This is a genomic window from Acidovorax sp. FG27 (genome assembly GCF_040365715.1).
In the GTDB taxonomy this organism is placed as follows: domain Bacteria; phylum Pseudomonadota; class Gammaproteobacteria; order Burkholderiales; family Burkholderiaceae_C; genus Paracidovorax.
The window spans coordinates 1-110,910 of the sequence record NZ_BAABVY010000002.1 but is presented as its reverse complement, the minus strand read 5'-3'; the positions used below and the strand labels follow the sequence as shown (position 1 = coordinate 110,910).

The 110,910-nt window shown below is 69.9% G+C and carries 100 protein-coding genes, 1 other RNA gene and 1 pseudogene (1 of these 102 only partly in view); 46 read left to right on the top strand and 56 right to left on the bottom strand.

Annotated elements, in window-relative coordinates; translation table 11 throughout:
• From ABWV53_RS01050 to ABWV53_RS01030, 5 genes are all read left to right on the top strand, one after another.
• On the top strand, nucleotides 1–787 hold the end of the coding sequence (locus tag ABWV53_RS01050; protein WP_353362031.1) for an acyl-CoA dehydrogenase. The gene continues 1,004 nt to the left of window position 1, outside the view; 787 of the gene's 1,791 nt are visible here — the last part of the coding sequence; its start codon lies off the left edge, out of view; its stop codon occupies nucleotides 785–787.
• A 93-nt stretch (nucleotides 788–880) separates the two neighbouring features.
• Entirely contained in the window at nucleotides 881–1,837 is a 957-nt protein-coding gene (locus tag ABWV53_RS01045) for an NAD(P)H-dependent flavin oxidoreductase (protein WP_353362029.1), read from the top strand.
• A 184-nt stretch (nucleotides 1,838–2,021) separates the two neighbouring features.
• Entirely contained in the window at nucleotides 2,022–3,215 is a 1,194-nt protein-coding gene (locus ABWV53_RS01040) for an acyltransferase family protein (protein ID WP_353362027.1), read from the top strand.
• Between the two features lie 63 nt (nucleotides 3,216–3,278).
• Nucleotides 3,279–4,397, top strand: coding sequence for a PA0069 family radical SAM protein (locus tag ABWV53_RS01035; protein ID WP_353362025.1), 1,119 nt, complete (start codon nucleotides 3,279–3,281; stop codon nucleotides 4,395–4,397).
• A 235-nt stretch (nucleotides 4,398–4,632) separates the two neighbouring features.
• Nucleotides 4,633–5,229, top strand: a complete 597-nt coding sequence (locus ABWV53_RS01030; RefSeq protein ID WP_353362023.1) for an HAD family hydrolase — start codon at nucleotides 4,633–4,635, stop codon at nucleotides 5,227–5,229.
• 22 nt (nucleotides 5,230–5,251) lie between these two features.
• On the opposite strand, the gene ABWV53_RS01025 is transcribed toward ABWV53_RS01030, so the two are convergent.
• The 4 genes from ABWV53_RS01025 to ABWV53_RS01010 all read right to left on the bottom strand — a co-directional run bounded on the left by ABWV53_RS01025 (nucleotide 5,252) and on the right by ABWV53_RS01010 (nucleotide 10,209).
• Entirely contained in the window at nucleotides 5,252–7,000 is a 1,749-nt protein-coding gene (locus ABWV53_RS01025; RefSeq protein WP_353362021.1) for a phosphoethanolamine transferase, read from the bottom strand.
• Nucleotides 7,001–7,204: 204 nt separating this feature from the next.
• Nucleotides 7,205–8,098, bottom strand: coding sequence for an S-formylglutathione hydrolase (gene fghA / locus ABWV53_RS01020; RefSeq protein WP_353362019.1), 894 nt, complete (start codon nucleotides 8,096–8,098; stop codon nucleotides 7,205–7,207).
• Nucleotides 8,095–9,045: an alpha/beta fold hydrolase gene (locus ABWV53_RS01015; RefSeq protein WP_353362017.1), complete on the bottom strand. Its 951-nt coding sequence runs from the start codon at nucleotides 9,043–9,045 to the stop codon at nucleotides 8,095–8,097. Before ABWV53_RS01015 ends, fghA begins: the two co-directional genes overlap by 4 nt.
• Before the next feature lie 54 nt (nucleotides 9,046–9,099).
• Nucleotides 9,100–10,209, bottom strand: a complete 1,110-nt coding sequence (locus tag ABWV53_RS01010) for an S-(hydroxymethyl)glutathione dehydrogenase/class III alcohol dehydrogenase (RefSeq protein ID WP_353362718.1) — start codon at nucleotides 10,207–10,209, stop codon at nucleotides 9,100–9,102.
• A gap of 226 nt (nucleotides 10,210–10,435) precedes the next feature.
• Between ABWV53_RS01010 and ABWV53_RS01005 the strand changes: the two genes are divergently transcribed.
• A complete protein-coding gene (locus tag ABWV53_RS01005; RefSeq protein ID WP_353362015.1) occupies nucleotides 10,436–11,452 on the top strand; it encodes a GlxA family transcriptional regulator in 1,017 nt (338 codons plus the stop codon).
• Nucleotides 11,453–11,645: 193 nt separating this feature from the next.
• Here ABWV53_RS01005 and ABWV53_RS01000 read toward each other — a convergent pair whose 3' ends face one another.
• The 7 genes from ABWV53_RS01000 to ABWV53_RS00970 all read right to left on the bottom strand — a co-directional run bounded on the left by ABWV53_RS01000 (nucleotide 11,646) and on the right by ABWV53_RS00970 (nucleotide 17,646).
• Complete coding sequence (locus ABWV53_RS01000) at nucleotides 11,646–12,956, bottom strand: citrate synthase (protein WP_353362013.1); 1,311 nt, start codon at nucleotides 12,954–12,956, stop codon at nucleotides 11,646–11,648.
• 18 nt (nucleotides 12,957–12,974) lie between these two features.
• On the bottom strand, nucleotides 12,975–13,271 hold the full coding sequence (locus ABWV53_RS00995; protein WP_353362011.1) for an FAD assembly factor SdhE: 297 nt from the start codon (nucleotides 13,269–13,271) through the stop codon (nucleotides 12,975–12,977).
• 13 nt (nucleotides 13,272–13,284) lie between these two features.
• Nucleotides 13,285–13,986, bottom strand: a complete 702-nt coding sequence (locus ABWV53_RS00990) for a succinate dehydrogenase iron-sulfur subunit (RefSeq protein ID WP_353362008.1) — start codon at nucleotides 13,984–13,986, stop codon at nucleotides 13,285–13,287.
• 28 nt (nucleotides 13,987–14,014) lie between these two features.
• Complete coding sequence (gene sdhA / locus ABWV53_RS00985; RefSeq protein WP_353362006.1) at nucleotides 14,015–15,823, bottom strand: succinate dehydrogenase flavoprotein subunit; 1,809 nt, start codon at nucleotides 15,821–15,823, stop codon at nucleotides 14,015–14,017.
• 33 nt (nucleotides 15,824–15,856) lie between these two features.
• Entirely contained in the window at nucleotides 15,857–16,222 is a 366-nt protein-coding gene (gene sdhD / locus ABWV53_RS00980; protein WP_353362004.1) for a succinate dehydrogenase, hydrophobic membrane anchor protein, read from the bottom strand.
• A gap of 45 nt (nucleotides 16,223–16,267) precedes the next feature.
• Nucleotides 16,268–16,702, bottom strand: a complete 435-nt coding sequence (sdhC, locus tag ABWV53_RS00975) for a succinate dehydrogenase, cytochrome b556 subunit (RefSeq protein ID WP_353362002.1) — start codon at nucleotides 16,700–16,702, stop codon at nucleotides 16,268–16,270.
• 152 nt (nucleotides 16,703–16,854) lie between these two features.
• Complete coding sequence (locus tag ABWV53_RS00970; RefSeq protein ID WP_353362000.1) at nucleotides 16,855–17,646, bottom strand: GntR family transcriptional regulator; 792 nt, start codon at nucleotides 17,644–17,646, stop codon at nucleotides 16,855–16,857.
• A gap of 213 nt (nucleotides 17,647–17,859) precedes the next feature.
• On the opposite strand from ABWV53_RS00970, the gene ABWV53_RS00965 reads away from it, so the two are divergent.
• The 6 genes from ABWV53_RS00965 to ABWV53_RS00940 all read left to right on the top strand — a co-directional run bounded on the left by ABWV53_RS00965 (nucleotide 17,860) and on the right by ABWV53_RS00940 (nucleotide 25,344).
• Nucleotides 17,860–18,846 carry a malate dehydrogenase gene (locus ABWV53_RS00965; RefSeq protein WP_353361998.1) on the top strand — a complete coding sequence of 329 codons (987 nt, stop codon included), beginning with the start codon at nucleotides 17,860–17,862 and terminating at the stop codon, nucleotides 18,844–18,846.
• 14 nt (nucleotides 18,847–18,860) lie between these two features.
• Nucleotides 18,861–19,643, top strand: a complete 783-nt coding sequence (gene tam, locus ABWV53_RS00960; protein WP_353361996.1) for a trans-aconitate 2-methyltransferase — start codon at nucleotides 18,861–18,863, stop codon at nucleotides 19,641–19,643.
• A complete protein-coding gene (locus tag ABWV53_RS00955) occupies nucleotides 19,640–20,656 on the top strand; it encodes an HpcH/HpaI aldolase/citrate lyase family protein (protein WP_353361994.1) in 1,017 nt (338 codons plus the stop codon). Before tam ends, ABWV53_RS00955 begins: the two co-directional genes overlap by 4 nt.
• 55 nt (nucleotides 20,657–20,711) lie before the next feature.
• Nucleotides 20,712–21,362 (top strand): hypothetical protein, encoded by a 651-nt coding sequence (locus ABWV53_RS00950; protein WP_353361992.1) that lies wholly within the window; start codon nucleotides 20,712–20,714, stop codon nucleotides 21,360–21,362.
• 198 nt (nucleotides 21,363–21,560) lie between these two features.
• Complete coding sequence (gene acnB, locus ABWV53_RS00945) at nucleotides 21,561–24,152, top strand: bifunctional aconitate hydratase 2/2-methylisocitrate dehydratase (protein ID WP_353361990.1); 2,592 nt, start codon at nucleotides 21,561–21,563, stop codon at nucleotides 24,150–24,152.
• A 193-nt stretch (nucleotides 24,153–24,345) separates the two neighbouring features.
• Nucleotides 24,346–25,344, top strand: coding sequence for a putative transporter (locus tag ABWV53_RS00940; RefSeq protein WP_353361988.1), 999 nt, complete (start codon nucleotides 24,346–24,348; stop codon nucleotides 25,342–25,344).
• Between the two features lie 115 nt (nucleotides 25,345–25,459).
• On the opposite strand, the gene ABWV53_RS00935 is transcribed toward ABWV53_RS00940, so the two are convergent.
• From ABWV53_RS00935 to cyoA, 7 genes are read right to left on the bottom strand one after another with little or no spacing between them, the layout of a single operon-like run.
• Complete coding sequence (locus ABWV53_RS00935) at nucleotides 25,460–25,999, bottom strand: response regulator transcription factor (RefSeq protein ID WP_353361986.1); 540 nt, start codon at nucleotides 25,997–25,999, stop codon at nucleotides 25,460–25,462.
• Nucleotides 25,986–27,368 (bottom strand): ATP-binding protein, encoded by a 1,383-nt coding sequence (locus tag ABWV53_RS00930; protein WP_353361984.1) that lies wholly within the window; start codon nucleotides 27,366–27,368, stop codon nucleotides 25,986–25,988. The genes ABWV53_RS00935 and ABWV53_RS00930 overlap by 14 nt, the downstream gene beginning before the upstream one ends.
• The gene (locus ABWV53_RS00925; protein WP_502903805.1) at nucleotides 27,352–28,170 is read right to left on the bottom strand and encodes an SURF1 family protein; all 819 of its coding nucleotides are present in this window, start codon (nucleotides 28,168–28,170) and stop codon (nucleotides 27,352–27,354) included. The genes ABWV53_RS00930 and ABWV53_RS00925 overlap by 17 nt, the downstream gene beginning before the upstream one ends.
• A complete protein-coding gene (gene cyoD, locus ABWV53_RS00920; protein ID WP_353361982.1) occupies nucleotides 28,167–28,640 on the bottom strand; it encodes a cytochrome o ubiquinol oxidase subunit IV in 474 nt (157 codons plus the stop codon). Before cyoD ends, ABWV53_RS00925 begins: the two co-directional genes overlap by 4 nt.
• The gene (gene cyoC, locus ABWV53_RS00915) at nucleotides 28,641–29,276 is read right to left on the bottom strand and encodes a cytochrome o ubiquinol oxidase subunit III (RefSeq protein ID WP_353361980.1); all 636 of its coding nucleotides are present in this window, start codon (nucleotides 29,274–29,276) and stop codon (nucleotides 28,641–28,643) included. It abuts the gene before it with no gap.
• Entirely contained in the window at nucleotides 29,269–31,272 is a 2,004-nt protein-coding gene (gene cyoB / locus ABWV53_RS00910; RefSeq protein ID WP_353361978.1) for a cytochrome o ubiquinol oxidase subunit I, read from the bottom strand. The genes cyoC and cyoB overlap by 8 nt, the downstream gene beginning before the upstream one ends.
• Before the next feature lie 56 nt (nucleotides 31,273–31,328).
• A complete protein-coding gene (gene cyoA / locus ABWV53_RS00905; RefSeq protein ID WP_502903804.1) occupies nucleotides 31,329–32,333 on the bottom strand; it encodes a ubiquinol oxidase subunit II in 1,005 nt (334 codons plus the stop codon).
• Nucleotides 32,334–32,664: 331 nt separating this feature from the next.
• On the opposite strand from cyoA, the gene ABWV53_RS00900 reads away from it, so the two are divergent.
• Complete coding sequence (locus tag ABWV53_RS00900) at nucleotides 32,665–34,002, top strand: MFS transporter (RefSeq protein WP_353361974.1); 1,338 nt, start codon at nucleotides 32,665–32,667, stop codon at nucleotides 34,000–34,002.
• Nucleotides 34,003–34,348: 346 nt separating this feature from the next.
• Here ABWV53_RS00900 and tolA read toward each other — a convergent pair whose 3' ends face one another.
• The 10 genes from tolA to ABWV53_RS00850 all read right to left on the bottom strand — a co-directional run bounded on the left by tolA (nucleotide 34,349) and on the right by ABWV53_RS00850 (nucleotide 42,088).
• Entirely contained in the window at nucleotides 34,349–35,416 is a 1,068-nt protein-coding gene (gene tolA / locus ABWV53_RS00895) for a cell envelope integrity protein TolA (protein ID WP_353361972.1), read from the bottom strand.
• A gap of 72 nt (nucleotides 35,417–35,488) precedes the next feature.
• A complete protein-coding gene (locus ABWV53_RS00890) occupies nucleotides 35,489–35,914 on the bottom strand; it encodes a biopolymer transporter ExbD (RefSeq protein ID WP_353361970.1) in 426 nt (141 codons plus the stop codon).
• Nucleotides 35,915–35,930: 16 nt separating this feature from the next.
• Nucleotides 35,931–36,632, bottom strand: a complete 702-nt coding sequence (tolQ, locus tag ABWV53_RS00885; RefSeq protein WP_353361968.1) for a protein TolQ — start codon at nucleotides 36,630–36,632, stop codon at nucleotides 35,931–35,933.
• Entirely contained in the window at nucleotides 36,629–37,051 is a 423-nt protein-coding gene (gene ybgC, locus ABWV53_RS00880; RefSeq protein WP_353361966.1) for a tol-pal system-associated acyl-CoA thioesterase, read from the bottom strand. The genes tolQ and ybgC overlap by 4 nt, the downstream gene beginning before the upstream one ends.
• 38 nt (nucleotides 37,052–37,089) lie before the next feature.
• A complete protein-coding gene (locus ABWV53_RS00875) occupies nucleotides 37,090–38,289 on the bottom strand; it encodes a pyridoxal phosphate-dependent aminotransferase (RefSeq protein WP_353361964.1) in 1,200 nt (399 codons plus the stop codon).
• A gap of 82 nt (nucleotides 38,290–38,371) precedes the next feature.
• Nucleotides 38,372–38,941, bottom strand: coding sequence for a transcription antitermination factor NusB (nusB, locus tag ABWV53_RS00870; protein ID WP_353361962.1), 570 nt, complete (start codon nucleotides 38,939–38,941; stop codon nucleotides 38,372–38,374).
• On the bottom strand, nucleotides 38,938–39,402 hold the full coding sequence (ribH, locus tag ABWV53_RS00865; protein ID WP_353361960.1) for a 6,7-dimethyl-8-ribityllumazine synthase: 465 nt from the start codon (nucleotides 39,400–39,402) through the stop codon (nucleotides 38,938–38,940). The genes nusB and ribH overlap by 4 nt, the downstream gene beginning before the upstream one ends.
• Before the next feature lie 5 nt (nucleotides 39,403–39,407).
• Nucleotides 39,408–40,529, bottom strand: a complete 1,122-nt coding sequence (gene ribBA / locus ABWV53_RS00860; protein WP_353361958.1) for a bifunctional 3,4-dihydroxy-2-butanone-4-phosphate synthase/GTP cyclohydrolase II — start codon at nucleotides 40,527–40,529, stop codon at nucleotides 39,408–39,410.
• A 451-nt stretch (nucleotides 40,530–40,980) separates the two neighbouring features.
• On the bottom strand, nucleotides 40,981–41,283 hold the full coding sequence (locus ABWV53_RS00855) for a 2Fe-2S iron-sulfur cluster-binding protein (protein WP_353361956.1): 303 nt from the start codon (nucleotides 41,281–41,283) through the stop codon (nucleotides 40,981–40,983).
• A gap of 523 nt (nucleotides 41,284–41,806) precedes the next feature.
• Entirely contained in the window at nucleotides 41,807–42,088 is a 282-nt protein-coding gene (locus ABWV53_RS00850; protein WP_353361954.1) for a DUF427 domain-containing protein, read from the bottom strand.
• Between the two features lie 123 nt (nucleotides 42,089–42,211).
• Here ABWV53_RS00850 and ABWV53_RS00845 point away from each other — a divergent pair, with 123 nt between their 5' ends.
• The 3 genes from ABWV53_RS00845 to ABWV53_RS00835 all read left to right on the top strand — a co-directional run bounded on the left by ABWV53_RS00845 (nucleotide 42,212) and on the right by ABWV53_RS00835 (nucleotide 47,171).
• Nucleotides 42,212–43,120, top strand: a complete 909-nt coding sequence (locus tag ABWV53_RS00845; RefSeq protein WP_353361952.1) for an SDR family NAD(P)-dependent oxidoreductase — start codon at nucleotides 42,212–42,214, stop codon at nucleotides 43,118–43,120.
• Nucleotides 43,121–43,254: 134 nt separating this feature from the next.
• Nucleotides 43,255–44,790: a glutamate--cysteine ligase gene (gene gshA, locus ABWV53_RS00840; protein ID WP_353361950.1), complete on the top strand. Its 1,536-nt coding sequence runs from the start codon at nucleotides 43,255–43,257 to the stop codon at nucleotides 44,788–44,790.
• Between the two features lie 119 nt (nucleotides 44,791–44,909).
• A complete protein-coding gene (locus tag ABWV53_RS00835) occupies nucleotides 44,910–47,171 on the top strand; it encodes an FUSC family protein (RefSeq protein WP_353361948.1) in 2,262 nt (753 codons plus the stop codon).
• Between the two features lie 71 nt (nucleotides 47,172–47,242).
• Here the strand turns inward: ABWV53_RS00835 and ABWV53_RS00830 are convergent, their stop codons facing one another.
• From ABWV53_RS00830 to ABWV53_RS00815, 4 genes are all read right to left on the bottom strand, one after another.
• Nucleotides 47,243–48,970 (bottom strand): thiamine pyrophosphate-binding protein, encoded by a 1,728-nt coding sequence (locus tag ABWV53_RS00830; protein ID WP_353361946.1) that lies wholly within the window; start codon nucleotides 48,968–48,970, stop codon nucleotides 47,243–47,245.
• Nucleotides 48,971–49,103: 133 nt separating this feature from the next.
• Nucleotides 49,104–50,360 (bottom strand): GAF domain-containing sensor histidine kinase, encoded by a 1,257-nt coding sequence (locus ABWV53_RS00825; protein ID WP_353361944.1) that lies wholly within the window; start codon nucleotides 50,358–50,360, stop codon nucleotides 49,104–49,106.
• Nucleotides 50,361–50,454: 94 nt separating this feature from the next.
• A complete protein-coding gene (locus ABWV53_RS00820) occupies nucleotides 50,455–50,706 on the bottom strand; it encodes an oxidoreductase-like domain-containing protein (protein ID WP_502903803.1) in 252 nt (83 codons plus the stop codon).
• 64 nt (nucleotides 50,707–50,770) lie between these two features.
• Nucleotides 50,771–51,016, bottom strand: a complete 246-nt coding sequence (locus tag ABWV53_RS00815; RefSeq protein ID WP_353361942.1) for a hypothetical protein — start codon at nucleotides 51,014–51,016, stop codon at nucleotides 50,771–50,773.
• Nucleotides 51,017–51,111: 95 nt separating this feature from the next.
• On the opposite strand from ABWV53_RS00815, the gene ylqF reads away from it, so the two are divergent.
• Nucleotides 51,112–52,032: a ribosome biogenesis GTPase YlqF gene (gene ylqF / locus ABWV53_RS00810; RefSeq protein WP_353361940.1), complete on the top strand. Its 921-nt coding sequence runs from the start codon at nucleotides 51,112–51,114 to the stop codon at nucleotides 52,030–52,032.
• A gap of 354 nt (nucleotides 52,033–52,386) precedes the next feature.
• Here the strand turns inward: ylqF and ABWV53_RS00805 are convergent, their stop codons facing one another.
• From ABWV53_RS00805 to ABWV53_RS00790, 4 genes are all read right to left on the bottom strand, one after another.
• Nucleotides 52,387–54,234, bottom strand: coding sequence for a hypothetical protein (locus ABWV53_RS00805; RefSeq protein WP_353361938.1), 1,848 nt, complete (start codon nucleotides 54,232–54,234; stop codon nucleotides 52,387–52,389).
• A 122-nt stretch (nucleotides 54,235–54,356) separates the two neighbouring features.
• The gene (locus tag ABWV53_RS20275) at nucleotides 54,357–54,818 is read right to left on the bottom strand and encodes a hypothetical protein (protein ID WP_502903802.1); all 462 of its coding nucleotides are present in this window, start codon (nucleotides 54,816–54,818) and stop codon (nucleotides 54,357–54,359) included.
• Between the two features lie 173 nt (nucleotides 54,819–54,991).
• Nucleotides 54,992–56,236, bottom strand: coding sequence for an MFS transporter (locus tag ABWV53_RS00795; protein WP_502903801.1), 1,245 nt, complete (start codon nucleotides 56,234–56,236; stop codon nucleotides 54,992–54,994).
• A complete protein-coding gene (locus ABWV53_RS00790; RefSeq protein WP_353361936.1) occupies nucleotides 56,233–56,748 on the bottom strand; it encodes a RidA family protein in 516 nt (171 codons plus the stop codon). Before ABWV53_RS00790 ends, ABWV53_RS00795 begins: the two co-directional genes overlap by 4 nt.
• A gap of 91 nt (nucleotides 56,749–56,839) precedes the next feature.
• Here ABWV53_RS00790 and soxR point away from each other — a divergent pair, with 91 nt between their 5' ends.
• On the top strand, nucleotides 56,840–57,436 hold the full coding sequence (soxR, locus tag ABWV53_RS00785) for a redox-sensitive transcriptional activator SoxR (protein ID WP_353361934.1): 597 nt from the start codon (nucleotides 56,840–56,842) through the stop codon (nucleotides 57,434–57,436).
• A 78-nt stretch (nucleotides 57,437–57,514) separates the two neighbouring features.
• On the opposite strand, the gene ABWV53_RS00780 is transcribed toward soxR, so the two are convergent.
• Nucleotides 57,515–58,030 (bottom strand): MgtC/SapB family protein, encoded by a 516-nt coding sequence (locus ABWV53_RS00780; protein WP_353361932.1) that lies wholly within the window; start codon nucleotides 58,028–58,030, stop codon nucleotides 57,515–57,517.
• 157 nt (nucleotides 58,031–58,187) lie between these two features.
• The gene (locus tag ABWV53_RS00775) at nucleotides 58,188–59,021 is read right to left on the bottom strand and encodes a pseudouridine synthase (protein WP_353362710.1); all 834 of its coding nucleotides are present in this window, start codon (nucleotides 59,019–59,021) and stop codon (nucleotides 58,188–58,190) included.
• Nucleotides 59,022–59,317: 296 nt separating this feature from the next.
• On the opposite strand from ABWV53_RS00775, the gene ABWV53_RS00770 reads away from it, so the two are divergent.
• From ABWV53_RS00770 to ABWV53_RS00760, 3 genes are all read left to right on the top strand, one after another.
• Nucleotides 59,318–60,154 carry a GNAT family N-acetyltransferase gene (locus ABWV53_RS00770; protein WP_353361930.1) on the top strand — a complete coding sequence of 279 codons (837 nt, stop codon included), beginning with the start codon at nucleotides 59,318–59,320 and terminating at the stop codon, nucleotides 60,152–60,154.
• Between the two features lie 182 nt (nucleotides 60,155–60,336).
• Nucleotides 60,337–62,592, top strand: coding sequence for a polyphosphate kinase 1 (ppk1, locus tag ABWV53_RS00765; RefSeq protein ID WP_353361928.1), 2,256 nt, complete (start codon nucleotides 60,337–60,339; stop codon nucleotides 62,590–62,592).
• Nucleotides 62,589–63,053 (top strand): SixA phosphatase family protein, encoded by a 465-nt coding sequence (locus tag ABWV53_RS00760; protein ID WP_353362707.1) that lies wholly within the window; start codon nucleotides 62,589–62,591, stop codon nucleotides 63,051–63,053. Before ppk1 ends, ABWV53_RS00760 begins: the two co-directional genes overlap by 4 nt.
• 45 nt (nucleotides 63,054–63,098) lie before the next feature.
• Here ABWV53_RS00760 and ABWV53_RS00755 read toward each other — a convergent pair whose 3' ends face one another.
• From ABWV53_RS00755 to ABWV53_RS00745, 3 genes are all read right to left on the bottom strand, one after another.
• Nucleotides 63,099–63,644, bottom strand: coding sequence for a hypothetical protein (locus ABWV53_RS00755; protein ID WP_353361926.1), 546 nt, complete (start codon nucleotides 63,642–63,644; stop codon nucleotides 63,099–63,101).
• A gap of 127 nt (nucleotides 63,645–63,771) precedes the next feature.
• Nucleotides 63,772–65,253 carry a Ppx/GppA phosphatase family protein gene (locus ABWV53_RS00750; protein WP_353361924.1) on the bottom strand — a complete coding sequence of 494 codons (1,482 nt, stop codon included), beginning with the start codon at nucleotides 65,251–65,253 and terminating at the stop codon, nucleotides 63,772–63,774.
• A gap of 154 nt (nucleotides 65,254–65,407) precedes the next feature.
• Nucleotides 65,408–65,902, bottom strand: a complete 495-nt coding sequence (locus ABWV53_RS00745; RefSeq protein WP_353361922.1) for a fasciclin domain-containing protein — start codon at nucleotides 65,900–65,902, stop codon at nucleotides 65,408–65,410.
• 201 nt (nucleotides 65,903–66,103) lie between these two features.
• Here ABWV53_RS00745 and pstS point away from each other — a divergent pair, with 201 nt between their 5' ends.
• From pstS to phoR, 7 genes are all read left to right on the top strand, one after another.
• The gene (gene pstS / locus ABWV53_RS00740) at nucleotides 66,104–67,144 is read left to right on the top strand and encodes a phosphate ABC transporter substrate-binding protein PstS (RefSeq protein WP_353361920.1); all 1,041 of its coding nucleotides are present in this window, start codon (nucleotides 66,104–66,106) and stop codon (nucleotides 67,142–67,144) included.
• Nucleotides 67,145–67,307: 163 nt separating this feature from the next.
• Nucleotides 67,308–68,231 carry a phosphate ABC transporter permease PstC gene (pstC, locus tag ABWV53_RS00735; protein WP_353362705.1) on the top strand — a complete coding sequence of 308 codons (924 nt, stop codon included), beginning with the start codon at nucleotides 67,308–67,310 and terminating at the stop codon, nucleotides 68,229–68,231.
• Nucleotides 68,228–69,136 carry a phosphate ABC transporter permease PstA gene (gene pstA / locus ABWV53_RS00730; RefSeq protein ID WP_353361918.1) on the top strand — a complete coding sequence of 303 codons (909 nt, stop codon included), beginning with the start codon at nucleotides 68,228–68,230 and terminating at the stop codon, nucleotides 69,134–69,136. Before pstC ends, pstA begins: the two co-directional genes overlap by 4 nt.
• A gap of 38 nt (nucleotides 69,137–69,174) precedes the next feature.
• Nucleotides 69,175–69,957 (top strand): phosphate ABC transporter ATP-binding protein PstB, encoded by a 783-nt coding sequence (gene pstB, locus ABWV53_RS00725; RefSeq protein ID WP_353361916.1) that lies wholly within the window; start codon nucleotides 69,175–69,177, stop codon nucleotides 69,955–69,957.
• A gap of 79 nt (nucleotides 69,958–70,036) precedes the next feature.
• Complete coding sequence (gene phoU, locus ABWV53_RS00720; RefSeq protein WP_056663411.1) at nucleotides 70,037–70,738, top strand: phosphate signaling complex protein PhoU; 702 nt, start codon at nucleotides 70,037–70,039, stop codon at nucleotides 70,736–70,738.
• A gap of 16 nt (nucleotides 70,739–70,754) precedes the next feature.
• Nucleotides 70,755–71,462 carry a phosphate regulon transcriptional regulator PhoB gene (gene phoB, locus ABWV53_RS00715; RefSeq protein ID WP_353361913.1) on the top strand — a complete coding sequence of 236 codons (708 nt, stop codon included), beginning with the start codon at nucleotides 70,755–70,757 and terminating at the stop codon, nucleotides 71,460–71,462.
• Between the two features lie 128 nt (nucleotides 71,463–71,590).
• Nucleotides 71,591–72,967: a phosphate regulon sensor histidine kinase PhoR gene (gene phoR, locus ABWV53_RS00710; protein WP_353361911.1), complete on the top strand. Its 1,377-nt coding sequence runs from the start codon at nucleotides 71,591–71,593 to the stop codon at nucleotides 72,965–72,967.
• Here the strand turns inward: phoR and ABWV53_RS00705 are convergent, their stop codons facing one another.
• The 5 genes from ABWV53_RS00705 to trxA all read right to left on the bottom strand — a co-directional run bounded on the left by ABWV53_RS00705 (nucleotide 72,968) and on the right by trxA (nucleotide 78,499).
• Complete coding sequence (locus ABWV53_RS00705; protein ID WP_353361909.1) at nucleotides 72,968–74,320, bottom strand: MATE family efflux transporter; 1,353 nt, start codon at nucleotides 74,318–74,320, stop codon at nucleotides 72,968–72,970.
• Nucleotides 74,320–76,023, bottom strand: a complete 1,704-nt coding sequence (locus ABWV53_RS00700; RefSeq protein WP_353361907.1) for a hypothetical protein — start codon at nucleotides 76,021–76,023, stop codon at nucleotides 74,320–74,322. The genes ABWV53_RS00705 and ABWV53_RS00700 overlap by 1 nt, the downstream gene beginning before the upstream one ends.
• A 179-nt stretch (nucleotides 76,024–76,202) precedes the next feature.
• Nucleotides 76,203–76,463: a type B 50S ribosomal protein L31 gene (locus ABWV53_RS00695; RefSeq protein ID WP_056663431.1), complete on the bottom strand. Its 261-nt coding sequence runs from the start codon at nucleotides 76,461–76,463 to the stop codon at nucleotides 76,203–76,205.
• 128 nt (nucleotides 76,464–76,591) lie between these two features.
• The gene (gene rho / locus ABWV53_RS00690) at nucleotides 76,592–77,854 is read right to left on the bottom strand and encodes a transcription termination factor Rho (protein ID WP_056663434.1); all 1,263 of its coding nucleotides are present in this window, start codon (nucleotides 77,852–77,854) and stop codon (nucleotides 76,592–76,594) included.
• A gap of 312 nt (nucleotides 77,855–78,166) precedes the next feature.
• Nucleotides 78,167–78,499, bottom strand: a complete 333-nt coding sequence (trxA, locus tag ABWV53_RS00685) for a thioredoxin TrxA (RefSeq protein ID WP_353361904.1) — start codon at nucleotides 78,497–78,499, stop codon at nucleotides 78,167–78,169.
• 109 nt (nucleotides 78,500–78,608) lie between these two features.
• Between trxA and ABWV53_RS00680 the strand changes: the two genes are divergently transcribed.
• From ABWV53_RS00680 to ABWV53_RS00665, 4 genes are all read left to right on the top strand, one after another.
• Nucleotides 78,609–81,188 carry a PD-(D/E)XK nuclease family protein gene (locus ABWV53_RS00680; protein WP_353361902.1) on the top strand — a complete coding sequence of 860 codons (2,580 nt, stop codon included), beginning with the start codon at nucleotides 78,609–78,611 and terminating at the stop codon, nucleotides 81,186–81,188.
• Between the two features lie 175 nt (nucleotides 81,189–81,363).
• Entirely contained in the window at nucleotides 81,364–84,879 is a 3,516-nt protein-coding gene (locus tag ABWV53_RS00675; RefSeq protein WP_353361900.1) for a UvrD-helicase domain-containing protein, read from the top strand.
• Between the two features lie 408 nt (nucleotides 84,880–85,287).
• Nucleotides 85,288–86,691, top strand: coding sequence for a TIGR03862 family flavoprotein (locus ABWV53_RS00670; RefSeq protein ID WP_353361898.1), 1,404 nt, complete (start codon nucleotides 85,288–85,290; stop codon nucleotides 86,689–86,691).
• Between the two features lie 172 nt (nucleotides 86,692–86,863).
• A complete protein-coding gene (locus ABWV53_RS00665) occupies nucleotides 86,864–87,799 on the top strand; it encodes a GGDEF domain-containing protein (protein WP_353361896.1) in 936 nt (311 codons plus the stop codon).
• Between the two features lie 156 nt (nucleotides 87,800–87,955).
• Here ABWV53_RS00665 and ffs read toward each other — a convergent pair.
• Together ffs and ABWV53_RS00655 are read right to left on the bottom strand one after the other, a co-directional pair.
• Nucleotides 87,956–88,052: signal recognition particle sRNA small type (gene ffs / locus ABWV53_RS00660), an RNA gene on the bottom strand.
• Between the two features lie 101 nt (nucleotides 88,053–88,153).
• Nucleotides 88,154–89,725, bottom strand: coding sequence for a methyl-accepting chemotaxis protein (locus tag ABWV53_RS00655; RefSeq protein WP_353361894.1), 1,572 nt, complete (start codon nucleotides 89,723–89,725; stop codon nucleotides 88,154–88,156).
• A gap of 120 nt (nucleotides 89,726–89,845) precedes the next feature.
• Between ABWV53_RS00655 and dnaX the strand changes: the two genes are divergently transcribed.
• The 6 genes from dnaX to ABWV53_RS00625 all read left to right on the top strand — a co-directional run bounded on the left by dnaX (nucleotide 89,846) and on the right by ABWV53_RS00625 (nucleotide 95,277).
• Nucleotides 89,846–91,897: a DNA polymerase III subunit gamma/tau gene (gene dnaX / locus ABWV53_RS00650; protein WP_353361892.1), complete on the top strand. Its 2,052-nt coding sequence runs from the start codon at nucleotides 89,846–89,848 to the stop codon at nucleotides 91,895–91,897.
• Nucleotides 91,898–92,070: 173 nt separating this feature from the next.
• Complete coding sequence (locus tag ABWV53_RS00645; protein WP_056663457.1) at nucleotides 92,071–92,403, top strand: YbaB/EbfC family nucleoid-associated protein; 333 nt, start codon at nucleotides 92,071–92,073, stop codon at nucleotides 92,401–92,403.
• Between the two features lie 220 nt (nucleotides 92,404–92,623).
• Entirely contained in the window at nucleotides 92,624–93,214 is a 591-nt protein-coding gene (recR, locus tag ABWV53_RS00640; RefSeq protein WP_353361889.1) for a recombination mediator RecR, read from the top strand.
• A gap of 104 nt (nucleotides 93,215–93,318) precedes the next feature.
• Nucleotides 93,319–93,726, top strand: coding sequence for an MAPEG family protein (locus tag ABWV53_RS00635; protein ID WP_353361887.1), 408 nt, complete (start codon nucleotides 93,319–93,321; stop codon nucleotides 93,724–93,726).
• A 147-nt stretch (nucleotides 93,727–93,873) separates the two neighbouring features.
• Nucleotides 93,874–94,953, top strand: a complete 1,080-nt coding sequence (locus ABWV53_RS00630; RefSeq protein WP_353361885.1) for an ABC transporter substrate-binding protein — start codon at nucleotides 93,874–93,876, stop codon at nucleotides 94,951–94,953.
• Between the two features lie 171 nt (nucleotides 94,954–95,124).
• The gene (locus ABWV53_RS00625) at nucleotides 95,125–95,277 is read left to right on the top strand and encodes a DUF3096 domain-containing protein (protein ID WP_353361883.1); all 153 of its coding nucleotides are present in this window, start codon (nucleotides 95,125–95,127) and stop codon (nucleotides 95,275–95,277) included.
• A 96-nt stretch (nucleotides 95,278–95,373) separates the two neighbouring features.
• On the opposite strand, the gene ABWV53_RS00620 is transcribed toward ABWV53_RS00625, so the two are convergent.
• Complete coding sequence (locus ABWV53_RS00620; RefSeq protein ID WP_353361881.1) at nucleotides 95,374–96,921, bottom strand: transglycosylase SLT domain-containing protein; 1,548 nt, start codon at nucleotides 96,919–96,921, stop codon at nucleotides 95,374–95,376.
• Entirely contained in the window at nucleotides 96,918–97,733 is an 816-nt protein-coding gene (gene gloB / locus ABWV53_RS00615; protein ID WP_353361879.1) for a hydroxyacylglutathione hydrolase, read from the bottom strand. The genes ABWV53_RS00620 and gloB overlap by 4 nt, the downstream gene beginning before the upstream one ends.
• Here gloB and ABWV53_RS00610 point away from each other — a divergent pair.
• Both ABWV53_RS00610 and rnhA read left to right on the top strand, forming a co-directional pair.
• Nucleotides 97,732–98,511, top strand: coding sequence for a class I SAM-dependent methyltransferase (locus tag ABWV53_RS00610; protein ID WP_353361877.1), 780 nt, complete (start codon nucleotides 97,732–97,734; stop codon nucleotides 98,509–98,511). The genes gloB and ABWV53_RS00610 overlap by 2 nt on opposite strands.
• A gap of 96 nt (nucleotides 98,512–98,607) precedes the next feature.
• On the top strand, nucleotides 98,608–99,057 hold the full coding sequence (gene rnhA / locus ABWV53_RS00605; RefSeq protein ID WP_353361875.1) for a ribonuclease HI: 450 nt from the start codon (nucleotides 98,608–98,610) through the stop codon (nucleotides 99,055–99,057).
• 61 nt (nucleotides 99,058–99,118) lie between these two features.
• Here rnhA and ABWV53_RS00600 read toward each other — a convergent pair whose 3' ends face one another.
• The 4 genes from ABWV53_RS00600 to moaA form a co-directional block, all read right to left on the bottom strand.
• Nucleotides 99,119–99,451 (bottom strand): thioredoxin family protein, encoded by a 333-nt coding sequence (locus ABWV53_RS00600; protein ID WP_353361873.1) that lies wholly within the window; start codon nucleotides 99,449–99,451, stop codon nucleotides 99,119–99,121.
• A gap of 76 nt (nucleotides 99,452–99,527) precedes the next feature.
• Nucleotides 99,528–100,904, bottom strand: a complete 1,377-nt coding sequence (locus ABWV53_RS00595) for a molybdopterin molybdotransferase MoeA (protein ID WP_353361871.1) — start codon at nucleotides 100,902–100,904, stop codon at nucleotides 99,528–99,530.
• The gene (gene mobA, locus ABWV53_RS00590) at nucleotides 100,901–101,530 is read right to left on the bottom strand and encodes a molybdenum cofactor guanylyltransferase MobA (RefSeq protein WP_353361869.1); all 630 of its coding nucleotides are present in this window, start codon (nucleotides 101,528–101,530) and stop codon (nucleotides 100,901–100,903) included. The genes ABWV53_RS00595 and mobA overlap by 4 nt, the downstream gene beginning before the upstream one ends.
• Before the next feature lie 88 nt (nucleotides 101,531–101,618).
• The gene (gene moaA, locus ABWV53_RS00585; RefSeq protein WP_353361867.1) at nucleotides 101,619–102,767 is read right to left on the bottom strand and encodes a GTP 3',8-cyclase MoaA; all 1,149 of its coding nucleotides are present in this window, start codon (nucleotides 102,765–102,767) and stop codon (nucleotides 101,619–101,621) included.
• A 400-nt stretch (nucleotides 102,768–103,167) separates the two neighbouring features.
• Here moaA and ABWV53_RS00580 point away from each other — a divergent pair, with 400 nt between their 5' ends.
• The gene (locus tag ABWV53_RS00580) at nucleotides 103,168–103,803 is read left to right on the top strand and encodes a superoxide dismutase (protein WP_353361865.1); all 636 of its coding nucleotides are present in this window, start codon (nucleotides 103,168–103,170) and stop codon (nucleotides 103,801–103,803) included.
• 69 nt (nucleotides 103,804–103,872) lie between these two features.
• Nucleotides 103,873–104,772 (top strand): ZIP family metal transporter, encoded by a 900-nt coding sequence (locus tag ABWV53_RS00575; RefSeq protein ID WP_353361863.1) that lies wholly within the window; start codon nucleotides 103,873–103,875, stop codon nucleotides 104,770–104,772.
• A gap of 163 nt (nucleotides 104,773–104,935) precedes the next feature.
• Here ABWV53_RS00575 and ABWV53_RS00570 read toward each other — a convergent pair whose 3' ends face one another.
• Nucleotides 104,936–105,637 carry a Crp/Fnr family transcriptional regulator gene (locus ABWV53_RS00570; protein ID WP_353361861.1) on the bottom strand — a complete coding sequence of 234 codons (702 nt, stop codon included), beginning with the start codon at nucleotides 105,635–105,637 and terminating at the stop codon, nucleotides 104,936–104,938.
• A 154-nt stretch (nucleotides 105,638–105,791) separates the two neighbouring features.
• On the opposite strand from ABWV53_RS00570, the gene ABWV53_RS00565 reads away from it, so the two are divergent.
• The 4 genes from ABWV53_RS00565 (at nucleotide 105,792) to ABWV53_RS00550 (ending at nucleotide 109,234) form a co-directional block, all read left to right on the top strand.
• A complete protein-coding gene (locus tag ABWV53_RS00565) occupies nucleotides 105,792–106,316 on the top strand; it encodes an Mpo1 family 2-hydroxy fatty acid dioxygenase (RefSeq protein ID WP_353361859.1) in 525 nt (174 codons plus the stop codon).
• A 146-nt stretch (nucleotides 106,317–106,462) separates the two neighbouring features.
• A complete protein-coding gene (locus ABWV53_RS00560; RefSeq protein WP_502903817.1) occupies nucleotides 106,463–107,839 on the top strand; it encodes a hypothetical protein in 1,377 nt (458 codons plus the stop codon).
• Nucleotides 107,840–107,959: 120 nt separating this feature from the next.
• Nucleotides 107,960–108,496 (top strand): inorganic diphosphatase, encoded by a 537-nt coding sequence (gene ppa / locus ABWV53_RS00555; RefSeq protein ID WP_353361855.1) that lies wholly within the window; start codon nucleotides 107,960–107,962, stop codon nucleotides 108,494–108,496.
• A gap of 216 nt (nucleotides 108,497–108,712) precedes the next feature.
• The gene (locus tag ABWV53_RS00550; RefSeq protein WP_353361853.1) at nucleotides 108,713–109,234 is read left to right on the top strand and encodes a chemotaxis protein CheW; all 522 of its coding nucleotides are present in this window, start codon (nucleotides 108,713–108,715) and stop codon (nucleotides 109,232–109,234) included.
• Between the two features lie 36 nt (nucleotides 109,235–109,270).
• On the opposite strand, the pseudogene ABWV53_RS00545 reads toward ABWV53_RS00550, so the two are convergent.
• Nucleotides 109,271–110,491, bottom strand: a pseudogene (locus ABWV53_RS00545) (GNAT family N-acetyltransferase).
• Between the last annotated feature and the right edge of the window lie 419 nt (nucleotides 110,492–110,910).

Here is a 110,910-nt window from a genome sequence, read left to right as displayed (position 1 = left end):
CGCGACCATCATCCACCACCCGGACGTGCGCCGCATGCTGATGACGATGCGCGCCGTGACTGAAGGCTGCCGCGCCATGGCCACCACGGCGGCCGCGGCCTACGACGCGTCGCACCACCATGCCGATGACCAGGTGCGCCAGGCCAACACGGCGTTCTATGAATTCATGGTGCCCCTCGTCAAGGGCTACAGCACCGAGATGAGCCTGGAAGTCACCAGCCTGGGCGTGCAGGTGCACGGCGGCATGGGCTTCATCGAGGAGACGGGCGCCGCCCAGCACTACCGCGACGCGAAGATCCTGACCATCTACGAAGGCACGACCGCCATCCAGGCCAACGACCTGGTGGGGCGCAAGACGGCACGCGACGGCGGCCGCACGGCCCGGGCCATCGCCGCGCAAGTCGAAAAGACCGAGGCCGACCTGGCCGCCAGTGGCAGCGCCGACGCGCAGGCCGTGGCCCGCCGCCTGAAGGACGCGCGCGAAGCCTTCACGCAGGTGGTGGAGTTCGTGGTGGCGCATGCCAAGTCCGACCCCAACGCCGTCTTCTCCGGCAGCGTGCCCTACCTGATGCTGGCCGGCAACCTGATGGCCGGCTGGCAGCTGGGCCGGGCGCTGCTGGCGGCCGAGAGCCTGTTGCCCGAGGGACAGGACGAAGCCTTCCTGCGCGCCAAGATCACCACGGCGCGCTTCTATGCCGACCACCTGCTGGTGCGCACCGGTGCGCTGCGGGACGCCATCGTGGAAGGCGCGGCCAGCGTGACCGCGCTGCCGCTGGAAGCCTTCTGACTGCATTTGCTATTGAATCGATAGCTGCATGCGCTTGTAGAAAAAGCGCTGCAGCCTGATTTGGCTCGAACTACAACCATTCAAGGAGACCTCATGTCCCGTCTGCCGCCCGTGCTGCAAAAGCTCTCGCTGCCCGTCATCGGATCGCCGCTCTTCATCATCAGCAACCCGCAACTGGTGATCGCCCAGTGCAAGGCCGGCATCGTCGGCTCCATGCCCGCGCTGAATGCCCGCCCGGCCGAGCTGCTGGACGAATGGCTGGCCGAGATCACCGAGGCGCTGGCCGCGCACGACCGCGCCCACCCCGAAAGCCCGGCCGCGCCCTTCGCCATCAACCAGATCGTGCACAAGAGCAACGACCGGCTGGAGCACGACATGCAGGTCTGCGCCAAGTACAAGGTGCCGATCGTCATCACCAGCCTGGGGGCGCGCGAGGACGTGAACCAGGCCGTGCACGCCTGGGGTGGCGTGGTGATGCACGACATCATCAACAACAAGTTCGCCCACAAGGCCATCGAGAAGGGCGCCGACGGCCTGATCGCCGTGGCGGCGGGCGCTGGCGGCCACGCGGGCATCAAGAGCCCGTTCGCGCTGATCCAGGAGATCCGCCAGTGGTTCGATGGGCCGCTGGCACTGTCCGGCTCCATCGCCTCGGGCGGCGCCATTCTGGCGGCGCAGGCCATGGGCGCCGACTTCGCCTACATCGGCTCGGCCTTCATCGCCACGCACGAGGCGCGCGCACAGGAGGCCTACAAGCAGGCCGTCGTCGCCAGCAACTCGGACGACATCGTCTACAGCAACCTCTTCACCGGCGTGCACGGCAACTACCTGGCGCCCTCGATCCGCGCCGCCGGGCTGGACCCGGAGAACCTGCCCGTGTCCGACCCGAGCGCCATGAACTTCGGCGGCGGCGCGCAAAAGGCCTGGAAGGACATCTGGGGCTGCGGCCAGGGCATCGGCGCCATCGACCGCGTGACGGGCGCGGCGGAGCTGGTGGAGCGGCTGCGCGCCGAATACCAGGCGGCCCGCGCCCGCTTGTCCATTTCCTGAACCAAAAGCGGCTCCAGCGCTGGTCCTATCAGCGCTGGTAGCTATTAGAATCATAGCAATCAGGCCGGGCTTCCGGCCCGGTGCGGCGCGGTGCTTCAAGGCCCGCGCCGTTTTTGCGTGCGCCTCGCCCCGGTGGCCCCTGCCGTGCCGTACCCGGGGCGGCACGCCACGCCGCCCACCTGCCATGTCCGCTTCCCCCCGCCATTCATCCATCGACACCCTCAAGGGCCTGGCCTGCGCCGCCATCGTCTGGCACCACCTGGCGTTCTACGGCCCCATGTCCGACATCGCCCAGCCGCTGGCGCCGGCGCTGATGGCGGCGCTGAGCCAGCACGGGCGGCTCGCGGTGCAGGTGTTCCTGGTGCTGGGCGGCTATCTGGCCGCCGCCAGCCTGGCGCCGGCCGGGGTGGCGCGGTTCGAGGCGGCGGGCACGCAGATCGGGCGGCGCTTCGTGCGGCTGGTGGTGCCCTACGCCGTTGCGCTGGCCGCCGCCTTGCTGGCCGCGGCAGCCGTGCGGCCCTGGCTGGGCGACCACCCGTCGGTGCCCGGTGAGCCGAGCCTGGCGCAACTGCTCGCGCACGCGGTGCTGCTGCACGACGTGTTCGGCGAAGAGGCGCTGTCCGCCGGCGTCTGGTATGTGGCCATCGACTTCCAGCTGTTCGCATCGGCCGTGCTGCTGATGGCGGCGGCGCGGCGCTGGGGCGGGACGCCGGAGCGCGCGGCCGCCATCGGGCGCGGCGCGGTGGCGCTGGCCTGCGCGGCGTCGCTCTGGTGGTTCAACCGCCAGCCGGGCCTGGATGCGTGGGCCGCGTACTTTTGGGGCGTCTACGGGATGGGCATGCTGGCCTGCTGGGCGGCGCGCTCTCCCCGGCACGGCGCGCTCTGGCTGGGCGGCATCGCCCTGCTGGGCGCGGTGGCGCTGTGGCTGGAATGGCGCGACCGCATCGCGCTCGCCTGGATCACGGCGATGGGACTGGCCGTGTGCATGCGGCCGACGGGCGCGCCCATGTCCACGCCCGCGCCCGCCGGCCCGGCGCCGACGCCTTGGGCCCTCAGGGGGGGCGCGGTGTGGGGCGCGGTGTGCGGCCTGGTGTGCGGCGGTGTGCAGTCGCTGGGCCGCATCGCCTATTCGGTGTTTCTGGTGCACTTTCCGGTCTGCCTGGTGGTGAACGCCGTGGTCAGCCAGGCGGCGCCCCGGTCGCCGGGATGGAATGCGCTGGGCATGGTGGCAGCCTTCGCGCTCTCGATCGCCGCCGGGCGGCTGCTTTACCAGCGGGTCGAATCGCAGCTGGCCACCTGGACGATCGCCATCCGCTGGCAGGCCGGGCTCGTCGGGCTGGGCTGGGCGGTGATCTGGGCCAGCCGGGTGCTGCGCTAGCCAGCCAGGGTTTCTGGCCATCGGCATATACTGTGGTTTTGAACAGTATTTCAGCCGATCGCCATGTCCGAGGTCCGCATTCCCGTCGCTGCCGTCAAGGGCCGGGGCATCGCCACGGCCACGGCGCACCGCTTCGCCCCGGACACCCGCGGCGCCTTCGACGACGGCTGGGGCACGCTGGAAGAAGCCCACGCTGACGGCGAGGCCACGGCCCCGCCCGCCACCCAGGTCACGCTGGAAACCGCGCGCAGCGCGCTCACCCGCAACGACTCGCCCGACATCTTCTTCGACCAGGCGGTCAACCCCTACCGGGGCTGCGAGCACGGCTGCGTCTACTGCTACGCCCGGCCCACGCACAGCTACCTGAACCTCTCGCCCGGGCTCGACTTCGAGACCCGCATCATCGCCAAGCACAACATCGCCGAGTTGCTGCGGGCCGAGCTGGCCCGCCCGGGCCACGTGCCCACCGCCATCAACATCGGCTCGGCCACCGACTGCTACCAGCCGGTGGAGCGCGAGCTGCGCCTGACCCGCGCCCTGATCGAGGTGCTGGGCGAGGCGCGGCACCCGTTCTCGCTCATCACCAAGTCCAGCGGCGTGGAGCGCGACCTCGACCTGCTGGCCCCGCTGGCGCATAGCCGCCTGGCCGCTGCCTATGTGACCATCACCACGCTCGACGCCCGCCTGGCGCGCCTGCTGGAGCCCCGCGCCGCCGCGCCCCACCGGCGGCTGCGCACCATCCGCGCCCTGGCCGATGCCGGCGTGCCGGTGGGCGTGAGCGTGGCGCCGCAGATTCCCTTCCTCAACGAAGACATGGAGCAGGTGCTGCAGGCGGCGCGGGACGCGGGCGCCACCTCGGCCTTCTACACCGTGCTGCGGCTGCCCTGGGAGCTGAACCCGCTGATGCGCGACTGGCTGGCGCTGCACTACCCGCAGCGCGCCGCCCGCGTGCTGGCCCGCGTGCAGGACCTGCACGGGCTGGACGAGGCCGCCCGCAGCGCCGGCAAGGCCTACCGCGCCGATGCGGCGAGCCGCATGAAGGGCACCGGCCTCTGGGCCGATCTGCTGCGCCAGCGCTTCGTCACGGCTTGCCGCCGCCTGGGCCTGAACCGCACGCGGATCGAGCTGGACACCTCGCAGTACCGGCCGGCGCTGGCACGCGGCCAGGCCTGCCTCTTTTAGGCCGCCATGCGGCGCGTGCCGTGGCGGTGCGTGCCCCGCACCCGCCGGGTGCATCGCCCGGGCCGCGCCACAAACTGCGTGCGGCGCGGGGCAAAACGCAATTCGGTGCCGCCGCGGGGGGCGCGATCAGCGCCGGCCCGGCGCGGGCCGCTCCTAAGCTCTGGCCATGCGCCCGGCGTTCGTCGCTCGCCGGGCATTCCCCTTTTTCTTTACCTCTTACTGCAGGAGCGGTTCCATGGCATTGCGCGATTTCAAGGTGCTCACCTTCGACGTGGTCGGCACGCTCATCGACTTCGAGGGCGGCATGCTCGCCTACCTGCGCCGTGCGGCGCCGGGCCATCCGGTCACGGACGACGCCTTCCTCGCCGCCTACCGCGCCGCCCGCAAGCAGGAGGGCACGGGCTGGTACCCCGACGACCTGGAGCGCTGCTGGCACGTGGTGGCGCAGGCGCTGGGCCTGCCAGACAGCGACGCCCTGGCGCGCGGCCTGCGCGATTCCGTCGCCGACTGGCCGGCCTTCCCTGATTCGGTGGAGGCGCTGCAGCAGAGCGCGCAGCTGCGGGCGGGCAAGGCAGGCACGGACGCGCCCTTCGTTCGCGGGCACCGCATCGAGCTGCTCAGCGCCGCCGTAGAGCCCCTGCGGCCGCAGCTGGGCGAGGCCCGGTTCCGGCGCGTGCTCCAGGCGCTGTCGCTGGTCTACGGGACCGAGGTGTTCCTGGTGCTCAAGGACATCTGGCACCTGGACGCCGGCGAGATCTGCGAGGTCGCGCGGTGGACGGCGCAGGCCATCCTGCGGCAGGCGCAGCAGGACGCGTCGCAGGACGCCGGATGAACCCGGATGTTCGCCGCGGTGGCTAGCCGTTCGCCCCTGGGGCGCCGCCCTGGCAGCCACTGAAAAGGTCCAGCTGCGGCTGATACGCGCCCGTCTGCACATCCATCAGCCCCAACACCGAGTGGAAGTAGTTGTCATGGCTGATGCGCCTGTCGCCCATGGCCGAGCGCAGGCAGGCCAGCTGCACGCCGGTGCGCTGCTGCATGGCCGGCGACAGCCAGGTGATCCAGGGCACGTGCTTTTGCACATCGGGGGCGATGGCGTAGGGCAGGCCGTGCAGGTAGATGTTGTTCTCGCCCAGCGACTCGCCGTGGTCGGCCACGTACATCATCGCGGTCTGCGCGTCGGCCGAGCGGCCCTGCAGCCAGCGGATGGTGGCGTTCAGGAAGTGGTCGGTCTCCACGATGCTGTTGTCGTAGGCGTTCAGCAGCTGCTGCTGGCTGCACTCCTGCAGGCTGACCGAGCCGCATTCGGGCTGGAACGTCTTGCGCGACGGGTCGGAGCGGCGGAAGTAGGCCGGGCCATGGCTGCCGATCTGGTGCAGCACCACCACCGTGCCGCGTGCGCGCTGCTCGGCCGGCAGCGCGGCGATGCGCTCTTCCAGGCCGCGCAGCATGACCTGGTCGAGGCATTCGCCATCGGGGCAGAGGCCGGGCACGTTGGACGAAGCCGTGTTGCTCTCGCCGGCCCGGTCGCACACGCCCTTGCAGCCGCCCTGGTTGTCCACCCACAGCACGGCCAGGCCCGCGTGCTGCAGCAAGTCGATCAAGCCTTCGTAGCGCGCGCTGCGGGCCTCGTAGCCTGCCTTGCCCAGGTGCGAGAACATGCACGGCACCGACGCGGCCGTGCTGGTGCCGCACGACCAGGCGTTGCGGGCGGTGACGAGGTCGTCGCGCGCCGACAGCTCGGGCGTGGTCGGCCGGCCATAGCCGTTGAGCGCGAAGTTGCCGCTGCGGCCCGTCTCGCCCAGCACCAGCATCAGCAGGGGCGGCTTGGTCTGGCCGGCGTAGCTGGCGCCCAGGCGGGCGTCTGCGCCGACGGGGATGAGCGGGCCGCTGTCCTGCCGGAAGGGCCGCGCCACGAGGTTGCCCACCGCATACACGCTGTTGAGCGGGTTGATCATGTAGCGCAGCTGCGTGTGGTTGCGCATGGCCGACGAGAAGGGCTGGAACACGGCCAGCAGGCACAGCACGCCCAGGGCGAGCGCGCCCAGCACCAGCCACGCCTGGTGCGCCACCCGCCGGCCCCAGGGCAGGGCGCGCACGCGCTGGCGCTTGAGCCACCAGAGCGGCGGCCCGGCCAGCGCCAGCACGGTGAGCGGCAGGCGCCAAGTGAAGAGACCCGCCGCTTCGTGCGCGTCGGTCTGCAGCACGTTGGTCAGCATGTGGGTGTCGATCACGATGCCGTAGGCCGACATGAAGTAGCAGCCGAAGGCCGCCGCCAGCACGGCCAGGGCCAGCACCGGCTTGAGCGTGAACCGCCATGCCAGCAACCCGAGCACGGCAACGGTGCCTGCCCACACGATGAGCATGAACGCGAGCACGAACCCTAACCGGCCGAGGCCGTGTTCCCCCGGCAGGGCCAGCACAGCCCGCCACAGGGGCACGTTGCAGGCGGTGGCCAGCCAGAGGCTGACAAGAGCGATCACCCGTGCAGGATGCAGGGCGGCAGCGGGGAGGCCGGACGGGGTGGAAAGCGGGGCCGAGGCAGGGGCCTGGCCCGTCGCCGCAGGCGGGCGGCGCAGCGCGAGAGGGAACGCGATCAGGGACATGGGCCGCGATTCTTGCGGCCGGCCCTTAACGGCACATTAAGGGGGTGACGTGGGGCGGCAGTGCCTGGCCTGGCAGACGGCAGGCCATGCATGGTGCGCCGGTGGTGCTATGTTTTCAATAGCTGCTAGCCCAATTGCGGCGGGCGATGCAGGCATATTCCGATGGGAAATTGTGCCTTGGGCCGGCGTGGGCCGGGCCCCGCCTCAGCGCTGCAGCGCGCTGGCGTGGTGCCGCAGGTGGTCTTCCATGAAAGTCTGGATGAAGTAGTAGCCGTGGTCGTAGCCGGCGTGCCGGCGCAGCGTGAGAGGTTGCCCGATGGCCTGGCAGGCGGACTCGAACAGATGCGGATGCAACTGGTCGGCCAGGAATTTGTCGGCCAGGCCCTGGTCGATGAGGATGCCGCCGGGATAGGGTGCGATGGGCTGGTTCTCCATCAGCACCGTGGCATCGTGTTCGGCCCAGGCCCCGCGGTCGGGGCCGAGGTAGCCGGTGAAGGCTTTCTCGCCCCACGGGCATTGCGTGGGCGCGCAGATGGGCGCGAAGGCCGAGAGCGAGCCGAACACGCCCGGGTGCCGCAGGGCCAGGGTGAGGGCGCCGTGGCCGCCCATCGAGTGTCCGAAGAGGCCGATGCGGTCGCCCGCGATGGGCTGGTGCCGGCGCAGCAGCGGCAGCAGCTCGCGCATCAGATAGCTTTCCATGCGCCAGTGGGTGCGCCAGGGTTCCTGCGTGGCGTCGAGGTAGAAGCCCGCGCCGATGCCGAAGTCCCAGCTGGCGGTCGCGCCTTCCAGCGACTCGGCCGCTGGGCCGCGCGGGCTGGTGTCGGGCGCGATGAGAGCCAGGCCCAGCTCGGCCGCCAGCCGCTGCGCGCCGGCCTTGACCATGAAGGTTTCCTCGTTGCAGGTGAGCCCCGCGAGGTAGACGAGTGCGGGCACCGGCCCTTGCTCGGCCTGCGGGGGCAGGTAGACCGACAGCTTCATGGGCAGGCCGATCTCGGTGGATGCATGCTGCAGGAAGAGTTGCCGGCCACCGAACGCGGCGTGGCTCGAGAGGGTGGTGAACGGGGTGGCGGCGGCCGCGTCGGGCGTGGGCTGGGTCATGTGAAATCTTCCGGGTCGTGTTGGCGCACCAGGTGCAGCACGGCGCGGGCGAAGGCGCCCGGCAGCTCCTGGGGCAGGTTGTGGCCGCCGCCGGGCAGCACCCGGTGGACATGCGGGCCGGTGAAGTGGTGGGCGTGCGCGGCGGTGCCCTCGACCGGCATCACGCCGTCGTCGGCGCCGTCCAGCGTGATGGCGGGCACGGTGATGTCGGGCTGCGCGGCCAGGCGCGCCTCGATGGACGCGTAGGCCGGGTCGCCCGGCGCGCCGGGGTGGGCGTGGCGGTGGCGATACGAATGGATCACCACGTCCACGAAGTCGGGGTGGTCGAGGGCGGCGGCGCTGCGCGCGAAGGTGGCGTCGTCGAAGGCCCAGGTGGGCGACCACTGCCGCCACAGCAGCCGGCAGAGCTCGTCCCGATGGGCCTGGAGGCCGGCCCGGCCGCGCTCGGTCTGGAAGTAGTACTGGTACCAGTGGCGATGCTCGTTGGCGGGCGCGGCCGGCTGGCCCGCGGCGGCGATGTGCTGCAGGTTGTAGCCATTGGCGGAAACCAGACCCGCGCAGCGCCCGGGCCAGAGCGCGGCCACCACGCAGGAGGCGCGCCCGCCCCAGTCGTAGCCGGCCAGCACCGCCCGGTCGATGCGCAGGGCATCGAGCAGCGCAAGCAGATCGGCGCCCAGCGCCGCCTGCTCGCCCGAGCGGGGCGTGGCGGCATCGACGAAGCGGGTGGCACCGTAGCCGCGCAGGTAGGGCACGATGACGCGGCAGCCTGCCTCGGCCAGCAGCGGCGCCACGGCTTCGTAGGCATGCACGTCGTAAGGAAAGCCGTGCATCAGCAGCACGGGTGGCCCATCGGGCGGCCCGCTTTCGCAGAAGGCGACGTCCAGCACGCCGGCGCGCACGCGGCGCAGCGAACCCAGGGAGGCGGCAGGCCGCGGGGTGGCGTTCATGGGCGGTTCTCCTGTGACTGGGGGCCTGGTGTGTGGGGCGTTGGCGAAGGGCGATCAGTAATGCACCACCGAGCGGATCGACTTGCCTTCGTGCATCAGGTCGAACGCGTCGTTGATGCCGGGCAGCGGCATGGTGTGGGTGACGAAGGGCTCCAGCTGGATGCGCCCGGCCATGGCGTCTTCCACCATGCCCGGCAGCTCGCTGCGGCCCTTGACGCCACCGAAGGCCGTGCCCAGCCATTTGCGGCCGGTGACCAGCTGGAAGGGGCGGGTGGAGATCTCCTGCCCCGCGCCGGCCACGCCGATGACCACCGACTGGCCCCAGCCCCGGTGCGCGCATTCCAGCGCGGCGCGCATCACGTTCACGTTGCCGATGCACTCGAAGCTGTGGTCCACGCCCCAGCCGGTCATCTCCACGATCACCTGCTGGATGGGCTTGTCGTGGTCCTTGGGGTTGACGCAGTCGGTGGCGCCGAAGGTGCGGGCCAAGTCGAACTTGGACGGATTGGTGTCGATGGCGATGATGCGGCCGGCCTTGGCCAGCTGCGCGCCCTGGATCACGGCCAGGCCGATGCCGCCCAGGCCGAACACGGCCACTGTGTCGCCTTCCTGCACCTTGGCGGTGTTCTTGACTGCGCCCAGACCCGTGGTCACGCCGCAGCCCAGCAGGCACACCTGTTCGGGGTTGGCATCGGGGTGGACCTTGGCGAGCGAGACTTCGGCCACCACCGTGTATTCGCTGAAGGTGCTGCAGCCCATGTAGTGGTAGATGGGCTCGCCGTTGTACGAAAAGCGCGTAGTGCCGTCGGGCATGACGCCCTTGCCTTGCGTTGCGCGCACGGCCACGCACAGGTTGGTCTTGCCGCTCTTGCAGAACAGGCATTCGCCGCATTCGGCGGTGTAGAGCGGGATGACGTGGTCGCCGGGCTGCACGCTGGTCACGCCTTCGCCCACTTGCACCACGATGCCGGCGCCTTCATGGCCCAGCACGACGGGAAAGAGCCCTTCCGGGTCATCGCCCGAGAGGGTGAACGCGTCGGTGTGGCAGACGCCGGTGTGGGTGATCTTGACCAGCACCTCGCCCTTCTTCGGTGGGGCGACGTCGATCTCGACGATCTGCAGGGGTTCTCCGGCCTTGAAGGCGACGGCAGCGCGGGACTTGATGGTCATGGGGTGTTCCTGTAGGGCGTGGAGGGAGGCGCCGGTGGAGGCCGGGGCCTGGCGCACATGGGTGCGCGCGGTGACCTGTGACTTTAGGCCATCCGTCGGCGCGGGCGGGGCCATTGGCCGCATGCGCCGCGGGGTTGGCCGAATCCCACGGTGCCCGCCATGGCCGGGCATGGCGCCTATAGTCGCTGGCTCCGCCCATCGCATCGCCCAGCGCTCACCCATGGAACCGCACCGCCACAGCAGCACGCCGCACCTTGTCGACCTCGTCGTCTATCCCGGCTTCAAGGCCCTGGAGGCGGTGGGGCCCATGTCGGTGTTCGACTATGCCAACGTGCACCTGCGCCGGCATGGCCGGCCCGATGGCTACGCGGTGCGGGTGGCGGCGGCCCAGGCCGGGCCGGTGCGCTCGGACACGCTGATGGCACTGGAGGCCACGCATACGCTGGCAGAGCTGGAGCAGCAGGGCGCCGGCTGCACGGTGCTGCTGGTGGGCTCGCGCGATATCGAGCAGGTGCTGGCGGCATCGGCCGATCTGGTGGCCTGGGCGGGGCGCGTGGCGCCCCGGGTGGCCCGGATGATCGCGCTCTGTTCCGGCAGCTTCTTCCTCGCCGAGGCCGGCCTGCTCGATGGCCGCCGCGCCGCCACCCACTGGAGCGTGGCGGGCCTGCTGCGCCAGCGCTACCCGGCCATCGACGTGGATGCCGACGCGATCTACGTGCGCGATGGGCATCTCTGGACGTCGGCCGGCGTGACGGCCGGCATCGACCTGGCGCTCGCGGTGGTGGAGGAAGACTTCGGCCACGATCTGGCGCTGGAGGTGGCACGCGACCTGGTGATGTACCTCAAGCGCCCCGGCGGACAGTCGCAGTTCAGCGTGCAGTTGGCCAGCCAGCGCACGGCCCACCGCGACATCCAGGCCGTGCAGAACTGGGTGCTGGACCACCTGGCCGACCCGATGCCGATGTCCGTGCTCGCGGCCCGCGCGGCAATGAGCGAGCGCCACTTCCGCCGCATCTTCCAGCAGGAAACGGGGCAGACCCCGTCGGCCTTCGTGGAATCGGCACGGCTGGAGGGCGCGAGGCGGCTGCTGGAGTTGCAGGTGTCGCTGCCGCTCAAGACCGTGGCGGCGCGGGTGGGCCTGGGCTCCGAGCAGGCCCTGCGCCATCTGGTGGTGCGGCATCTGGGCATCACGCCGCAGGCGTACCGTGAGCGCTTCGGCGGGCCGGCCCGGCGTTGAACGCGATGCGGCGGGCTCTGGTGCCCGCTTTCGATCGGCGCGGGCCACTGCCGGGGCCGGCCATGCCGCCGGATACGCGGCGCCCATGAAAACAGCCCGCGGGCATCGCTGCCGGCGGGCTGGAGTCGGTCGGGCGGTGGAGCGCCGCGCCAAGCCGGCCCCGGGGGCCGGCCGGACAGCGCTCAAGGCGCCATCAACGCGTGCCGATGGGCTGCACGTCGCGGCGCTCGGCGCCGACGAACAGCTGGCGTGGGCGGCCGATCTTGTACTCGGGGTCGCCGATCATTTCGTTCAGCTGGGCGATCCAGCCCACCGTGCGGGCCAGGGCGAACACGCCGGTGAACAGGTTCACCGGAATGCCGATGGCACGCTGGACGATGCCGGAGTAGAAGTCCACGTTCGGGTAGAGCTTGCGCTGCACGAAGTAGTCGTCTTCCAGGGCGATCTTTTCCAGCTCCTTGGCCAGGGCGAACAGCGGGTCCTTTTCCAGGCCCAGTTCGGCCAGCACTTCGTTGCAGGTTTCCTGCATCAGCTTGGCGCGCGGGTCGTAGTTCTTGTAGACGCGGTGGCCGAAGCCCATCAGCTTGACGCCGGAGTTCTTGTCCTTGACCTGCTTGATGAACTCGCCGATCTTCTCCACGCCGCCCTGGGCCTGGATGTCGTGCAGCATGTTCAGCGCCGCTTCGTTGGCGCCGCCGTGGGCCGGGCCCCAGAGGCAGGCCACACCGGCGGCGATGGCCGCGAACGGGTTCGTGCCGGAGGAGCCGCACAGGCGCACCGTCGAGGTGGAGGCGTTCTGCTCGTGGTCGGCGTGCAGGATGAAGATGCGGTCGAGCGCGCGTTCCAGCACGGGGTTGACCTTGTACTCTTCGCACGGCGTGCCGAACATCATGCGCAGGAAGTTGCCCGAGTAGCTCAGGTGGTTCTGCGGGTACATGTACGGCTGGCCCACGCCGTACTTGTAGGCCATGGCGACCAGCGTGGGCATCTTGGCGATCAGGCGGATGGCCGAGATCTCGCGGTGCTGCGGGTTGTTGATGTCGGTGCTGTCGTGATAGAAGGCCGACAGGGCGCCCACCAGGCCCGTCAGCACGGCCATCGGGTGCGCGTCGCGGCGGAAGCCACGCAGGAAGAACTGCATCTGCTCGTTGACCATCGTGTGGTTGGTCACGCGGCTGTTGAAATCGGCCTTCTGCGATTCGTTCGGCAGTTCGCCGTTCAGCAGCAGGTAGCAGGTTTCCATGAAGTCGCAGTGGGTGGCGAGCTGCTCGATGGGGTAGCCGCGGTACAGCAGTTCGCCCTTGTCACCGTCGATGTAGGTGATGGAGGACTGGCATGCAGCCGTCGAAAGGAAACCGGGGTCGTACGTGAACATGCCCGTCTGCGCGTACAGCTTGCGGATGTCCACCACGTCGGGGCCGATGCTGCCCTCGTACACGGGCAATTCCACGCTGGGACTGCCATTGCTGAACGATAGCGTTGCCTTGTTGTCTGCCAGTTTCATTTCAGGTTCCTTCTGTTGTTAGCCCGCAAGCGCAGGTGAGGGGGCCGCCACCCGGGGGCGCAGCTGTTCGAGCACGGACTTGACGTTCGGCGTATTGAGGTCGCCTGCCAGTTCCTTGCGCCGAAGCAGCAGGTCCAGCAGGTCGTTGTCGGCCAGATCCATCAGTGTCGCGAGACCTTGCGCCTGGCTGGCAGTCAGGCGCGAGCCGTAGGTGAGGAAGAACTGTTCGATGAACAGATCGTTCTCTACCAGACCGCGGCGGCAGCGCCACTTCAGCTTCGCTGCCTCGCGTTCATCCAGCAATTCTTCAGGCATCGGTGCGTCCGGGTCAGACGGTGCGGCGCACCATCAGTTCCTTGATCTTGCCGATGGCCTTGGTGGGGTTGAGGCCCTTGGGGCACACGTCCACGCAATTCATGATGGTGTGGCAACGGAAGAGCCGGTAGGGGTCTTCCAGGTTGTCCAGGCGCTCGCCCGTGGCTTCGTCGCGGCTGTCGGCGATGAAGCGGTAGGCCTGCAGCAGGCCAGCGGGGCCGACGAACTTGTCGGGGTTCCACCAGAAGCTGGGGCAGCTGGTCGAGCAGCTGGCGCACAGGATGCACTCGTAGAGGCCGTTCAGCTCGTCGCGCTCTTCGGGCGACTGCAGGCGTTCCTTCTCGGGCGTGATGCCTTCGGTGATGAGGTACGGCTTGATGGAGTGGTACTGCTTGAAGAACTGCGTCATGTCCACGATCAGGTCGCGGATCACCGGCAGGCCGGGCAGCGGCTTGAGCACGATGGTGCCCTTGAGCGTGTTCATGTTGGTGAGACACGCCAGGCCATTCTTGCCGTTGATGTTCATCGCGTCCGAGCCGCACACGCCTTCGCGGCAGGAGCGGCGGAACGAGATCGACGGGTCTTGTGCCTTCAGCTTGACCAGGGCGTCCAGCAGCATGCGCTCGTGGCCGTCGAGTTCGATCTCGACGGTCTGCATGTAGGGCTTGGCGTCCTTGTCCGGGTCGTAGCGGTAGATTTGGAAAATGCGCTTCATGGGGGTTCTCTCGTGAGGCTGCGGGGGATCAGAACGTGCGGACCTTCGGAGGCACGCTGTCCACCGTCAAAGGCTTGAGGTTGACCGGCTTGTAGGTGAGGCTGTTGTCAGCGCTATGCCACAACGTGTGCTTCATCCATTCCTTGTCGTTGCGGCCCAACGGGAAATCGGGGTGGTCGGCCGGGTGCTCGTAGTCGTACACCGTATGCGCGCCGCGGCATTCCTTGCGGGCTGCGGCGGACGTCATCGTGGCCTGGGCCACCTCGATGAGGTTGTCCACTTCCAGCGCTTCCATGCGGGCGGTGTTCCACACCTTGGACTTGTCCTTCAGGGTGATGCCGCTCACGCGCTCGCGGATGGCGTTGATCTTGAGCACGCCCTCGTCCATGCTGTCCTGCGTGCGGAACACGCCGGCATGCAGTTGCATCGACGAGCGGATGTCGTTGGCGACGTCCTGCGCGTAGGTGCCTTCCTTGGAGTCCTGCAGCTGGTTCAGGCGGGCGAGGGTGCGGTCGGCGCCGTCCACCGGCAGCGGCTTGTGTTCGCCGCTCTTCTTGACCATGTCGACGATGTGGCGGCCGGCCGACTTGCCGAACACCAGCAGGTCGAGCAGCGAGTTCGTGCCCAGGCGGTTGGCGCCGTGCACGGACACGCAGGAGCATTCGCCCACGGCGTAGAGGCCGTTCACCACCTGGTTGTGCACGTCGCCGTTCTGGATGACGACCTGGCCGTTGATGTTCGTCGGGATGCCGCCCATCTGGTAGTGGATGGTGGGCACGACGGGGATCGGCTCCTTTGTGATGTCCACGTTGGCGAAGTTGACGCCGATCTCGTACACCGAAGGCAGGCGCTTGTGGATGGTGTCCGCGCCCAGGTGGTCGAGCTTGAGCAGCACGTAGTCCTTGTTGGGGCCGCAGCCACGGCCTTCCTTGATTTCCTGGTCCATTGAGCGCGAAACGAAGTCGCGCGGGGCCAGGTCCTTCAGGGTGGGCGCGTAGCGCTCCATGAAGCGCTCGCCGTTGCTGTTGAGCAAGATGGCGCCTTCACCCCGGCAGCCTTCGGTCAGCAGCACGCCCGCGCCGGCCACGCCGGTGGGGTGGAACTGCCAGAACTCCATGTCCTGCAGCGGGATGCCGGCGCGCGCCGCCATGCCCAGGCCGTCGCCGGTGTTGATGAAGGCGTTGGTGGAGGCCGCGAAGATGCGGCCCGCGCCGCCGGTCGCCAGCAGCACGGCCTTGGCCTGCAGGGCGTACAGCTCGCCGGTTTCCAGCTCGAGCGCCATCACGCCGACCACGTCGCCGGAGGCGTCGCGGATCAGGTCCAGGGCCATCCATTCGACGAAGAAGTTCGTCTTGGCCTTCACGTTCTGCTGGTAGAGCGTGTGCAGCATGGCGTGGCCGGTGCGGTCGGCCGCCGCGCAGGCGCGCTGCACGGGCTTTTCGCCGTAGTTGGCGGTGTGGCCGCCAAAGGGGCGCTGGTAGATGGTGCCGTCCGGGTTGCGGTCGAACGGCATGCCGAAGTGTTCCAGCTCATACACCACCTTGGGTGCTTCGCGGCACATGAACTCGATGGCGTCCTGGTCGCCCAGCCAGTCGGAGCCCTTGATGGTGTCGTAGAAGTGGTAGTGCCAGTTGTCCTCGCTCATGTTGCCGAGCGATGCCGACACGCCGCCCTGCGCCGCCACGGTGTGCGAGCGGGTGGGGAAGACCTTGGAGAGCGAGGCCACGTTCAGGCCCGCGCGGGAGAGTTCCAGCGCGGCACGCATGCCGGAGCCGCCCGCGCCGACGATGACGACGTCGAATTTGCGGGTGGTGATGTTCGCTTTGGTGTAGCTCATTGTTTTTGCTCTTTCAGTCGCGGGGGAATCGGGTCAGAGGCGCCAGAGGATCTGGACACCCCAGCCGGCGCAGCCGACGAGCCAGAAGATCGTGACCGCTTGCAGCGCCAGGCGCAGGCCGACGGGCTTGACGTAGTCCATCCAGACGTCGCGCATGCCGACCCAGGCATGCCACGCCAGGCCCACGACGACCGAGAACGTCAGCACCTTCATCCATTGAGCGGAAAAGATCGAAGCCCAGCGGTCATAGCCGATCGGGCCCTTGGTGAGCACCAGCTGGGCCAGCACGACCAGGGTGAAGACAGCCATCAGCACTGCGGTGATGCGTTGGCTGAGCCAGTCGCGCAGGCCGTAGTGGGCACCGACGACGGTGCGCTTGGAACCATAGTTCACGGACATGGGAGATACCTTTGGGTGGGGGATGTGTGCAGGGCGGGTGGCCGGTCAATACAGGCCGAAGAGCTTGGCGGCCAGGATCAGGGTCAGCACGATGCTGATCACCAGCGTGGCCTTGGCCGACTTGTCGCCGAATTCCTTGCTGACGGCGGCGTGGCTGACGTCCATCCACAGGTGGCGCATGCCGGCCGTGAAGTGGTGCAGGTAGGCCCAGATCAAGGCCAGCACCACCAGCTTGATGAACCAGCCGGGCACGAAGCCCAGGCCCGCCGTGAAGGCCGAGGTGAAGCGGCCGAAGGAGATTTCGGACGACACGGACGTATCGAACATCCAAAGCACGAAGGGCAGTAGCACCAGCATGATCACGCCGCTCACGCGGTGCAGGATCGACACCCAGCCAGCGGGCGGAAGGCGGTAGCTGGGCAGGTCCGTCAGGGCGTTGATGTTCCGGAATTCAGGCCGTTTCTTGGCGACTTCAGTCATGTCGAGGGGCTTTCGTGGATGTAACTGCGTTGTAATTGCGCGGGCAAACAACCCAAAATTCTATTGCAATGCAACAACCGCGGGTTCGGACACCGCGTATTTTCGGCGTGCACGGGCTTCTGGGAATGGAAGACGCGAAGAGACCACAACGGTCAGCTCAACTCGTTGCGGTAGTGATGGGTGTCGGTGCGGTAGAGGCCGCGCCGCAGTTCCATCGGAACGTCGTTGTAGGTATAGGCCAGCCGTTCCACGCTCAAAAGCGGGGTCTGCTCGCTCACGCCCAGCGCCTGCGCCTGCGCGGCGTCCGGCAGCACGGCGCGGATCTTTTCCTCGGCGCGGACCATGCGCACGCCGAAGTCGATCTCGAACATGGCGTAGGTGGGGCCCTGGTACTGGGCCAGGCGCTCGCCCGTCAGGCCCTTGAAGGTCTGCCCGGGCAGCCAGATGTCTTCCAGGATGGTGGGCTCGCCGCTGAATGCCAGGATGCGCCGCGCCAGGATCACCGGATCGCCCGCGCGCAGCATCAGCGCACGCGCGATTTCCGCGCTGGCCCGCTGGCGCCGGCATTCCAGCACGTTGCGCTGTGCGGGGCCTTCGTCGTTCGCGTCGCCCACGTCCGGCTGCAGCTTGAGGAAGCGGTACTGCACGTGGCGCTCGGCATGCGTCGCCACGAAGGTGCCCTTGCCCTGGCGGCGCGTCACCAGGTTCTCGGCCGCCAGCTCGTCGATGGCCTTGCGCACCGTGCCCTGGCTCACGCGAAATCGGGCGGCCAGATCCATCTCGCTGGGAATGGCCTCGCCCGGCTTCCACTCGCCCTGCTGCAGGCTCTGCAGGATCAGTCCCTTGATCTGTTGATAGAGCGGGCTGAACGCCGGCGTCGACGCCGCCGGGCCGCCCGCGATGGGGGCGGTGCTGTCGGTGTCGGCGAAGGGGGTGGATGACATGGATGGCGGTGACTTGCGCGGTCAACGGCGAAGGCGGCAGAGCCGTTGCGGGCAGGTAGCGATCATATCTTATATAAGACATAAGACAAATTGGCGCGGCGCCCGATTCGGCAGTACACTCCGAGGCTGTTCTGCAGGGCACGGGCTGCTGGTGACTGGCGCTGGTGCAACTTGCACCGACACCTGTTTCTTCATTATTTTTGGAGTTTTCACATGAGCAAGAAGCCCGTCCGTGTCGCCGTTACCGGCGCAGCCGGCCAAATCGGTTACGCCCTGTTGTTCCGCATCGCTTCCGGCGAAATGCTCGGCAAGGACCAGCCGGTCATCCTGCAACTGCTGGAAATCCCCGACGAGAAGGCCCAGAACGCGCTCAAGGGCGTGATCATGGAGCTGGAAGACTGCGCCTTCCCGCTGCTGGCCGGCATCGAAGCCCATTCCGACCCCCTGCAGGCCTTCAAGGACACCGACTACGCACTGCTCGTGGGCGCGCGCCCCCGTGGCCCCGGCATGGAGCGCGCCGACCTGCTGGCCGCCAACGCTCAGATCTTCACCGCACAAGGCAAGGCCCTGAACGCGGTCGCATCGCGCAACGTGAAGGTGCTGGTCGTCGGCAACCCCGCCAACACCAACGCCTACATCGCCATGAAGTCGGCGCCTGACCTGCCGGCCAGGAACTTCACCGCCATGCTGCGCCTGGACCACAACCGCGCCGCATCGCAACTGGCCGCCAAGACCGGCACCAAGGTGGGCGACATCCGCAAGCTGACGGTGTGGGGCAACCATTCGCCCACCATGTACGCCGACTACCGCTTCGCTACGACCAACGGCCAGTCGATCAAGGACATGATCAACGACCAGGTCTGGAACGCCGACACCTTCCTGCCGACGGTGGGCAAGCGCGGCGCGGCCATCATCGCCGCACGCGGCCTGTCTTCCGCCGCTTCGGCCGCCAACGCCGCCATCGATCACATCCGTGACTGGGCCCTGGGCTCGAACGGCGAGTGGGTCACGATGGGCGTGCCGTCCAATGGCGAATACGGCATTCCGGCCGGCATCGTCTTCGGCTTCCCGGTCACCACCGAAAACGGCGAATACAAGATCGTCGAAGGCCTGGAGATCGACGCCTTCTCGCAAGAAGCCATCAACAAGACGCTGGCCGAGCTGCAAGGCGAGCAAGACGGCGTCAAGCACCTGCTGTAAAAGCCGCGCCCGTCATGCTCGACTGGAACCCCGCGCTCTACCGACGCTTCGAGGACGAGCGCACGCGCCCGGCCCAGGAGCTGCTGGCGCGCGTTCCGCATCCGGCGCCCACCCGCGTGGTGGACCTCGGCTGCGGCCCGGGCAATTCCACCGAGCTGCTGGTGCAGCGATATCCGAACGCGCAGGTCACCGGCATGGACAATTCGGACGCCATGCTGGCCACTGCCAGGCAGCGGCTGCCTAGCGTCGAATTCATCGCGGGCGACATCGCCCGCTGGGAGCCGGCGCCCGGCGCCGCTCCCGACCTCATCTTCGCCAACGCCGCCCTGCAATGGGTGGCGGGGCACGAACAACTCATCCCCCGGCTGCTGCGCAGCCTGGCCCCCGGCGGCGTGCTGGCCATCCAGATGCCGGACAACCGGCAGGAGCCCACCCACCGGCTGATGCGCGAGGTCGCGGCCGATGGCCCCTGGTCCGAAGCCATTGGCGACCCGGATGCTGTCCGCACCGACCTGCTGACGGTCGGCGGCTATTACGACCTGCTGGCCCCCCACGCCGCCCTGGTGGACGTGTGGCACACGGTCTATCAGCATGTCATGCCCTCGGCGTCGGCCATCGTCGAATGGGTGCGCGCCACGGGCCTGAAGCCCTTCACCGACCCGCTGGACGACACGCAGCGCGCCGGCTTCCTGGCTGAATATGAACGCCGGGTGGACGCCGCCTATGCCGTGCGCACCGACGGCCGCCGTCTGCTCGCGTTTCCCCGCCTCTTCATCATCGCGCAGCGGGCGGCATGAGCGACACCTCTACCTTCGTCCACCCGGCACAGGCGCTGCTGGGTTCCCAGGCGGGCGCCACGCAGTTGCCCGTGTGCGACCACTACAGCGGCGTGGAAGCACGCATGCGCAAGAGCCTCGCGCTGCAGGCCGAGCTCACCGCCGAATACGGGCACTGCGTGTTCGACGTGACGCTCGACTGCGAAGACGGAGCCCCGGTCGGGCAGGAGCGCGAGCACGCGGCGCTGGTCGCCGCGCTGGCCCGCGATGCGGCGCCGGGTGCGCGCGTGGCGGCCCGCGTGCACACGGTCGATCACCCGGCCTTCGCGCAGGACATGGCAGTGATCGCGGGCGAGGCGGGTCACCGCCTCTGCCACATCATGGTTCCGAAAGTGGAATCGGTGGACGACGTGCTGCGGGCCGAACGGGCGCTCCAGGCCGCGGGTGCCGGCCATCTGCCGCTGCACGTGCTGATCGAATCGCCGGCTGCCGTGCACCGCGCCTTCGACATCGCCGCCCACCCCCGCGTGCAGAGCCTGAGCTTCGGGCTGATGGATTTCGTGTCCGCCCACGGCGGCGCCATTCCCGCGGCCGGCATGAGCGCGGCCGGGCAGTTCGAGCACCCGCTGGTGGTGCGCGCCAAACTGGAGATCGCCGCTGCCTGCCATGCGCACGGCAAGGTGCCCTCGCACTGCGTGGTGACGGAATTCGGCGACGCCGCCGCGCTGGAAGCCTCGGCGCGCCGTGCCGCGCATGAGTTCGGTTTCACCCGCATGTGGAGCATCCACCCGGGCCAGATCCGGCCCATTCTGGCGGCCTTCGCGCCCGGGCATGACGACATCGTCCTGGCCGCCCGGATCATTTCTGCCGCTGTTCACGCCGACTGGGCCCCGGTCAGCGTGGAGGGCGTCCTGCACGATCGCGCCAGCTACCGCTATTTCTGGCAGGTGCTGGCGCGTGCTCACCAGACCGGCCGAGCGCTGCCCGAGACGGCGCAGGCATGGTTCACCTCGGCCGGCCTCCCGGCTGTTTGATCCCGTATCGCAGGTTGTTCCACACACCGCTTTTTCCCTGAGTAGGAATCTCCCCATGAAGTCCCTGATCGCATCCGCTCTGTTGGTGCTGGCACCCGCGCTGGCCCTGGCGCAGACGGCCGACGCCGCCAAGCCCGCTGCCGCGAAGACCACGGCCAAGCCGGCCGCCAAACCGGCGCAGCCGGCGGCCAAGAAGTCCACCACCGCCAAGCCCACCGCCAAGAGCGCAACGGCCGAGAAGACCACGGTCGCTAAGGCCAAGGCCACCAGCAGCCGCACGCAGCTCAAGAGCGCCACCACGCAGGTCGCGTCCGGCTTGGTGGCGGCCGAGGAGGCTCTGTCGCCCGCCGAGCTGGCCATCGCGGAGAAGGTGCACACCGGCCGCATCGCCTGCGAACTGGGTGCCTCGGTGAACATCGAGCGCGACCCTGCATCGCCCGGCCGCTTCAACCTGGAAGGCAAGGGCTTCAAGTACCGCATGACGCCCGTGGCCACCAGCACCGGCGCCGTGCGCCTGGAAGACCAGCACGGCGGCGCCGTGTGGCTGCAGATCGCCAACAAGTCGATGCTGATGAACCAGAAGGCTGGCCAGCGCCTGGCCGACGAATGCATGAGCCCCGAGCAGCTGATCGTGGCGGAAGGCCTGAAGACCAACCCGCAGCCGAGCGTGCTCGATCCGCTGCCCGCCGCGGCCGCCAGCAAGTAAGAACCGTCAGTCGGCCCGTCTCCCTACGGGCAGGCACAAGGACACGCTCGCGGGCCCAGGCCTGAGGGGTGCATCTCGAGAAAGCGGCGCCCCAGGGCTTGCCGCCCCTCGAGTCCTGCGTGTCGCGCCCTGCCTGCGGGTTGCCAGACGGCCCGGCCGCCCCACCTTAGAAACGTAGTACCCACTGGAGAGAAGAAAATGTTGAAAGCCTACCGCGACCATGCAGCCGAACGCGCTGCCCTGGGCATTCCGCCGCTGCCGCTCGACGCCAAGCAGGTGGCCGAGCTCATCGAGCTGATCAAGAACCCGCCCGCCGGCGAAGAGGCTTTCCTCATCGAACTGCTGACCCACCGCGTGCCGCCGGGCGTGGACGACGCGGCCAAGGTCAAGGCCAGCTTCCTGGCCGCCGCGGCGCACGGCGACGTCAAGGTGGGCCTCATCTCCAAGGCCAAGGCCACCGAGCTGCTGGGCACCATGGTCGGCGGCTACAACGTGCATCCGCTGATCGAGCTGCTGGACGACGCCGAAGTGGCGGGCGTGGCCGCCGACGCGCTGAAGAAGACGCTCCTGATGTTCGACTTCTTCAACGACGTGGCCGAAAAGGCCAAGGCCGGCAATGCCAAGGCCAAGGAAGTGATGCAGTCCTGGGCCGACGCCGAGTGGTTCACGAGCCGCCCCGAAGTCGAGAAGAAGATCACCGTCACCGTGTTCAAGGTGCCGGGCGAAACCAACACCGACGACCTGTCGCCCGCGCCCGACGCCTGGAGCCGCCCCGACATCCCGCTGCACTACCTGGCCATGCTGAAGAACACGCGTCCCGACGCGGCCTTCAAGCCCGAGGAAGACGGCAAGCGCGGCCCGATGCAGTTCATCGAAGACCTGAAGAAGAAGGGCCACCTCGTGGCCTACGTGGGCGACGTGGTGGGCACAGGCTCCTCCCGCAAGTCGGCCACCAACAGCGTCATCTGGGCCACCGGCGCCGACATTCCGTTCGTGCCGAACAAGCGCTTCGGCGGCGTCACCCTGGGCGGCAAAATCGCCCCCATCTTCTTCAACACGCAAGAAGACTCCGGCTCGCTGCCGATCGAGGTGGACGTCTCCAAGCTGGAGATGGGCGACGTGATCGACGTCATGCCCTACGACGGCAAGATCGTGAAGAACGGTGAGACCGTGGCCGAGTTCCAGCTCAAGAGCGACGTGCTGTTCGACGAAGTGCGTGCCGGCGGCCGCATCAACCTGATCATCGGCCGTTCGCTGACCTCCAAGGCCCGCGAGTTCCTGGGCCTGCCCGCATCCACCGCCTTCCGCCTGCCGCAGGCGCCGGCCGAATCCAAGGCCGGCTTCACGCTGGCTCAGAAGATGGTCGGCCGTGCCGTCGGCCTGCCGGAAGGCCAGGGCGTGCGCCCCGGTACCTACTGCGAGCCGAAGATGACCACCGTGGGCAGCCAGGACACCACCGGCCCCATGACCCGCGACGAGCTGAAGGACCTGGCCTGCCTGGGCTTCTCCGCCGACATGGTGATGCAATCTTTCTGCCACACGGCGGCCTATCCGAAGCCCGTGGACGTGAAGACGCACCGCGAGCTCCCGGCCTTCATCAGCAACCGCGGCGGCGTGGCCCTTCGCCCGGGCGACGGCGTGATCCACAGCTGGCTGAACCGCCTGCTGCTGCCCGACACGGTCGGCACCGGCGGCGATTCGCACACGCGCTTTCCCATCGGCATCTCGTTCCCGGCCGGCTCCGGCCTGGTGGCCTTCGGCGCGGCGACGGGCGTCATGCCCCTGGACATGCCCGAATCCATCCTGGTGCGCTTCAAGGGCGAGATGCAGCCCGGCGTCACGCTGCGTGACCTGGTGCATGCCATTCCCCTCTACGCCATCAAGCAGGGCCTGCTGACCGTGGCCAAGGCCGGCAAGGTCAACGCCTTCTCGGGCCGCATCCTCGAGATCGAGGGACTACCGAACCTGAAGGTCGAACAGGCGTTCGAGCTGTCCGACGCCTCCGCCGAGCGTTCCGCTGCCGGCTGCACGATCAAGCTGAACCCAGAGCCGATCAAGGAATACCTCACCAGCAACGTCGTGCTGATGAAGAAGATGATCGCCGACGGCTACGCCGACGCCCGCACGCTGGCACGCCGCATCGAGAAGGTCGAAGCCTGGCTGGCCAACCCCGAGCTGCTGGAAGCCGACAAGGACGCCGAATACGCCGCCGTGATCGAGATCGACCTGGCCGACATCCAGGAGCCCATCGTCTGCTGCCCGAACGATCCGGACGATGCCAAGTTCCTCTCGGAAGTGGCCGGCACCCCGATCGACGAAGCCTTCATCGGCTCGTGCATGACCAACATCGGCCACTTCCGCGCAGCGGCCAAGCTGCTGGGCGGCCAGCGCGACATTCCGGTCAAGCTGTGGGTCGCGCCGCCCACCAAGATGGACGAGAGCGAGCTCATCAAGGAAGGCCACTACGCCGCCTTCGGCACGGCCGGCGCCCGCACCGAAATGCCCGGCTGCTCGCTGTGCATGGGCAACCAGGCGCAGGTGCGCGAAGGTGCGACGGTGATCTCCACCTCCACCCGCAACTTCCCGAACCGCCTGGGCAAGAACACCAACGTGTTCCTGGGCTCGGCCGAACTGGCCGCCATCGCCTCGCGCATCGGCAAGCTGCCCACCAAGGAGGAATACCTCAAGGAGATGGGTGTGATCGATGCCGACAAGGCGAGCGTCTACCGCTACATGAACTTCGACCAGATCGAGGAATACGCGGACGCCGCCAAGTCGGTCGCGGCCTGACGCGGCAGGGGCCTTCGGGCCCTGCGCAGCCCGGCGCAAGCCGTGCCGCACAGCAGCAAAGCCCTGGAGAGCGATCTCCAGGGCTTTTTTCCTGGGCGGCTGATCTCGCCTCGCCAAAAGCTGCGTGCGTGCTGGAACATTTGCGGGCCGGTCGGCGTCTGATCGGTCAGAACCACAACAACACGGACCCCCGATGTTCAAGTCCTTCTTTCTGGCCCGCCGCTGGTGGCCCTGGTCGATCGCCGGCTCCCTGTTCATCCTGCTGGCCACGTGGTATCGGGTCGAGCTCGACGTGCAGATCAACGACTGGTTCGGATCGTTCTACGACCTCATCCAGCAATCGCTGGGCAAGCCAGGCAGCATCACTGCGGGGCAGTACTGGAGCCAGCTCTCCACCTTCATCCGCATCGCCATGGTGTACGTGACCACCGCCGTGGTGGTGGACTTCTTCTGCAAGCACTTCATCTTTCGCTGGCGGCAGGCGATGAACCAGCATTACATGGCGGCGTGGCCGCGCCTGCGCCACATAGAGGGCGCGGCCCAGCGCGTGCAGGAGGACACCATGCGCTTTGCCAGCACCATGGAGGGCCTGGGCCTGACCTTCATGCGCAGCCTGATGACGCTCGCTGCCTTCGTGCCCGTGCTGTGGGTTCTGTCGGACAAGGTGGCCACGTTGCCGGTGCTGGGCGTGGTGCCGCATTCACTGGTGTGGGTGGCCCTGCTGTGGTCGCTGGGCGGCACGCTGCTGCTGGCGGTGGTGGGCGTGCGCCTGCCGGGGCTGGAGTTCCACAACCAGCGGGTGGAGGCGGCCTACCGCAAGGAACTGGTGCTGGGCGAGGACGACCACGCGCGCGCCGCGCCGCCCACCGCCGCCGCGCTGTTCGCCGACGTGCGGCGCAACTACTTCCGGTTGTTCTTCCACTATCTCTACTTCGACGTGGTGAAGTGGTCGTACCTGCAGGTGAGCGTGCTGGTGCCGCTGGTGGCCCTCGGCCCCACGCTGATCGCGGGCGGGATCACGCTGGGCGTGATGCAGCAGATCTCGCGGGCGTTCGACCGGGTGATGGAGTCGTTCCAGTTCCTGGTGCAGAACTGGAGCACGGTGGTCGAGCAGATTTCCATCTACAAGCGCCTGCGGGCCTTCGAGCGGCAGATGCTTGCGGAGCCGGCATCGCCCCTGGCGAGCGCGTGACTCCAGCGCCGCCGCCTGACGGCGCGGTGCGGATGTCTCGTTGGTGGTTGCTATAAAAAGAATAGCTAACCGCGCTTGATCATCAAGCGCTGGAGCCCGATTTGATCTGAAAAACTCAGCTGACCTGCCGCTTTTCCAGCTTGCGCGTCAGGGTGCGCCGGTGCATGCCCAGGCGCCGGGCGGCTTCCGAGATGTTGAAGTCGGTTTCCGCCAGCACTTCGTGGATGCGCTCCCACTCCAGCGTCTTGATGGAGCTGGATCGGTTGGTCAGCTCCACGTCGGCATTGCCTTGCGACAGGCCGAATGCTGCCTCGATGTCGTCGGTGTTGGAGGGTTTGGCGAGGTAGTGGCAGGCGCCCAGCTTCACGGCCTCGACGGCGGTGGCGATGCTGGCGAAGCCCGTCAGCACGACGATGAGCATGTCTTCGTCGTGGGCGTGCAGCTTCTGCACGCAGGCCAGGCCCGAGGCCTCGCCCTTGAGCTTCAGGTCCACCACGGCGTAGCCCGGCGTGTGCTCGGCCAGCACGCCGCCGAGCGCAGTCAGGCTGTCGGCCTGCAGCACGCGGTAGCCCCGGCGCTCGAACGAGCGTGCCAGGGTGCGCGCGAAAGCGTCGTCGTCTTCGACGATCAGCAGCAGCCGTTCAGTGGGTTCCATGGTGATGCGAGGCTCCGGATTCCGGCAGCGCGATGGCTGCCAAGGGCAGTTGGATGACGACTTCGGCGCCGCCTTCCGGCCGGTTGCGGGCCACCAGGCTGCCGCCCAGCGTGCGCGCGACGGTCATCGCGAGGAACAGGCCCAGGCCGCCGCCGGCCCGGCCCTTGGTCGACTGGTAGGGTTTGCCGAGCCGCGACAGAATGGCGGGCTCGAAGCCCGGCCCGGCGTCGGTCACGGTGATGCGCAGGGTGTCCGCCATGCGGTCGAAAGCCAGCTCCACCAGTCCCGGCGAGGCGTCACGGGCATTGTCCAGCACATTGAAAACCATTTGCTCCAGCGTGGTGTCGGCCACCATCGCGGCATCGGCGCCGAAGCGGTTGGCATAGCGGAACTCGGCGACCGTGCGGGTCGCCTGCCAATCGCGGGCCAGCCGGTCGGCGAAGTGGCAGACGGTGGTCTCCGCGGATTCCTCGCCCCGGGTTTCGCCCGCCGACAGCAGGATGCCGCTCACGATGCTCTTGCAGCGTTTCACCTGCGCCTGCATCTCGGCGACTTCGCCTTTCAGTCCAGGGTGCGCCGCCAGCAGCGGGTCGTGCTTCCAGTCGCCCAGGATCACCGCCATGGTGGAGAGCGGGGTGCCCAGCTCGTGCGCCGCGCCGGAGGCGAGCAGGCCCATGCGCACGATGTGTTCCTCTTCCGCCGCCCGCTGCCGGGCCGATGCCAGGCGGGCATCGCGCTGGCGCAGGTTGCGGCCGATGCGGGTGATGAAGATCACCACCAGGATGGCGTTGAGCAGAAAGCACACCAGCAGGCCCTGGGTGTAGAGGCTGGGCGCGCCCTGGTGCAGGTCGGGCGTGGCGGGCAGCGGCAGGTGGTGGCGCGAGAGGGCGGTGAAGCACAGCGCCGTGATCAGCACGATCGACCAGATGTACCCCCCGCGCAGCAGCACTGCTCCCAGCGCGATCTGCAGGAGGTACAGGAACACGAACGGGTTGCCGGTGCCGCCGCTCAGGTAGAGCTGCACGGTGAGCACCGCCACGTCGATGAGCAGCGCGAGGAACAGCTCGACGTGCTGCACCCGGTGGCCGGTGCGCCAGCGCAGGTGGCTCACCAGGTTGAAGAGCGCCAGGCAGCCCACGACCATCAGCATCTCGCCCACCGGCACGGCCAGGGCCAGCGTGTAGTGGGCGACCTCGATGGTGAACACCTGGCCGATCACCGCCAGCCAGCGCAACTGGATCAGCTGCTGCAGGTTCTTCAGGCCCGCCGCGGTATTGGCGGCCTGCGCCTTGCGCACCGCCGGCACCGGCGGCGGCGGTGCCGGCGTGGAAGAAGCAGAAGCGGCGGTGGTGTCAGGAGTCGGTGTCATGGAAGGTGGATGCGGCAGCGGAGCCGGCGCGTGAGCGCCGCTCGTATCGTGCCACGTACACCCCGGCGATCACCGTCATCAGCGCCAGCCCGAACCAGGTGAGCGCATACACCAGGTGGCTGTTGGCGAAACGGATCACCGTCATTCCGGCGCGGGGCCAGCTCGCCCCTGCGGTGGCACCCGGCGCGCCGGGCAGTCCGGCGTCGATGAAGAAGGGCGCGGCGTTGGCCAGCCCCTGCGCCGCCGCGATGGCCGCCACGTCGCGCGAATGCCAGCGTTGCGCGGCCGGGTCGTTGCGGCGCAGGAAGCCGCCGCCCGGCTCGCTGATGCGCAGCAGCCCCTGCACCGTGACCTGTGGAGCGGCCTCGGCGGTCGCGGCCCTGCCTTGCCACTGCGCGCGCTGGTCGGCGGGAATGAAGCCCCGGTTGACCAGCACCTGCGTGCCGTCCGCCTGGGCCAGGGGCGTCAACACCCAGAAGCCGGCACCCAGGTCGGTGACGGCCTGGGTGAGCACCGTCTTGTCCGCCAGCCAGCGGCCGGAGACGGTGACGGGCAGGTATTCGTAGCCGGCGGCATCGATCTGCGGCCATTCGGCCACCGGCGGCAGCGCGGCCGGCGCGGAATGCACCCGCTGGTCCACGCGCTCGATCAGATCGAGCTTCCAGGCGCGCCGCTGCACCTGCCAGCTGCCCAGGGCGATGAACCCCAAAAACAAAGCGATGCCCACCAGGATGAGCACCGCTTTCGTGAGGGGTGAGCGCCGGCCGCGCGGGCCGGCGCCGTCGGGCGCCTCGCTGGTCAAGGCGTCACGGCCGCAGGCGCGGCGGGCGCGGGCGGCATGCCGGGCATGGTGTGGTCCGGCATCATGTTCGTGTTCATGTGGAACATGACCCACAGCGTGCCGGCGATGGCGATCGCCACGAACACCACGGTGAAGATGGTGGACAGCATGGTCCAGCCGCCTTCGATCTTGCCGTTCATGTGCAGGAAATACACCATGTGCACGAGGATCTGCACCACGGCGAAGCCGCCCAGCACCAGCACCGCGACGTTGCGGTCGGCGATGACCTTGGCCATCACCAGCCAGAACGGAATGGCCGTGAGGATGATCGACAGCACGAAGCCGGTCATGTAGCCGGAGAACGTGCTGTGCGGCTCGTTCGCGGCGTGGTGGGGCGTGTCGCCCGAATGGTCATGGCCGCCGTGGGCGCCGTGCGCTGCGTGCGCGGAATGGGCGCCGGCCGGGGCGTGGGTTGTGTGTTGCGCGCTCATTTACAGCACTCCCATCAGGTACACGAAGGTGAAGACGCCGATCCAGACGACGTCCAGGAAGTGCCAGAACATCGACAGGCACATCAGGCGGCGGTTGTTTTCCGGAATCAGGCCATGCTTGCCGATCTGGATCATCAGCACGACCAGCCAGATCAGGCCGAATGTCACGTGCAGGCCGTGGGTGCCCACCAGCGTGAAGAAGGCCGACAGGAACGCGCTGCGCTGCGGGCCGGCGCCCTGGTGGATCAGGTGGTGGAACTCATAGATTTCCAGCGCCAGGAAGCACAGGCCGAAGAAACCCGTCACCGCCAGCCACAGCAGCGTGCCCTTCACGTCGTTCAGCTGCTTGCGCAGCATGGCGAAGCCGAAGGTGATGGACGACGCCAGCAGGAAGGCCGTGTTGATGGCGACCAGCTTCAGGTCGAACAGCTCGGCGCCCGTGGGGCCCGCCGCGTAGCTGCGGCCCAGCACGCCGTAGGTGGCGAACAGGGCGGCGAAGATGAGGCAGTCGCTCATCAGGTAGAGCCAGAAGCCCAGCGCCGTGCCGTTTTCTGGATGGGGCTCGTGCGCCGGGTGGTATTCGCGCGGAGCCAGGGTGCCGGCGGCGGCGCCGGCGGAAAGACGGATATCAGACATGGCGTGCGAGTTGGAGTGTGCGGGCTTCTTCGGTCGTGACGACTTCGTCGGCAGGGATGTAGAAATCGCGCTTGTAGTTGAACGTATGGATGATCGCGACCAGCACCACGCCGGCGAACGACAGGCCGGCCAGCAGCCACATGTGCCAGATCAGGGCGAAGCCGAGCACCAGCGACAGGCCCGAGATGACGGCGCCGGAGCCGGTGTTGGCCGGCATGTGGATCGGCTGGAATCCGGTCAGCGGACGCGCGTAGCCGTGGCGCTTCATGTCCCACCAGGCGTCGATCTCATGCACCACGGGCGTGAACGCGAAGTTGTACTGGGGCGGAGGCGACGACGTGGCCCATTCCAGCGTGCGGGCGTCCCACGGGTCGCCCGTGAAGTCGCGCAGTTCTTCGCGCTTGAGGTAGCTCACCACCAGCTGGATCAGGAAGCAGGCGATGCCCGCGGCGATCATGGCGGCGCCGATGGCGGCCACCACGAAGTAGGGCTGCAGCGACGGATCTTCGAAGTGGTTGGCACGGCGGGTGACGCCCATCAGGCCCAGCACGTAGAGCGGACCGAAGGCGACCCAGAAGCCGACCACCCACAGCCAGAAGGAGCGCACGCCCCAGGCGCGGTCCAGCTTGTAGCCGAAGGCCTTGGGGAACCAGTAGTTGATGCCGGCGAACAGGCCGAACAGCACGCCGCCGATGATCACGTTGTGGAAGTGCGCGATCAGGAACAGGCTGTTGTGCAGCACGAAGTCGGCCGGTGGCACGGCCAGCAGCACGCCGGTCATGCCGCCGATGGCGAAGGTGATCATGAAGGCCACCGTCCACATCATGGGCAGCTCGAAGCGGATGCGGCCCTTGTACATGGTGAAGAGCCAGTTGAAGATCTTCGCGCCCGTCGGGATCGAGATGATCATCGTCGTGATGCCGAAGAACGTGTTCACGCTGGCGCCGGAGCCCATGGTGAAGAAGTGGTGCAGCCACACCAGGTACGACAGGATGGTGATCACCACCGTGGCATAGACCATGGAGGTGTAGCCGAAGAGGCGCTTGCGGCAGAACGTGGCCACGACTTCGGAGAAGATGCCGAAGGCCGGCAGGATCAGGATGTACACCTCGGGGTGGCCCCAGATCCAGATCAGGTTCACGTAGAGCATCGGGTTGCCGCCGAAGTCGTTCGTGAAGAAGTTCGTGCCGACATAGCGGTCGAGCGACATCAGCACCAGCGCGGCCGTGAGCACGGGGAACGAGGCGACGATCAGCGCATTGGTGCACAGGGACGTCCAGGTGAAGATGGGCATCTTCATCAGGTTCATGCCCGGCGCGCGCATCTTGACGATGGTCACGATCAGGTTGATGCCCGACAGCGTCGTGCCCACCCCGGCGATCTGCAGTGCCCAGATGTAGTAGTCCAGCCCCACCCCCGGGTTCTGCGCCCCCAGGTTCGACAGCGCCAGCCAGCCCGAGGTGGAGAACTCACCCAGGAACAGTGACACCATCACCAGCACGGCGCCGGCGGTGGTCATCCAGAAGCTGAAGTTGTTCAGGAAGGGGAACGACACGTCGCGCGCGCCGATCTGCAGCGGCACGAGGTAGTTCATCAGGCCCGTCACCAGCGGCATGGCCACGAAGAAGATCATGATCACGCCGTGGGCGGTGAAGATCTGGTCGTAGTGGTGGGGCGGCAGGTAGCCCAGGTTGTCGCCGAAGGCGATGGCCTGCTGCAGCCGCATCATGACGGCGTCGGCGAAGCCGCGCAGCAGCATCACTAGGCCCAGGATCATGTACATGATCCCGATCTTCTTGTGGTCGATGCTGCAGATCCAGTCGCGCCAGAGCGGGCCCCACAGGCGGAATTTGGTGATGAGGGCGAACACGCCCAGGCCACCCAGCACGACGGCGATGAAGGTCCAGAGCACGATGGGCTCATGCGCCATCGGGACGGAATCCCAGCTGAGCCGGCCCAGGGCCCAATGGGACACAGCGGCGGTTTGTTCAGACATATCGAGTCTCTTTGATGCGGACCGGGCCTGCTCGCGCAGGCTGAGGCCCTTCGGATTTATTGTGGGGAGGCGAGGGAGCGGGGGTTGCTGGCGAGCGGCTGGCCCAGGGAGGCCACCACCTGGGCGGCGTTGTCCACGGTGCAGACGTCCTGCGGCAGGTTCAGGCCGGCGGCCTTCAGGTAGGCCTCGCCACCGTTGGCGTCGATCGCCATCATGTGGTGCATGCACATCTTGCCGTCTTCGACGCAGCGGTTGAGCACCTTCTCGTAGAGGCCTTCTTCCACGCTGGCGAAGTATTCGACGGGGTTGCGCTCGCTGGGCTTGGCCAGGGCCTGGTAGGAGGCGCGGTTCAGCGGCTTGCCGCCGGCCTTGGCCTGGGCGACCCACTGGGTGAAATCGCCCTCGCTCACGCCGCGGAACTTGAACGTCATGCCGGAGAAGCCCGCGCCGCTGTAGTGCGACGCCAGGCCGTGGTAGACGCCCGCCTTGTTGATGATCGCGTTCAGCTCGGTCTGCATGCCGGGCATGGCGTAGATCATGCCGGCCAGGTCGGGCACGTAGAACGAATTCATCGTGGAGGTGGAAGTCAGCTTGAACAGGATGGGGCGGTCCACCGGCGCGGCGATCTCGTTCACCGTGGCAATGCCTTGCTCAGGGTAGAAGAAGAGCCACTTCCAGTCCATCGCCACCACCTGCACTTCCAGCGGCTTGACGTTGGCGGCCAGCGGCCGGTTGGCGTCCACCCGGTCCAGCGGGCGGTAGGGGTCGAGCTTGTGGGTGCCGATCCAGGTGACGGCGCCCAGGGCGATGATGATGAGCAGCGGCACCGTCCAGATCACCAGTTCCAGCGTGGTGGAGTGGTGCCATTCCGGGTCGTACTCGGCGTCGGCGTTGGTGTGGCGGTACTTCCAGGCGAAGAGGCAGACCAGGAAGATCACCGGCACGATGATGATCAGCATGAGGAGCGTCGCGGTGACGACCAACTGGCCCTGCTGCGCGGCGACGTCCCCTGCCGGGTTGAGCACGACGGCCTTCTGACAGCCCGCCAGCAGCGTGGTCATCAGGGCCGCTGCAAGCCACGCGGGCCTGCGGATTTCCTTGAATTGATACATCTTGACGACGCGCAGGACGCGCGCTTAGGTAGAAACGTGGTTACTGGATGCCTCGGAATGTAATACGCACAGCGGTTTTGTCGATTGGACATTTTGTCCACGGTCAAGCTGGCGTCAGGAAACCGCGGTGCCGGCACCGGCCCGGCGCGACCCCATGGCGCGACGGGCCGATGGCATGCTGCGTAGGGTAACTCCCACCCCGTTGTGGGGAAAAGTCGCCTTGTGAGTCGAGTGTGGTGGGCGTAGAACCTACTCATCAGAAGCGACAGGAGGTTTTTACATGAGTGGACTCGCAGCAGCTGCCGCCGTGCCGGCAGGGGAATTCAACGATTCGGGATCACTCTCACGTGCCGATACGCATGAGGACGTCACGCCCAGCGAGATCGCGGTCGGCGTGATCATCGGACGCTCGTCCGAATATTTCGACTTCTTCGTCTTCGGGCTGGCCTGCGTGCTGGTCTTTCCGTCGTTCGTCTTTCCGTACCTGTCACGCCTGGACGGCACCCTGATGGCTTTCGCCGTCTTCTCTCTGGCGTTCATCGCCCGCCCGATCGGCACCGCCATCTCCATGGCGATCCAGCGCCGCTGGGGCCGTGGCACCAAGCTGACGGTGTCGCTCTTCCTGCTGGGCGCCAGCACGGCGGGCATGGCGTTCCTGCCGAGCTACAACTCCATCGGCAGCGCCGCCATCGTGGCGCTGGTGGTCCTGCGCATCAGCCAGGGCCTGGCACTCGGCGGCACGTGGGACGGCTTGCCGTCGCTGCTGGCCATGTCCGCGCCCAAGGAGCGCCGCGGCTGGTACGCGATGGTCGGGCAGCTCGGCGCGCCCATCGGCTTCGTGCTGGCGGCCAGCATCTTCGCCTACCTCTACAGCAGCCTGAGCGTGGCCGAATTCCTGGAGTGGGGCTGGCGCTTCCCGTTCTTCGTCGCCTTCGCCATCAACGTCGTCGCGCTCTTCGCCCGCCTGCGGCTGGTGGTGGGCCAGTCGTATGCCGACCTGATGCAGCAGCGTGAGCTGGAGCCCGTCAGCGTGACCCGCCTGATGCGCGACGAAGGCCGCAACGTGGTGCTGGGCGCCTTCGCGGCACTGGCCAGCTTCGCGCTGTTCCACGTCGTGACGGTGTTCCCGCTGTCGTGGATCTCGATGTATTCCGAGCAGTCCATCTCGCACGTGCTGGGCGTGCAGATCTTCGGCGCCTTCTGCGCCGCCGGCGCGGTGATGCTCTCGGGCTGGCTGGCCGACCGCTACGGGCGCCGCAACACCCTGGGCGTGATGGCCGCTCTGATCGGCGTGTTCAGCGTGCTGACGCCCATGATGCTGCAGGGCGGCACGGCGGGGAACAACATCTTCATCATCGTCGGCTTCATCCTGCTGGGCCTGTCGTACGGCCAGGCCTCCGGCACCGTGACGGCCAACTTCTCGCCCGGCTACCGCTATACCGGCGCCGCCCTGTCGGCCGACATGGCCTGGCTCTTTGGGGCGGCATTCGCACCGCTGGTGGCGCTGGGGCTCTCGGCCAAGTTTGGCCTGACCGCCGTGAGCGTGTACCTGCTCTCGGGCGCCATCTGCACGCTGCTGGCGCTGCGCATCAACCGGATGATCGAGCGCCGCGAGTGATGCGTGCGGGGTGGGGCGCGCCGGCCGGTGGCCGGTAGACGTCCCACAAGGCGCACTGCTATCGAATGAATAGCTGCCTGCGCTGGTCCTTCAAGGCTTTCAGATGGAAAACATCTCGTAAGCCAGAAGCGGCCAGCGCAGGCAGCTTCTATTTTGATAGCAGTTGCTGAGATGTCGGAGCGAGCCTGAAAGAGGCTCGCGCCGAGGACGGCTTGCCCCGGGGCGCCTTGCGCATGGGGCGGACCCATTCGCGGCGGCACGGTGCCAGGGCAGGGGCCAGCCACCCTGGTTCGCCCATGCCAGCCCGGTCCATGCAGACCCGGGGGCCTGCCTCGTCCGCGCCCCTCTACTCCTTAGGGCTGAATCCGATCGTGAGCGACGAGGGCACACGGCCGTCCACGTCGCGTGGCAGCGTGTCGGTCTTCTGCAGCGCCCGTATCACCGCATCGTCCCAGGCCTTGTTGCCGCTGGACTGCGTGATGCGCGTGCCGACGATGGTGCCGTCGGGCGCGGCCCGCACTTCCACCTCGGTGCGCGGGTTGCCGGAGACGACGTCCGGATAGACGATGTTCGGGCGTACCTTGGCGGCCACCTTGCCGCCGTAGCTGCCCGACGGGCCCGAACTGCGCTGGGCAGTGCCGGTAGCGGTGTCGCCGCCGGTGGCGCCGGCCAGGCCTTGCAGGCGGCGCAGGTTCTCCTGCCGCTGCGCCTCCACGCGCTTGGCTTCCGCCTCAGCCTTCTTCTTGGCCTCGGCCTGCTGTTTCTGCGCTTCCGCCTTCTTCTGTGCTTCGGCCTGCTTCTGCGCCTCGGCCTGCGCCTGCTGCTGCTGTTGTTTCTTCTTTTCCTGCTCGGCCTTCTCGCGACGCTCCTGTTCGCGCTCGGCGCGTTCCTTCTCGGCCTTTTCGCGCTGCGCCTTTTCTTTTTCCTTGTCCTTTTCCTTCTGCAGGCGTTCTTTTTTCTCCTGCTCCAGCTGTTCCTTGCGCTCGCGCTCGCGTTTGTCCCGTTCGGCCTGCTGCTGGCGTTCCTTTTTGGCCTGCTCCAGGCGCTTTTTCTCCCGCTCGATGGCGATGTCGGCCTCGCGCGTGTCCGGCTCCACCTGCCGTGGCGGGGGCGGGGGCGGAGGAGGGGGCGGCGGTGGCGGTGGCGGTGGCGGTGGCACCGGCGCCGGGGTGGGTTCGGGCGGCGGCGGCGTGGGCGTCGGCTCGGGCGTGGACAGGCGCGGCGCGGCCTGCTGCGGCACGGCCGACCAGAGCTCGGCTTCCACGGCGGGTTGGTCGGCGCTGCTCTTCCAGTTCACGCCCCAGGTCAGCGCGCCCAGCAGCGCGGCGTGCGCCAGCACGGCCAGGGCCACGGCGCGCAGGCGGCCGGGCGGGCGGGGCGGGGCGAACTGATCGCGATCGTCTTGGGCGTGCATGCGGATCGAAGAGAGGGTCGGTTCAGGAACGAAAAAGGGGCCAGGGGCGGCGGGCCCCGCCGGCCGGGTGCGTCAGCCGCCCGCCTTGACGGACAGGCCCACGCGCTGCACGCCGGCCTTCTGCAGCGAATCCATGGCTTTCACCACCGACTCGTAGGGCACGGTCTTCTCGGCGGTGATGACGACCGCGCTGCCCTCGGGCTGGCCGGCCTGCCAGCGCTTGGCGGCGTCGCCGATCTCGCGCTGGGTGAGCGTGCGGGTCGCGTCCTGCGTCTTGAGCTGCAGCTGCCCGTCCTTGCCGACCAAGATCTGCGCCACGGCCGGCGGTTGCCTGGACGCCTTGCCCACGGTGGGCACGTCGATCATGCCGGGGGTCAGCATGGGGGCGGTGACCATGAAGATGATCAGCAGCACCAGCATCACGTCGATGAACGGCACCATGTTGATCTCGTTCATCGACCGGCGGCGGCTGCCGCTGCGCGAAGCCATTGCGGGCATGCGTGCCTCCTAGCGGTCAGTGGCCCGAAGCCGAACCGGGCTGGGCGCCCAGGTTGCGCTGCAGGATGTTGGAGAACTCCTCGATGAAGGTCTCCTGGTGGATGGCCACGCGGTCGATGTCACGGGCGAAGCGGTTGTAGGCCACCACGGCCGGAATGGCGGCAAAGAGGCCGATGGCGGTGGCCACCAGCGCCTCGGCGATGCCCGGCGCCACGTTGGCGAGCGTGACCTGCTCCATGCCGGCGAAGCCGGTGAAGGCGTGCATGATCCCCCACACGGTGCCGAACAGGCCCACGTAGGGCGACACCGAAGCCACCGAGCCCAGGAACGACAGGCTCGACTCGATCACGTCCATCTCGCGCTGGAAGCTGGCGCGCATGGCGCGGCGGGCGCCGTCCAGCAGCGTGCCGGGGTCGGAGATGCGGCGCTCGCGCAGCTTCTGGTATTCGCGCATGCCGCTCGCGAAGATGCGCTCCATGGGGCCTGCGTTCTTGGCGTTCTGCGCGGCGCCCGCGTACAGGTCGTTCAGGCTGGTGCCCGACCAGAACTCGCGCTCGAAATCGTCGTTCAGCGCACGCACCCGCTTCAGGGCGAACAGCTTGCGGAAGATCGCCGCCCAGCTGGCGATCGAAACGCCGATCAGCAGCAGCATGACGAACTGCACCACCCAACTGGCGTTGAGCACCAAACTGACGATCGACATGTCTTGCGAATTCATGGTCTTGAGAGTGTTTGCAGAAGGGAGGCAGGAATGCGCGCGGGGCGGAGCGTGTCCGCCTGAACCCAGCCGATGCGGACGGTGCCTTCACACAGCAGCGCCGGGCCCGACTCGCTGGCTTGCTCTGTTTTCAGGAGCGCCTGCTGGCGTATTGTCAGGCAAGCCCGTCCGCAATCCAGAACGGCTGCCGTAACAATCAGTTCATCGTCCAGCCGGGCGGGTTTCAGGTAGCGCAGCTGCGCGTCCACTACGACGAACATGCCGCCCGTGAGTTCCCGCAGCGACTGCTGGCCCAGGCCCAGCGAGCGCAGCCATTCGGTGCGGGCACGCTCGAAGAATTTCAGGTAGTTGGCGTAGAAGACGATGCCGCCCGCGTCGGTGTCTTCCCAGTAGATGCGCACGGGCCATTCGAATGCCATGACGGAATGCCTTGCTTGCCGTTCGGTGGGCCGGCCGTTCAACCGATCACCGCGCGCAGGCGGCGCACGGCCTCCTGCAGCTGCGGCATCGAATTGGCCGTGGAAAAGCGCACGAAGCGCGCCGTGTCGGCCGTGCCGAAGTCGCGCCCGGGCGTGATCGCCAGGTGGGCGCGCTGCATCAGCGCGAAGGCGAAGTCCCAGCTGCCTTCCACGCCCAGCCGCTCGGCCGCCCGGGTGCAGTCGGCCCAGGCGTAGAAGGCGCCATCGGGCGCCACCGGCACCTGCAGGCCCAGCGATTCCAGCGCGGGGATGAAGAAGTCGCGCCGGGCCTTGAATTCGAACCGCCGCCGCTCGTATTCGGCGATGCTCTCGGGCTCGAAGCAGGCCAGGGCCGCGTGCTGCGCGATGGTCGAGGCGCAGATGAAGAGGTTCTGCGCCAGGCGCTCGACCACCGGCACCATGGCCTCGGGCACCACCATCCAGCCCAGGCGCCAGCCGGTCATGTGGAAGTATTTGCTGAAGCTGTTGATGCTGATGACGTTCTCGTCCAGCGCCAGGGCCGTCTGGCCGAAGCTGCCCGCCGCCGCGCCCTCGGCGTAGGAGAGGCCCAGGTAGATCTCATCGACCAGCGTGACGCCGCCGCGAGCCTGCACCACGTCGTGGATGCGGCGCAGCTCGTCGGCCGCGATCGACGTGCCGGTGGGGTTGGAGGGCGACGCCAGCAGCACGCCGCGCGTCTTCGGTCCCCAGGCGGCCTCCACCTTGGCGGCGCTCAGCTGGAAGCGTTCCTCGGCGGTGGTGGGAATCAGCACCGCCCGGCCCTCCGCCGCGCTCACGAAATGGCGGTTGCACGGATAGCTCGGGTCGGGCATCAGGATCTCGTCGCCCGACTCGATCAGCGCCAGGCAGGCCAGCTGCAGCGCCGCCGAGGCGCCCGCCGTGATGACGATGCGCCGCGCCGGCACCTGCACGCCGAAGCGCTGCGCATACCAGCCGCTGATGCGCTCGCGCAGGGCATCCAGTCCCAGGGCGTTGGTGTATTGCGTGGCGCCGGCCCGCACCGCGCGGTCGGCCGCCTCCTGCACCAGGGGCGGCGCGGTGAAGTCGGGCTCGCCGATGTTCAGGAAGATCATCGGGTCGGCGCTGCCGGCCACGCTCCGCGCCAGGGCCTGGGCGGCCTTGGCGACTTCCATCACGTAAAACGGTTCGATGCGCTCGGCGCGGGAGGAGAACTTCATCGGTGCGCGGTTCCTGCCCGCGAGGGTGCGGGCGCAGTGAGGCGGGCGCGGCGGCGGCGGCAGTGCCGACCGGCCGGTCCGGTCAGTCGTTCGTGTGTTCCGCCGGGTCTGCCGGCGCGGCCGGGGGGGCGCCCCGGTCGCCCTTGTCGGCGGCCACTTCCGCCGCGCGCAGCTGCGGCGCCAGTCCGTTGAGCACGCCATTCACATACTTGTGGCCGTCGGTGCCGCCGAATTCCTTGGCGAGCTCGATGCATTCGTTGATGACCACGCGCCAGGGCACGTCCAGGCAGTGCTGGAATTCGTACACGCCGATCCACATCGCCGCATGCTCGATGGGCGAGATCTCGGCCATCTTGCGGTCGAGCTTGGGCGCGATCAGCGCATCCAGCGACTCGGCCGTCTGGATGCAGCCGTGCAGCAGGGCGTCGTAATGCGCCGAGTCGGCCTTGTGAAAGCCGGCCAGGTCGCGGGTGAAGGTGTCGATAGCCGTGGCGTCGTTGCGGCCCACCAGGTATTGGTAGAGCGCCTGCAGCGCGAATTCGCGGGCGCGGCTGCGGCCCGACTTGGACGCGGCCTTGCGGGCGCCGGTGCTGGTGGTGCCGGTGCGCGCCTGGCGGGGCGGCCGCTTGTCGCCGAAGTTCGATACGCTCAAGACAGCTCCTCCAGCAGGTTGGCCATCTCGACGGCGACGCGCGCGGCGTCCACGCCCTTTTCCGTCTGGCGGGCGATGGCCTGCTCCATGTTCTCGGTCGTGATGATGGCGTTGGCCACCGGCACGTGGTATTCCAGCGCGATACGCGAGACGCCCGCGCCCGATTCGTTGGCCACCAGCTCGAAGTGGTAGGTCTCGCCGCGGATGATGCAGCCCAGGGCGATCAGCGCATCGTATTCATCGCGCTCGGCCATGGCCTGCAGCGCCACGGGCACTTCCAGCGCGCCGGGCACCAGCACGTGGTGGATGTGCTTTTCCTGCACGCCCAGCGCGATCAGCTCCGCGCGGCAGGCGGCCGCCAGCGTGTTGGTGATGCTCTCGTTGAAGCGGGCCTGCACGATGCCGATGTGCAGCTTCTTGCCGTCCAGCCTGTCCGCCGTTCCTTTGTCTGCGCCAAACATGTCGTTTATTCCTTGGGGATGTATCCGGTGATCTCGAGGCCATAGCCAGCCACGCTGGGCATGCGGCGGGGCTGGCCCATCAGCTGCATGCGCGTCACGCCGCATTCGCGCAGGATCTGCGCGCCGATGCCGTAGGTGCGCAGGTCCATGCGGCCGCGCTCCGGCGCGTGGGCCGACTGCGCACGGCCTTCGAACTGCGCGAGCAACTGGTCGCCCGACTCGCCGCAGTTGAGCAGCACGGCCACGCCGTGGCCCTGGTCGCTGATGTATTGCAGGCTGGTGTCCAGGCCCCACGAATGCATGGCCCGGTGCACTTCCAGCGCGTCCAGCACCGACAGCGGCTCGTGCACCCGCACGGGCACGGTGGCGTCGGCGGGCCATTCGCCCTTGACCAGGGCCAGATGCACAGACTGGCTCGGGCCGTCGCGGAAGGCGTGGGCGGTGAATTCGCCCCAGGCGGTCTGCAGCGTGCGCGTGCCCACCTTCTGCACCAGCGATTCGTGGCGGCTGCGGTATTCGATCAGGTCGGCGATGGTGCCGATCTTCAGGCCGTGCTCGGCGGCGAAGGCCTGCAGGTCCGGCAGGCGGGCCATGGTGCCGTCGTCCTTCATCACCTCGCAGATCACCGCGCTCGGGCTGCAGCCGGCCATGGCGGCCAAGTCGCAGCCGGCTTCGGTGTGGCCGGCCCGCATCAGCACGCCGCCGTCCACCGCCTGCAGCGGGAAGATGTGGCCCGGCTGCACCAGGTCGCTGGCGACGGCGTTGGGAGCGACGGCGGCCTGCACGGTGCGGGCGCGGTCGGCGGCGGAGATGCCGGTGGTCACGCCTTCGGCCGCCTCGATGGAGGCGGTGAAGGCCGTGCCCATCTTGGTGCCGTTGCGCGGCACCATGGGCGGCAGGTTCAGGCGTTCGCAGCGCTCGCGCGTCAGCGTCAGGCAGATCAGGCCCCGGCCGTAGCGGGCCATGAAGTTGATCGCGTCCGCGCTCACATGGTCGGCGGCCAGCACCAGGTCGCCTTCGTTCTCGCGGTCTTCCTCATCGACCAGGATCACGATGCGCCCGGCGCGCATGTCGGCCACGATGTCTTCGACGGGCGAGATGGCCACGAGCGGGAGGGGGGTGTTCATGAAGGGAGCTTTCGAGGTGGCCGGGCGGCCGGGGTGCGGCGCGTGTTCCCGGCGGGCGGCGGGCACCCCGCGCGGGGTGCCACCGAAAGAACAGGCGTCGCGGCGGGGCCGCACGGTGCGGGAGCGCTGCGCTCCCGTGAAGCGGGCGATTCTATTCCAGCGGGCTCTACCCTGCCGCCTGCTTAGAACGTATTGACGATCTCCCAGGGGTCGCGCAGTGGAGTGGGCGGGTGGGCTGCAAGGCGCGGTGCGCAGTGGATAGCACGGCTACCCACAAGCGCCGCAACGCCGCAGACCGCCGCCCACACCGCTGCCCTTCGGGTTGGAGCGAAATCGGGCGATTGGAGGCTCCGGCTGCTTGCATGGGCACGAGCCCATGCGGCGCATCCGGAGCATCCACTCATCCCGATTGCGCTCCAACGCGAGCCCCTGCGAGATCGTAAACACGTTCTTAGATGCCCTGGGGCTCCAGCCGCAGGTCGCTGGTGGGGTAGGCGACGCAGGGCAGCACGCAGCCTTCGGCCTGTTCCTCGCGGGTCACGCCCGGCCAGTCGATGCGGTAGTGTACGCTGCCCTCGGCCAGCAGGCCGATGCAGGTGCGGCAGGTGCCGTTGCGGCAGGAGCTCGGCCAGTCGATGCCGCCTTGCTCCAGCGATTGCAGCAGCGTCTGTTCGGGCCAGGCATCGCATTGGGTGCCGTCGTCGCCGACACGGGCGATGAAAAAGGGTGGGGTGGCGGGTGCGATGTCGGCCATGGCGTGCGGACGTGAAGTGGGGTTTACAGGTCGAATCAGGCTCTGGCGCTTGATTCATATAGGCTTATAGCTATCAATAGTGTAGCAAACCGCTGGGGGCCGGCCTGCGTCCCGCAGCGGCGGCGTAGCTGCCTAAAAACCAGGCACCACAGCGCGATCCCTTGCAAATCAACGACTTGGCGTGGTCATACAAGGCTTGTGCAGACTTATCCACATGATTGTCCAGCGATGCGAGGGATAACCGGAGTGCCGGTGGACGCCGCTGCCCGTTTTTTGAGCAGCAGAACGAACCTGCTTGCAAATCAACGACTTATTTCCGTCATACAGCGCTTGTTCAGAGTTATCCACACGATTGTCCAGCGAACCCAGGGATAACCCGCGTTCGGGCGGCAGGCAGGCGCTGCCTCAATTTTGGGCAACGCGTGCAGTGGCCTTGCAAATCAACGACTTGGCGCGGCCATACAGCGCCCATGCCGGCTTATCCACATGATTGTCCAGTGCGGGCAGGGATAAGCGGCACCGTTCAGGGCGCGACCTTCACACCCTTCCAGAACGCATACCGGCCCCGGATCGATTCGGCCTCGGGCTTGGGGTCGGCATAGGTCCAGGCGGCGTCGGCGTTGATCTCGCCGTTCACCAGCACCGACAGGTAGGTCGCCTGGCCCTTCCAGGGGCACATGGTCTTGTGGTTGCTGAAGGTGAAGTGCTCGCGGCGCAGGGCGCTTTCGGGAAAGTAGTGGTTGCCCTCGACGAGCACGGTGTCGTCGCTTTCGGCCAGGGTGATGCCGTTCCAGGTGGCTTTCATGGGTTTCCTTCGGTGGGGTGGACAGGGGGGGCGGGAGCTGCCGGGAGTCACCCCCGGCAACCGGCCGGGCGGGGTGGCTGACGTACAGTGCGGCGATCATTGTCAACCAGAGGAAGTTCATCCATGTCCCTCGACTTTCAAGGCCGCGTGGCCATCGTGACCGGTGCCGGCGGCGGCCTCGGCCGCCAGCATGCGCTGGCCCTGGCGGCGCGCGGTGCGCGCGTGCTGGTCAACGACCTGGGCGGCGCGGTGGACGGCAGCGGCGCCGGGGTGTCCGCCGCGCAGGCGGTGGCCGACGAGATCGTCGCCGCGGGCGGACAGGCGCTGGCGAACGGCGCCTCGGTCACCGACTTCGCCGCGGTGCAGGCCATGGTGGCCCAGGCCGTGGACGCCTGGGGCCGGGTGGACATCCTGGTCAACAACGCCGGCATCCTGCGCGACAAGTCGTTCGGCAAGATGGCCATGGACGATTTCCGGCTGGTGGTGGATGTGCACCTCATGGGCGCCGCCCACTGCTGCAAGGCGGTGTGGGCGCACATGGTGGAGCAGAAATACGGCCGCATCGTCATGACCACCTCGTCCACCGGCCTCTACGGCAACTTCGGCCAGGCCAACTACGGCGCCGCCAAGCTGGCCCAGGTCGGCCTCATGCAGACGCTGGCCATCGAGGGCGCCAAGCACGGCATCCACGTGAACGCGCTGGCGCCCACGGCCGCCACCCGCATGACCGAAGGCCTCATGCCCGAAGAGGTGCTGGCCGCGCTCAAGCCCGAGGCCGTGGTGCCGGCCATGCTGGTGCTGGCGCACGAGAGCGCCCCGAGCCGCACCATCCTCTGCGCCGGCGCGGGCAGCTTCGAGGCGGCGCACATCACGCTCACGCAGGGCATCCACATCGGCCTGGCCGCCGATGCGGACGAGCAACTGGCGGCGCGCCTGGCCGAGGTGACCGACCGCGCGCACGAGCAGGTGCCGGCCAGCGGCGCCGCCCAGGGCACGGCCGAGGTCGGCAAGGCGATGGCCGCGCGCGGCTAACCCAAACGGCCCTCGCCACCCGGCCGCCGGCCAGAGTGCCCCGTTGGCCGGCCGGGCTGCGCGGGCGCGGCCGGCAGAGTGCCCGCTGCCGTGCTAAGTTCCGGGCCCACAAGAGATGGAACGGCGAACAACACATGACGACACTGCAAGAGCGCATCGGCGCGCAGCCCCCTGAGCGCCTGGCGGGCATTCGCCGTGGCGTGGAAAAAGAAGGGCTGCGCGTGCTGCCGAACGGCGCCCTGGCGCTCACCCCGCACCCGGAGCCGTTGGGCTCGGCGCTGACGCACCCGCTCATCACCACCGACTTCAGCGAGTCGCAGATGGAGCTCATCACCGGCGCGCACCCGAGCGTGCAGGCCACGCTGGACGAGCTGACCGAGGTGCACCAGTTCGCCTACCGGGCCCTCGCCGGTCAGCCCGGCGGCGGCGAGATGCTCTGGGTGTCGAGCATGCCCTGCGGCCTGCCCACCGACGAGACCATTCCCATCGCCCGCTACGGCTCGTCCAACATCGGCCGCGCCAAGAGCGTCTACCGCATGGGCCTGGGCCACCGCTACGGCCGGCGTATGCAGACCATCTCGGGCATCCACTACAACTGGTCGCTGCCGGGCGTGAGCAGCGAGCAGTACTTCGGCCTCATCCGCAACTTCCGCCGGCATGCTTTCGTGCTGCTCTACCTGTTCGGCGCGTCGCCAGCCCTGTGCCCGTGCTTCGTGGCCGGGCGCGCGCACAGCCTGCAGCCGCTGGGCGACGGCCGCAATGCCTTCTACCTGCCGCACGCCACGTCGCTGCGCATGGGCCGCCTGGGCTACCAGAGCGACGCGCAGGCATCGCTCGCCGTGAGCTACAACGGCCTGCAGGGCTACGCCGATTCGCTGCACGCCGCGCTGACCCAGCCCTATGCCGCCTACGAGGCCGTGGGCGTGCTGAACCCGGGCGGTGAATACAACCAGCTGGGCACCAGCCTGCTGCAGATCGAGAACGAGTTCTACGGCACCATCCGCCCCAAGCGCACGGTGCGCACGGGCGAGCGCCCGCTGCACGCGCTGCGCGAGCGCGGCGTCGAATACGTCGAGGTCCGCCTGATGGACCTGGACCCGTTCGAGCCGGTGGGTATCACCGGGCAGACGATGCGGCTGCTGGACGTGTTCCTGCTGCACTGCCTGCTGAGCGACAGTCCGCCCGACACCCCCGCCGAGATCGCCGAGCTGCAGCACAACCAGCACCTGACGGCCGAGCGGGGGCGCGAGCCCGGCCTGCAGCTGATGCGCGGCGGCCGCGGCATGTCGCTGGCCGACTGGGGCGCCGAGCTGCTGGCCGACTGCGCGCCGCTCGCCGCCGCGCTGGATGCCGCGCAGCACACCGATGACCACGCCCAGGCGCTGCGGGCCGCGCAGGCCGCCTTCGCGGCGCCGGGGCAGACGCCCTCGGCCCGCGTGCTGGCCGAGCTGACGCAGCAGCACGGCAACGACTTCACCGCCTTCGCCCTGAGCCGGTCGGCGGCCACCCGCGATCACCTGCTGGGCCTGCCTTGGTCGGCCGCGCAGCAGGACCATCACGCCCGCCTGGCCGAGCGGTCGGTGGCCGAGCAGAAGGCGCTGGAAGCGGCCGACACGCTGGCCTTCGAGCCCTGGCGCCAGCAGTACATGGCGGTCGAGCAGCTCGGCTGACCGCCCGCCCGCCGCCGCGCCGCCCGTGCCGGGGGTGCCGGGGGCGTGTCGGCGGCGCCCTGGCATTCGTCGGCGCCGTCCGATGGCGCGGCCCTCCACGCCCTTGCATAGTGACACCCGTGAACAACGTCCTGCCTTCCCGTGTCGACCTGCAGCGGCGCCTGCGCGCGGCGCTGCGCACCGCCCTCAGCCATTACGTCGCCAACGGCATCGGGGTCGCCATCGGGCTGATGCTGATTTCCGCCGGCGTGCACGTGTTCTTCGGCGCAGCCGCTGCCTCGGCGGCGTCGGTCGGCGTGATAGTCACCGCGCCGCCCGACCTGCCGGGCCCGCGCCGGGGCAAGTTCTGGCAGATGCTGCCCGCGCCGCTCCTGGGCATGCCGCTCTTCTTCGGCGTCCAGATGCTGCAGGACGACCCGCTCGGCCTGGGCCTGCTCATCGTGCCGGCGGCGTTCATCTCGTTCCTGGCGATGGCCTGGGGCAAGCGCGGCGTGCCGGTCGCCATCGCGCTCATCTTCTCGGCCGTGTTCAGCCTGGCCGTGCCCACGCACGAAGGCCGAAGCGCCCTCGACGGCGCGCTGCGCACCACGGCCTACTTCGGCCTGGGCGCCGGGCTCTACGTGGTCTATGCGGTGCTGGCCAACCTGGCGCTGAACGGCCGCTACCGCGTGCAACTGCTGGCCGACACCCTGCTGGCGCTGGCCCAGCTCATGCGCGTGCAGGCGCGGCGCTTCGGGCGGGCCGACCCGGCGGGCGGCGCGCCCCTGCCGCCCGACCCGGCCCTGACCAGCCAGCTGCTGGCGCGCCACGCCGCCCTGGCCGACCAACTGCAGTCGGCCCGCGACGTGGTGCTGGAATCGCCCCGCACCCCGCGCCGCCAGCGGCTGGCGGGCATGCTGCTGCTGGTGCTGGAGATGCGCGACCACCTGCTGGCCTGCGAGCTGGACCTGGACACCCTGCGCGCCCAGCCGGGCCATGCGCACGGTTTGCGCGCGCTGCAGTCGGTGCTGCGGGACATGGCGGGCGACATCGAGCAACTGGCCGATGCGCTGCTGCTGGGCCGCGTGCCGCCGCCGCTGGAAGACCGCCGCGCCCGGCTGGCCGGCCTGCGCTGGGAGCCCGACGGCACCGGCACCGGTGATGCATCGCCTGCCCCCTGGGCCGGCCCCGGCCCGTCGCCCCAGCTGCTGGCCCGCGCGCTCGCCGACCGCACCGGCCACATCAACGACGAAGCCCTGCGCCTGGTCGCGCTGGCGCGGGGCGAGGCTGCGCCCAACCTGGCGGTGGTGCGGGCCAGCTGGCAGATGTTCGTCAGCCCCACGGCCTGGTCGTGGTCGCCCTTTTTCTCGCTCTGGCGCTGGGACGCGCCGCCGCTGCGCCACGCGCTGCGCGCCGCCCTGGCCATGGGGGCGGGCTACATCGTGTCGCTGGCGCTGCCCTGGGGCACGCATGCCTACTGGATCCTGCTGACCATCGTGGTCGTGCTGCGCGGCAGCCTGGCGCAGACGCTGGAGCGCCGCAACGCCCGGGTGGCGGGCACGCTGCTGGGCTGCGTGCTGGCGCTGGGCGTGCTGTCCACGCATCTGTCGCCGCTCGGGCTGATCGCGGTGCTGACGCTGGCGCAGGCCGTGGCGCACGGCTTCGCGGTGCGGCGCTACCTCATCACCGCCGTGGCCGCCACGGTGCTCGGGCTGGTGCAGTCGCACATGCTGAACACGGGCGTCAGCACCTCGTTCGCGCTCTTCGAGCGGCTGGCCGACACGCTGATCGGCACCGGCATCGCGTGGGCGTGCAGCTATGTGCTGCCGTCGTGGGAGCGGGGGCAGATCCCGGCGCTGGTGGCGCGCACCGTGGCCGCCCAGGCCCGCCATGCCCGCGTGGCGCTGGGCCTGGGCCAGTTGCAGGCGGTGGACGACGCGCCCGAGCTGGCCTGGCGGCTGGCCCGCCGCGAGGCCTACGACAGCCTCTCGGCGCTGGTGCAGGCCACGCAGCGCTCGCTGAAGGAGCCCCGCGCCGTGCGCCCGCCGGTCGATTCGCTGCAGCGCCTGCAGGCGCATTGCTACCAGCTGCTGGCCCAGCTCACCGCCGTCAAGACCATGCTGCTGCTGCGCCGCGGCCAGCTCGAGCCCGGCCGCATCGAGGCGCCGCTGGCGCAGGCGGCAGACCGCATCGACGCTGCGCTGCTGGCAGCGCCGGGCGCCGCCGCGCCCGCCGCGCCTGCCCGCCCCGAGGCCGCGCCGGGCCCTGAGCCGCTGCCCGACCCGTTCGCCAACGACCTGAACCCCTGGCTGGTGCGCCGGCTGGACCTGGCCGTGCTGCTGGCCGGCCAGGTGCGCAGCGAGGCGGACATCGCCCGCCAGCCGGGACCCAGGGCGCCGTGACGGCTGTTTGCTATTGATTTAATAGCTCCACCCGCTTGTTCCACGGGCCCTGTAGGCCGATTGGGCTTGAATCAGGAGGCCTGCGCGCGTGCCAGCGCCGCGCTGCGGATGCCCGCCAGCGTGCCGCCGGGCGTGATGGCTTCCGCGTCGAGCAGGCAGTGCAGCACGCTGGGCAGGCCGCTGGCCCGCGCACGGGCCAGGGCGGGGGCGAACTCTTCGGTGCGCTCCACGCGCTCGCCGTGGCCGCCGAAGGCCTGGGCGTAGGCCTTGAAGTCGGGGTTCTTCAACTGCGTGGCGCTGACGCGGCCGGGGTATTCGCGCTCCTGGTGCATGCGGATCGTGCCGTACATGGCGTTGTCCAGCAGCACCACGGTGACGGCCAGGCCGTATTGCACGGCGGTGGCGAATTCCTGCCCGTGCATCAAAAAGTCGCCGTCGCCGGAGAACACCACCACCTCGCGCTCGGGCCAGAGCCGCTTGGCGCCCACGCCGGCGGGCAGGCCATAGCCCATCGACCCGCTGGTGGGCGCGAGCTGGCTGGCGTAGTGGGAGAACGGCCAGAAGCGGTGCACCCAGGTGGCGAAGTTGCCGGCGCCGTTGCAGAAGATGGTGTCCGGCGGCAGCACGGCCTTCAGGTGCTGCATGACCTCGCCCATCTGCAGCGGGCCCGGGATGCGAATCGGCGACGGGTCGCTCCACGCCAGGTATTCGGCGCGCGCGGCCTGGGTGTGTGCGGCCCAGCGCACCGGGGCCGGGGGCCGCACTTCGGCCAGCGCCGCCGCGAAGGCCTGGGGCGTGGCGTGGATCGCCTGCGCGGGGCGGTAGAGGCGCCCCAGCTCGTCCGCGTCGGCATGCACGTGCACCAGCGGCTGCTGCGGCGCGGGAATGTCCAGCAGCTCGTAGCCCTGCGACGGAATCTCCGACAGGCGCCCGCCCAGCAGCAAAATCAGGTCGCTGCCGCGGATGCGCGCCAGCAGCTTCGGGTTCACGCCCAGGCCCAGGTCGCCGCCATAGCTGGGGTGGCTGGCCGGGAACAGCATCTGCCGGCGGAAGGAGCAATAGACCGGCAGCTGCCAGGCCTCGGCGAAGGCCGCCACGTCGGCCACCGCGCCGGCCGACCAGCGGCTGCCGCCCAGGATGGCCACCGGCCGTTCGGCGGCGGCCAGCCGCTCGGCGAGGGCGCGCAGGTCGCCCGGGCCGGGGTGGGTTTCGGTCACGGCGCAGGGCAGGGCGTCGGCCACCGCCACCGTGTCGGTGAGCATGTCTTCCGGCAGCGCGATGACCACCGGCCCGGGCCGGCCGGAGGTGGCGACGTGGAAGGCGCGGGAGACGAGTTCCGGCAACCTTCGGGCATCGTCGATCTGCACCACCCACTTGGCCATGGTGCCGAAGACGGCGGGGTAGTCCAGTTCCTGGAAGGCCTCGCGGCCCAGCGCGCCGCGCGCCACTTGGCCCACGAAGACGATGAGCGGGGTCGAGTCCTGGTGCGCGATGTGGATGCCGGCCGAGGCGTTGGTCACGCCAGGCCCCCGCGTGACGAAGCAGATGCCGGGCCGGCCGGTGAGCTTGCCCTGCGCCTCGGCCATCATGGCCGCGCCGCCTTCCTGGCGGCAGATGGTGACGGCGATGGCGGCGTCATGCAGCGCGTCCAGCACCGCCAGGTAGCTCTCGCCCGGCACGCAGAAGAGCTGCCGCACGCCGTGCAGCAGCAGCTGGTCGACCAGCACCTGGCCGCCCGTGCGGGGCGTTGGCGTGGCGGCGGAGGAAGGCGAATCGGGGTGGGCGGGGTGGGTGGTCATGCAGGCGGGCGGGCGCGGATGCGCGCCGAGATGGAAGCCGAAGGAGCCGCCACTATGGCCCAGCGCCGGCTTCAATGCAAAGCAGCGCCGGCCCGGCCGTCGCCCGGCGCCGTGCCCCGTCCGCCGGCCCCGTTCAGGTGCAGGGCAGGCTGATGGTGACCGACGTGCCCATGCCCGAGCGGCTTTCCAGCCGCACCTGGCCGTGGTTGGCCTCCACCAGCGACTGCACGATGCCGAGACCCAGGCCCACGCCGTCGTTGCGGGCCTTGGCGGACTCGCTTTGCCAGCCCGGCTCGAAGGCCCGGGCCACTTCTTCGTCCGTCATGCCCACGCCGTTGTCGGTGACGGTGATGTCCAGCGTCGCGCCGCGGCGCGCCCCGGACACGCGGATGGTGCTGCCCGCCGGCGAGTACTTGAGCGAGTTGCCGATCAGGTTGCCCAGCACCCGCACCAGCTGGCCGTAGTCGACCTGCAGCGTGGCCTCGGGCAGAGGCTCGAGCAGCAGCTTCATCGAGAACTTGTCGGCCATGGGCGTCATCATGTCCACCGCATCGGCCGCCAGCGTGGCTACCGCCACCGGCTGCAGGTGGGGCGCGGCATCGGTCGACTTGAGCAGGCTGTCCACCATGGTGGTCATCATTCCGACCGCCGACAGCATGCGGTGGGTGACGGCCTCGTGCCCCGTGCCGCCGCTGCGCTGCAGCAGCTTGGCGCTGAGCTGGATCACCTGCAGCGGCGCGCGCAGGTCGTGCGCCACCACGGCCAGCACGCGTTCGCGCGACAGCGCCTGCCCGCGCGCGGTGGCAGCTGCCTGCCGGGCGGCGGCCAGGGCGGCGCGCAGGTCCAGTTCGCGCGCGGCGGAGGCCGCCAGCTGGCGAATGGTCTCCAGCTCGTTGGTCGTCCATTCGCGGGGCACCGTGTCGATCACGCAGAAGCTGCCGATGTTCTGCCCGCCCGACTTGAGCGGCACGCCCACGTAGGCGCGCACGCCCAGCGTCTGCACGGTGGGCACGGCCTTCCACTCCGGTTGCGCGTGGGTGTCGTTGATGACCAGCGCCTCGTCACGGTCCAGCGTGAAATGGCAGAAGGTCTGGCCCTGCATCTGCCGCGCCTGCCCCAACGCCTCGGGAAAGCCGTGCTGGCTTTTGTAGAAGTCGCGCTCGCCATCGACCACCGAGATGAACGAGGCCGCGCAGCGCAGCAGCCGGGCAGTGACGGCGGTCAGGCTGTCGAAGCCGGGCTCCTGGACCGAGTCGAGCAGGCCGCTCGCCTGCACGGCGCGCAGCCGCGCCGCCGAGGTGCGCGCCTGCTCCCAGGAGGGTACGGTTCCGGCGACGGGCGCCAGAGGCTGCGGCAACGGCTCGGCAGAGCGATCCTTGGGGAATTCCATCTGCCGAGAATACCGTGATTCGTTGTTCCGTCCGACATACACCGGCGGGGTGCGAGTGATAGGGCTTGCCGCGCTGCCTCGCGTGGGCGTTTCCTCAGGGTTCGGCCGACGCGCCCGCGGGGTGGAGAGCCGCTGGTGCGCAAGCCGCCGCCGCCAGGGCTTGCTCCGCGTCCTCGCACCACCAGGCCGCGGCGGCGTAGAAACCCTCCCACACGCAGCCGTTGCAGCCCCGGCCGCAGCACGTGGTGGGCTCGGGTGGAGGCGGGCGCAGGGCCACGCCGGCCGCGCGAAGGCGCGGGTTCAGTTCCGCGAAGCGAACGCGCACGGCATCGAGGTCGTCGGGCAAGTTCGTCGCCTGGTGGTGGTGGTGGTGGGGCAGGGCGTCCGGCGGCGCTACGCCGGCCGTCCGATCAGTAGCGGCGGCGGCCGCCATAACGCCGCAGGCCGTACCGCACGAGGAAGGCGCAACCCAGCACCAGCGCGAACCAGCCCACCAGGTAGGCCTGGCGCATCATCTCGCCGACGCTGGACGAGCGCGCCACGTAGGGCGCCAGCAGCACGACGAGGCCGATGAGCGCGCAGGTCACGCCCTTGAAGAGCAGCTCGGACTCTTCCTTCTTGCTGGGGCGATGGACGGGGGGTGGAGGCAGGGGCATTCAGTGGGTACCGGAGTGGGGCTGTGGAAGTCGCGATTATCCTTGGCGCCCCTGAAAACCGTTCGCACGCCCGCGAAAGCCCGAAAGACATCCCCATGGCCATCCAGTGGTTCCCCGGTCACATGCACTCCACGCGCAAGGCGATCGCCGAGCGCATCAAGGACATCGACGTGGTGATCGAGATGCTGGACGCCCGGCTGCCCGGCTCCAGCGCCAACCCCCTGCTGTCCGAACTGACGGGCCACAAGCCCTCGGTGAAAGTGCTCAACAAGCAGGACGTGGCCGACCCGGCGCGCACTCCGCTCTGGCTCGACTGGTACAACGCCCTGCCCGAGACCAGCGCCATCGGCCTGGACGCCTCGGAGCCCGCGCCAGCGCGCCGCCTCATCGACGCCTGCCACCTGCTGGCCCCGCAACGCGGCGGCATGGCCAAGCCCATGCGGGTGCTGATCTGCGGCATTCCGAACGTGGGCAAGTCCACGCTCATCAACACCCTGAGCCAGAAAAGCCAGGCCAAGACCGGCGACGAGGCCGGCATCACCAAGCTCGAGCAGCGCATCACCCTGGCGGACGACTTCTACCTGTGGGACACGCCGGGCATGCTCTGGCCGCGCATCACCATCTCCGAGAGCGGCTACAAGCTGGCCGCGAGCGGCGCGGTCGGCAAGAACGCCTACGACGAGGAAGAGGTGGTGCTGGAACTGCTGGCGTATCTGAAGCGGCCCTACGCCCACCTGCTGGAGGCGCGCTACCGGCTCGGCCTCGCCCCCGAGGCCATCGCTGGCATGCACGAGGACGAACTGCTGGAGCTGATCGCCCGCAAGCGCGGCGCGGTGATGTCCGGCGGGCGGGTGAACGTGCAGAAGGGCGCAGAGCTGGTGTTGACGGATCTGCGCAGCGCCGTGCTGGGGCGGGTCACGCTGGAGACGCCGGCCGAGTTCGAGGTGTGGAGGGTGGCGGGGGAGGTGAAGGAGGTGGAGAGGGCGGCGAAGAAGGCGGCGAGGAAGGGGAGGTAGAGGGGGTGTTGTTGGGTTCGTTGGCGGGGTGGGGACAGGGGTGGGGCTACGGTTTTGCGGCGGATTTCTGTGCGTGGGCTGGCTGGTGACTTTCTGACGGTTCGGGATGGGCTTGTCGGGGCCTTGTCGGGGGCCGTGCTGGCAGGTGCTGGGTGGTTGCTTCACGGAGCCGAGGCGCGCTGTCGGGGGCGGTGCTGGCACGTGTTGGGTGGTTGCCTCCCGGGGCCGGGATTTCGCCCCGGCCCCGGGAAGCAATCGCACAGCAAGCGCCAGCACCGCCCCTGACAAGGCCTAGACAAGCCCTAGACAAGCCCACCCCAAACGATCAGCAGTGACTCGACACAGTCCCGCCCCTCACCACCAGATCACCCCCTCCTCCCCCTCCCAAAACACCCCCCTCCACCCCTCCACATACCGCGAATCCCCCGTCCCGAACGGATCCCCGCCCCCCGCCTTGCGCAGCATCACCAGATCCCCCCCGGCCGTCCCCACCAGCACGCTCCGCCCATCCGGGGACAGCATCACGGCCGTCACCGGGGTCGTCGCCACCGGATGCCGCCACAGCACCCGCCCCGCCGCCGCGTCCCGCCCCCACAGCACGCCCTGCGCATCGCCTTCCACGAACAACCCCTCCACCCGCGCCGCCGGGCCGTGCGCAGGCCCGGGCGCTTCGTCGGCTGGCAGCGGCGCGCAAGACAGCCGGCTGCGGTCCAGGCGCAGCCACCGCCCGCCGTCGCCGCCCACGCGCGCGGCGACGCTGCCGTCGGGCAGCCAACCCACCGGGCCCACCCGGAGCCCGTCGGCCCGGGCGCGGTCGGCCTGCGTGCCGGGGGCGAAGGCGAACCGGCGATGGAACCGCTCCGCCGCGGCGGCGCCCTGCCTGCGGCTGATCTCGCGGGCCAGCCGCAGCACGCGCGCGGCGTGCAGTGCCCGGGGGTCGGGCGAAGGCGATGGTGACGGTGCCGAAGCCGAAGCCGAAGCCGCTGGCGCATTCCCGGCCTCATCCGTGTCGGCGTCCGCATGGGCGCTCGCGTCTGCGCCCCGGCGCTCGCGGGCGGCGTGGGCGCGGCTGGCCGCTTGCCAGGTGTGCGACAGCGCCAACCAGACGGGAGGAATCACGGCCTCGTCCGGCGCGTGGGGCGGGTGATCGGCGATGGCGTCGATCCAGCCGAATGCGTCCGGCGCGTCGGCGGCCGGGTCGCAGTGTGCGGTGAGCTGCGCCTGCGCCGCGTCCAGCAGGCGCAGCAGGCGTTCGGTGTGGTCGGCGGCTTCCAGCGGCAAGGGCTCGCGGGTGTCGCCCAGGCGCTGCGCGTAGCTGACTTCCACGCCCGTTTCGCCGGGGCGCAGCGGGTCGCGCTGCACCTCGATCTGGTAGATGGCGAGGGTGTCATCGTCCTCGCTGCCATCTGGGGCGGCGGCCTCGGCGCGCGGCATGCGCGGCCAGGCCAGGCGCACCGCCGCGCCGGCAAAGGAGGCGGGTGCGTTGCGGCCCAGCCCGGAGGGCGTGGGCGCACGCGTGCTGACGGCGGCGAGGGTTTGCCAACCGCCCAGCCCTGGCGCCAGCGGGTTGCCGGGCTTCGCCGGCGCGAAGGCGGGCAGCAGGGCCAGGGCCTCGATGCGCTCAGGGGGCCAGCAGGCCAGCAGCCGTTCGCGCAGCGGGTGGTGCGCCCGGCGCTGGGCCACACCCTTGCGCCAGTAGTCGAGCAGGCCTTGCCAGGCGAGCAGGCACGCCGCGACCGCTTCGGGCGGCCCGGCATGTGTGGCCACGTCGAAGCGCTGCCAGGGCACGGCGTTCGCGTCGACGCCGGGCCGGTGGGGCCGGCAGAGCTGGGTAAAGCCGACGGGCGGGGTCGACTCGCGGCGCAGCCAGTGGCCGGCGCGGGCGGCGGCCGCCTGCAGCAGGCTGGCGTGGGTGGGGCGCCGGGCGTCGGCGATCCAGAAATCCCACTGCCCCCAGACGGTGAGAAAGAGTCCGTCGTGGTAGGTGTCGCCGTCGTCGTCCACGTGCGCCCGGGTCAGCAGAAAGTCGGTGTCCCCGAACCAGCCCTGCGCGGTCTGGCGGTGCTTGTCGGGCAGGGCGACGCGCAGCAGTTGGCCCAGGGCCTGCGGCGTGGGCGCGGTGTCGGCGGCAGGGGGCAGCGCGGGCCCGGCGGGCAGTGCGGGCAGGCCAGGGTGGGCAGCGGTGGGCGGGGTGGCGGGCATCGGTGCTCGGACTGTGCCACGGGCTGACCCCAGACGTGCCGACGGGGCCAGTCGGCCCCAGATGTGCACGACGGGGCCATTCGGCCCCGTCGTGCACCGTGGCCGGACGGCCCGGCGTCCGGTCAGCTGCCCTGGCGCTGGGTCAGGTCGTCGGTGTAGTCGTGTTCGACGGCATGGCCGTCCTGCGACACCTCGGGGTCGGACACTGGCTGGTCGGCCGAGCCCTGGCTCTGCACCTGCGCTCCATCCGGGCCCCGGCTCTGGCTCTGCTGGCCGGAAGTGTCGGGAGCGGCCTGCGAAGCACCAGCCTCGGTGCCGGCATCGTCCTCTTCGCTTTGCGGCGCTACCGCCGGCTCGCCGTCCACGAGGATCTTGCCCTCGCGGGCATAGCGCTCGAACTGGTCGCGCGGCATGGCAGCCAGGCCGGCGGCGTCGTTGTCGGCCTTCCAGCTCAGGGTCACGCTGTCGGGCGCATGGGTCAACTCCACCGGGCCTTCCGGAATGGCCACCGGCATGCCGTCGCCTTCGCGGTAGGTGACTTCACCCTGGATGGCGGCTTGCTGTGTTCCGTGTTCTGTAGTCATTTGCGTCCTCTTCGTGAGATGGGCGCCAGTGGCGCGGATGAGAGCCCCGATTACACCGGCGCCGGCATGCGGCGAGGTGTCGGACAACGCCCGCTTTTGCAGTGCAATATCGAAGATAAATCTGCCGTCAGCGCCCGTGGATACTGCGCATGGCGCTATCAAATCAAAAGCGATCAAGTGACCCGTGCGGCCCGTGCGGCCCGCACGGCAAGCCGGCTGTCGTGCCAGCATGCCGCGGCATTCGCGAGGCCGATCGCCACGCCCACGGCGCAGGTCGCCGGCCAGCCGCCGGCCTGCCAGGCCAGCGAGCCAGCGGCGGAGCCGGCCGCCGCGCCGCTGAAGTAGCCCGTCATGTACACGGCGTTCAGGCGGGATCGGGCTTCGGGCGCCAGGGCGTAGATCACGTTCTGGTTGCTGATGTGCACGCCCTGCAGCGCCAGGTCAATCAACAGCATGCCGACCAGGAACCACGCCACGCTGGCGCCGCCCCACCAGAGCGGCAGCCAGCTGGCCAGCACCAGCAGCACCGATGCGCGGGTGGTCCACTGCTCGCGCCCCTGGTCGGCCATGCGGCCGGCCACGTTGGCCATCAGCGCCCCGGCCACGCCGGCCAGGCCCACCAGGCCGATCTGCGCATCGGTCAGGCGGTGGGCGGGCCCGCCCAGCAGCAGCGCCATGGTGGAGAACAGCACGCTCACCGACGCGAACGAGAGCCCGCCCAGCAGGGCGCGGCTGCGCAGCCGGGGGTGGCGGGCGGCGAGCGTGCCCAGCGATCGCAGCACCTGCCCGTAGGCCGGCGCATGGGCGGGCGGGGGCAGCGGCGGCAGGGCGCGCCACAGGGCCAGCGCCACCAGCAGCACGGCCACGCCCGCTGCGCGGTACACCAGGTTCCAGCCGCCCAGGCCCGAGAGCAGCCCGGCCACGCTGCGCGCCGCGAGGATGCCGATCAGCAGCCCGCTCATCACCGTGCCCACCGCCCGGCCGCTGCGGCCGGGCGCGGCCAGGGCTGCGGCCAGCGGCACGAGCACCTGCGCGGCGACCGAGAACAGGCCCGTCATCGCCGTGCCCACGGCCAGCGCCGCGAAACTGGTGGACCAGCCGCTCAGGAAGAGCCCGGCGGCGGCCAGTACCATCAGCACGGTGATGAGCCGTCGGCGCTCCAGCGTATCGCCCAGCGGCACGAGCAGCAGCAGCCCACAGGCGTACGACACCTGCGCCAGCGTCACGGTCAGCGCGGCGGTGGATTCGCCCACGCGCAGGTGGGTGGCGATGGAGTGCAGCAGCGGCTGGTTGTAGTAGTTGGCGCCGGCGCACAGCCCGCAGGCCAGCGCCATCAGCCAGAGGACGGGCGTGGTGAGGGGCTGCGGCGGCGTGGCGGAGGGGGCGGACGGGGAGGTGGTGTCGTGCACGGATGTCATGGCGTGGCGGGCGAGGCTTCGCCGGGCGATTCGGTGTCGGCCTCCGGCCGGAGATAGGCGGTGGCGTCGAACTCGAACAGCATGCCATCGAGCGCGAGGCGCGGCACGGGAATCAGCGTGCAGGCGGGCGTGGGCGCTTGGCCCCACATCGCCATCAGCGCACGGCTGAAGACGGCCAGGCGCGCCTCGCTGTGGTCCACCACCAGCACGGTGAGCCGGGCCACGTCGGACGGCGTGGCGCCGGCGGCGGACAGCGCCACGCCCAGGTTGCGCAGCGCCTGGTGCACCTGCGCATCGAAGCCCGGCGCCAGCCGCCCCGCGGCATCTTCGCCGCCCTGGCCGGCGATGTGCACCACGCGGGCCGGCGGCGACACGATGGCCAAGTGCGAATAGCCATGGGGCTGCGGGTCGTAGAGCCCGCGGGGGTTGTGCAGGCGCAGCAGCGGCGCGGAGGGCGCGAAGGGCGCGGAGTGGGGAGCGGAGGGATCGGCAGAGGTAGGGACAGTGGGCATGGGTGTCGAAGGGCAGTGACCAAAGCGTTTAGTATCGAACCTCAACAAAACTTGAGGTCAAGCGGCGCCGCCCGCCGTCTTCCACCGCTGCATGCCACGTTCTTCGAATCCAGGCGACTTCGCCCACCCGGTCGCCGAGCGCGCCACGGCCGAGCTGACGGTGGGCGAAGTCGCCCAGCGTAGCGGCGTAGCGGTATCGGCGCTGCACTTCTACGAGTCCAAGGGTTTGATCGACAGCGTGCGCACGGCGGGCAACCAGCGGCGCTACCCGCGTTCGGTGCTGCGGCGGGTGGCCGTCATCAAGGTGGCGCAGCGCATGGGCGTGCCGCTGGCTGAGATCGCCGCCGCGCTGCAGGCGCTGCCGGCAGGGCGCACGCCCACGGCGGCCGACTGGGGGCGCATGTCGGCGCGCTGGAAGGACGGGCTGGACGAGCGCATCCGCGTGCTGACGCAGTTGCGCGATCAGCTGGGTGGGTGCATCGGCTGCGGCTGCCTGTCGCTCAAGGACTGCCCGCTGCGCAATGCGCGCGACGTGCTGGCCCAGGGCGGCCCCGGGCCGCATTTCGCGCCAGCCGAACCCGCGGCGCGGGCCGGGCGCCGGGCTCCGCCGGCCCCTGCCGCACCAGTGGAACACCCGGAGTGGATCTGGCCGGCGCCCCGGCGGAGTGGCGGGCGCAAGGCCCCATGAATTCAGATGAAATGGGCCTCTGGCGCCCGAAGAAAAAGCGCGGGGTGCTATCGAATAATAGTGAAGCAGGGGAGGGGCTCAGTCCTTGGCGCTGGGCGGGGCGTCTTCTCCCTTGCCTTGAAAGACTTCCTGCAGCAGCGGAATGGCCCAGAAGATGAGCAGCGCCAGCCCGGTGGCCAGCAGCGCGGTGAATTCCAGGCCCAGCCCGGCCGCAACGCCGATGGCCGCCGTGAGCCAGATGCCGGCGGCGGTGGTCAACCCCTTGACCTGGCTTTCCGCATCGCCCTTGAGGATGGTGCCGGCCCCGAGGAAGCCCACGCCCGCGATGATGCCCTGCAGCACCCGGCTGTTGTCCGCCGGGTCGATGCCGGCCTGCTGCGCGGCCAGCACGAACATGGCCGCGCCCATCGACACCAGCATGTGGGTGCGCACGCCGGCCGCCTTGCCCTTGTGCTCGCGCTCCAGGCCCAGCAGGCCGCCCAGCAGCGCGGCGATGGACAGGCGCAGCACGATGCGGATGAACTGCTCGGCGTCCGGCACGTCGGAAAACTCCGCCGCCACCGTGTCGCGGAAGGTGTCCCAGGTGCTGCTCATGCGGCGCCCCCACAAAGCGGAGCGGGGCGGCATGATGCGCCGGTGGGGGCGGTGGTAGCGGGGTCGGTCGGCTGCAGCAGCGCGTGGTGTGGCATGGGTGATCGGTGGGGAGGTGTATTGCAGTTGGCAGGGCGCACCGTGGAACGCTCCACGCAAGCTAGCGCTTTTCCGCCCCGCGCGGGGTAGGCGCTATCTCACACGGCGCCGTGCCCGGGTCTGCCTGTGGCGCTGCGGCCGGCTGCCAGAGGCCGCGCTGCCAGAGCGACATCCAGCCCGCCACGTCGGCCGGGCCGCCCGGGTGTAGGGCGCCGCCAGCTGGCTCGCCCGGCGCCGGCAGCCCGCTGTGCAGCCTGAGCACGTCGCCCGTGACCGGGTGCGGCACCTGCAGGCGCCACGCGTGCAGCCAGAGCCGCTGGCCGCCCAGGCGCTCGGCCCACCAGCGGTTGAGCGGGCCCTTGCCGTGGGTGGCGTCGCCGATGATGGGGTGGGCGATGTGCTTGAGATGGCGGCGGATCTGATGCCGGCGGCCGGTCTCGGGCATGGCGTGGACCAGCGAGGCGCGGGTGGTGGCGAAGCGCGGGTCCGCCGACTCCGGCCATTCCAGCCGGGCCACGCATCGCAGGGCGGTGCGGGCGTCCTGCACGGGCGCGTCGGGCGGGGCGTCGTCCGGGCGAAGGGGGTGGTCCACCTGCATTGCCGTAGGCGCCCAGCCGCGCACCAGCGCCAGGTAGTCCTTGCGCACGGCGTGGCGCTCGAAGGCCTGCGACAGGGCCCGGGCGGCATCCGGGTGCAGCGCCATCACCAGCACGCCGCAGGTGCCCTTGTCCAGCCGGTGCACCGGGTACACGTGCCGGCCCAACTGGTCGCGCAGTGTCTGCATCACGAAGCGGGTCTCGCCCGCGTCCAGCCCGGTGCGGTGCACCAGCCAACCGGCGGGCTTGTAGACGGCCACGAGATGCTCGTCGCGCCAGAGGATGTACAGGGGAGGCATGCGGAGCGGAAGGAAGGCGGCCGTCGCGAGGTCGGCCCGTAGAACGAAGACGAAGAACGAGGGAAGAGGGCGCCGATTGTCTGTCATGCGGTGTTCATGCACCGGACATGGCCGCGTCACACCGGCGCGGCACATTGCAGGCACTGGCGGTGCACGCCGACCCGGCGCGAAGCGATGCGCGAGCCGCAGCACCTCAGCCGCCGCCCGCCAGACCGCCGGGCGGGCCGGGGAATGCACGGGGTGACCGAGCGGTCGAGATGCACTGAATGCCTGCATTCCTATTCCAGGAGAGCCCGATGAACGAATTGCCGACGCCGACCATGGCCCTGAACCCCGCCACCCTGCCCAGGGGGTCACTTCACCGCCCAGGCAGCGCGGCGGGCGTGGGCGGGGCTGCGCCAGCGCGCGGTGCTGTGGCGGTGGAATGGGCGCGGCATGCCGACGAAGTGCGGGAAGCACAGCGCCTGAGATTCGCCGTTTTCGCCGGGGAGATGGGCGCACGCCTGAACACGCCCCTGCCTGGCCACGACGTGGACCTGTTCGATGACTATTGTGAGCATCTGCTGGTCCGCGATGCAGATACCCGGCAGGTGATTGGCACCTACCGCGTGCTGACGCCGGCCCAGGCACGGCGCGTGGGCGGCACCTACAGCGACACCGAGTTCGACCTCACCCGCCTGCGCAGCCTGCGCTCGCGCATGGTGGAGCTGGGCCGCAGTTGCGTGCACCCCGACCACCGCCACGGCGGCGTGATCCTGGCCCTGTGGGGCGCCCTTGCCGACTTCATGGTGCGCAACCAGCTCGACACCATGATCGGCTGCGCCAGCATTCCCATGCTGCACGGCGGCGTGGTGAGCGGCGACGCGGCGGCCAGCATCTGGCAGCAGCTGCGCCAGACCCATATGGCGCCCATCGACTACCACGTGCTGCCCCGCCTGGCGCTGCCGGTGGAGCAGCTCGACGGCAGCCTGCCGATCGAGCCGCCCGCGCTCATCAAGGGCTACCTGCGGCTGGGCGCCCGCGTGCTGGGTGCGCCTGCCTGGGACCCGGACTTCAACACCGCCGACCTGCCCATGCTGATGCGGCTGGCCGACCTGCCGGTGAAGTACCGCAAGCATTTCCTGGGCGCGTGATCGCGGCCGGGCGGCGCAGTTGCGGCGCCGTGGGCCATCGAGGTGCTCGCCCGGCTCCGCCGGCCCACGGTCTCGCGCTCGGGCGGGCATCCCGCCGACATGACGGCTGCGTGTCAGTGTCATGAATTTGTCACCTGACCGTCTCATACTTGCTTTCGTCCGTGTTTCCCTCTTCGCTGCCCATGCCGCCTTTCATCCCCGCCAGCGTGCCACTGCCTTCCATTGCGGCAGCGCAGAGCGAGCCGGGCGGACCCTCGGCCGCGCCTTCCGCCGCCGCCCACGGCCTGGCGGCGGCTTCCGGGCCTTCCGCGCCGGCCGTGCCGGCCGCCAGCGGCGAGCCGCCGCCCCTGGCCCTGCTCGACCGCGACCATTCCATCCTCGCGTTCAACGAGCGCGTGTTCGACTGGGCGGCGCGCACCGACGTGCCCCTGCTGGAGCGCTTGCGCTACCTCTGCATCGTCTCGTCCAACCTCGACGAGTTCTTCGAGGTGCGGGCCGCCGCCCACCTGACGGCCGCGCAGGCCGGCGAGACCAAGGGCCCCTACAGCGTGGAGTCGTTCGAGACGCTGGCCGCCCATGCCCATGCGCTGGTGGAGCGGCAGTACGCCCTCTACAACGAGTCGCTGGTGCCGGCCTTCGCCAAGGCGGGTATCTGCCTCGTGTCGCACGGCGAGCGGAGCGGCGCGCAGCGGCGCTGGGTGCGCGACTACTTCACCCGCGAGGTGCGTCCGCTGCTCATTCCGGTGGGGCTGGACCCGGCGCACCCCTTCCCGCAGGTGGCCAACAAGTCGCTCAACTTCATCGTGCGCCTCAAGGGCGACGACGCGTTCGGCCGCGAGAACGAGATCGCCATCGTCAAGGTGCCGCGCATCCTGCCGCGCGTGCTGCGCCTGCCGCCCGAGGTAGCGCCCAAGGGCCTGCAGTTCGTCAGCCTCTCGAGCATCGTGCGAACGCACCTGGCGGATCTCTTTCCCGGGCGCGAGGTGTCCGAGTTCTCGCAGTTCCGCGTCACCCGCCACTCCGACCTGGCGGTGGACGAGGAAGACGTGCGCAACCTGCGCACCGCGCTGCGCCAGGGCCTGCAGCATCGCCACTACGGCCAGGCCGTGCGGCTGGAGGTCTCGGCGGGCTGTTCGCGCTTTCTGTCCGACTTCCTGCAGTCGCAGTTCGGCCTGCCCGCCGCGGCGCTCTACCGCGTGCACGGGCCGGTGAACCTGGTGCGGCTGTCGCAGCTGGTCGATCTGGTAAACGTGGCGGTGCTCATGTTCCCGCCCTGGCGAGCCGCCTGGCCCGCGCAGCTGCCGCCGGGCACGCCGATCCTGGCGCAGATGAAGAAGCGCGACGTGCTGATCCACCAGCCCTTCGAGAGCTTCGACGGCGTGCTCGCCTTCCTGCGCGAGGCGGTCAACGACCCGCAGGTGCTGGTCATCAAGCAGACCATCTACCGCACCGGCTCCGATTCGGAAATGATGGACCTGCTGCGCGAGGCCGTGCGCCGCGGCAAGGAAGTGATGGTGGTGGTGGAGCTCAAGGCGCGCTTCGACGAAGAGGCCAACATCAACTGGGCCGAGGCGCTGGAATCCATCGGCGCGCAGGTGGTCTACGGCGTGGTGGGGCTGAAGACCCATGCCAAGATGCTGCTGGTGACGCGGCGCGAGGGCCGCCATCTGCGGCGCTACGGGCACCTCTCCACCGGCAACTACAACCGCCGCACGGCGCGGCTCTACACCGACCTCAGCTACCTCACGGCCGACGAACACGTCACGGCCGACATGGACGCCGTGTTCGACCACCTGGCCAGCCAGAACCCGCTGCCGCGCCTGAAGCGCCTGGTGATGGCGCCCTTCCACCTGCAGCGGGCCATGCTCGACTGCATCGAGGCGGTGGCCGCGGCGGCCGAGCGCGGCGAAGACGCGCGCATCGTCGCGAAGATGAACGCGCTGACCGACGAAGCCCTGATCCATGCGCTGGTGCGCGCCGGCCAGTGCGGAGCGCGCATCGACCTCATCGTGCGCGGGGCCTGCATGCTGCCGGCGCAGGTGCCGGGCGTGACCGGCAACATCCGCGTGCGCTCGGTGATCGGCCGGTTCCTGGAGCACACGCGGGTGTTCTACTTCCGCAGCGGCGCCAAGGAATCGCTCTACCTCTCCAGCGCCGACTGGATGAACCGCAACATGCTGCGGCGGGTGGAACTGGCCTGGCCGGTGACCGACGCCCGGCTGCGCCAGCGCATCATCGACGAATGCCTGGTGGCGTACCTGCACGACGACCGCGACGCCTGGACACTGCAGTCGGACGGCAGTTACCGGCGCGCCCCCCGGCCGCTGGACGGCCTGGGCGCACAGTTGGCATTGACCCAGCGCTACGGCAGCGCGCCGGGTGGCGCTAGCACCGCCGCCGGTGCGCCGGGCGGCTCCGGCGGGCGAAAGGGCGGCTGATGGACCTGATCCTGTGGCGCCATGCCGAAGCGGTCGAGGCCACCGAGGGCGGGGACGACCTGGAGCGGGCCCTGACCGGCCGCGGCGAGAAGCAGGCTGCCCGCATGGCGGCCTGGCTGGACCGGCAACTGCCAGAGGGCCTGCGCGTGCTGGCCAGCCCCGCCAAGCGCACCGACCAGACGGCACGGGCGCTGGGCCGCAAGTTCAAGCTGCGCGCCGAGCTGCTGCCCGGCGGCGCGCCCGCCGACCTGCTGGAGCTGGTGCAGTGGCCTCGCCAGCGGGGCGCGGTGCTGGTCGTGGGCCACCAGCCCATGCTGGGCCAGACGGTGGCGCAGCTGCTGGGCCTGCAGGCCGGCGACTGCGCGATCCGCAAGGGCGCGGTGTGGTGGCTGCGCCACCGCCAGCGGCCCGAGGGCGACGAGACGGTGCTGATGGCCGTGCAGTCGCCTGAATTCCTGTAGACCGCCTGCACTTCGGGGCGCGGGCGGTGGCGGCCGCCGCGCGGCTTACTTGCGTGCGGCCCTGGCGCGCTTGGCCGGGGCAGCCGGCGCGGCGGCGGGTGCCGGCTCGGCCTTCGGACGGCCGGTCTTGATGGACGGCACGGCCTGCAGCGCCTTCATCAGCGCATCGTCGGGCAGGCTGGCCAGCAGCTTCAGGCCGGCGCGCAGCAATTCGCTCTTCTTGGCGGTGGGGGCCCACTGGCCGGAGCGCTGCTTGAGCGCTTCGATGACGGCGTACTCGTCCTTCGGGATGGTGAAGCTGTCGCGCACCAGCTTGGGCTTCTTGGCTTTCGCGGCCTTGTCTTCTGCGGCCGATGCCTTGCGCGCGGCCGGGGCGGCCGCCGCGGGCTTGGGCTTGGCATGCTTCGCCGCCGCGGCCTTCTTGGCAGGGGCGGGCTTGGCGCCCTGCAGTGCCGTGGCAGCGGCCTTGGTGGTCTTGGCGGCCTTTGTGGGTTTCACGGAAGGGGCTGCCGCCGGGGCGGCTGGCGCGGGCTCGGCGACGGGTGGGGTGGCAACTGTGGAATCGGCGGCGGAAGTGCGGGTGGCGGACATTCGGAACTCCAGATGAAACGATATAAACAGTTTATATCGTTTGCATCCGGGTTCCAAGATTCCTGCACGATGTCGGGCCGAAGCGGCTGCGCGGCGACCCCTTGGCGGGCGGCCACGCAGAGACCGGTCACGGCAGCTCGGCCACGAACTCCCAGGGCGTCTTCTGCCAGGCAATGGTTTCGTCGCGCAGCAGGTGCGCGGATTGCGGGTAGGTGGCGGCCCAGCCCGGCCGCGCGCGCACGGTGCAGCGGTGGCCGTCCAGCTGGAGGGCGATGCCCTCCACGTCGGGATCGCGGCGCGCATGGCACAGCGCCACCGCCACGCGCAGGCACATCAGCTGCAGCGCCAGCACCGGGTCGTCGATGCCCGCCTCGAGCTTGCGCACCTTGCCGCGGTGGCCCATCACCAGCAGGCCCAGGCGATGCAGCTCGGGCAGCGAGAAGCCGGCGGCGTCGGTGTGCTCGAGGATGTAGGCGCCATGGCGGTGGTAGTCGCTGTGCGATATGCGGCTGCCCACTTCGTGCAGCAGGGCCGCCCACTCCAGCTTGCGGGCGGCGGGTTCGGAGCCGGCCGGCGCCGCCGCCGTGAACAGCGCGCAGGCGACGCGGGCCACGCGCTCTGCATGCGGCACGTCCACCGCGAAGCGCTGCATCAGGCCGCGCACCGTGGCGGAACGCAGGTCGGTGGCGGGCCGTTCGCGGTCCAGCAGGTCGTAGAGCGCGCCCTGCCGCAGGGCGCCCTGCGCCACGTGCATCTGGTCGATGCGCAGCAGATCAAACACCGCGCGCAGCACGCTGATGCCACCGCCGATCACGGCGCGGCGGTCTTCCTTGAGCCCTTCCAGCCGCACCCGGTCGGCGCTGCGGGCCTGCAGCATCTGCGCGAGCAGCCAGTCCAGGCCCTCGCGGGTGATGAGCCCGGGCGTGCCGCCGGCGGCGGAAGACAGGATCTCCCCCACCGCGCCCGCCGTGCCCGAGGAGCCATAGGCCACGTCCCAGGCGTCGCGCCGGTAGGTGGCCAGCGCCTCGTCCAGCACCGCCTTGGCGGCGATCTCGGCCAGCATGAAGGCCTGCTGGGTGAACTGCCCTTCCGGGAAGTAGCGGGTGGACCAGGCCACGCTTCCGACCCGGAACGAGGCCACCGCCGTGGGCGTGAACTGCTGGCCCAGGATCATCTCGGTGGAGCGCCCGCCGATGTCCACCACCAGCCGCCGTTCGTCCGACTGGGGCAGGAGGTGCGCCACGCCCTGGTAGATCAGCCGCGCCTCTTCGGGGCCCGACACCACGTCGATCGGGTGGCCCAGGATCTCGTTGCCGCGCTGGATGAACACGTCGCGGTTCTTCGCCTCGCGCAGGGTCTGGGTGGCCACCACGCGCACCTGCCCGGGCGCGAAGCCGGCCAGCCGCTCGGCGAAGCGGGCCAGGCAGTCCCAGCCGCGCTGCATGGCAGCCGGCGTCAGGTTGCGGTCTTCGTCCAGGCCGCTGCCCTGGCGCACCGTTTCCTTCAGGTATTCGATCCGCTGGATATGGCCGTGTTCGACGCGGCCGATTTCGAGGCGAAAGCTGTTGGATCCCAAATCCACAGCGGCGAGCAGTGTTCCGTCTTGCATGGGTGTGCGCTGGGCGCGGGTTCTTCTGTCGGTCCAGCATAGCACCAGCGGTGCGGCCCGCTCCACGCCGCCGGCCGGCCGGCGCGCGGGTGCGCGGGCGGACGGTCGGGCCGGGCGCACCTTGCTCATGCGAAGGGATGCGATGGGCGGCTGATCACTTGGCGCGGGGCGGCATCAGCACGCGGTCGATCACGTGCACAACGCCGTTGGGCGCGCGCAGATCGGCCTGCTCGACGAGGGCGTCCTCGACGGTCACGAAGCCGCCGGCCCGGGCGAGCGCCACCGAGCCTCCCTGCAGCGTCTTCGCATTGCCGGGCTTCACGTCGGCGCTGGCCAGCGAGCCGGCCACGATGTGGTAGCTCAGCACCTGTTTGAGCTGCACCTTGTCGGCCTGCAGGGCCTGCAGCGTCTTGGCCGGCACGGCCGCGAAGGCGGCGTCGGACGGAGCGAACACCGTGTGCGGCTCCTTGCCGCGCAGCAGCCCGTCCAGGCCGGCCTCGATGGCCAGCTTGTGGAAGGTGGTCAGCGAGGGCGTGCCGGCGACGACGTCGCCCAGGCTGGCGGGTGCCGTGGGCTGGGTCGCGCAGGCGCCGAGCGTGAGCAGGGCGGCGAGGGCGAGGGCGGAATGCAGGGCTTGGCGGCGGAACATGGTGTCTCCCGAAAAGAAAGGTGGGGCGCCGGCCCATGCCGGCCCGCGCAGATTACGCAGGGCGTGCGACAGCCCCGTGACGGTTTCGTGTCACAAACCCCTCTTGCGCACTGCGTGACAGGGGTGCTTTTTTGTCATGTCGGTGTCACAAAGCGCACCTAGAGTCACGCCATCGATTGTTCCAACCCAAGAGGTCTCTCCATGAAACTGTCCGCAATCCGTGTCCTGGTGTCTGCCGTCGTGGCTGCCGGTGCTTTCTCCAGCGCCTGGGCCCAGCAGGAGGCCACCGGTGCCGGTGCCAGCTTCCCGGCGCCGCTCTACTCCAAATGGGCTGCCGACTACAACAAGGCGACGGGCGTGAAGATCAACTACCAGTCCGTCGGCTCCGGTGCCGGACTGCGCCAGATCGAGGCCAAGACCGTGGACTTCGGCGCCTCCGACGCGCCGCTGAAGGACGACGAGCTGGCCAAGAAGGGCCTGGTGCAGTTCCCCACCGTGATCGGCGGCGTGGTGCCGGTCGTCAACATCAAGGGCATCACTCCCGGCCAGCTGAAGCTGAGCGGCCAGGTGCTGGGCGACATCTACCTGGGCAAGATCACCAAGTGGAACGACCCCGCCATCGCCGCGCTGAACGCCGGCGTGAACCTGCCCGACGCCGCCATCGCCCCGGTACGCCGCGCCGACGGCTCGGGCACCAGCTTCATCTTCACCAACTACCTGAGCAAGGTGAACGCCGAGTGGAAGTCCAAGGTCGGCGAAGGCACGGCCGTGAACTGGCCCACCGGCGCGGGCGGCAAGGGCAACGAGGGCGTGGCCGCCTTCGTGGGCCGCCTGCCCAACTCCATCGGCTATGTCGAGTACGCCTACGTCAAGCAGAACAAGATGACCTATGTTCAGCTGCAGAACGCCGACGGCGCCTACGTCTCGCCCGACGACGACGCCTTCAAGGCGGCTGCCGGCGGCGCCGACTGGTCCAAGAGCTTCTACCAGATCCTGACGAACCAGCCCGGCAAGGCCGCGTGGCCCATCACCGGCGCCACCTTCATCCTGATGCAGAAGAGCCAGGACAAGCCCGCCCAGGCCGCCACCTCGCTGAAGTTCTTCGAGTGGGCCTACCAGTCCGGCGACAAGACCGCCGCCGATCTGGACTACGTGCCCATGCCCGACAGCGTGAAGACCGTGATCATGAAGTCCTGGGGCGAGATCAAGGACACTTCCGGCAAGGCGATCTCGCTGAAGTAATGCTGCACGGGCCCGCCTCCGGCGGGCCTCTGTTCGCCCTCCACATCACAAGGCCAAAGACGTGTCCACTACGTTGCCGGTTCGCAGCACGAGCGCCCGCGAGGGCGCGTCGAGCGTTCCCCGAACCAATCCTCCCTCTCGCTCGCCCCTCATCTCCGGCGTGCTGGCCGACCGCATCTTCGGGGTGCTGGCGCGCGGCGCGGCGCTGCTGACGCTGGCGCTCCTGCTGGGCATCCTGGCATCGCTCGTCGTCGGGGCCTGGCCCTCGATAGAGAAGTACGGCCTCACCTTCCTGGGCAGCAGCGTCTGGGACCCGGTGCAGGACGAGTACGGCGGCCTGGTGATGATCTACGGCACCATCGCCACCTCGATCATCGCGCTGGTGATCGCCGTGCCGGTCAGCTTCGGCATCGCGCTCTTCCTGACCGAGCTGTCGCCCGCCTGGCTCAAGCGCCCGCTGGGCACGGCCATCGAGCTGCTGGCGGCGGTGCCCTCCATCGTTTACGGCATGTGGGGCCTCATGGTGTTCGGCCCCATCCTCGCCACCTACGTGCAGCAGCCGCTGCAATCGCTCTTTTCCGGCGTGCCCTTCCTGGGCGCGTTCGTGTCCGGCCCGCCGGTGGGCATCGGCATCCTGGCGGCCGGCATCATCCTGGCCATCATGATCATTCCGTTCATCGCCGCCGTGATGCGCGACGTGTTCGAGGTGACGCCCGCGCTGCTGAAGGAATCGGCCTACGGCCTGGGCTCCACCACCTGGGAGGTCGTCTGGAAGGTCGTGCTGCCCTACACCAAGACCGGCGTGCTGGGCGGCGTGATGCTCGGCCTGGGCCGCGCGCTGGGTGAAACCATGGCCGTCACCTTCGTGATCGGCAACATGAACCAGCTCAACTCGCTCTCGATCTTCGAAGCGGCCAACAGCATCACCTCGGCGCTGGCCAACGAGTTCGCGGAAGCCGGCGAAGGCCTGCACCAGGCATCGCTGATCTACCTGGGCCTGGTGCTGTTCTTCATCACCTTCGTGGTGCTGGCCCTGTCCAAGGTGCTGCTGTCGCGGCTCAAGAAGAACGAAGGAACCCGCTCATGAACACGACGATCCCCTCCACCCCCGCCTCCACCTCGCAACGGCTCATTTCGGCGGCTGAACTGGCCAAGGTGCGCCAGGCACGCTACGACCGGCGCAAGCGCGTCAACCAGATCGCGCTCACCCTCTCGCTGCTGGCCATGGCCTTCGGCGTCTTCTGGCTGGTCTGGATCCTGTGGGAGACCGTGCGCCTGGGCGTCGGCGGCCTCAGCATCGCGCTGTTCACCGACATGACGCCGCCGCCCAACGAGGCCGGCGGCATTTCCAACGCCATCTTCGGCTCGGCGGTGATGGTGCTGCTGGCGACCTTCGTGGGCACGCCCATCGGCATCATGGCGGGCGTGTACCTAGCCGAGTACGACACGCGCGGCTGGCTCGCATCCACCACCCGCTTCGTCAACGACATCCTGCTGTCGGCGCCCAGCATCGTGATCGGGCTCTTCGTCTACACCGTGGTGGTGGCCCGGTTCAAGAGCTTCTCCGGCTACGCCGGCGTGATCGCCTTGGCGCTGATCGTGATTCCCGTGGTCATCCGCACCACCGAGAACATGCTGGTGCTGGTGCCGGCCAGCCTGCGCGAGGCGGCCTACGCCCTGGGCACGCCCAAGTGGAAGGTGATCGTGATGGTCACGCTGCGCGCGGCCCGCGCCGGTGTCATCACCGGCGTGCTGCTGGCCGTGGCCCGCATCGCGGGCGAAACCGCGCCGCTGCTCTTCACCGCGCTGAACAACCAGTTCTGGAACGCCGATCTCTCCAAGCCCATGGCCAGCCTGCCGGTCACGATCTTCAAGTTCGCCATGAGCCCTTACGAAAACTGGCAGCAGCTGGCCTGGGCCGGCGTGTTCCTCATCACCGTGGCGGTGCTCGGTCTGAACATCCTGGCGCGCGTTCTGACGCGGCAGAAGTGACCGTCGCCATCCCATCGACCTCTTTCAGGTAACCCGACATGCCTCTCACCAAGAACGCCGCGCCCGCCGCCTCCAAGATCACGGTGCGCGACCTGAACTTCTACTACGGCAAGTTCCACGCCCTCAAGGGCATCAACCTCGACATTCCCGAGAACAAGGTCACGGCCTTCATCGGCCCCTCGGGCTGCGGCAAGTCGACGCTGCTGCGCACCTTCAACCGCATGTTCGAGCTCTATCCCGAGCAGCGCGCCGAAGGCCAGATCGTGCTGGACGGCGAGAACCTGCTGACCAGCAAGCAGGACGTGGCGCTGATCCGCGCCAAGGTCGGCATGGTGTTCCAGAAGCCCACGCCGTTCCCCATGTCGATCTACGACAACATCGCCTTCGGCGTGAAACTTTTCGAGAGCCTGAACGCCACCGACATGGACGACCGCGTGGAATGGGCGCTGCGCAAGGCGGCGCTCTGGAACGAGGTCAAGGACAAGCTGAACCAGAGCGGCTCGGGCCTGTCCGGCGGCCAGCAGCAGCGGCTGTGCATCGCCCGCGGCATCGCCATCAAGCCCGAAGTGCTGCTGCTGGACGAGCCCTGCTCGGCGCTGGACCCGATCTCCACCGCCAAGGTGGAGGAATTGATCGCCGAGCTGAAGAACGACTACACCGTGGTCATCGTGACCCACAACATGCAGCAGGCCGCCCGCTGCAGCGACTACACCGCCTACATGTACCTGGGCGACCTGGTCGAATTCGGCGAGACCGAGCAGATGTTCTTCAAGCCCCAGCGCAAGGAGACCGAGGACTACATCACCGGCCGATTCGGCTGATGCGTCCGGCCCGGACCGCGCACCGCTCTCTCGCTCCCATCCACACGCTGGCGCGCCGACGCCGGCAGGAGGCAACGCCATGACAGAAAAACATCTCTCGTCCCAGTTCGACAGTGAACTCAACAACATCTCCGCCCGCGTGATGGAGCTCGGCGGCCTCGTCGAATCGCAGATCCGCCAGGCAGTCTATGCGCTGTCGCAATTCAGCGTCGAGGCGGCCTCGCAGGTCGAATCGATCGAGCTGCGCGTGAACATGATGGAAGTCGAGATCGACCACGAGCTCTCGTCCATCATCGCCCGCCGCCAGCCCACGGCGCGCGACCTGCGCCTCCTGATCGCGTTCTCCAAGGCCACGGCCAACCTGGAGCGCATGGGCGACGAAGCCACCAAGATGGCGCGCATGGTCAAGTCCATCATCGAAAGCGGCGCGGCCCGCTCGCTGCCCTCGTCGGACCTGCGCGTCGCGGCCGACCTGGCCTCGGGCCTGCTGCGCAAGGCGCTCGATGCGTTCGCGCGCCTGGACACCAAGGCGGCGGTCGCCATCCTGAAGGAAGACGACCTGATCGACCAGGAGTTCGACGGCTTCGTGCGCAAGCTCATCACCTACATGATGGAAGACCCCCGCACCATCTCGGCCAGCCTGGACCTGCTGTTCCTGGCCAAGGCGATCGAGCGGATCGGCGATCATTCGAAGAACGTGGCCGAGCTGATCATCTATCTCGTCAAGGGCAAGGATGTGCGGCACACCACCATGGACGAGATCGAATCGGCCTTGCTGTGAAAGGCAGGTGCATCGCATGAAGAAACTACCCCGCGTGCTGATCGTCGAGGACGAGTCGGCCATTGCCGAGCTGATCGCCGTCAACCTGCGCCACAACGGCTTCGCGCCGATCTGGGCGGAAGACGGCGAATCGGCGCAGCGCGAGCTCGACGCCGTACTGCCGGACGTCATCCTGCTGGACTGGATGCTGCCCGGCCAAAGCGGCCTGCAACTGGCCCGCAAGTGGCGCGCCGACAGCCGCACCAAGCCCATCCCGATCCTGATGCTCACGGCCCGCGGCGACGAGCCCGACAAGGTGGCGGGCCTCGATGCCGGCGCCGACGACTACATCACCAAGCCCTTTTCCACGCAGGAACTGCTGGCCCGCATCCGCGCCGTGCTGCGCCGCCGCGCGCCCGAGCAGGCCGGCGAGAGCGTCACCATCGGCGAGCTGATGCTGGATGCCGCCACCTACCGCGTGAGCTACCAGGGCCAGCAGATCAAGGTCGGCCCGACCGAGTTCAAGCTGCTGCACTACCTCATGACCCACTCCGAGCGCGTGCACAGCCGGGCGCAACTGCTCGACAAGGTGTGGGGCGACCACGTCTTCATCGAGGAGCGCACGGTGGACGTGCACGTCAAGCGCCTGCGCGAAGCATTGGGCGCGGCCGGCGTGATGGTCGAGACCGTGCGCGGCGCGGGCTACCGGCTGACGGCGCAGCCGCAGCGCCTGATTCAGGCCTGAACGCAGGCGTGAGCGCTTCGCCGCGCCGGGCGTGTGCACCGCGCGTTCCCACGTCCTGATACGCTTGCCAGCGTCGGTATCGCCGCTGTCGATTCTCCTGCTGCCTTGTCGTCCGTGCCCGCACCTCCATGCTTTCGCGAATCTTCTATTTCCTGATGTTCCAGGCGGCGGGCGCCGCGCTGGGCTGGTGGCGGGGCGGTCCGTGGGCCGCAGTCTTCGGGGCGGTGGCCGCGTCGTGGGCGTGGTTCGTTTGGGACTGGTGGCGCAGCGCGCGCGTGCTGGCCTGGCTGCGCGAGGGCGACATCGCCCGCGCCCCGCGGCTGCGCGGCAGCTGGGGCGAGGTGGCCGACCGGGCCCGCCGCCTGCTGCGCCAGCGCGACCAGCAAATCGAGGGCGCCGAGCGCCGCATCGCGGAGATTCTGGAGGCGTTGCAGGCTTCGCCCAACGGCGTGGTGCTGCTCGATGCGCAGGGCCACATCGAGTGGTGCAACCAGACGGCGGCCACGCACCTGGGCTTCGACGCCGAGCGCGACCTGATGCAGACCATCGGCAACCTAGTGCGCGACCCCGACTTCACCGCCTACTTCAGCGGGCAGGACTTTGCCCAGAGCGTGGTGCTGCAGGGCCGCGAGAGCACCGCCTCGCGGCCGGTGCGCATCTCGGTGCAGGTGCATCCCTATGGCGACGGGCGCCGGCTGCTGCTGTCGCGCGACGTCACCGCGCTGGAGCAGGCCGAGGCCATGCGGCGCGACTTCGTGGCCAATGTGTCGCACGAGATCCGCACGCCGCTCACCGTGCTGATGGGCTTCGTCGAAACCCTGCAGACGCTGCGCCTGGCGGACGAGGAGCGCGAGCGCTACCTGGGCATGATGGCGCAGCAGGCCGCCCGCATGCAGAGCGTGGTGCAGGACCTGCTCACCCTGTCGCGGCTGGAAGGCAGCCCGCTGCCCAGCCTGCACGACTGGACGCCGGTGGAGACCCTGCTGCGCCGCTGCGAGGACGAGGCGCGGGCGCTGTCGTCGGTGCTGGGCCAGGCGCAGCAGCGCGAGCACGTGTTCGTGTTCCCGGGTGCGCAGGCGCTGCGCGCCGCGGGGCAAGTGGCGGGCTCGGCGGTCGAACTGCAGAGCGCGCTCTCCAACCTGGTGAACAACGCGGTGCGCTACACCCCCCTGGGCGGCCGCATCCATGTGGCGTGGGAGCGGCTGGACGACGGGCGGGCGCGCTTCTCGGTGCGCGACACGGGGCCGGGCATCGAGGCGGTGCACATTCCCCGCCTGACCGAGCGCTTCTACCGCGTGGACCGCAGCCGCTCGCGCGAGACCGGCGGCACCGGCCTGGGTCTGGCCATCGTCAAGCACGTGGTGCAGCGGCACGGCGCCACGCTGCACATCACCAGCACGGTGGGCCAGGGGTCGGTGTTCTCGGTCACCTTTCCGACCCAGCGGTTGCAGCCACCGCAGCCGCTGCAGACGCGGGCCGACACCACGCCCCGCCTGGCGGCCTGATCAAGCGGCGCGGTGGGCCGCCGCGCGGCGCAGCACCCGCGCCAGCATGGCGGTGAACACGACCGCCGTGACGGCCAGCGCCGCCGCGCTGGCGGCCCAGAACGGCGCGGGCGAGGGCTGGGGGGCCCAGCTGCCGACGCCGTGGTAGGCCAGCAGGTAGCCGCCCGCCAGGCCGCCACCCCAGAGCAGCACGCAATACACCACCAGCGGGGCGATCGTCACGCGGTAGCTGCGCAGCACGAAGATGCAGACGGTCTGCAGCGCGTCGGCCGCATGGTAGCCGGCCACCCAGGGCAGCAGGCCGGCCGCCGCCAGCACCACCTGCGCGTCGCGGGAGTAGAGCGCGGCAATGTGCTCGTTTGCTATGAATAAAATAGCAGCAAGCCCAGCACCGATCAACGCTGATAGCCTGAAACCCATCCAGGCGAGAGCCCGCGCGCGGCTTTCGTCGCCCGCGCCGCGCCAGAAGCTCACCCGCGCGCTGGTGGCGATGGCGAGCGACAGCGGCACCATGTAGAGCACGGCGGCCAGGTTGGAGGCGATCTGGTGCGACGCCGAGGCCAGGGTGCCCTGGCGGGCGACGAACAGCGCCACCAGCGTGAACGACGTGACCTCCACCAGGATCGACAGCCCCGCCGGCACGCCCAGCCGCACGAAGCGCGCCAGTTGTTCCCAGTCGGGCCGCTCCATCCGGCGCCACAGCGTGAGCGGGCCGTACATCGTGCGGGTGCGCAGCATCCACGCCGCCACGGCCAGCAGGCCGTAGTTGACCAGCAGCGTGGCCCAGGCGCAGCCGGCCGCCCCCAGCGCGGGGGTGCCGAAGCTGCCGAACGCCAGCCCGACCGAGAGGGGAATCTTGAGCGCGAGCGAGCCCACCTGCAGCCAGGTGACGAGCTGCGGGTGGCCGAGCGACTGGTTGAGCGTGCTGTAGATGCGGAAGAGCAGCGCGGCCGGCAGCGCGAAGGCCAGGATGCGCAGGTACTGCTCCACGTCGCCGCGCAGCGCCTCGGGCACCTGCGTCCAGCGCAGCAGGGCACCGGGCGCCAGCAGCACCGCCATGCCCAGGGCGGTGAGCGCCAAGCACACGTAGAGCGACTGCCGGACGCTGGCCCCCATGGCGCCCTGGGCCCTTGCGCCGCGCTGCTCGGCCCATACCGGCAGCAGGGCCTGCAGCACGCCCATCAGCGACACATAGACGCTGATGAACACCGCCGAGCCGATGGACAGCGCCGCCAGCGCGGCCTCGGAATGGCGGCCCGCGACGATGGTGTCGGTGACACCGAACGCCATCACGGCCAACTGGCCCGCCAGCACCGTGCCGGCGTGGCGCAGCACGGTGCCGCGCTCGGTCATCAGCGCTGAGCCGCCGGCGTGCGGCGAAGCACGACCACCCGGTCGTTCCGGTCGGTGGGCCGCATGATGTTGGCGACCTGCGACCACTCGCGCGCGGGCAGCACCGACGCATAGGGCGGGCTGGCGGCGGCGTCGGCCACCAGCCAGTCGCAGCCGGCGCTCTGCTGGCCGTTCGCCAGGTCCAGCCCGCCGTGGTAGATCAGCGCCGCCAGTTGCGAGCGGCCCAGGCCGTAGGTGGCCACGCAGCCGGGCGCGGCGTCGCCCATGGCGGCGCGCACGGCCTGCATCTGCAGCCGGTAGCTGCGGCCGTGGTCCAGCAGCGGCAGCCAGAGCGTCATCAGCAGCAGCCAGCCCAGCGTGGCGCCGCTGGCCGGCAGCACCAGGCTCTTCCAGAGGGCGGCCCGGTTGCGGGCCGCGCGCCACCACACCAGGGCGCACCAGGCCAGCGTGGCCGCAAGCGCGGTGCCGAACTGCACCGCCGAGAACGAGGCGACGAATTCGGGCGCCAGACGGGCGATGTTGCGCGCCGGCTTGGCGGGCACGCCGGTCTGCACGGCCAGCCAGATCACCCAGATGGCGATGGCCGACGCGCTGAAAAAGAGCAGCGTGAACCAGTCGATCAGCGCCGAGATGCTGCGCCGCAGGGTCGGCAATGCGAACGCGGCAAGGGCCGCCATGGCGGGCAGCGCGAGCATCAGGGCGCGGTCGGCAGGGCGGGTCGCCACCGTGGCGCCGACCGACACGGCGACGAACCAGAGCGGCAGCAACAGGTGGCGGTGGGGCTCGTGGCTCCCGATCTGGCGGCGCCAGCGCCACATCGTCCAGATGGCGAGCGGCCAGGCCGGCCACGAAAACCACAGCAGCAGGCGGGCGAGGCTGTCCCACTCCTTGGCCTCGTCGGCGCTCACGATGCGCCAGCGCCACAGGTCGAGCTGCCACGCCAGCCAGGCCGAGGCCAGCGTCAGCGCGAACAAGGCAGCGGCCCAGGGCCGGCGCGGCCGGGGCGTTTCGGCCGCCGTGGTGGCCACCAGCAGCGCGCCGCCCGCGCCCAGCAGGGCGGCCATGGCCGGCGCGCCGCTCAGCACCAGCCCGCCCAGGCCGGCCGTGGCGGCGATCAGCGGGCCGGTGGTGCGCACGGGCAGCGCGGCCGTGGCATAGAAGAGCAGTGCGGTGCAGGTCAGCTGCGTCACGTAGCTCGTGGTTTCGTGCGACAGCTGCGCCAGCCCCAGGCAGGCGATCAGCGCCAGCAGGCCGGCGTCGGCCAGGGCGCGGGCGTAGTCGGCCGGGTTGGCCTCGCCGCCGAAGGCGAACGCCACCGGCTGCGCACCCGGGCTGCGCGCCAGGTGGTAGACGCTGTACCAGGTGGCGGCCAGCGTGACCACCAGCAGCGCCATGAACGGCAGGCGCGCGGCCATTTCCGGCGCCAGCCAGCCGGAGGTCCACTGGATCGACCAGGCGCCCAGCCAATAGGGCAGCAGGCCTTCGGTGTCGGGCGGCAGGCCCGCCAGCAGCGGCGCCGTCCATGCGGTGTGGCCCAGCGCCAGCTCGCGCATGTAGCCGAATGCGGTGATGTCCGCGCTCTTCCACGGGTCGCGGCCGACGAAGCCGGGCACCACGTAGGCTAGGCACAGCAGCAGCAGCGCCCAGCGCGGCAGGGCCAGCACGGCGCTTTGGGGCACGATGGCGGGGGTGGGTCGGATCACGCGGCGGTCAGGTCGAGGCGGAGGGGGAACACCGGCACGGCGTGCCGGCGTCATCGGTTTGGGCGGCCCTGTGCCATGAAAAAAGGCAGCACGGCGAACCGGGCTGCCTTCTCTGGGCCAGGGAGGGGCGCGGTGCCGGGCATGGTGCCACAGCACAGGCCGCCGCTGCCGGCCAGGGCTTACTTCGCTGCCGTGGTGGTCTTGCCGAAACGGTTGCGGAAGCGCTCCACGCGGCCACCCATGTTGTCCACCGACTTTTGCGTGCCGGTGTAGAAGGGGTGCGATTCGGAGGACGTGTCCAGCTTGAACAGCGGGTATTCCTTGCCTTCGAAGGTTTCGGTTTCCTTCGTGTTGACGCACGAACGGGTCACGAACTTGAAGCCGTTGGACAGGTCCGAGAACAACACTTCGCGGTAGTTGGGGTGAATGCCTTCTTTCATGATCTTCCTTCTGATGCAAGTGCGGGAGCCGCGCCGGCCAGTCCGGCGTACTTTCCGCAAGAAAAAGCCCGCCATTATGGCACGGCGGGCGGCAAGATGGGTTTCTTGGAGCGGGATGGCGTGGGCGCTCAACCGCCCCGGCGCATCATGTCGAAGAAGTCCACGTTGGTCTTGGTGGCCTTCATGTTCTTGATCATGAGCTCCATCGACTCGATCTCGTCCATGTTGTACATGAACTGGCGCAGGATACGGGTCTTTTGCAGGATCTCCGGCGGCAGCAGCAGCTCTTCGCGGCGCGTGCCGCTCTTGTTGAGCTCGATGGCTGGGAACACGCGCTTTTCGTAGAGGCGGCGGCTCAGGTGCACTTCGCAGTTGCCGGTGCCCTTGAACTCTTCGAAGATCACTTCGTCCATGCGGCTGCCCGTGTCGACCAGCGCCGTGGCGATGATGGTCAGCGAGCCGCCTTCCTCGACCTTGCGGGCCGCGCCGAAGAAGCGCTTGGGACGCTGCAGCGCGGCGGCGTCCACGCCGCCCGACAGCACCTTGCCGGAAGAGGGCACGACGTTGTTGTAGGCGCGGGCCAGGCGGGTGATGGAATCGAGCAGGATCACCACGTCCTTCTTCAGCTCGACCAGGCGCTTGGCGCGCTCGATCACCATTTCGGCCACGTGCACGTGGCGGGCGGCGGGCTCGTCGAAGGTCGAGGCGATGATCTCGCCCTTCACCGAGCGCTGCATCTCGGTCACTTCCTCGGGGCGCTCGTCCACCAGCAGCACCATCAGGTGTACGTCGGGGTTGTTGGCCGTGATGGCGTGGGCGATGTGCTGCATCATCACCGTCTTGCCGCTCTTGGGAGGGGCGACGACCAGGGCCCGCTGGCCGCGGCCGATGGGCGAGACGATGTCGATGATGCGGCCGGTGATGTTCTCCTCGCCCTTGATGTCGCGTTCCAGCTTCATCTGTTCCTTGGGGAACAGCGGCGTCAGGTTCTCGAACATCACCTTGTGCTTGTTCTGCTCCGGCGGGCCGTCGTTGACCTTGTCGAGCTTGGTCAGCGCGAAGTAGCGCTCGCCGTCCTTGGGCGTGCGCACTTCGCCTTCGATCATGTCGCCGGTATGCAGGTTGAAGCGGCGCACCTGGCTGGGCGAGATGTAGATGTCGTCGGTGCTCGCCGTGTAGCTGGTGTCGGGGCTGCGCAGAAAGCCGAACCCGTCGGGCAGGATCTCCAGCACGCCGTCGGCGAACACCTGCTCGCCCGCCTTCGCCCGCTTCTTGATGATGGCGAACATCAATTCCTGCTTGCGCATGCGGCCGGTGTTTTCGATCTCAAGCTCTTCGGCCTGCTTGAGGACTTCAGACACGTGCAGTGCCTTGAGTTCGTTTAAGTGCATGGGGAGACTCCTTGGCGGAGTGGATGTGAATCAGAGCAGAGGGGGAGGGGGCTTTGAGCGCCGTGGGGGCCGTCGTGCGGGCCTGGCGAGCCTGGGATCTGGAACCGGCAGCCTATGCGTGCAGGCCGGTGATCGCTGGAGATTATGACAGGAAAAGAATCGGGGAGGCCAGCATGGATCGCCGTCTGGCGGCCTCTGTCGCCAGGGGGCGGGCGGTGGGTGCCGCCGGGCTGGGGGATCGGAGGGATCTGGAGGCGTATCGCCCGGCGGGCCGGCCGCGCGCGTCGCGGGCCGGCGCCGCCGATAGGCCGATCAGCCCAGGTTCTGGTCGATGAAGGCAGCCAGCTGCGCCTTGCTCAGCGCGCCGACCTTCTGCGCGGCCAGCTCGCCGTTCTTGAACAGCATCAGCGTGGGAATGCCGCGGATGCCGAACTTGGCGGGGATCTCGCGGTTCTCGTCCACGTTCATCTTGGCGATGGTCAGCTTGCCTTGATAGGTGGTGGCCAGCTCGTCCAGGATGGGGGCGATCATCTTGCAAGGGCCGCACCATTCGGCCCAGTAGTCCACCAGCACCGCATTGCCCGACTTGAGCACGTCGGTTTCAAAGCTGGCGTCGGAGATGTGTTTGATGAGTTCGCTTGCCATGGCGGATTTCCTTGGTTTGTGCAGATTGGTGGGCGGGGACGTATAAAGTCTGGTCATTGTGACAGAAACCGATTCCCTGCATCGCGTGACGGCAAGCGGCTCGCCCGCTATGACTGTCATAGCGAAAAACCATGATTTGGACCGCGCCTGGGCGCTGCTGCTGGAGCGGGTGCGCGCCCACGCGGCGGCCCGCAGCGCGCACCTTTCGGCCTGCGTGGTGCTGGTGCCCTACGCCCAGCTGATGGCCGAGGGCCGGCGGCAATGGGCGAGCCACTTCCCCGACGGTTTCTGCCCGCGTTTCGAGACCACGCGCAACTGGTCGCGCCAGCTGGGCGCGCCGCAGCCGCAGGGCAGCGACTTCACCGGCGACGTGGCCCGCGATTCGGTCAACGCCCGCGACCTGCTGGAACGCGCGGGCCTGGCCGAGTGGCGCGACATGCTGGCCGCCCCGCTGCTGGAGATGGCCGCGCAACTGTGCGGCGTGGTGGCCGCCGTGCCGCCCGCCGAACGGGACGCGTGGGCGCTGCCCGCCCGCGCCCTGCTGCCGCCCGGCGGCGAGGGCAGCGCCGCACTGCGGCTGGAGGCCGCCGCCGCCCGCGTCGCGCTGGAATGGGTGCTCGCCTCGCCGCACGCGAGCGACGTGCTCTTCGCGCCCGCCGTGCGGGAGGCCACCGAGGCACTGGTGGTGCTGGAGGGCTACCAGCCCGATGCGCTGGCCCGGTCGCTACTGGCGCACTGGGGCGACAGGGCTCTGTGCGTCAGCCTGCCCGACGCGCTGGCGGGCGCAGCCTCGCCGCCGGGCGCACCCCGCCTCGCCATGCTGCACCCGGCCCTCGACGCGGAAGACGAAGCGCAACGCGCCGCCGCCTGCGTGCTGCGCCACCTGGACAGCGGCCGCGTGCCCGTCGCGCTGGCGCCCACCGACCGGGCGCTCACCCGCCGCATCAGCGCGCTGCTGGACGGCGCGGGCGTCGCCGTGCACGACGAGAACGGCTGGACGCTCTCCACCACCCGGTCGGCCGCGCACGTCATGTCCGCGCTGCGCGCCTGCGCCTGGGATGCGGGTGCCGACCAGGTGCTCGACTGGCTCAAGCAGGCGCCGGCCCTCGCACCCGCCGCGCTGCGCACGCTCGAAAAATGGCTGCGCCGTGCCGGCCCGCGCCAGTGGAGCGCCGCCCGCGCCATCGAGTCGGCGCGCGACCCGGCCCTGGAGGGCGCCGCCGCGCTGGTCGCCCAGGCCCAGGCGTGGCGCGAGCCCATGCAGGCGGCGCGCACGCTGCCCGCCTGGCTGGCCGCGCTGCGCCGCCTGCTGCAGGACTGCGGCCTGTGGGCCGGGCTGCAGACCGATGCCGCCGGCGCCCGCGTGATCGCCGAACTGCGGCTGGACGAAGGGCTGGACGCCGACCTGCAGGCGCTGTCCGGCGCGGGCCGGCGCATGGGCCTGGTCGACTTCACCCGCTGGGTGAACGAGGTGCTGGAAGCGGGCCGCTACCGCCCCGACTACCTGGCGCAGGCGCCGGTCGTCGTGATGCCCCTGCCGCAACTTCTGGCGCGGCCCTTCTGCGCCCTGGTGCTGCCCGGCTGCGACGAAAAGCGCCTGCAGGCCGCCCCGGAGCCGCCGGGCGAATGGACGCAGGCGCAGCGCGAGGGCCTGGGCCTGCCGCTGCGATCCGCGCTCGAGGCCGCGCAGCGCGCCGCGTGGGAAGGCGCGCTGCGCACGCCCTTCGTCGACATCCTCTGGCGCACGGGCGACGAGGGCGGCGAGCCGCTGCTGGCCAGCCCGCTGGTGCTGGCGCTGGAGCTGGATGGCCGCGCCGCCGCCGGCAGCGACTGCCGCCAGAGCCGATCCGTGCCCGTGGCGCCCGTGCCCCGGCCGCTGCCGACGGGCGAGCGCCTGCCCGTGCAGCAGCTCTCGTCCACCGCGTATTCCGACCTGCGCCACTGCCCCTACCGCTTCTTCGCGCTGCGCCAGCTGCAGCTGCAGGAATCGGACGAGCTGGGCGCGGAGGTGGACAAGCGCGACTTCGGCAACTGGCTGCATGCCGTGCTGCAGCACTTTCACGAGGCCCTGCAGCACGACCCGGCGGCCGGCCCCGAGGCACGCCGCGCGCTGATGGACGCGGCGGCCGAGCACGCCACCCAGGCCCAGCGGCTGGACGATGCGGGCGACTTCCTGCCCTTCGCCTCCGGCTGGCCCGCGCTGCGCGACGGCTATCTGCACTGGTTGGCCGGCCATGAAGCGCAGGGCGCGCACTTTCGCCGCGCCGAGGTGGCGGCATCGCAGCCGCTCGGGCCCCTGCAGCTGGTCGGCAAGCTCGACCGCATCGATGCCGTGCACCCCGCGGGCGGCGGCGAGCCGACCACGCTGGTCATCGACTACAAGACCGAGAACGACACCGTCACCCGGCGCCGCGTGAATGCCGGCGCCGAAGACACGCAGCTGGCCTTCTACGCCGCGCTGCTGGGCGACGACACGCTGCGCGCCGCCTACGTCAACGTGGGCGAGCGGGGCGAGACGCGCACCCACGAGCAAGAAGACGTGGTGGACCTGCGCGACCGGCTGGTGGAGGGCATCCTGCACGACTTCGAGCGCATCGCCGAAGGTGCGCCGCTACCGGCGCTGGGGGAGGGGGCGGTTTGCGACTGGTGCGCTGCGCGCGGCCTTTGCCGCAAGGACTTCTGGGGATGAAAGAACACCCCCCTGAGGCGCTGCGCGCCTTCCCACCGCTCTCGCTACGCTGCGTTTCGCGGGCCGGGGGAAGACGCCAGCGCGGCGGGGCGGCCGTTGCGCGGCGTCTGCTGGCCTGGACCGCGCAGGTCTTGATCGCCGCTCGCTTCGGCGATCGCCGCAGTGATGAACGCCCATGACGGAGGTGCGCATGCAAGCCGCTTATGAACACAACGGCCGGCCCGTGTCGCGTGAGGCCTTCTACGCGATCGCCTGCGACCCGCAGCGCAGCGTGGCGGTGGAGGCCTGCGCGGGTGCGGGCAAGACCTGGATGCTCGTGTCGCGCATGCTGCGGGCCTTGTTGGACGGCTGCGCGCCGCACGAGATCCTGGCCATCACCTTCACCAAGAAGGCGGCCGGCGAGATGCGCCAGCGGCTGCAGGAATGGCTGCAGGAATTCGCCGATGCGCCTCTGGAGCGCCTGCAAGGCGAGCTGATCGCCCGCGGAATCAGCCCGGAACGCGCTCTGGACCAGCGCGAGCTGCTACAAAAACTGTATCGGCAGATGCTGGACGCCGGCCGGCCGGTGCAGATCCGTACCTTCCACAGCTGGTTCGCCGCGCTGCTGGGCACCGCGCCGCTCGCGGTGCTGCAGGCCCGCGGGCTGCCGGCGCATTTCGAGCTGCTGGAAGACGACGCACAGGCCGTGCGCGAGGTGTGGCGCCCCTTCCTGCAGGCCGTGGCGCAGGACGCCGGCCTGCGGGCCGACTACGAGACGGCCGTGGCCTGCCACGGCCGGTCGCAGACGCACAAGGCGCTGGCCAGCGCGCTGTCCAAGCGCGTCGAATTCACGCTGGCGGACGAAGCCGGCGTGGTCGACGCCTCGGTGCCGCACTTCGGCGCGCTGGATGCCACCCTGGCCGACCTGCACACGCCCGCGCACGCGCTGGAAGGCGAGGCCGTGCAAGCGCGCTGGCTGGGCTGGGCGCGGGCGCTGGGCGCCGAAGCGAACAAGACGCCGCAGAAGGCCGCCGACGCGGTCATCGACGCCTGGGCCTGTGCCGACCTCGACCAGCGGCTGGACCGGCTGCGGCGCGCCTTCTTCGTCGCCAAGGAAGACCGCCTGGCCAGGAACCTGGAGAAATTCTCTGCCGCGCAGGAGGCCGAGCCCGAGCTGCAGCGCCTGCTGCGTGCCCGCCGCCAGCACGAGGCCTGGCTGCACCAGCAGCGCATGGCGCGGCTCACCCGCCGCCTGATCGAGGCCTTCGGCGCGCTCAAGCGCGAGCGCGGCTGGGTGGACATGAACGACGTGGAGCGCACCGCGCTGGTGATGCTGTCCGACGACGTGCTGAGCGGCTGGGTGCAGGAGCGGCTCGACACCCGGGTGCGGCATCTGCTGGTCGATGAATTCCAGGACACCAACCCGCTGCAGTGGCAGTCGCTGCATGCCTGGCTGTCGGGCTATGCCGGATCGGGCGGCGGCCAGCACGCGCCCAGCGTGTTCATCGTGGGCGACCCCAAGCAGAGCATCTACCGCTTCCGCCGGGCGGAGCCGCAGGTCTTTCTGGCGGCGCAGGCCTTCGTGCGCGAAGGGCTGGGCGGCGATTTGCTGAGCTGCGACCACACGCGGCGCAACGCCCAGGGCGTGATCGCCGCCGTCAACACCACCATGCAGGCCGCGCAGGCGGCGGGCGACTATGCCAACTTCCGCGACCACACCACCGAATCGCGCGACCCCGGCACGCTGCTGCGCCTGCCGCCGGTCACGCCTGACCATGGCGCCGACGATGCGGCAGGCGGAGCAGGGCCCGACCCGCTGGCCTGGCGCGACAGCCTGACCCAGCCCCGGCACGAACCCGAGGAAACCCTGCGCATGCGCGAATGCGCCCAGGCCGCCCGCTGGGTGGCGGGGCGCATCGCGGCGGGCGTGCCGCCCCGCGGGATCATGGTGCTGGCCCGCAAGCGCGACCGGCTGGCCGCGCTGCAGGACGCGCTGCGCGATCTGCACGTGCCCTGCGTGCAGCCTGAGAAGGCCGACCTGGGCGAGGCCCCGGAGGTGCAGGACGTCGTGGCGCTGCTGGACGTGCTGGTGTCGCCCGGGCACGACCTGTCCCTGGCCCGCGCGCTGCGCTCGCCGCTCTTCGGCCTGCCCGACGAGGCGCTGGTGGCGCTGGCCCTGCTGCGCCGCCAGCCCGAGCACGCCGCCAGCAGCTGGTTCGATTTGCTACAAAAAAGTGAGCTGTTGCCGCTTGATCTGCAAGCGCTGGGGCCTGTTTTGACCCAATATCGCGGCTGGGTGGACAGCCTGCCGCCGCATGACGCGCTGCACGCCATCTACGCGCACGGCGACGTGCTGGCGCGGTTCGCCGCTGCCGCGCCGCCCACGCAGCGGGCGGCGGTGCTGGCCAACCTGCGGGCGCTGCAGGCCGCGTCGCTGCAGCTGGAAGGCGGGCGCTACCTCACGCCCTACGCCTTCGTGCGGGCCATGAAGCGCCCGGGCATGCGGGCGCCGGGCCGGGCCGACCCGCAGGCCGTGCGGCTGCTCACCATCCATGGCGCCAAGGGCCTGGAGGCGCACACCGTGCTGCTGCTGGACACCGACGCCCGCCCGCAGAAGGCCGAGACCATGGGCGCGCTGGTGGACTGGCCGGGGCAGGACGCCGTGCCCCGCCGCTTCGTCTTCATGGCGAGCGAATCGAGCCCGCCGCCCAGCGCCGAGGACGTGCTGGCGGCCGAGCTGGCCGAGCGCCAGCGCGAAGAGCTGAACACACTCTACGTCGCCATGACGCGCGCCAAGCAGTGCCTGGCCCTCTCCTGCGTGCAGTCGTCCACCGCGCTGCCCGGCAGCTGGTGGAACCGGCTCGCGCCGCTGCTCGCCGACGTGGACCTGCCCGCCGCGCCGCTGGCGCAGCCCCGCCTGCAGGCCCAGGACGATGGCATTGCGGATGGGGACGCCGCAGGCGACGGCGCAGCGGAATGCATCACGCTGGCCGAACTGCCCCAGGTCACGCTCGCCGTCTCCGCCCGGCCCGAGCTGGCGGCGCACCAGCGCGCGCTGGCCGAGGCCTCGACGCTGGTCGGCCGCCAGGGCGAGGCCATGCACCAGCTGCTGGAGCAGGCGGGCATGGGAGGGCAGCCGCTCGACGTGCTGCGGGCGGCCGGCTGGGAGCGGGCCCGCATCGGCCAGCTGGTGCGCGACTTCGATCTGACGGCCGAGGCGGCGGAAGCGGCGGCCGCGATGGCCCGCCGCATCCTGTCGGGCGAGGGCGCCTGGGGCTGGGACCCGGCGCAGATCGACCGTGCGGTGAACGAAGCGCCCCTGGTGCACCAGGGCCAGAGCCTGCGGCTGGACCGGCTGGTGCGCCGCCGCGCCACGGCACAATCACCGGCCCGCTGGTGGGTGCTCGACTACAAGAGCGCCACGCAGCCCGAACGCCAGCCCCAGCTGATGGCGCAACTGCGCCTCTACCGCACGGCGGTGCAGGCCCAGGTGGGCGACGAGCCCGTGTCCGCCGCGTTCCTTACGGGCGACGGGCGGCTGGTGGAGGTGGATGGCCCACCCGCCCCGGCGGCGGCCCCCGTGGTCGCCTCCGCCCGGCCGCCCACGCGGCCCGCGGGCGTTGCGCGGGCGGGCGGCGGTGCGGCCGGGGGTGACGATTCGCCCAGGCCACCGCCGCCGGGCATGCCAGGAGGGCAGCAGTCGCTGTTCTGAGAACGTGTTTACGATCTCGCAGGGGATCGCGTTGGATCGCAATCGGGATGAATGGATGCTGCGGATGCGCCGCATGGGCTCGTGCCCATGCAAGCAGCCGGGGCGTCAAAACTCGTTGCCATGGCCCGATTTCGCTCCAACCCGAAGGGCAGCGGTGTGGGCGGGCGCTCTGCGGCGTTGCGGCGCTTGTGGATAGCCCAAGCTATCCACTGCGCACCGCGCCTTGCAGCCCACCCGCCCACCCCGCTGCGCGACCCCTGGGAGATCGTAAACACGTTCTGAGGCAGCTGTGCCCGGCGTGACGCCGGGTGGAACCATGCCCGTCATTACGGGCTCTGTCAGGCGACGCCTTTCTTCGTGTGTGAATGATCCGTTTTGTCTTTCCCTTCTTCTGAGAAACCTTTGGCCATGAGCGCTTCCGATCTCTCCTTTGCTTCCCCGGCGCCCGCCGACGCGCTCCTGGCCTGCGACGTCGCCGTGGTCGGCGGCGGCCCCGCCGGCCTGATGGCGGCCGAGGCCCTGGCCCGCGCGGGCCTGGCCGTGCACGTGTTCGACGGCATGCCTTCGGTGGGCCGCAAGTTTTTGCTGGCCGGCAAGGGCGGGCTGAACCTGACGCATTCCGAAGCCTTCGAGCCTTTCGTCGGCCGCTATGGCGAGCGGGCCGCCGCTCTCACGCCGATGCTTCGCCACTTCGGCCCCCAGCAGGTCTGCGAGTGGGCCGCCGGCCTGGGCGTGGACACCTTCGTCGGCACCTCGGGCCGGGTCTTCCCCACCGACATGAAGGCCGCGCCGCTACTGCGCGCCTGGTTGCAGCGGCTGCGCGGGCAGGGCGTGCAGTTCCACATGCGGCATCGCTGGGTGGGCTGGACCGAGGGCGAGGCCGGTGCCGGGGACGCGCCGGCGCCGGCCGCCCCGGGCCTGCGCTTCGCCGCGCCCGCGGGCGAAGTGCGGGTACAGGCCCGTGCCGTGGTGCTGGCGCTGGGCGGGGCGAGCTGGGCGCGGCTCGGCTCCGATGGCGCCTGGGTGGCGCTGCTGCAAGAGCGTGGCGTGCCGGTCGCGCCGCTGCGGCCCGCCAACTGCGGCTTCGACGTGCCGCGCCTGGCCGAGCCCGGCGGTGGCCCGGTGGGCGAAACCCGGCGCGACTTCTTCCGCGAACTGCTGGGGCGCCAGCCGCAGCCGGCGACCGGCTGGACGCCGTTCTTCACCGAACGCTTCGCCGGCCAGCCGTTCAAGTCCGTCGCCATCGCCTTCACCGACAGCCAGGGCCGGCACTTCGAGCGGCGCGGCGAATTCGTCGCCACCGCCACCGGCGTGGAGGGCAGCCTGATCTATGCCGCGTCGCACCTGCTGCGGGGTGAGATCGAGGCGCACGGGCACGCCACCTTCACGCTCGACCTGCTGCCCGACCATACGCCCGAGCGGGTGCTGGTGGAGGTGCGCCACCCGCGCGGATCGCGCAGCCTGGGCAGCCACCTGAAGAGCCGGCTGGGGTTGGACGGCATCAAGAGCGCCATCCTTTACGAGCAATTGGGCAAGGAAGGCGTGAACGACCCGGTGGCGCTGGCCCGCGCCATCAAGGCGCTGCCCATCACCGTGGTGGCCACCCGCCCGCTGGACGAAGCCATCAGCACCGCGGGCGGCGTGCCTTTCGAGGCGCTCGACGCGCAGCTGATGCTGCCCGCCTTGCCCGGCGTGTTCATCGCGGGCGAGATGCTGGATTGGGAGGCGCCCACCGGGGGCTATCTGCTCACGGCCTGCTGGGCGAGCGGGCAGGCGGCGGGCGAGGGCGCGACGCGCTGGCTGCAGCGCTGAGTGGCGGTGGGTTACGCTGGGCGTGACGGCGCGGCGCCAGTCACGGCCGGTCAGGAGACGGATGGCGGATACGCGATGCGCAAGGCCCCTGGACGGCCTCCGCACGGATCGGGTTGGAGCGTGGGCGCCGCGGGTCGTCGGCAAAGGATGGGATGATTCGTGCGAAGGCTCCATGGGACGGCACGCAAGGGCGGGCAGGATGGAGATGCGCGACGAGCTGGTTTTCGAATTTCTGGATGTGATTCCGATGCCGGTGCTGGTGTCCGAGCAGGTGGGCGACCGCCAGTGCGACAACCGTCCGCGCTTCGTGAATGCCGCGTTCCTGGAGCAGATCGGCTACGGTCTCGACGAAATCCCCGACATCGACCATTGGTTCGATCTGGCCTACCCCGACCCGTCGGTGCGCGAGACGACCAGGTCCGAGTGGTTCGGCGCGGTGGAGAGCAGCCTCGAGCGGGGCCGCCGCACGGTGGAGGCGAGTGCGCTCATCCAGCAAAAGGATGGCCGCCAGCGCTGGTTCCTCATCACGGCGCAGGTGCGTTGCGACAGCCTTCCCGGCATGCACATCGTGACCTTCAAGGATGTCCACGAACTGAAGGCGTTGTCGGACGAGAACCACTACCTGTCGCGCACCGACCAACTGACGCTCGCGTTCAACCGCCGGGCCGGGCAGCGCCTGCTGGAAACGGAGCTCGCCCGGTTCGAGCGGGGTGGGGCGGCCTTTTCGGTGGTGATGTGCGACGTGGACCATTTCAAGCCCATCAACGATCGCTCTGGCCACCCGTGCGGCGATCAGGTGCTGGTGCGGGTGGCGCAACTGCTGCAGTCCCACTGCCGCGACATCGACGCGGTCGTCCGGTGGGGCGGCGACGAGTTTCTGCTGATCCTCCCTGGCACGCCCTTGGGCGGAGCCGTCGTGGTGGCCGAGAAGATCCGGCAGTCCGTACAGACCTTGCAATGCGTGTGCGAAGGCGCCGCAGTGTCCACCAGCCTCAGCCTGGGCTGCGCGTGCAGCCTGCCGGGCCAGACCGTCGCCGAGCTGCTGAAAGCCGCCGACATGGCCCTTTACTCGGCCAAGCATCGAGGCCGCAACGCGGTGGGCGCCTGAGCCCATCGCGGGGCAAACGGGTGGTGATGCGAAGGACCCGATGCCTTGCCCGCGCCGCGCAGTATGGGCGAGGGGGTGAAGCGGATCATGGAGTGCAGCGTTCGACCAAAAAGCCTGACCGCGTGAGCGCGATGGTCTGAACCTGCACGAGAAGAAGTTGACGAGCCTTACCCCCGGCACTGACTCTGCAGTTAGGGCTGCTTGGTTCCCCACCTGACCCGTTTGGCTGCTTCACCATGCGGGGAGGCCCGTCACCGGCGATTGTAGCCAATGTGGGGCGCCCCGGCGGGAAAGGCCACACGGTTAGCGGTGGCCGATGGCCAGCCCGCCCCGTGGGACGGACTGGATGAAGGCTCAGGCCGCGGCGAGCCGGAACACGCCCACCAGTTCATCCAGGCGCGCGGCCTGGTGGCGCAGCGATTCGGCGGCGGAAGCGGCTTCCTCCACCAGCGCGGCGTTCTGCTGCGTGGCCTGGTCCATGTGGGTCACGGCCAGGTTCACCTGGTCGATGCCGGCCGCCTGTTCCTGGTTGGCCGAGGCGATGTCCTGGATGAGCCGGGTCACCTTGTGCACGCTGTCCACCACCTCGCCCATGGTGCTGCGCGCCTGGTCCACCAGCCGCGAGCTCTCGCCCACCTGCTGCACCGATGCGTCGATCAGCACCTTGATCTCCTTGGCCGCCGAGGCCGACCGCTGCGCCAGCGCCCGCACTTCCGAAGCCACCACCGCGAAGCCCCGGCCCTGCTCGCCCGCCCGGGCGGCCTCCACGGCCGCATTGAGCGCCAGGATGTTGGTCTGGAACGCGATGCCGTCGATCACGCCGATGATGTCCACGATCTTGCGCGACGACGCATTGACCGCGCCCATCGTGTCCACCATCTGCCCCACCACCTCGCCCCCGCGCTGGGCGACCGCGGACGTGGCGTTCGCCAGCTCCGCCGCATGGCGCGCGTTGTCGGCGTTCTGCCGCACGGTGCTGGTCAATTCCTCCATCGACGCGGCGGTCTGCTCCAGCGCGCTCGCCTGCTGCTCGGTGCGTGCCGACAGGTCGTTGTTGCCCGCCGCGATCTCGGACGCGGCGTTGGTGATCGACTGCGTGCCGGACCGCACCTCGCGCACGATGTGGGCGATGCTCTGGCGCATGCGTTCCATGCCGTGCAGCAGGCTGGTCTGGTCGCCGGGCTTGATCGCGATGGGCGTGGACAGGTCGCCCTGCGCCATGACGCCGCTCACCCCGGTGGCGTAACCCGGCTCGCCGCCCAGCTCGCGCAGCATGCCCCGGGCGATGACCAGGCCCACGGCGAGCAGCACGCCCGCCAGCGCGAGGGCGCCCAGCCCGAAGCGCAGCACCCGGGCGTGCACCGTGGAGGCGACGGTGTCCACGTACACGCCCGAGCCGATCACCCAGCCCCAGGGCGCGAAGCCCTTCACGTACGAGATCTTCTCCACCGGCTCGCTGGCGCCCGGCTTGGGCCACAGGTAGGGCACGAAACCGGCCCCGCTGGCCTTGACGGTGTCGACGAAGGCCACGAAGAGCCGCTTGCCGGTCGGGTCCTTGTTGTCCGCGAGGTTCTTGCCTTCCAGCTCCGGGCGGATCGGGTGCATGACCATCACCGGCGCCATGTCGTTGATCCAGAGGTATTCGTTGCCGCTGTAGCGCATGGACCGCAGCGCGTCGCGCGCTAGGCGCTGGGCGTCGGCCTCGGGCAGCTTGCCCTGCGCGGCCAGCGAGTGGTAATACGTCACCAGGCTGTGGCCCACCTCCACCGTCTGGCGCACGCTCGCCTGGCGCTCCTCCATGATGAGCGTCTTCTCCGAGGCCAGCAGGGTGGCCGTGATGAGCGCGATGCCGAGCAGCGCGCAGGCGATGAGAAGCCCGAGTCGGCGCGCGATTCCCATGGTGGCGTGCGAGCTACCTTGTGCCATTTCTCTTCCCCCCGTTGGTTCATCGTCCGCGCCCTGCGGTTGCGGGCGGGCCCGATGTCAACAAATGTTAGCGCTGGGAGGCCGCCAGGGGGGCTTTGCGACCCCCGTAGAATCCCGCGGATGTCCTATCTCGTGCTCGCCCGCAAATACCGCCCCAGGAACTTCTCCGAGATGGTGGGGCAGGAGCATGTGGTGCAGGCGCTCACCAATGCCCTGACGCAGCAGCGGTTGCACCATGCCTACCTCTTCACGGGCACGCGCGGCGTGGGCAAGACCACGGTCTCGCGCATCCTGGCCAAGTCGCTCAACTGCCAGGGGCCTGATGGCGCGGGCGGCATCACCGCCACCCCCTGCGGCGTGTGCCAGGCCTGCACCGACATCGACAGCGGCCGGTTCGTCGACTACACCGAGCTGGACGCCGCCTCCAACCGGGGCGTGGACGAAGTGCAGGGCCTGCTGGAGCAGGCCGTCTACAAGCCGGTGCAGGGCCGCTTCAAGGTCTTCATGATCGACGAAGTGCACATGCTCACCAACACCGCCTTCAACGCGATGCTGAAGACGCTGGAGGAGCCGCCCGAATACCTCAAGTTCGTGCTGGCCACGACCGACCCGCAGAAGGTTCCGGTCACCGTGCTCAGCCGCTGCCTGCAGTTCAATCTGCGGCCGATGGCGCCCGAGACGGTGCTCGACCACCTCACCCGCGTGCTGGGCCACGAGAACGTGCCCGCCGAGGCGCCCGCGCTGCGGCTGCTGGCCCGCGCCGCGCGCGGCTCCATGCGCGACGCGCTCAGCCTGACCGACCAGGCCATCGCCTTCGGCAGCGGCCAGCTGCAGGAAGCCGGCGTGCGGCAGATGCTGGGCAGCGTGGACCGCAGCTACGTCTTTCGCCTGATCGACGCGCTGGCGCAGGGCGACGGGCGCACGGTGGTGGAGACCTCCGACGCGCTGCGGCTCAACGGCCTTTCGGCCGCGTCCACCCTGGAAGAGATGAGCGCCGTGCTGCAGCGCATGGCGGTGCTGCAGGCGGTGCCCCAGCGCGCCGGCGAGGAGGGCGACGGCGACCCCGAGGCCGCCGAGATCGCCCGCCTGGCCGCCGCCATGCCGGCCGACGAGACCCAGCTGCTCTACAGCATCTGCCTGCACGGCCGGGCCGAGCTGGGCCTGGCGCCCGACGAATACGCCGCGCTGACCATGGCGCTGCTGCGGCTGCTGGCCTTCAAGCCCACGGCGGGCGACGCATCTCCGGCACCCAAGGCAGGGACCCCGGAAAAAAAAACCCTGACGCCGGCTGAAGCGGCCCCGCCGGCGTCTTCTGGCCTGCCGCCGCACGCTCCGGCGCCTGTGGCGGCCGCCCCGTCGCCGTCGCCTGCCGACCCTGCGCAGATGCGGTCGGCACCTGTGGGCGGCGTCGGCGGCTCGCCGGCACAGGGGGCTGCATCGGCACGCGCGGAGGGCATCGCCGCCGACGCGGACGTCGCCGTGCTGCCCGACCGGGGTGTGCCCGGTTCGCCAGGTCACGCCGTAGAGGCCGGGCATGCAAGCCCGCCGCCGCGCCACCACGTCGCCGAGCCAGCCGCAGCGGCGCCGCTGCACGCCCCCGCATCGGTGCAGCTGCCGGTGCGCTCGCCAGAAGACTTTCGGCAAAACCACCCGCCAGCGCCCGAAGAATCGCCACATGGCGCTACTGAATTCGTAGCAATACCGGTGCGCAACGTGCCCGAGCCCGGCATGCGCCTGCAGCCGTCGGCCGCCGCCACCGGCCGCGCTGCGGCGGCGCGCTACACCCGCACGGACGAGGGCGACGTGTGGCATGCCACCGTGCAGCAACTGGTGGCCGCCGAAGCCATCACCGCGCTGGTGCGCGAGCTGGCGCTGCAGTCGCAGCTGGTGGCACGCGACGCGGGCCACTGGTTGCTGCGGGTCGAGCGCGAATCGCTGAACCAACCCATGGCGCGCGAGCGCCTGCGCAGCGCCCTCGAGGCGCACGGCCATGCCAGCCAGATCAGCGTGGAACTGGGCGTGGTGATCGACAGCCCCGCCCGGCGCAACGCGCATGCCGCCGCCGAGCGCCAGCGCATCGCGCAGGAAATCGTCGAAAACGACCCCTACGTGCAGTCGCTGGTGCGGGACTTCGGCGCGAAAATCGTGCCCGGCAGCGTGAAGCCCGCTTGAGCGGGGCCCGGCCCGGGCGCTGCGGCGGGGGCTGCCGACGCCGCCCTCGCCGCTGGGCCCCACCGCCCGCCCATTGCCGGCGCCGTGCTTCGCGGCACTTCCTCTTTCCCTTTAGTCTTCCTTCCTTTCCTTTCCTTCCCTTTTCTCTTCAACACAACGCAAAGGACTCCTCCATGTTCAACAAGGGACAACTCGCCGGCCTCATGAAGCAGGCCCAGGCCATGCAGGACAACCTCAAGAAGGCCCAGGACGAACTCGCCCACATCGAAGTCGAAGGCGAATCGGGCGCGGGGCTCGTCAAGGTGCTGATGACCTGCAAGCACGACGTCAAGCGCGTCACCATCGACCCCAGCCTGCTGGCCGAGGACAAGGACATGCTGGAAGACCTGGTCGCCGCGGCCTTCAACGCGGCCGTGCGCCGTGCGGAAGAAACGTCGCAGGAGAAGATGGGCAAGCTGACGGCGGGGATGCCAGGCCTCCCCGGCGGCATGAAATTCCCTTTCTAAGGGCTGGCTACCGGGCGGGCGATCTGCGTCGTTGGGCGGTGCTCGCGATCCTCACGTACCTCCAGTACGTTCCGGTCGCTGCGCTCCGTCCGCCTAGCAGCTCATCCCGCCCGCTACGCCCGATGCGCCGCTGGTTGGTTGGTGCTGCCAATGACCTGCGCGGAACGCGAGCAGGTCTCGGGTTGCGCTCCCGTTTGCTGTCCCTCGCTCCAGGAATCCGATGTCCGATACCAATTCTCTTGATGCCTTGATCCAGGCGCTGCGGCGGCTGCCGGGGGTGGGGGTGAAGTCGGCGCAGCGCATGGCCTTTCACATGCTGCAGCACGACCGGGCCGGGGCGGCGGTGCTGTCGCGGGCGCTGCATGAAGCCACGCAATCGGTGCGGCACTGCGAGCGCTGCCACACTTTCACCGAAGCGGCGATCTGCGAGGTCTGCCTGGACCCCGAGCGCGACGCCACGCGGCTGGCAGTGGTGGAAACGCCGGCCGACCAGTCGGCGCTGGAGCGCACCGGGGCCTTCAAGGGGCTTTACTTCGTGCTGATGGGGCGGCTCTCGCCGCTCGACGGCGTGGGGCCGGGCGACATCGGGTTCAAGCACCTGATCGAGCGGGCGACCGACGGGGTGGTGCAGGAGGTGATCCTGGCGACCAGCTTCACCGCCGAGGGTGAGGCCACCGCCCATGCCATCAGCGAGACGCTCAAGAGCCGTGGCGTGCACGTCACCCGCCTGGCGCGCGGGGTGCCGGTGGGCAGCGAGCTGGAATACGTGGACCTGGGCACCATCGCCCATGCGCTCGTCGATCGCCGGTGAGCGGTGGCGGCGGCACCGTATCGTTTGCTATTGAAATGATAGCTATAGGCGCTTATGTATCAAGCGCCAATGGCCACAAACACTCTTGAAAGCACCCTGACGCCATGACGACGACGATGCATGCGGCCCGCTTCACAGCGGCCTACTGGTGCGTGCTGATCGCAGCGCTGCTGCCGGTGGCCTGTGCCATGCTGGCCAAGTGGGGGCGTTTTCGCCGTGCCGACAACGGCGCCCCGCGTGCGTGGCTGCAGCGGCAGACCGGCTGGCGCGCCCGCGCCAACGCCGCGCAGGCCAACAGCTTCGAGGCGCTGCCTTTTTTCATCGGCGCGGTGGTCATCGCGCACCAGCTGAGCGCGCCCCAGACCGCGCTGGACATGCTCGCCCTCGGCTTCGTGCTGCTGCGAGTGGCATTCATCGCGATGTACGTGGGCGACATGGCCACCGCGCGCAGCGTCGTGTGGGCGGCGGGGCTGCTCGTCAACATCGGCATCCTCTTCATCGGCTACCGCTGATCCGCCGGGGGTGGCCAGGCGCCGGCTCCGCCCCCCGGAAAAACCCCGATAAGTGCTTGCCGCCAGCACACGGCGGCGCGGATTGGGGCACACTCAGGGCATGGATGTTGCAGTGCAGCATCAATTTCCTTTGCTATTTTCCCACCCATGTCCAAAGCACCCGTGACCCGGCGCCAGTGGGGCGCCCAGGCCGCGTTGGCGACCGCCATCGCGTGCTGGGGCTCGGCCGTGCCCGCGCCCGTGCGATCGCAGCCGTGGTCCGGCGACGCCGCCCGGGTGCGCATCGCGGTGGGGGGGTGCAAGACGCTCTACTACCTGCCGCTCGTCATCGCCGATGTGCTGGGGTTCTTTCGCAGCGAGGGGCTGGCCGTCACGCTGGTGGACCAGGCCGGCGGGGCGCTGGCGCTGCAGGCCTTGCGAACGGGCGAAGCCGACGTGTGCTGCGCGGCTTACGAGCACGCCGTGCGCTCGGCGGCGGCGCCGGGCGGCAGCGCGTCGCTGCACTCGCTGCGCAGCCTGGCGGTGCTGGGCCGCGCGCCGCAGCTGGCGCTCGGCGCATCCACCCGCACCTGGCCGGTGCGCAGCGTGGCGCGGTTCAAGGGCATGCGCGTGGGGGTGTCCGCGCCGGGGTCGTCCACCGAATTCCTGGCCAGCCTCTGGCTGGCGCAGGCCGGCGCCGCGCTGGACGAGGTGAGCTTCGTCGGCGTGGGCTCCGGCCTGGGCGGGCTGGCCGCGCTGCGGCAGGGCGCCGTGCATGCCCTCTGCCATGCCGACCCGCTGATGACCATGCTGGAGCAGCGCGGCGACATCCGCCTGCTGGCCGACACCCGTTCGCTCAAGGGTTCGGCCGAGCTCTTCGCCGGCCCCATGCCGGCGGCCTGCCTGCTGGTGCCCGGCAGCTTCGCCGATCAGCGCCCGGCCCAGGCCCAGGCGCTGGTCAACGGCCTGGTGCATGCCCTGAAATGGCTGCAGACCGCGTCGCCCGCCGACCTGGCCCGCGCCGTGCCGGCCGACCACATGATGGGCGACCGCAGCGCCTACCTGGCCGCCTTCCAGCGCAACCGTGAAACCCTGTCCCCCGACGGCCTCATGCCGGCGGAAGGCCCCGCCACCGCCTTGCGCGCGCTTGCCCGGCTCTGGCCCGAGCTGGACGCCGGGCGCGTGGGCCTGGCGTCCACTTTCACCGACGCCTACGTGCGCAAGGCCAAGCTCAAGTTCAATCTCTAGCGGGGCGGAGCGGGGAGGGGCGGTGACGGCGGACCAGGGCGGCCCTGGCGGCCAGCCAGAGCCCGCGCCCCTGTCCGACAGCAGGCGCGGCGAGCGGCGCGCTACATTGGCCGCAGCGCCGCCGCCATGGCGCGCGCCGCCTCTCCCACTGCATCGCCCAAGGAAGACCCCATGTCGCTCAACCTCAGCATCGGCCCGCTCGTCGCCCTGATCGCCGGCATCCTGATCCTCGTCATGCCCCGGCTGCTGAACATTATCGTGGCGCTCTACCTGATCGTGATCGGCATCCTCGGCCTGATCGGCATGGGCAACCTGCGCTTCTAGGGCGGTTTGGCACCCGGCCCGCAGCGGGGGCGGGCGGAGCGGTTCTGCGGCGCCACCCGGGCGCGGCGAGTGCCGCCGCACCGGTAGCGCAGGCCTTCAGCGCTTCTTCACCTTGGAGGGCGTGCCGCCCTTGCGCGTCACGGCGGGCTGCTTGGCGTTGCGCGGGGCGGCCTGCTGCTTGGCGGCGGTGGACGTGTTGCGCACGCTGGCCGCCGGCACCCGGGCGGTGGAGGTGGCCGCCAGCCGCACCGGCAGGTACATCACCACGGCCTGGCCGGCCTTGAACGAAGCGTTCGCCTTGACGTCGTTCCAGTCGGCCACGTTGTCCGCCGTGACCTTGTAGCGGCGGGCAATGCTCGCCACCGTCTCGCGCTTGCCGGCGCGCACCGTGGTGCGGCGGGTGACGATTTCCGGCGTGAAGGCCACCTGACCGTTGTCGGCCAACTGGCTCGACACGTCCTGGCGCGTGGTGGTGGCGCGCGGCACCATCAGCGCCGAGCCGGCCTTGATCATCATGCGCGGCGGAATGCCGTTCACGCTGCGCAGGTCGGCCTCGGCCATGCCCACGCGCTGCGCGGCGGCGGCCACAGTCAGGTTGGTGGGGGCGGTCCACACCGTCCAGCTCGCGTACTGGCCTTCGGAATGCGCTTCGAGGTTCTTGCGGAAGACCTGGGCGTTGTCCCAGGGCAGCAGGATCTGGGGCATGCCGGCCGCGAGGATCACCGGCTTGTGCAGCGACGGGTTCAGCGCCCGGAAGTCCGATTCGCGGATGCCGGCCAGGCTCGCCACCAGCGCCACGTCGATGTCGCGGGTGATGTCCACGACCTGGAAGAACGGGTGGTTCTCGATCAGCGGCAACTCGGTGTTGAAGGCCTCCGGCCGGGCGACGATGTTCTTCACCGCCTGCAGCTTGGGCACGTACATGCGGGTCTCGGCCGGCATGGTGAGTTCGGTGTAGCTGGTGCCCAGGCCCAGCTTCTCGTTGCGGGCGATGGCGCGGCCCACGTTGCCCTGGCCCCAGTTGTAGGCCGCCAGCGCCAGGTGCCAGTCGCCGAACATGCCATAGAGCTTCTGCAGATAGTCGAGCGCGGCGCGGGTCGAGGCCAGCACGTCGCGGCGGTCGTCACGGAAGGCGTTCTGCTTCAGGTCGAAGTCGCTGCCGGTGGCAGGCATGAACTGCCACATGCCCACGGCGCGGGCGCTGGACACGGCCTGCGGGTTGAACGCGCTCTCGATGTAGGGCAGCAGCGCCAGCTCGGTGGGCATGCCGCGCCGCTCGAGCTCCTCGACGATGTGGAACAGGTACTTGCTGGACCGCTCGGTCATGCGCTGCATGTAGTCGGGCCGGGTGGCGTACCACTGCTCGCGGTCGGTCACCAGGTCGCCCTGCAGATCGGGCATGGCGAAACCCCGGCGGATGCGGTCCCAGAGGTCGGAAGGCGCATAGAGCGAAGCGACCTCGCCGCTGCCCGCCTTGGCGGCGGTGATCGGGCGCAGCGGGCCCGATGGCAGCTGCGAGCCCGGGGAGGGCAGGCCGCTTTCCGTGTTGGCGGACGAGGCCGACGGCCCGCCGGGCACGCCCGTGGTGGCGCAGCCGGTCAGCCATACCAGGCTGGCGACGGCCAGGATCTTCAGCATCTTCATCGGAAATCGTTCTTCCATTGGCGCAGCGCCGCCAGGACCTGGACGGCATCTGCGGGATTGACGCGCGCGTCGACCACCTGGGCCGCCTGGGCCACGGCGGACTCGCGGGTGCGCAGAAAAGGGTTGATGTTGCGCTCAGTCGCCATGCGCGAAGGCAGCGTCGGCAGGCCGCGGGCGCGCAGCGACTCGCAATCGGACAGGTGATGGAGCAGCGCCTGGTTGCCGGGTTCCACCGCGCAGGCAAAACGCAGGTTCGAAAGTGTGTATTCGTGGGCGCAGCACACCCGGGTGTCGCCCGGCAGGGCTGCCAGCGTATCCAGCGACGCCTGCATCTGCGCGGGCGTGCCCTCGAACAATCTGCCGCAGCCGCCGGAAAAGAGCGTGTCGCCGCAAAAGAGCGCGGGCGTGCCGCCCAGCCGGGCCATCCCGCCTTCCGTGCCGTCGGCGGCATCCAGGTCGGCGCAGTAATACGCGATGTGGCCGCTGGTGTGGCCCGGCACGTCGAACACCTCGAAGCGCAGGCCGAGGGCCGTGACGGCGTCGCCCTGCGCCAGCCGGACGGCGGGCTCGGGAATGGTTTCCCGCGCCGGTCCGTAGACCACGGCGCCCGTGGCTTCCCGCAGGGCGGCGACCCCGCCGACGTGATCGGCATGGTGGTGCGTGACTAGAATCGCCTGCAATCGCAGCCCGGTGCGGCCGAGTGCCTCGAACACCGGGGCGGCATCACCGGGATCCACCACGACGGCGTCCACCGCGTCGTGCAGCATCCAGATGTAGTTGTCGGCGAAGGCGGGCAGCGGCAGCAAGTTCATGAGCGACGAAATTATAGGTTTGCACCGTTGGTTCGACTCACCCCCCGGCCGTTACCTGCTGGCGTGGGAGCAGCAGCAGTACGACGAGCTGGTGGCCGACATCTTCGGCTACCACGCGGTGCAGCTGGGCATGTCGGGCCTGCAGGGCCTGCGCGCCAACCGCATGCCGCACCGCTGGCTGGCCCTGGGGCTCGAAGAGTCCCGGCTGCCGCCCGAGCCGGACGCACCCGTGCCCACGCCGGACCTGCTGGCCTACCCGGTGGCGCTGCCCTTCGAGGCCGCCAGCATCGATCTGGTGCTGCTGCCCCATGCGCTGGAGCTGAGCGTGGACCCCCACGCCGCCCTGCGCGAGGTCGAGCGGGTGCTGGTGCCCGAGGGCCGCGTGGTCATCAGCGGCCTCAACCCATGGAGCCTCTGGGGGCTGCGCCAGCGCCGGGCGCGGCTCTACCAGCGCTTCGGCGCGGGCGGCCAGCTCTACCTGCCCGACGTGGGCGAATTCATCGCCCCGGGCCGCATGCGCGACTGGCTGCGGCTGCTCAACTTCGAGGTCGAAACCATGAGCTTCGGCTGCTTTCGCCCGGCCGTGGGGCAGACCCGCTGGCTGGACCGCTTCGACTGGATGGACGGGCTGGGCGCGCGCTGGTGGCCGATACTCGGGGCCGCCTACACGGTGGTGGCCGTCAAGCGCGTGCATGGCATGCGGCTGATGGCGCCGCCCTGGCGGTCAGCGCCCCAGCCGGCCGCGGCGACCGTTCCGGTGGCGCAGCGGCGGCGCTGAAGGCGCTGGCGTTTTCTTCTTTTCTTTTGGGGTGTGCACCCCGCGAGCGAGCGGGCGGCACGCCCTGTTCCATGGCAAGCGTGAGGGAGTGCGTTTTTGAATCAGGTCGTGATCTATACCGACGGGGCGTGCAAGGGCAACCCCGGGCCCGGAGGCTGGGGCGTGGTGCTGCGCTCGGGCGCCCTGGAGAAGGAACTGTTCGGCGGAGAGCTGGACACGACCAACAACCGCATGGAACTGCTGGCGGTGATCGAGGCGCTGGCGGCGCTCAAGCGGCCCTGCGCCGTCACGCTGTTCCTCGACAGCCAGTACGTGCGCAAGGGCATCACCGAGTGGGTGCAGGGCTGGAAGAAAAAGGGCTGGCGCACGGCGTCCGGCCAGCCGGTGAAGAACGTGGAGCTGTGGAAGCGGCTGGACGAACTGGTCGCCACGTCGGGGCACGTCATCGACTGGCGCTGGGTCAAGGGCCACGCGGGCGACCCTGGCAATGAGCGCGCCGATGCGCTGGCCAACAAGGGCGTGGACAAGGCCCTGGGGCGGGGCTGACGCGGGGCCCGGCCCCGTCAGCCCGCACGGCCGCAGGTTCTGTCAGAACGGGTGGATGGAATCAGGCCGCGGCCGTGATGCCCTGCACCGCCTCGTGGATGCTCTGCGCGTCCTGCGGGCGCACCAGGCGGGCCATTTCCTTGCCGTCCCGCAGGAAGACGAGCGTGGGCCAGAGCTTCACTCCGAAGCTGCGCCCCAGGCGCTGGCCCGGGCCGTCTTCCACCTTGACGTGGGCCACGTCGTCGCGGTCTTCCATCGCCTGCTGGATGAGCGGCTGCGCGCGCTGGCAGTAGCCGCACCAGGGCGTGCCGAACTCGACGACGGTGGCGCCGGGGGTGCGGTCCACGTCTTCGCGGGTGGGCGGCTGCACGAGGTGCCGGTCGGCAAAGGGCATGGAGGTCTCCTTTCGGTCTGAAATGGGTGTGGGTGATGGCAGCCCCGTTCTAAGCGTGCCACGAGGGCCCCGCCTGTCAGACCATGCCTTCAAACATCATCACGTCCACCGTGTCGCCCGCCGCCACGTGGCCCTGGCCGTGGTGCAGCACGATGAGCCCGTTGGCCTGCACCATGGAGTTGAGCACGCCCGACCCCTGGTTGCCCGTGGTGCGGACCTGCAGCGTGCCGTCCGCCGCGGTGGACACCCAGCCGCGCTGGTACTCGGTGCGGCCGGCCTTCTTGCGCATCGGCTCGATGCTCACGGCCCGCAGCAGCGGCGGGGCGGCTTCGGTGCTGCCCATCATGCGCAGCAGCGCGGGGCGCACGAAGGCGAGGAAGGTGACCATCACCGCCACCGGATTGCCCGGCAAGCCGAACAGCACGGCGCCCGCCGAGTGTGGTTCGCTATCATTATCATAGCTGTATGCGCTGGTGGAATCAGCGCTGGAGCCCGATTTGGCATCGAAAAAAGCAGCGCTGGCGATGCGCCCCACCGCCATCGGGCGGCCGGGCCGCATGGCGATGCGCCAGAAGGCCACGTCGCCCAGCTGCTTCATCATGGCGCGGGTGTGGTCGGCCTCGCCCACGCTCACGCCGCCGCTGGTGATGACCGCGTCGGCCTGCGCCGCCGCCTGGCGGAAGGCGGCCTCCAACAGCGCCGGCTCGTCGCGCACCACGCCCAGGTCGATCACGTCCACGCCCAGGCGCGTCAGCAGGCCGAACACGGTGTAGCGGTTGCTGTCGTACACGGCGCCCTCGCGGGGCGGCTGGCCCAGGCTGAGGATTTCGTCGCCGGTGGAAAAGTAGGCCACGCGCAGGCGGCGCACCACCCGCACCGTGGGCAGTCCCAGGCTGGCGACCAGGCCCAGCGCGGCGGGCGAGAGGCGCGTGCCCCGCTCCAGCGCCACGCGGCCCTGCATCAGGTCTTCGCCCTGGCACCGGCGGTTGTCGCCCGCGCGCAGCACGTCGGCGGCGATGTGCACCCGGTCGCCCTCGGCCGTGGTGAATTCCTGGGGCACGACCGTGTCCAGCCCGGCGGGCATGACGGCGCCGGTCATGATCTTCACGCAGTCGCCGGGCTGCAGCGTGCCGGCCCAGGCCGCGCCGGCCAGCGCCGTGCCCACGCAGCGCAGGCTGAGCGGCTGGCCCGCGCGCAGCTGGGCGCCGTCGAAGGCGTAGCCGTCCATGGCCGAGTTGTCGTGCGGCGGCACGCTGACGGGCGAGACGATGTCTTCGGCCAGCACGCGGCCCAGCGCGTCGAAGATGCCCACGGTTTCAGTGCCCGAGACCGGCTGCACCAGCCGCTCCAGGAACTGCTGCACGCCCGCCGCGCTGAGCGCCTGCGGGTCGTAGCCCTGCAGTTCGGCGGCGATCTGGGCGATGGTGCGGGGGGCAGTGGCGTGGCCAGTCATGCGGCGCCCTCCAGCGCATGCAGCTCGGCCACCGTGTTGGCGTTGCGAAAGGCCAGCGGGTCGTCGCCGGGCTGGTCGAACGCCACGGTGGCGCAGGCGTGCTGCGCCGTCCAGCGGTCGATCTTGCGGCCGCCGGCCTGGGTGAACTGCACCAGGCTTTCCAGCAGCGACACGCGCAGCAGGCAGAACACCGGCTGGGTGCGGATGGCGACGGCGCCCGTGGCTTCATCGGCCTCGGGCGCGGCGGCCATGGCGATGTCGGCGCCGGCGGCCCCGGCCGCACCGGCCAGGCGCGCGGCCAGGTCGTGCGGGAAGAGGGGGGTGTCGCAGGGCACCGTGAGCAGCCAGCCGGTTTCGCAGCGCTCCAGCCCGGTCAGAAAGCCGGCCAGCGGCCCGGCGTAGTCGGCCAGGCCGTCGGGCCAGACCGGCGCCCCGAAGGCTTCGTAGGCGGCCAGGTTGCGGTTGGCATTCACCATGGTGTGGCCCACCTGCAGTTGCAGGCGCATCAGCGCGTTGAGCGCCAGCGGCAGTCCCCGAAAGTTCTGCAGGCCCTTGTCCACGCCGCCCATGCGGCTGCCGCGTCCGCCGGCGAGGACGAGGCCGGTGATGTCTTGGGGATCGATCATGAGAAGAAGTGCTGGCCGGGCCAGCAAGGGGCAAAAAGAGAGAGTGGGGCGAAGGCCCCCATTCTGGCCCCGCCGGGCGGCGGCGCAATCAACCGCCGATGTAGCTCATCTCGACCCGCCGCCGTGCGCCACCGGCGGCTTGCCCGTCCGGCGGCAGGCTGCCGCGCAGCTCCGAGTAGCGGTCAGCGCGCTGTTGCCAGATGGGCGCGATGGCGGCCGCCAGGGCCTCGTCGCTGGCGCCGCCGCGCAGCAGGGCGCGCAGGTCCCAGCCCTGGCTGGCGAAGAGGCAGAGGTAGAGCTTGCCCTCGGTCGAGAGCCGCGCGCGGTTGCAGTCCTGGCAGAAGGCCTGGGTCACGCTGCTGATGACGCCCACCTCGCCCAGCGCAGGGTCGTGCCGGCCGGCGGCGTCGGCATAGCCCCAGCGCTCGGCGGTCTCGCCCAGCGCGGTGGCGCCCAGCGGCACCAGCGGCAGGTGCTCGCGCAGGCGGGCGATCAGTTCAGCGGAGGGCAGCACCTCGTCCATGCGCCAGCCGTTGGTGGCGCCCACGTCCATGTACTCGATGAAGCGCAGCGTGACGCCCGTGCCGCGGAAGTGCCGCGCCATGGGCAGCACTTCATGGTCGTTGGTACCGCGCTTGACCACCATGTTGACCTTGATGCGGTCGAAGCCGGCCGCCTGGGCGGCCTCGATGCCCGCCAGCACGTCGCGCACCGGAAAGTCCACGTCGTTCATGCGGCGGAACACGGCGTCGTCCAGGCTGTCCAGGCTCACTGTGACGCGGTCGAGGCCGGCGGCCTTGAGCGCTGCGGCCTTGCGCGCCAGCAGCGAGCCGTTGGTGGTCAGCGTCAGGTCGGGGGCGCGGCCCTCGGGCGTGCGCAGCTCGGCCAGCGGCTCGATCAGCCGCTCCAGGTGCTTGCGCAGCAGCGGCTCGCCGCCCGTCAGGCGGATCTTGCCGACGCCATGGGCGACGAACTGGCGGGCGAGGCGGGTGATTTCCTCGAAGCTCAGCAGCGACGACTGCGGCAGGTAGGCGTAGTCCTTGTCGAACACCTCCTTGGGCATGCAATAGCTGCAGCGGAAGTTGCAGCGGTCGGTCACGCTGATGCGCAGGTCGCGCAGCGGACGGCCGAGCGCGTCGGACAGCCAGCCCGTGGGCAGGCCGACCGCGCCGGCGGGCACGCTGGGCGTAAGCGCCGCGAGGCGCTGGTCCACGAGAGGAATCACACGTTCAGCCATGCCGGGATTTTGCCGCATGGGCGCTGTAGGGGTATCGGCCCGCACGGGACCACGGCGGCCGTGGCTGGGCGACCCCGGCGGGTGTCCGGCCCGCAGGCGTGCCCCAGAAAGACCACCGGCATTGGACAATGTTATTGCAAATAATTATCATTTGAAAACCTGACTACGCAGGAGCGCCCCCGCGTTCCCACGCAAAGGGCCACGGCAAGCGAGGTTGCGATGGTCATTCGGCGTGGACGAACGGGCAGTGACGCTTCAGGCGTCGGGCAGGAAGGGGCTCATGGAGCGAGGGACGCTCCCCGGCATCAGCCGGTGCCCGCCCCACGGCCACCGTGCCCGGACCAGCCACCCATCGGCACCCGCGCTTGGCCCCTTCCCACCCGCACTGAAAGTCGACCGCATGCCCCATACGCTGCCCCCGCTGCCCTACGCCTTCGAAGCGCTCGAACCCCATATCGACGCGCAGACGATGGAGATCCACCACGCCAGGCACCACCAGGCCTATGTCAACAACCTGAATGCGGCGCTGGAAGGCTCGCCCCATGCCGACCTGCCGGTCGAGCGGCTCATCGCCCGGCTCGACCAGCTGCCCGAGGGCGTGCGCAACGCCGTACGCAACAACGGCGGCGGGCACGCCAACCACAGCCTGTTCTGGACGGTGATGTCGCCACGGGGCGGCGGCGCGCCCACCGGCGACCTGGCTGCGGCCATCGAGGCGGACCTGGGCGGCTTCGATGCCTTCAAGGCCGCCTTCACCCAGGCCGCGCTCACGCGCTTCGGCAGCGGCTGGGCCTGGCTGACCGTGACGCCGGCGGGGCGGCTGGCGGTGGAAAGCTCGGGCAACCAGGACAGCCCGCTCATGCCCGGCATCGGATCCGGCCACACGCCCATCCTGGGGCTGGACGTGTGGGAACACGCCTACTACCTGAAGTACCAAAACCGCCGGCCCGAGTACATCGCCGCGTTCTATAACGTAGTGGACTGGGCGGAGGTCGCCCGCCGCTTCGCCGAGGCCGCGGCGGCGCGCCACGGCTAAGGCGTCGTCGCCCGGCCGCCGCCGATCTTCCGTCACACCCCCCCGTCCGCGCCCAGGAGCCCTGCATTCATGAACCCCACCGAAGCGTCCGCGCACCGTGCCCCCTGGGGCCCGCGCAAATGGCTGGGCGCCAGCATCGCGCTGCTGGGCGTGGTGGCGATCGCGCTGCAGTTCGCCGACTGGCTGGAGGCCAACGAGCGGGTGGCGCAGGCCTGGCGCGGCGGCATGGTCGCGGCGCTGGCCACGGCGCTGGGCACGGTGCCGGTGATGTTCTCGCAGCGGCTGTCCGAGAAGGTGCAGGACACCCTGTTCGGCTTCGGCGCGGGGGTGATGCTGGCGGCCAGTTCCTTCTCGCTCATCATTCCAGGCCTCGCCGCCGCGCGCGAGGCCGGCGCCGGCGCCTGGCAGGCCGGCGGCATCATCGGCTCGGCGATTCTGCTGGGCGCGCTGGCGCTGCTGCTGATGGAGCGGGTGCTGCCGCACGAGCATTTCATCAAGGGCGTGGAGGGCGCGCAGACCTCGCGCATGCTGCGGCGCACCTGGCTCTTCGTGTTCGCGATCGCGCTGCACAACCTGCCGGAGGGGCTGGCGATCGGCGTCGCCTACGCCGGCTCCGACGCGGTGGGCGCGGGCACGCTGACGGCGGGCATCGCCATCCAGGACGTGCCCGAGGGCCTGGTGGTGGCCGTGGCGCTGCTGGCGGCCGGCTACCGGCGCCCGCTGGCGGTGGGCCTGGGCATGGCGTCCGGGCTGGTCGAGCCGCTGGGCGCGGTCCTCGGCGCGGCGGTGGTCAGCGCCTCGGCCGCGCTGCTGCCCTGGGGGCTGGGGTTCGCGGCCGGCGCCATGCTCTTCGTCATCAGCCACGAGATCATTCCCGAGTCGCACCGCAAGGGCCACGAGGCCTGGGCCACCGGGGGCCTGATGATCGGCTTCGTCATCATGATGCTGCTGGACACGGCGCTGGGCTGAAGGCCCCGGCCCCGGGCCGCCACTGCCCTGCGGGGTTTGCTTTAAGGTCAAAAGTGGCTGCAGCGCTTGATTTATAAGCGCATGCAGCTATCAAAAGCATAGCGATGGCAGGTTTGCCGCCTGGCGTGCGCATGGCCTGCGCGCCGCCGCCTGCCGCGCCGCGTCATCCGAACGCCTTCAACCCCGCCAGGTCCAGCACCTCCAGCGTGCCCCGGTGCACCCGCAGCAGGCCCCGCGCCTGCAGCTCCTGCAGGATGCGGTTGGTGGTCTGGCGCGACAGCGCGAGCATCAGCGCCAGCTCCTGCTGCGACAGGGTGATGGAGCGCCGCGTGCCCGCGCCGCCGTGGCCCTGGCCGTAGCCCTCGGCCATCAGCGCCAGGCGGCGCGCCACGCGCTGCGGGGCGGGCAGCAGGGCCAGCTCTTCCATGGCGACGAAGGCCACGCGCAGCTTGTCGGTCAGCAGCAGGGCCAGCGCGCGCCAGTGCGCGGGGTGGGCGGCCAGCCAGTCGAGCAGGGCGTCCTGCGGCACCTGCAGCAGCGCGGCGGGCAGGGCGGCGTGGGCGTCGTGCGTGCGCGGCGCCCGGTCGAACACGGCGATCTCGCCGAACCAGGACGGCGGCTCCAGCCGGGTCAGCAGGGAGGATCGGGCACCGTCGCTCGTGCCCCCGACACCGGAGATGTCGACCGCCCCGCGCACCACCGCATACAGGCCGCAGGGCGCCGCGCCGCGCAGAAAGAGCGCCTCGCCCGATGCCAGCGTGCGCAGCTGCGCCATCCGCACCAGCGCCTGGGCGAACTCCGGCGGCAGGGCGGCGAACCACCGGCCAGAGGCCAGCGTGGGCAGATGGGCGGCGGGGCTGGGCATGCGTTGCGGGCCAGGGCTTGTGTCGGCCAGCCGACAGACGGGCGCGGCGGGCCGACCGATTATGGAAACGAGCGGCACCGCCGCATCACAGGGCAAGCCCCGATGCGCGAGGCCCGTGAACAACCCGTCAGCACCAAAACAGAACGGAGACCGCATGAAGACGCTGAACGACCACCTGGCGCAATACGCCGCCTACCACCGCGACCCGCGCAACATCCAGACCCACTTCGTGGGCGTGCCGATGATCATGCTGGCCGTGGTCGTCCTGCTGTCGCGCCCCGGGTGGTCAGTGGGCGGCGTTCCGGTGTCCCCCGCCGTGCTGGCCGCGCTGGCCAGCTGCGTCTTCTATGCCCGGCTGGACCTGCGCTACGCCGGCGCCATGGCCCTGGTGCTGGCGGCCATGCTGGCGGCGGGCCACTGGCTGGCGGGTCAATCCACCGCGCTCTGGCTGGGCGCGGGCCTGGGGCTCTTTGCCGTGGGCTGGGTGATCCAGTTCGTCGGCCACTTCTATGAAGGCCGCAAGCCCGCCTTCGTGGACGACCTGATGGGCCTGCTGATCGGGCCGCTCTTCGTCATCGCCGAGCTGGGTTTTGCGCTGGGCCTGCGCCGCAGCGTGCAGGATGCGGTGCACGCCCGGTCGGGCCCGGTGCGGCTGCGCGCCGGCCCCCAGCGCGGCTGACGCGCTGGCGGGCGGGTGCGGCCAAGCCCGAGGCCCCGCCGCTCCGGCAGCAGGCGGCGCACCCCGGGTTTGCCGGCTGGCTGGCGCCACCGGGCGGTCGCACAATCGTCCGCACCATGTCCCACATCCCCTTCGCTCACACCCTCCTGCGCGCGAGCGCCGCCGCTGCCGTCTGCGCATCGATCCTGACGCTGGCCGGCTGCACTGGCACCCGCCTCGCCAGTCCCTCGGCCACGGCCGACCCGCTGCCTCCCACGGCCGAGGCCGCGCCGGCCGTCACCGCCTGCCCGGCCGAAGTGCCGGCCACGGCGACCTGCTGGGCTGGCCGCGATTCGGCGGGCGCCTTCTATCTCGTCGCCGTGCCCAAGGACTGGGGCGGCACGCTGGTGCTGCACGCCCATGGCGGGCCCGAGCTGGGCGCGCCCAAGGCCGAGCGCACGGCCGAAGACCTGGGCCGCTGGGCGATCATGGTGCGCGCCGGCTACGCCTGGGCCGGCTCCACCTACCGCCAGGGCGGGGTGGCGGTGCGCGCCGCGGCCGAAGACACCGAGCGCCTGCGCCGCATCTTCGACCAGTACATCGGCAAGCCCCGCCGGACGGTGCTGCACGGCCAGTCATGGGGCGCGGGCGTGGCCGCGCGCGGCGCAGAGATGTTCACCGCGCAGACCGTGGGCCGCCAGCCCTACGACGCGGTGCTTCTGACCAGCGGCGTGCTGGGCGGCGGCACGCGGTCCTACGACGTGCGCACCGACCTGCGCGCCGTCTACCAGTACCTCTGTCGCAACCACCCCCGCCCGGGCGAGCCGGCCTATGCGCTCAACCTGGGCCTGCCGGCCGGCGCGCACATGACGCGGGCCGACCTGAAGGCCCGGGTGGACGAATGCCTGGGGCTGGACCGCCCCGCCGCGCAGCGCAGCGCGGAGCAGCAGGCCCGGGTCACCACCCTGGAGCGCGTGCTGCGCATTCCGGCCAGCTCCATCCTGTCGCACATGAACTGGGCCACCTTCCACTTCCAGGAAATCAGCAGCCAGCGCACCGGCGGCGCCAGCCCGTTCGGCAACATGGGCGCGGCCTATGCCGGCTCGCCCGACGACGCGGCGCTGAACGCCGGCGTGCCGCGCCTGGTGGCCGACCCCGCCGCCTATCGCCTGTTCGCGGCCGACACCGACCCGACGGGGCACATCCCCGTGCCCGTGCTGAGCGTGAAGTGGATCGGCGACCCCACGGCCTTCGTCGAGCTGGACGCGCAATTCCGCACCACGATGGAAGCCGCCGGCAGCGGCGCGCGTCTGGTGCAGACCTTCACCCGCCAGGGCACCCACAGCTACATCAGCGACCCGACCTATCCGGCGCTGATGGGCGCGCTGCTCGCCTGGGTCGAGCAGGGCGACAAGCCCACGGCCGAGCGGGTGGCGGCGCGCTGCCGCCAGGCCGAGGCGCAGTACGGCGCCGGCTGCAGCTTCGAGCCGGGCTACCAGCCCGCGCCGCTCGCCTCGCGCGTGCCCGAGCGCGCCCGGCCCTGACGCGGCAGGCCCGGCGCCCGGCGGTGACGCGGCCCCGCTGCCGCGTCGCCTAGAATCGCCGCGACCCGGCCACGGCCGTTTCCCTCTCCGCTTTTTCTCTCTTTTCTTACGCGAGACCGCATGTCCCTGAACAACGTCATCCCCGGCAAGAAGCTGCCCGAGACCTTCAACGTCGTCATCGAGATCCCGATGGAATCGGACCCGATCAAGTACGAAGTGGACAAGGACAGCGGCGCCATCTTCGTGGACCGCTTCCTGACGACGCCGATGTACTACCCGGCCAACTACGGCTACGTGCCGCAGACCCTGTCGGGCGACGGCGACCCAGTGGACGTGCTGGTGATGACGCCCTACCGCCTGCCCCCCGGCGTGGTCGTGCCCTGCCGCGCCCTGGGCATCCTGAAGATGGAAGACGAAGCCGGCGTGGACGGCAAGGTGCTGGCCGTGCCCACCGTCAAGATCCTCAAGGCCTACCAGCACATCCAGTCGCTGGACGACGTGGAGCCGCTCAAGCTCAAGGCCATCAGCCATTTCTTCGAGCACTACAAGGACCTGGAAGAAGGCAAGTGGGTCAAGGTGCTGGGCTGGGACGGCATCGAAGCCGCCCACAAGGAAATCACCGACGGCGCGGCGGCCTACCAGAAGACCTTGGGCTGACCCATTCTTCGGGCCGCATCCGCCCGGATCGGACCAGACCGGGCGCGGACAGCGCCCACTCGATAAGCCCGCTGGCACAACCAGCGGGTTTTTCATGCCCGCACGCAAAAGCCCTTTCAGTGCGGGTTTGTCACCAGCTGTAACCAAACCGCTGCTATGCTGGCCGATTGGCTCGCGCCCGGCGCGGCCCGCCACCGTTTCCAAGGACCGTTTGCCATGTCTTCGCCGTCGTTCTCTTCTTCCTCCGCCCACCCCGCCGGCTCGCACGCGGCGGGCGCCAACGGAGCCGCCGAGTTCCTGACCTTCCGGCTCGGCCAGGAGGAATACGGCATCGACATCCTGCGCGTGCAGGAAATCCGGTCCTACGAGCAGCCCACCCGCATGGCGCATGCGCCGGAATTCATCAAGGGCGTGATCGACCTGCGCGGCGTGATCGTGCCCATCGTCGACCTGCGGCTGAAGCTGCAGTGCCCTACGGCCGAATACACCGACTTCACCGTCGTCATCATCCTCAACGTGGGCGGCACGGTGATCGGCGCCGTGGTGGATGCCGTGGCCGACGTGGTCGCGCTGGCCGAGGGCGAGATCAGGCCGGCGCCCCAGTTCGAGAGCCAGATCGACGCCGCCTTCGTGCGCGGCATCGCCACCGTGGGCGAGCGCATGCTGATCGTGGTGGACATCGAGTCGCTGCTGAGCAGCGCCGAAATGGGCCTGGTGCGCTCGGCCGCCGTGGGCTGACGCACGTACGGCTCGGCCAGGGGGCCGATTGCCAGCTCAGCCCGGGGTTTGCCGGAACGGGCTGCGCGCCTGCAGGTGCTCGAGGTACTGCGCCACGCCCGCGCCCTCGCGTTCCAGGAACCGGTCCACCGCCTCGGCGAACGCCGGGTGGGCCAGCCAGTGCGCGCTGGTCGCCTGCACCGGCAGCAGCGCCCGCGCCATCTTGTGCTCCCCCTGCGCTCCGCCCTCGAACCGCTGCACGCCCTGGGCGATGCACCAGGCGATCGGCTGGTAATAGCAGGCCTCGAAATGCAGGCAGTCCACCCGCTCGATGGCGCCCCAATAGCGGCCGAACGCGACTTTGGGATGTTTTGGGCCGCCAGCGCTTGATGCATCGGCGCCGACAGCTATCAAACTGGTAGCAATGGGCTGGCCGTCGCGCTCGGCCACGAACAGCACCCAGGCTTCGGGCAGGTCTCGCTCCATCCGGTGGAAGAACTCGCGCGACAGGTAGGGCGGGTTGCCGTGTTCCAGGTAGGTGCGCTCGTAGCAGCGGTAGAAGAAATCCCAGTCGCTGGAAGTGATCTCGGCGCCCTGCAGGGCGCGGAAGCTGACGCCGGCTTCCGCCACCCGCCGCCGCTCCTGCCGGATTTTCTTGCGCTTGTCCTGCGACAGCGAGGCAAGGAAGTCGTCGAAATCGCGGGAAGGGGCGGGCCGGCACGGAGGCGTCTGCAGGCACCGGGTCTGCGGCAGGACGGCCCAAGGCGGTGGGTGGGGCGGCAGGGCCGTCAGCGGCAGCCGATACCCCAGCCGGCGCCGCATTCTTCCAGTGGTACTGCACGGTGTGCCGCAGCATGAGCCCCTGCTCGCGGGCGGCATCCACGTCCGATTCGGCGGCGAACAGCAGGTGCAGCGACGAGAGTTCCGACTCCTCGCACCATGCCAGCAGCGCCTGCAGCAGGGTGGCGCGGGCCACGTCGCTGCGGGCCAGCAGGCGGGCGCCGGGCACGGGAGTGAAGGGCACGGCGACGACGCCTTGGGGTAGTAGTCGATGCCGTGGCGCTGGTAGGCGTCGGCCCAGGCCCAGTCGAAGACGTATTCGCCATACGAATGGGTTTTCACATAGAGCGCGCAGGCGGCCTGCAGCGCCTCGCCCTGCCACAGCGTGAAGAAGCGCGCCGTCCAGCCGGTCGCGGGGGTGGCGCTGCCGCTTTCCTGCAGGGCGGCCAGGTAGGCGTGGCGCAAAAAGGGCGTGGGGTGCGGCTGCTCGGCCAGCAGGCCGTCCCAGGCGGCGGCGTCCGATCTGGCCGGCCCGCTCGGCCACCCGCAGTTCGTAGGGAGAGGGCTGCGCTGTCGGCGGAGGTGTCGAAGGTGAGGGCAAGGGCGGGTCTTTCGGTCTTTCGATCGGCACGAACGTCAACAACGTTCCGAGCGAACGCCCCTTGGGGCGCCCACGCGATGGTGCCACCGGATGGACCACCCCGCACGGGCTGGGGTTGGCGGCGACATGGCGGCGGATGGCGGGCCGCTGCCCTGCGGCCAGCCGGCCGAAGCCCCGCCTGGCCGTGCCACTGCAAGGCGGGTGACATAATCGTTTCAGTCTTTTCTCCCCTCCGTATGTCATTCGTCATCAGCATCGCCCAGCTCAACTTCATCGTGGGCGATTTGCAGGGCAACGCCCAGAAGATCATCCAGGC

What these genes read in the sequence shown, in the direction of transcription:
- mobA (WP_353361869.1), bottom strand. Translation starts at nt 101,530, where the DNA reads ATGATCGATCCCCAAGACATCACCGGCCTCGTCCTCGCCGGCGGACGC.
- ABWV53_RS00565 (WP_353361859.1), top strand. Translation starts at nt 105,792, where the DNA reads ATGAAGACGCTGAACGACCACCTGGCGCAATACGCCGCCTACCACCGC.
- moaA (WP_353361867.1), bottom strand. Translation starts at nt 102,767, where the DNA reads ATGGCTGAACGTGTGATTCCTCTCGTGGACCAGCGCCTCGCGGCGCTT.
- ABWV53_RS00780 (WP_353361932.1), bottom strand. Translation starts at nt 58,030, where the DNA reads ATGAGCAGCACCTGGGACACCTTCCGCGACACGGTGGCGGCGGAGTTT.
- ABWV53_RS00815 (WP_353361942.1), bottom strand. Translation starts at nt 51,016, where the DNA reads ATGCCCCTGCCTCCACCCCCCGTCCATCGCCCCAGCAAGAAGGAAGAG.
- ABWV53_RS00635 (WP_353361887.1), top strand. Translation starts at nt 93,319, where the DNA reads ATGACGACGACGATGCATGCGGCCCGCTTCACAGCGGCCTACTGGTGC.
- ABWV53_RS00755 (WP_353361926.1), bottom strand. Translation starts at nt 63,644, where the DNA reads ATGTCCGCCACCCGCACTTCCGCCGCCGATTCCACAGTTGCCACCCCA.
- gloB (WP_353361879.1), bottom strand. Translation starts at nt 97,733, where the DNA reads ATGAACTTGCTGCCGCTGCCCGCCTTCGCCGACAACTACATCTGGATG.
- ABWV53_RS00970 (WP_353362000.1), bottom strand. Translation starts at nt 17,646, where the DNA reads ATGTCATCCACCCCCTTCGCCGACACCGACAGCACCGCCCCCATCGCG.
- ABWV53_RS00570 (WP_353361861.1), bottom strand. Translation starts at nt 105,637, where the DNA reads ATGCCCAGCCCCGCCGCCCATCTGCCCACGCTGGCCTCTGGCCGGTGG.
- ABWV53_RS00630 (WP_353361885.1), top strand. Translation starts at nt 93,874, where the DNA reads ATGTCCAAAGCACCCGTGACCCGGCGCCAGTGGGGCGCCCAGGCCGCG.
- gshA (WP_353361950.1), top strand. Translation starts at nt 43,255, where the DNA reads ATGACGACACTGCAAGAGCGCATCGGCGCGCAGCCCCCTGAGCGCCTG.
- ABWV53_RS00680 (WP_353361902.1), top strand. Translation starts at nt 78,609, where the DNA reads ATGACTGTCATAGCGAAAAACCATGATTTGGACCGCGCCTGGGCGCTG.
- ppa (WP_353361855.1), top strand. Translation starts at nt 107,960, where the DNA reads ATGTCCCTGAACAACGTCATCCCCGGCAAGAAGCTGCCCGAGACCTTC.
- cyoC (WP_353361980.1), bottom strand. Translation starts at nt 29,276, where the DNA reads ATGTCTGATATCCGTCTTTCCGCCGGCGCCGCCGCCGGCACCCTGGCT.
- sdhC (WP_353362002.1), bottom strand. Translation starts at nt 16,702, where the DNA reads ATGACTGAAGTCGCCAAGAAACGGCCTGAATTCCGGAACATCAACGCC.
- ABWV53_RS00705 (WP_353361909.1), bottom strand. Translation starts at nt 74,320, where the DNA reads ATGACCGAGCGCGGCACCGTGCTGCGCCACGCCGGCACGGTGCTGGCG.
- ABWV53_RS00965 (WP_353361998.1), top strand. Translation starts at nt 17,860, where the DNA reads ATGAGCAAGAAGCCCGTCCGTGTCGCCGTTACCGGCGCAGCCGGCCAA.
- ppk1 (WP_353361928.1), top strand. Translation starts at nt 60,337, where the DNA reads ATGCCGCCTTTCATCCCCGCCAGCGTGCCACTGCCTTCCATTGCGGCA.
- ybgC (WP_353361966.1), bottom strand. Translation starts at nt 37,051, where the DNA reads ATGGCATTCGAATGGCCCGTGCGCATCTACTGGGAAGACACCGACGCG.
- ABWV53_RS00795 (WP_502903801.1), bottom strand. Translation starts at nt 56,236, where the DNA reads ATGACATCCGTGCACGACACCACCTCCCCGTCCGCCCCCTCCGCCACG.
- pstS (WP_353361920.1), top strand. Translation starts at nt 66,104, where the DNA reads ATGAAACTGTCCGCAATCCGTGTCCTGGTGTCTGCCGTCGTGGCTGCC.
- ABWV53_RS00930 (WP_353361984.1), bottom strand. Translation starts at nt 27,368, where the DNA reads ATGACACCGACTCCTGACACCACCGCCGCTTCTGCTTCTTCCACGCCG.
- ABWV53_RS01015 (WP_353362017.1), bottom strand. Translation starts at nt 9,045, where the DNA reads ATGAACGCCACCCCGCGGCCTGCCGCCTCCCTGGGTTCGCTGCGCCGC.
- phoU (WP_056663411.1), top strand. Translation starts at nt 70,037, where the DNA reads ATGACAGAAAAACATCTCTCGTCCCAGTTCGACAGTGAACTCAACAAC.
- ABWV53_RS00875 (WP_353361964.1), bottom strand. Translation starts at nt 38,289, where the DNA reads ATGAAGTTCTCCTCCCGCGCCGAGCGCATCGAACCGTTTTACGTGATG.
- ABWV53_RS00580 (WP_353361865.1), top strand. Translation starts at nt 103,168, where the DNA reads ATGCCCCATACGCTGCCCCCGCTGCCCTACGCCTTCGAAGCGCTCGAA.
- tolA (WP_353361972.1), bottom strand. Translation starts at nt 35,416, where the DNA reads ATGCACGCCCAAGACGATCGCGATCAGTTCGCCCCGCCCCGCCCGCCC.
- pstA (WP_353361918.1), top strand. Translation starts at nt 68,228, where the DNA reads ATGAACACGACGATCCCCTCCACCCCCGCCTCCACCTCGCAACGGCTC.
- ABWV53_RS00855 (WP_353361956.1), bottom strand. Translation starts at nt 41,283, where the DNA reads ATGGCCGACATCGCACCCGCCACCCCACCCTTTTTCATCGCCCGTGTC.
- ABWV53_RS00550 (WP_353361853.1), top strand. Translation starts at nt 108,713, where the DNA reads ATGTCTTCGCCGTCGTTCTCTTCTTCCTCCGCCCACCCCGCCGGCTCG.
- ABWV53_RS00790 (WP_353361936.1), bottom strand. Translation starts at nt 56,748, where the DNA reads ATGCCCACTGTCCCTACCTCTGCCGATCCCTCCGCTCCCCACTCCGCG.
- ABWV53_RS00595 (WP_353361871.1), bottom strand. Translation starts at nt 100,904, where the DNA reads ATGACTGGCCACGCCACTGCCCCCCGCACCATCGCCCAGATCGCCGCC.
- tam (WP_353361996.1), top strand. Translation starts at nt 18,861, where the DNA reads ATGCTCGACTGGAACCCCGCGCTCTACCGACGCTTCGAGGACGAGCGC.
- ABWV53_RS00750 (WP_353361924.1), bottom strand. Translation starts at nt 65,253, where the DNA reads ATGCAAGACGGAACACTGCTCGCCGCTGTGGATTTGGGATCCAACAGC.
- ylqF (WP_353361940.1), top strand. Translation starts at nt 51,112, where the DNA reads ATGGCCATCCAGTGGTTCCCCGGTCACATGCACTCCACGCGCAAGGCG.
- ABWV53_RS00900 (WP_353361974.1), top strand. Translation starts at nt 32,665, where the DNA reads ATGAGTGGACTCGCAGCAGCTGCCGCCGTGCCGGCAGGGGAATTCAAC.
- ABWV53_RS00770 (WP_353361930.1), top strand. Translation starts at nt 59,318, where the DNA reads ATGAACGAATTGCCGACGCCGACCATGGCCCTGAACCCCGCCACCCTG.
- ABWV53_RS00940 (WP_353361988.1), top strand. Translation starts at nt 24,346, where the DNA reads ATGTTCAAGTCCTTCTTTCTGGCCCGCCGCTGGTGGCCCTGGTCGATC.
- ABWV53_RS00845 (WP_353361952.1), top strand. Translation starts at nt 42,212, where the DNA reads ATGTCCCTCGACTTTCAAGGCCGCGTGGCCATCGTGACCGGTGCCGGC.
- ABWV53_RS00670 (WP_353361898.1), top strand. Translation starts at nt 85,288, where the DNA reads ATGAGCGCTTCCGATCTCTCCTTTGCTTCCCCGGCGCCCGCCGACGCG.
- phoB (WP_353361913.1), top strand. Translation starts at nt 70,755, where the DNA reads ATGAAGAAACTACCCCGCGTGCTGATCGTCGAGGACGAGTCGGCCATT.
- ABWV53_RS00675 (WP_353361900.1), top strand. Translation starts at nt 81,364, where the DNA reads ATGACGGAGGTGCGCATGCAAGCCGCTTATGAACACAACGGCCGGCCC.
- tolQ (WP_353361968.1), bottom strand. Translation starts at nt 36,632, where the DNA reads ATGAATTCGCAAGACATGTCGATCGTCAGTTTGGTGCTCAACGCCAGT.
- pstB (WP_353361916.1), top strand. Translation starts at nt 69,175, where the DNA reads ATGCCTCTCACCAAGAACGCCGCGCCCGCCGCCTCCAAGATCACGGTG.
- trxA (WP_353361904.1), bottom strand. Translation starts at nt 78,499, where the DNA reads ATGGCAAGCGAACTCATCAAACACATCTCCGACGCCAGCTTTGAAACC.
- ABWV53_RS00955 (WP_353361994.1), top strand. Translation starts at nt 19,640, where the DNA reads ATGAGCGACACCTCTACCTTCGTCCACCCGGCACAGGCGCTGCTGGGT.
- ABWV53_RS00775 (WP_353362710.1), bottom strand. Translation starts at nt 59,021, where the DNA reads ATGCCTCCCCTGTACATCCTCTGGCGCGACGAGCATCTCGTGGCCGTC.
- ABWV53_RS00645 (WP_056663457.1), top strand. Translation starts at nt 92,071, where the DNA reads ATGTTCAACAAGGGACAACTCGCCGGCCTCATGAAGCAGGCCCAGGCC.
- ribH (WP_353361960.1), bottom strand. Translation starts at nt 39,402, where the DNA reads ATGTTTGGCGCAGACAAAGGAACGGCGGACAGGCTGGACGGCAAGAAG.
- ABWV53_RS00695 (WP_056663431.1), bottom strand. Translation starts at nt 76,463, where the DNA reads ATGAAAGAAGGCATTCACCCCAACTACCGCGAAGTGTTGTTCTCGGAC.
- ABWV53_RS00950 (WP_353361992.1), top strand. Translation starts at nt 20,712, where the DNA reads ATGAAGTCCCTGATCGCATCCGCTCTGTTGGTGCTGGCACCCGCGCTG.
- cyoA (WP_502903804.1), bottom strand. Translation starts at nt 32,333, where the DNA reads ATGACCACGCTGCTGGCGGGCTGTCAGAAGGCCGTCGTGCTCAACCCG.
- ABWV53_RS00890 (WP_353361970.1), bottom strand. Translation starts at nt 35,914, where the DNA reads ATGCCCGCAATGGCTTCGCGCAGCGGCAGCCGCCGCCGGTCGATGAAC.
- ribBA (WP_353361958.1), bottom strand. Translation starts at nt 40,529, where the DNA reads ATGAACACCCCCCTCCCGCTCGTGGCCATCTCGCCCGTCGAAGACATC.
- acnB (WP_353361990.1), top strand. Translation starts at nt 21,561, where the DNA reads ATGTTGAAAGCCTACCGCGACCATGCAGCCGAACGCGCTGCCCTGGGC.
- rho (WP_056663434.1), bottom strand. Translation starts at nt 77,854, where the DNA reads ATGCACTTAAACGAACTCAAGGCACTGCACGTGTCTGAAGTCCTCAAG.
- soxR (WP_353361934.1), top strand. Translation starts at nt 56,840, where the DNA reads ATGCCACGTTCTTCGAATCCAGGCGACTTCGCCCACCCGGTCGCCGAG.
- ABWV53_RS00610 (WP_353361877.1), top strand. Translation starts at nt 97,732, where the DNA reads ATGAGCGACGAAATTATAGGTTTGCACCGTTGGTTCGACTCACCCCCC.
- ABWV53_RS00850 (WP_353361954.1), bottom strand. Translation starts at nt 42,088, where the DNA reads ATGAAAGCCACCTGGAACGGCATCACCCTGGCCGAAAGCGACGACACC.
- ABWV53_RS00935 (WP_353361986.1), bottom strand. Translation starts at nt 25,999, where the DNA reads ATGGAACCCACTGAACGGCTGCTGCTGATCGTCGAAGACGACGACGCT.
- ABWV53_RS00620 (WP_353361881.1), bottom strand. Translation starts at nt 96,921, where the DNA reads ATGAAGATGCTGAAGATCCTGGCCGTCGCCAGCCTGGTATGGCTGACC.
- dnaX (WP_353361892.1), top strand. Translation starts at nt 89,846, where the DNA reads ATGTCCTATCTCGTGCTCGCCCGCAAATACCGCCCCAGGAACTTCTCC.
- ABWV53_RS01000 (WP_353362013.1), bottom strand. Translation starts at nt 12,956, where the DNA reads ATGAAACTGGCAGACAACAAGGCAACGCTATCGTTCAGCAATGGCAGT.
- ABWV53_RS00625 (WP_353361883.1), top strand. Translation starts at nt 95,125, where the DNA reads ATGTCGCTCAACCTCAGCATCGGCCCGCTCGTCGCCCTGATCGCCGGC.
- cyoD (WP_353361982.1), bottom strand. Translation starts at nt 28,640, where the DNA reads ATGAGCGCGCAACACACAACCCACGCCCCGGCCGGCGCCCATTCCGCG.
- ABWV53_RS01030 (WP_353362023.1), top strand. Translation starts at nt 4,633, where the DNA reads ATGGCATTGCGCGATTTCAAGGTGCTCACCTTCGACGTGGTCGGCACG.
- ABWV53_RS00665 (WP_353361896.1), top strand. Translation starts at nt 86,864, where the DNA reads ATGGGACGGCACGCAAGGGCGGGCAGGATGGAGATGCGCGACGAGCTG.
- ABWV53_RS00805 (WP_353361938.1), bottom strand. Translation starts at nt 54,234, where the DNA reads ATGCCCGCCACCCCGCCCACCGCTGCCCACCCTGGCCTGCCCGCACTG.
- ABWV53_RS01040 (WP_353362027.1), top strand. Translation starts at nt 2,022, where the DNA reads ATGTCCGCTTCCCCCCGCCATTCATCCATCGACACCCTCAAGGGCCTG.
- recR (WP_353361889.1), top strand. Translation starts at nt 92,624, where the DNA reads ATGTCCGATACCAATTCTCTTGATGCCTTGATCCAGGCGCTGCGGCGG.
- phoR (WP_353361911.1), top strand. Translation starts at nt 71,591, where the DNA reads ATGCTTTCGCGAATCTTCTATTTCCTGATGTTCCAGGCGGCGGGCGCC.
- ABWV53_RS01035 (WP_353362025.1), top strand. Translation starts at nt 3,279, where the DNA reads ATGTCCGAGGTCCGCATTCCCGTCGCTGCCGTCAAGGGCCGGGGCATC.
- sdhD (WP_353362004.1), bottom strand. Translation starts at nt 16,222, where the DNA reads ATGTCCGTGAACTATGGTTCCAAGCGCACCGTCGTCGGTGCCCACTAC.
- cyoB (WP_353361978.1), bottom strand. Translation starts at nt 31,272, where the DNA reads ATGTCTGAACAAACCGCCGCTGTGTCCCATTGGGCCCTGGGCCGGCTC.
- ABWV53_RS00830 (WP_353361946.1), bottom strand. Translation starts at nt 48,970, where the DNA reads ATGACCACCCACCCCGCCCACCCCGATTCGCCTTCCTCCGCCGCCACG.
- ABWV53_RS00825 (WP_353361944.1), bottom strand. Translation starts at nt 50,360, where the DNA reads ATGGAATTCCCCAAGGATCGCTCTGCCGAGCCGTTGCCGCAGCCTCTG.
- ABWV53_RS00655 (WP_353361894.1), bottom strand. Translation starts at nt 89,725, where the DNA reads ATGGCACAAGGTAGCTCGCACGCCACCATGGGAATCGCGCGCCGACTC.
- ABWV53_RS01005 (WP_353362015.1), top strand. Translation starts at nt 10,436, where the DNA reads ATGGAACCGCACCGCCACAGCAGCACGCCGCACCTTGTCGACCTCGTC.
- sdhA (WP_353362006.1), bottom strand. Translation starts at nt 15,823, where the DNA reads ATGAGCTACACCAAAGCGAACATCACCACCCGCAAATTCGACGTCGTC.
- ABWV53_RS20275 (WP_502903802.1), bottom strand. Translation starts at nt 54,818, where the DNA reads ATGACTACAGAACACGGAACACAGCAAGCCGCCATCCAGGGTGAAGTC.
- ABWV53_RS01045 (WP_353362029.1), top strand. Translation starts at nt 881, where the DNA reads ATGTCCCGTCTGCCGCCCGTGCTGCAAAAGCTCTCGCTGCCCGTCATC.
- ABWV53_RS00745 (WP_353361922.1), bottom strand. Translation starts at nt 65,902, where the DNA reads ATGTTCCGCCGCCAAGCCCTGCATTCCGCCCTCGCCCTCGCCGCCCTG.
- ABWV53_RS01025 (WP_353362021.1), bottom strand. Translation starts at nt 7,000, where the DNA reads ATGTCCCTGATCGCGTTCCCTCTCGCGCTGCGCCGCCCGCCTGCGGCG.
- ABWV53_RS00990 (WP_353362008.1), bottom strand. Translation starts at nt 13,986, where the DNA reads ATGAAGCGCATTTTCCAAATCTACCGCTACGACCCGGACAAGGACGCC.
- ABWV53_RS00575 (WP_353361863.1), top strand. Translation starts at nt 103,873, where the DNA reads ATGAACCCCACCGAAGCGTCCGCGCACCGTGCCCCCTGGGGCCCGCGC.
- ABWV53_RS00600 (WP_353361873.1), bottom strand. Translation starts at nt 99,451, where the DNA reads ATGCCCTTTGCCGACCGGCACCTCGTGCAGCCGCCCACCCGCGAAGAC.
- ABWV53_RS00995 (WP_353362011.1), bottom strand. Translation starts at nt 13,271, where the DNA reads ATGCCTGAAGAATTGCTGGATGAACGCGAGGCAGCGAAGCTGAAGTGG.
- fghA (WP_353362019.1), bottom strand. Translation starts at nt 8,098, where the DNA reads ATGACCCAGCCCACGCCCGACGCGGCCGCCGCCACCCCGTTCACCACC.